The following is a 114,337-nucleotide window of genomic DNA, read 5'->3' as shown; positions in this document are numbered from 1 at the left end:
GGAGCCTCCCCACTGGCGCGGGCCAGGGCCTGACGAATCAGCCATCGACTGGTCAGATATTCCTGGCGTCTGGGCCCTTCCAGACGCGCGAGGGCTTTGCCTTCATCGGCGGTCATCCAGGCTGGGGCCTGGGACAGGTTCCGGTTGATCTGGTGGCACAGCCAGATCGCCGGCCGGTCAGGGTTGCAGTCGTTGGATTGTCCAGCCATCGCCTTCTCTCACGTACTCAAATCGATCGTGAAGCCGGCTCGGCCTTCCCTGCCAGAATTCGATTCGCTCCGGAACCACCCGGTACCCACCCCAGAAACTGGGGAGCGGAATTTCTCCGGAACTGAATTTGCGCTTCATCTCCGCGACTTTTTGCTCCAGCAGGCCTCGGGACGTAATGACCTGGCTCTGCTCCGAAACCCAGGCGCCAATCTGGCTGCCCCGGGGCCGGGACGAAAAGTAGCGCAGGGATTCCGCCTTGCTGACCTTTTCGACCGCACCCTGAATACGCACCTGCCGGTTCAGGCCGATCCACGGGAACAGCAGTGCCGCCCGGGGATTTTCCTGCAGCTCCTGAGCCTTGCGGCTGCCGTAGTTGGTGTAGAACACAAAACCCTGGCTGTCGAAATACTTCAGTAGCACGGTTCTGAGATCGGGCATGCCGTCGGCACCGGTGGTGGCCAGTGACATGGCATTGGGCTCCAGAATGCCCGCCGTTCTGGCATCCTCGAACCAGGTCTGGAACTGCTGTACCGGATCCTCGTTCAGGTGTTCCCGATCCAGCCCTTCGCTTTCGAAATCCCGACGCATATCGCCGATATCCATACTGCTCGTCTCCGTTGATCAACACAGGGAGTCATACGTCAGCGGAGCATATCGGGTTCGGTGGTCGCTGTCAGGTTTCGTGTCTGGTCGGGTGAATTCGCTGACAAACACCGCACACGGGCGCTATGCTTGCATCATGGCCGGCCGCGGCGCCGTGGGTAGATAAAGGGAGAGTCTTGTGGCAGAGAAAGAGGCAGAGAACAGCCAGGTAGCAAGCCAGCGGGTAGTGAGTCGCCGGAAGAGCCATCTGGTCAGGAACCTGCTGATCGCATTGGGCGTGTTGTTGGGTCTGTATGCCCTGGCCGGCTTCCTGGTTCTGCCCTGGTGGCTGGAGCGGTCGTTGCCGGAACAGATGGACCAGCGCATGGGCTGGCAGGCCGAGGTGGAGAACGTCCGGTTCAATCCCTTTGCCTTCAGCCTGGAAGCAGACGCCTTTTCTGCAAAGGATGCGACTGGGGAGCCGGTGACGTCGTTTGATCACCTGCGGGTGAATCTCAGTTTCCTCAGTTTGCTCCGCGGTATCATCGGGTTTGAGGAAATCCGTCTGGTGGAGCCCGACGTTCGCCTGGATTTGCTGCAGGACCATGACATCAATTTTGTCCGGGACTGGCGCAGTGCCAATCCCGAGAAAGAGGACACGACCCGGCCTGAAACCGCTGAGTCGAGTCATCCGCCCAGGCTGTATTTCCAGCAGGTGACCATTGATGGTGGTGAGCTGCTGTTTCGTGACTTCTCCCAGGGTGGCGACCCTGCCGAGTTTCGGGTTGCGCCGCTGGATCTTACCCTGGACGATCTGGCCACCTGGCCCCGGGATGGCAGCGACAGTCAGTATTCCGTGATGGCTGCTCTGGGTGAGCAGGTGATTGAATGGGAGGGGGATCTGAGCGTTACCCCGCTGTACTCCGCAGGCCGGCTCCGGCTTTCAGGGCTTCGTCACGATACCCTCGCCCACTTCCTGGCGCCCTATCTGCCGTGGCAGCTGCGCGATGGTATCGTGACCCTGGAATCCCGTTATGAACTGGCCGGTGGCGATCGCTTTGAACTGATCACCTCCGATGGCAACCTCACTATCAAGCAACTGGCTCTGGCGCTCTCGCCCTCCGATGAGCAGCCAGCCCTGGCTACGGAAGCCGTTGCCATTCAGGGCATTGGCTTCGACCTGACGGCCCGGGAGGCAACCGTTGGCATGGTGTCGATCCAGCAACCGGCGCTGGCCGCCACCCGTAATGCCGAGGGGGAGGTGGATTGGCAGGCATCTCTGGCAACGGCCGGAACCGATCAATCCGAAACCTCGGAGCCGCCGTCTGATTCGGGCGAGCCATACCGCTGGTCGGTCCAGGGTGTCGAGTTGTCCGGCGGCCAGGTTCGCTGGCGGGATCAGGTGCCGGAAACAGACGCCGAGATTGCCGTCAATAATCTGGCCATGACCATGGGTGGTCTCTCCCACCGCCTGGATGAACCGGTTTCCTACGATATTTCCGCAGAACTCGGCACCGGTGGCCGGGTGACCGCCATGGGCCAGCTGACTCCGGCGCCGTTTACCTTTGAGGGCGCCTTGTCCGGCAGCGACATTCTGTTGCCCGTTATCCAGCCCTATGTTGCTGATGCCGCAAACCTGGAGCTGGTGGATGGGCGCCTGGGTTTCGATGGCAATCTGGACCTGGATGGCCAGGATGAACCCCTGACCGGCACCTTCAGTGGCACGGCTGAAATTGCCGGGTTGGCCACGCGGCTACCGGGCAATGGCGGGGAGCTGGTGTCCTGGGAGTTGCTGCGCCTGGCCCCGGTGGAGTTCAACCTTAATCCCGCCCGGCTGGAAATCGGCACCGTGACCCTGAACAGCCCGGCGGTTAATGTCATCCGGGCGGCCGACGGACTGCACAATCTGCAGCAGATTATTCAGGATGGCGGGGCCTCCGAGGCAGAAACCAGCCCAACGGAGCCGTCGGAAGTCTCGGAGCCAGGCTTTATTTTCCGCATTGGCGAACTGGTCGTGGAGCAAGGTTCCATGGCCTACACCGACCGCACGCTGGAGCCGCCCTTCAGTACCGCGTTCCAGGAACTCACGGGATCGGTGACCGGCATCAGCAATGTCCCTCCGCAACAGGGGCGGGTGGCGATCAGCGGCCAGCTGGCCGGGGTGGCACCGGTTCGTTTTGACGGAACCCTGGGCGCTTTGGGCACCGAAGAGCCCAGCAACCTGAAACTCACCATGAAAGACATGGCGTTGCCGGTACTGTCGCCCTATTTCGGTCGCTATCTGGGGTATTCGGTGGACAGCGGCAAACTGGAACTGGCGCTGGATTACCAGATAACCGGTACCCGGCTTGAGGCGTCCAACGAAGTGATCCTGGACCGGATGCAACTGGGCTCTGCGGTGGCCAGCGAACAGGCCATTAACGCCCCGGTCAAGCTGGGTCTGGCTCTGCTCACAGATCGTGACGGTGTTATCGAGGTGAATTTGCCCATTCAGGGCGACATGTCAGACCCCGAATTCAGCGTTGGCCAGATTGTCATGCGGGCGTTCGTGAACCTGTTGGTGAAAGCGGCCGCCTCACCGTTCAGTATGCTGGGCTCGCTGGCGGAAATGGCAGGCTTCAGCAGCGAAGAGCTGGGCCAGGTCAGCTTTGTTCCCGGTAGTGTACAACTGGCGGATAACGAGGCCGAGAAACTGTCCGCGCTGGCCCAGGCGCTAAGGGAGCGCCCGGAGCTTCTGCTCAACATCCGTGGTGCTGTTGCCCCTGAGGCCGATGCCCTGGCATTGCTGAAGGCGCAGATGCAGGCCCGCGGTGAGGCCGTTACCGGCGAAGCCTGGGAGCAGGCGCAGCAGGCCTGGCGCGATGGTGAGCGCAGCCTGCCGCCGGAAGCGCTTGGAAGTCTGGCCTCGGAGCGAGGGGTAACGGTTCGTCAGGTGCTGACGGCGACGCATGAGGTGTCGGACAGCCAGTTGTTCCTGCTGGATCCGGCTCGCGATGCGCCGGTAGATGAACAGGGCAACGTGATGGTCCGGTTTACCCTGGACGTTCGTTGAATCGGAATACACGGAGTTCCGCAGCCATGACCGACAGCCCGGGCCGAAAGGCCAGCCATTTCTTTGCCTATGTGTCGCGCCTGCGCTGGATCAAACGCTGGGGCCTGATGCGCAATGCTATTGATGAAAACGTGGCCACCCATTCCTGGGAGGTGGCTACCGTTGCCCACGCCCTGGCGCTTATTCGCAACCGGCATTTTGCCGGAACGGTGAATGCAGACCGTGTCGCTGCAGCGGCTCTCTATCATGATGCCACCGAAGTGATCACCGGGGATATGCCCACCCCGGTGAAATACCATTCCCGGGTGATGCGGGAGGCGTTCGGCGACATCGAACACAAGGCCGAAGCTGAATTGCTGGCGCTGTTGCCGGAAGACCTGCGGGAGGATTTTTCGCCCTATGTGCGGGAATCCCGACTGGGGCCGGAAGAAAAGGAACTGATCAAGGCGGCGGACCGTCTCTCGGCCTGGCTGAAATGTCGTGCCGAACTGCGTGCCGGCAATCCGGAGTTCGGCCCCGCGGAGCAGCAGATCCGGGCACGCCTGGAAGCGGACGGCCTGCCGGAAGTGCAGTACTTCCTGGAGGTGTTTGCACCCGGGTATGACCAGCCCCTGGATAACCTGCTGGGTTGATTGGAGGACTGGCTCTGGTGCCGGGCTCGCCAGGGGTCCAGTGCCATAGGTTTGCCTCTGGTGGCTCTCTAAAGTGGCGAATAACGAAAGCGCTGCTTTACTGAAAGACCACAACAAGAGGTTCCCGCCATGAAAGATCTGAACAACAAGGTGGCTGTCGTCACCGGTGCTGGCTCTGGTATCGGCCGATCCCTGGCCAAATCCCTCGCGGCCCGGGGCTGTCGGCTGGCTCTTTCCGATGTTAACGAGGCGGGGCTGGCGGAAACCGCAGCCAGCCTGGGCGGCGCCGAGGTAAAAACCTACCGCCTGGATGTCTCCGACCGGGACGCTATCTACGCCCACGCCGCGCAGGTCCGCAAGGAATTTGGTCAGGTTAACCTGATTATCAACAACGCCGGTGTGGCCCTCTCTGCCACGGTGCGGGAAATGACCGACGCCGATTTCAAGTGGGTGATGGACATTGATTTCTGGGGCGTTGCCCACGGTACCCGGGCGTTTCTGCCGTACCTGATTGAATCCGGCGATGGTCATGTGGTGAACATCTCCAGTGTGTTTGGCCTGATCGGAGTGCCCAAGCAAAGCGCCTACAATGCTGCCAAGTTTGCGGTGCGTGGGTTTACCGAGTCCCTGCGCCAGGAAATGAAACTGGAGAATCAGCCGGTTCAGGTCAGCTGTGTGCACCCTGGTGGCATCCGCACCAACATTGCCAATGCCGCGCGCATGGGCAAATCCGAAAACGCCGAGGCCCAGCGCAAGGGCTTCGACAAGCTGGCCATGACCACTCCGGACAAGGCGGCTGAAATTATTGTCAAAGGCATCCTCAAAAACGAATCCCGTATTCTGGTGGGGCCGGATGCCTGGGGCATTGACGCCATCAATCGGTTGCTGGGCTCGGCCTATCAACCGTTGGTGGAGCGGTTCTCCCGCAAGAACCTGTATATCTGAGGGCTCGCGGTAACCTGATCTCCGTTGGCTGGTTGTTTTACAGCCAGCGGAGACCGACTATACTCTCTGGTTGATCCAGGGAAGAGTCAGCATGAATACGTCAAAGCATCCGGATCTGGGGACGGCATTGGAACAAAGCCGCTCAGGACTCCGGGATAACCACCGTCGCTCGCTTACCAGGCTGTTGTTTCTGGTGACTGGCTCTGCGCTGGTCGTTTTTTCCTGTCTGCAATTTTTCAACGGTTATCCATGGGTGGCGCTGGTCGAGCTGTTGGCCAGTGGGCTGCTGTTCTACGGCGTTTTTTGTCTGAAAACCACGGCTCACCTGCAACAGTGGATCTACGCCTATCTGGTGTCGCTGTTTTCGTTTTTCATCGTCATCTTGGTGTTGCCAGAGGCCTCCATTGCGGCTTTTGTCTGGGTTCTGATGATGCCGGTTCTGGCCTACCTTCTGCTCGGCAAGCACGAGGGCATGATCCTGAGTGTGCCCTTTATGCTGGTGGGCGGGGTGGTTTACTACTTCTTCCTCGGTGATGTGGGTTCTGCCCACCGGATGATCGATCTGCTCAACATGGTTCTGTGCGGTGCCCTGATGCAGGTGTTCATGCACATGTACGAGGTGCGTCGGGAAGAGGCTGAGCAACGGTTGTTCGACATGGCACAGACCGATGCCCTGACCGGCCTGGCCAATCGCTCCAATTTCCAGTCAACACTGGCCCGCACTATTGCCGAGTGTGAGCGCAGCGGAACCGATTTTGCTCTGGTGATTATGGACATCGACCACTTCAAACTGGTCAACGATACCCTCGGCCACGATGCCGGTGACTACGTATTGAGGAGCATCGGGCAGTGCCTGACCGAGCGTCTGCGCACGACCGACTTTGTTGGCCGGCTGGGCGGCGAGGAATTTGGCCTGATTCTGAGGGATGCAAAGCCTGGGGATGCCTTTGAACTGATGGACGAGTTGCGGGAGCGCATTGCCCGGCGGGAGCTGAAATACGGCGAAGCGGGTATCCGCGTGACCGCCTCCTTTGGTATTGCCCAGTGGCCGGAGCATGGCAGGGAGGCGGAAACGCTGTTCTGTGTGGCAGATCGCTGTCTCTACAGCGGCAAGCGGGCAGGCCGGAACCGTGTGGCGCCCGCCGGTGCCGGACAGCCTCCGAAATCCGTCGGTTCGATGGCTGGAGGTCTCGGTTGATTCGGGTATCCTAGCGAATACACCCGGAAGCAAGGCCGAGGATACCGCCAACCATGTGTGAACTGCTGGCCATGAGCGCCAACACCCCGACCGATCTCTGTTTCAGCTTTACCGGTCTGACCCGTCGTGGCGGTGACACTGGCCCACACAAGGATGGCTGGGGCGTCGCTTTCTACGAAGGTAAAGGGGTACGCTGTTTTCACGATGCCGACGCCAGTGCCTCCTCGCGCATTGCCGAAGTGGTGCAAACCCACCCCATCAAGAGTGAAGTGGCCATCTGCCACATTCGTCAGGCCAATGTGGGTGATATCTGCCTGGCCAACACCCACCCGTTTATCCGCGAGCTCTGGGGCCGCTACTGGGTCTTCGCCCATAATGGTCAGCTTTCGGAGTTTTCCGCGGCGCCCGGCTTCTACGAGGCCGTTGGCAGCACCGACAGCGAAGCCCTGTTCTGCGATATCCTGAACCACCTGCGCAGTCATTGCGATCGAGACACTGCCACCGAGCAGGTGGTGGAACGGCTGGTTCAGCTGTCCCGGAACTACGCCCGCCAAGGGGTATTCAACCTGCTGCTAAGCAACGGCGACTGGCTGTTTACCTTTTGCACCACCAAGATGGCCAGTATTACCCGACGGGCGCCGTTTGGCCCCGCCCGCCTGAAAGATGCCGACGTTACCGTCGATTTTGAATCGGAAACCACACCCAACGACATTGTCAGCGTCATCGTGACCGAACCCCTCACCAGCGACGAAACCTGGGATATTTACAAGCCGGGTGAATGGCGTTTGTGGCGACGGGGCGTTGTGGTGATGCAGGGCTCGGAATTGTGACCCAGTTCCGGTGGGGCGCCAGGCACTCAACCCTTTGACCGATGGCCGGCCGAGGCACGGCCTTTAGCATTTGTTCTGAACACAGGAAAGCGGTATCAGAACAACAAAGGGAATGACCCATGCCTGCCTCTCATCTGTCTGCGGCGGTGGCCCCGGCTGCCGATGACCGGAATATCAACTCGAGTGTGCCGGACCCCGGGCGTTGCCATGAACGCACCGCCGAGCACCTGATCCGTCTGCACGGGAGCCAGTCCAGCAGCTATTTTGCCTTGCAGCCGGATTGCCGGCACTTTCTCAGCCCCGGTCTCGGGCTGGTACCGTATGTTCCGGTAAAGGTGTTGGGGCAGCGGGTAAACGTGGTGCCCACAAGACCCCTGGCGGGAGCACAGAGTATGGGCCGGCTACTGCAGGCGTTCGAGCAGAGTGTGCCCGGCCCCTCACTGTATGTCGGCGTCGATCAGTCGCTCCTGGGGCCGTTGGGCGAGCTTGGTTACGATGCCACGGTGATGGGTACGGAGTTCTCGGTTGATCTGACGAGGTTCTCGCTTCGTGGCAAGGCGATGAAGCAGCTGCGCCATGCCCGCAATCTGGACAGGCGGTGTCGAATCGAGGTGCGGGAGCAATGTGGAGATGAGGTGAACTGGCACAAGGTGGCGGGTATCTCGGAGCGCTGGCGCCTGGGCAAGGCGGTCAAGGAACGGGAATTGGGTTTGCTCACGCGGCCACCGGTGTTTGCAGATGAATGGGGAGTGCGCAAGTTCTACGCCTATGTGGAGGGCGAGCTGGCCGGATACGTGTTCTTTGATCCTTGGTACCGTCACCATGAACTGGCGGGCTATTGCGCCAATATTCTGCGGGCGTCGCCGGAAATGAACCGGCTCGGCGTACTCGACCACATTATTCTGCAGGCGGCCAGTCAGTTTCGTGAGGAAGGCGTGCCTGAGCTGTCGCTGGGCATTGCGCCCCTGCACGGCGTCCGCCACTGCCCGGGTGACCGGCCGGGCCTGCGCCGCCTTCAGAATATCCTGTATCGCTATGGGAATCGCCTTTACGCCTTCCAACCTCTGGCGTACCACAAATCACGCTACCGTGGCCGGGAAACTCCCTGGTTTGTCTGTGCCCGGGAACTGGGCAGTACCCGACTGGTTGCCACGCTGATGAAGGGCACGGGTCTGCTCGCACTGCCATGACCCGGATTTCTGAACAGGCCTCCCAGTTTGGAGTGCCGGGGCTGGTTGATAACACCGGCACTGACTATGCTGAAGCTCATTTGCCAACGGTAGTGAGCTCCATGGTTGCCGAAACCAAATTAACCCGTCCCGGGCTGCCTTCAGGCTTGTTGCTTGAGCCCTCACGGTTGCAGGCCCTTGATTGTATTGAACAGGTGCCGTTTGTACTGGTGTCGGCACCGGCCGGTTTCGGCAAAACCACATTGGTCAGTCAGTGGCTGGAACAGGAAAAACCGGTGCATGCCTGGTTGACGCTGGACCATAGGGATAACGCGCCGGCCCTGTTCTGGAATGCCGTGGCCAGCGCCCTGGCGCGGGTGAACCCACGCTTTGCCATTCGCGAGAGCACCTTGTTAGCCGCGCTGGAACCGGGTGCCGCTGTTGACCCGGTGACCATGCTGATCAACCGCCTGGCGGATTATTCCCGAACCTGGCAGGCACCCAGCCGCCTGGTTCTGGTGCTGGATGATTTTCACCTGCTTGACCAGCAAGTACTACTGGAGCAGATCCGGCGCTTTATCGACTTTGCTCCGGGTTTTTTGCGCATTGTCTGTATCTCGAGGCTGGATCCCCCTATTCGCACCGCGCAGTTACTGGCTCGGCAACAGATGGTTCGGCTGGGGCCGGAGGTGCTCCGTTTTGATCTGGCGTTGACGCGAAAATTCGTCCAGGCCCGCCGGGCTGATCTCTCCGAAGAACAGATGTTGCAGTTGCATCAGCGCACCGGCGGCTGGCCAGCGGCGTTGCAGCTCTCGGCGTTGTCGGAAAACCCGTTAAGCCATGTACCCGGGCCTGGTCAGAGAGCCCTGAGTGACTATCTGCTGGAGGAAGTGTTCGCTGGCCTGGAGCCCGGGCTACAGCAATTTCTCCAGGATATGAGCCTGCTCCCTCTTTTCTCACATGAGGTTGCTGATGAAGCCCGGAATGGTAGCGATGCAGCGGACTGGATCGCAGTCATGCGCGAACGCAATCTGCTGTTCCAGAGTTACGGAGAGGGTCACTACTGGTATCGCCTGCATGATCTGCTGATCGACTGGCTTCAGGCGCAGGATCGGGAGCCTGAAGGGGAAAGCTCCATACGAATCAGGGCGGCCGAGGCATTCCGCCAGCGGGGCCTGATTGTGGAGGCCCTTGAGCTTTTTCTGGCCGAAGGCTGCTATGACCAGGCGGAAGCCCTGGTACCGTTGCTGTTGCAGGCGGAGGACCTGAGCGGCTACCGGTCACTGCCTTCGCGCTTCCCGGACAGTGTTCGGATGTGTTCTCCCGCGCTGCTTCTGCTGCAGGCGCTGTTTGCCTTCATGGATGGTCAGTACGGAGCAGTGCTTGAGCATCTGGCCGCGGCCGACCGGCTTCTGCAGTCGACAGACCCATCACCGGACACCGAGGCTCTGCAGTTTGTCTCCATGTTGTTGGGCTGGCCCTCGGCACGGTTTGCCGGCCACCGTGCAGAGGCCGAGCAGTCCCTGACTCAGATACAGGCCCGGTTGGCCAGCGCTCCAGCCGGCCTGCAACACTGGGGGCTGTATACCCTCGGTACTGAAGCCTTTATGGAGGCACGATTGGGGCCGGCGCGCACCTTGTTGACCGATGCGCTGGCAGGGGCCCTGAAGAGTGGCGATAACCCCTGTGCCCTGCGCTGTCTGGTCATGCTGGTTCCGGTTCTGGTGCAGGGCGGTCGCATTGGCGATGCCCGCCGCTGCTATGAACAGACCCGGTTGAAGCTTGTCAACGGGCCCGTGAGTAAGGAGCAGGTTTGCCTTCTGGCCTATCTGGAGGGCTTGTTGGCGCTGGAGCATCATGATCTTGCATACGCCGCAAAACGGCTGGGCGAGGCCGGTCTGATTGCCGACCAGCATCTGACGCCGCTGGATCAGCTTTACCTGGCGTTTGAGCGGTTTCGCCTGGGCATGGCTTTGCGAGACTCCGAACTCTGGCAGCAGGAACTCAGCCGGATTGAGCAGTTGCACCAGGTTATGGGCCAGTTGCGCTGGCACCATAACATTCCGCGCCCGGAGGTACTGGAGGCGTTGGCGCGATTGACGGAGGGTAACGCCTTCCCTTTGATTCTATGGGCCCAGAGCGATCCGGAACCGGTTGTAGGTAATCGCTTTTGTACCCTGAACGAAACCTTGTTGAAACTGATCGGTCAGTTGCTGGCGGCGTCGCCGGTGGCCCGGGAACTGGCAGCCCTGCGAACTGAGGCGGAAGAGGCGGGCTTGCTTCAGCTGGTGTGTCGTCTTGATCTGGTCAGTCTGATGGTTCAGGCCTTCGGGGATCAGGATCCTGAGGGAGCGGTGAAAAAGCTCGATGCACTGTTGGCGCTCTGGGTGCCCCGTGGTCTGGTGCGCCCCTTTGTGGATGCGGATCCCCGGCTGGATAGTCTGCTCGACGCCTGTATTACCCGCGGCTGGTCGGAAGTGGAAGCCAGCCGGATACTGGCTCTCCGGCAGGCCCGGATGGAGCCGGAAGCCGAAACCTGCGCCCGCACCCCGGAAGTCGCTGGTCCTGATGAACCGTTAAGTGATCGGGAACAGGGGGTGCTGGATCTGCTGGCAGAGGGACTCAGTAACAAGGCCATCAGCAAACAGCTCGGCATCTCAGTGGCGACGGTAAAGTCACATTTGAGCAATATTTACGGCAAGCTTCAGGCCGAGAACCGGATGCAAGCGGTTGCTCGCGCCCGGGAACTCGGCCTGATGTCATAGAGCGGGTGCACGATTACTGCAGCGTGCGCCGATTGCCGTTCTTGTACTGGGGCGCGATGTAGTCCTGGATCTGTTCCTTGAAACGACCGATCAGCTCACTGTTGTCCTTGTCCCAGGGATGGAAGCCGGGCTTGAAGTACTCCAGCCAGGTCGGGATCAGACTGGAGAAGGCGCCGTTTTTGCCCCACATGCGCCACATACCTTTGGCGGCGTCCTTAACGGAGAAATGGCTGCGGTCCTTCAGGGCCATGCGGCCGGTATACCAGGTGCCGACAATACCCAGGGCTACGGTACTGAAGACCTGGTAAAACGCCCGCTCGGTGTAGGTACCGCCAGCCTGGAGGAAAACGTCATAAGCAACGGCCTTATGCTCGGTTTCCTCAATGGCGTGCCACACCCACAGCGGGCGCATGGATTCGTGCATGTCTTCGCGTATATCGTCACGCTCCAGCAGCATGTCGGCCATCATGGCTGTGATGTGCTCCAGGGCGCAGGTAATGGCCAGCTGGTGGCGTTTGGGCAGCTTCCGTGCCACGTCCAGAATCACTTTCAGATCCCGCTCCATCTCTTCTACCGGCATGCCCTGGTCGCGGACATGCTGGTTCATGGCGATGTGCTCGAGCGAGTGCATGGCTTCCTGGCCGATGAAACCGCGCACGTCCTCTTTCAGCTTCTTGTCCTGGATCTGGTCTCGAAACGCCCGGACCGAGTCCACAAAAAACTGCTCACCCTCGGGAAACAAAACAGACAGGGCGTTCATGGTATGACTGATCAGATAGTTGTTATCCACCCAGTATCTGGGGACCTGTTCGCCAAACTCGAAACCCATGCGCTGGGGTTTGATGGAGACATTGTCCGGGGTATGGGAGGCCTTGCCCGGTTTGTTCGTTTGTGTGGTGGTCAGCATGGTTATACTCCTTTGCGACGGAACGCTTTGGCTGATGTCATGAAGCCAGTGTGGCGGAGTCAATCCGGATACTGAATGCGCGAAGGGGACGGGCATCGTCCACAATGGGACAGGGGATTGGCCCGGGCGACAGCGGAGTCGGGGCAGCGGGCCCCACTGTGGCGGCAATCCGGTTCTGATAGAGTCAGAAACACGATAAATATCAATCAGGGACACACTATGGCAGGTACCGGTGCAGACAACGAGCGGCAAATGTTGGGGTTGTTCCTGGTGCCCGGGGTGTACCTGCGGGTACTGGCTGAAACCGTTCGTCAACTGGGTTACAACGACCGCCAGCTTTATCAGGGCCTGGATTTCACACATGAGGACCTGAAAGCCAACGACAGTCGGGTTTTCGTCACTGACGCCACTCTGATGGCGCAGCGCGCGCTCGAGGTGGCGGGCAAAGATGGCCTGAGCTTTATACTGGCGAGAGAGTTGCGGCTGACCATCCATGGCACCCTGGGCTTCGCCGCGCTCACCAGCCCGACCTTTGAGGGTGCGTTGGACTCTGTCCGTCGTTATCTTCAGCTGCGGGCGCCCTTTCTGAGCATGAAACAGTCCATAGCCGGTGACAAGGTGCTGGTTCAGCTGTGCGCGGAGTTTGCGTTGCCGCCTATCTCCGAGTTTCTGGCCGAGACGGTCAGCGCCACGTTGATTCTGCTCACTGAACAACTACTCGACCGGAGCGATGCCGAGGCCCGGGGTTTTGCACTGGAAGAGGGTAAATTACCGGGCGTGTCGGTACACCTGCGGGGCCCTGAGCCAGCCTATTACCGGCGGTTTGCCGCCCAGTTGCCGGTCCGTTTCGAGTTTGGCCAGCCCGAGGAAATGCTGATTTTCCCCCGCAAGCTGCTGGACGTGCGCATGCGTCTGGCGGATGCTGAAGCCTCCCGGATGGCCCGGGACCAGTGTGAATTCGAGTTGCAGAGGGCGCTCAAGGAGCAGGGCGACATCGTGCTGGCGATTCGCAATATGCTGCGGATGACCCCAGGCCCCTTGCCCTCCCTGGAGGCCATGGCCGAGCGCTTCTGCGTGTCTTCCCGCACCCTGAAGCGGCGGTTGGCGGACCGGGACACCAGTTATCGGGAGATTGTCGAGGCCGTGCTGAAAGATCGGGCCATCCAGTTGCTGCGCTACACCAATCAGTCAGTCAGTGAGATTGCCTATGAACTGGGCTATGCCGATCTGTCCAATTTCAGCCGTGCGTTCCGCAAGTGGACGGGTAAATCCGCCAGTGAGTTTCGCGAGGACGGGCCGGACCCGGCACCGGATCTGGGACCCTGAGAGTCGTTTGTGATTCCAGCGTTCGCCCCCATATTGTACTGGTCAGGCGCTCGTTGTGCGTCTGTGGTGACACACCAAATCCAACTGTGAACAGGAAGAACGCCGCAATGATCGAAAGACCCGACACCCACAGCAAGCTGATCGGCTACCTGCTCTGGATTTTCGGATTCCTGGGTTCGCACCGTTTCTATTATGGCAAGCCGGTGACCGGCACCATCTGGTTCTTTACTCTGGGGCTGCTATTCATAGGCTGGATTATTGACCTGTTCCTGATTCCGGCCATGGACAAGGAAGCTGATTACCGGTTCCAGGATGGCCAGATCAGCTACAACATCAGCTGGATACTGCTGACCTTCCTGGGGGTCTTCGGGGTGCACCGGATGTATATGGGCAAATGGCTCACCGGCATCCTGTACCTGCTCACCGGCGGCCTGTTTTTCATCGGTGTGCTGTACGATTTCTGGACCCTGAACAGCCAGATTTCCGAGCGTAACCGGGCCGATCAGCTGGCCTGATTACAGACCGGCGTTGAGCTCCAGCTCTGCCAGACCCTGTTCCAGGTAGTCCAGCATCCGTTGCAGGCTGGGCAGGGTCCGGCGACAGCCAATCAGGCCGAACTCCACCTGGTCGTTATAGCTGGTCAGTGTCATGTTCAGGGCCAGTCTGTCCATATCGATAGACACCGGATACATGCCTTCCAGTTTCGCCCCGTTCCAGTACTGGGGCCTGGATGGCCCGGGGACATTGGAAATCACCACATTGAAGGTCTGCCACTTGGGCGCCAGCCCAGTCAGCAGGTGGAAGGCGGCCGGCGCCAGGGTCAGGGCCGTGTAGTTGACGATTTCCTCCGGGCTCATATGCCGGTAGCGCTGCTTGGCCTCTTCCATGCCATGGTGGATTTTTAACAGTCGTTCGCCGGCCTCCTGCACATCGGTGTGAAGGCTCGCCAGGATGACGCCTACCTGGTTGCCACCGGAGCTGTCGTCCCGGCGTAGCGACACCGGTACAAAGGCCACCAGTGGTTTCTCCGGCAAGGCATCCTGATTCATCAGATAGGTACGCAGAGCCGCTGCGCACATGGCAGTCACGACATCGTTGACCGTCGTGCCGTAGGCCTCGCACACGGCGCGAATCCGTTTCAGGCACCAGGACTGAGCGGCGAAACGACGGGAACCGGTGATTTTCTGGTTCAGCATGCAGCGCGGGGCATGGAAAATGGAGTCGTAGGCCGGATCCTTCCGGGCCTGATTGATGGTTTTCAGTAACTCCTTTGCCACGGTGGGAATGGTGCCGAGCTGGCGGCCCGAAAGCCCCAGCAAATGGGTGACACTGCGCCAGAGGGAGTGTCCGTCCGACTCACCCCTATCCCGTGACAGGCAAGGCAGATCCCAGATTGGCGGCATGCCGTGTTCGTCCGGGTTTTCACTCAGCATCCGGGTGGCCATGCGCATGGCCGAGACACCGTCCACCAGGGAATGGTGAACCTTGGTGTAGAGCGCAAACTGCCGGTCTTTCAGGCCCTCGATCAGGTGCACCTCCCACATGGGGCGCTCCCGGTCCATCAGGTGCGAATGCTCCGCCGATACGAACGACAGCAGCTCCCGAATACGCCCGGGTGTGGGCAGCGCCTCGAAGCGGAAATGATGCTCAAGGTCCAGGTGCTCATCCTCCACCCATACCGGCTGGCCCAGGCGATAGCTCAGGCGCTGGTTAAAGGGGGCTGTTACCTCCGTCTTCTGCCGAAGCTGGTCTGCCAGCCGCGCGACATAGTCGTCCGGCGCGCCTTCGGGGAAAGAGAACAGCTGGAGGCCGCCCACATGCATGGGCTGCTGGCGTTTTTCCAGCCAGAGAAAGAGCTGGTCAGTGGGATTCAGGGGCGTCACGGGGCAATCCTTGTTCTTGGTTTATGCCCCGATACTACCCCACTCCGAGCGGGTAGAAATTGGCTTTGGTAACAGCACCACCAAAAAGCCCGGCGAAAAGGCTATTGTGCGGCTCCACGCAGCGCTTTGACCTTTCGTTCCAGACGCTCGGCACTGGCCTCGTGGGGCGAGACCGGGAGACCAGCCAGTAGATGAATCCGGGACCAGAACCGCCGTGGCCAATGGCTGAAGGCCTGCCCGCCACAATGGCTGAAAAAGCTGCCCCAGAGGCCGCGCAGTGCCATTGGCACCACCGGTACCGGTCGCCGGGCCAGAATCATGTCGACACCGGGCTTGAAGGTATCGACCTCGCCGTCTTTGGTGAGTTTGCCTTCCGGGAAAATACACACCACATGGCCGGCTGCGAGTTCTTCATCAATGCGGTCGAAAGCGGTTTCGTAAATCTCCGGCACCTTCGACTTCGGACCAATGGGGATAGCCTTGGCCAGGCGGAAGAAACCGCCCATGACCGGTGTCGCGAAAATGTTGTGATCCATCACGAATCGGACGGGCCGCCGAACCGCGCCGGCGATCACCAGGGCATCCATGTAAGAGACGTGGTTGCACACCAGCAGCACGGGGCCCTGCTCGGGTATCCGGTCCAGGTTGTGGTGCGTGACCCGATAAATCGTGTGGGACAGGACCCAGATGACAAAGCGCAGGGCAAAGTCCGGTACCTGCTGGTACACGTAGGCCGCCACCATCAGGTTCATGATCGACAGCACCAGGAAGAACTCGGGAATGGTGAGCCCGAACAGGCCGAGCATGAGCATGCCCAGCAGCGCGCTGACCACCATAAAAAGGGCGTTGAAAATATTCAGGGCGGCGATCACGCGGGCCCGGGTGGCCGGTGGTGTTTCCTGCTGGACATAAGCATACAGCGGCACGATAAACAGGCCGCCAAAGATACCAATGGCCAACAGGTCAATGGCCACCTGGCGATAATGGGGATCGGTTATGATCAGCCACCAGTCTGAGGGAATTGGCTGCTCCGGCATATTGAAGAACAGATCGATGCCGAAGAAACTCAGGCCAATGGAGCCGATGGGTACGATCCCCAGTTCAATCTTGTGGCCGGACAGCCGCTCGCAGGCAATGGAGCCGGCGGCGATGCCGATGGTGAAAATCGCCAGCAGTAAGGTGACGACCGTTTCGTCACCCATCAGGTGAGTCTTGGCGAAGTTCGGAAACTGGGTCAGATAGGCGGCACCCAGAAACCAGAACCAGGATATCGCCATGATGCTCAGGAATACATTGTGATTGTCCCGGGCAATGGCCATCAGTTTCCAGGTTTCCTGCAGCGGCCGGAAACGAATACGCAGATCCGGCGCTGCCGCCTCGGCCCTGGGAATCCGCCAGGCAGCCACCAGGCCAATCACCGCGAGCACCGCAACGGCGATGGCAATCACGGGGCCGGGAGCCGCAGCTTTCATCATCACGCCGGCCATCAGGGTACCCACCAGGATGGCCACAAACGTGCCCATCTCTACCAGCGCGTTACCACCCACCAGCTCGGATTCTTTCAGGGCCTGGGGCAGGATCGCGTACTTCACCGGCCCGAAAAACGCGGATTGTACGCCGGTGAGAAACAGCAGAAGGAACAACACCTCGTACCAGCCAAACCAGAGACCGACCGCGGCAATGCCCATGATCACCACCTCGGCGAATTTGATCCAGCGGATAACCGTGGATTTCTCGTACCGGTCCGCCACCTGGCCGGCAATGGCGGAGAACAGGAAAAACGGCAGGATAAACAGCATCGCGGCCAGATTGACCACCACATCCGACGACAGGCCAAACAGGCCCCCGGCGCTATAGGTCACCAGCAGCAACAAGGCGTTTTTGAACAGGTTGTCGTTGAAGGCACCGGCAAACTGGGTGACAAAGAATGGCAGGAACCGTCGCTCGGACAGCAGGCGAAACTGACTGTGATCTTCCATAACCTGAGGCTCTCCCTATGGGGTTCGCCGCAGACTATACGGCGCCCGGGAGGTGGTCAAGCGCGGCTGTTGTGCGCATACTGGATGCCGGATTGTGTTCCCAACCCAATGTTCTGGATGATGTGGAGTCTTGCCTATGGATGTTCAGCAGGCTGTTGTGTCGCGCCGCTCGGTGCGGGACTTTCTGGATACCCCGGTGCCTGAAGCCACGCTTCGAACAGTAATCGAAACGGCGACCCGGTCGCCATCCGGCGGCAACCTGCAACCCTGGCACCTGCACGTTGTCACCGGCGATGCTCTGGCCCGACTCAAAGCCTTGATGCAGGAGAAGGTCAGCAAAGGTTTCAACGAAGTCCCGGAATACGAAATCTACCCACCGAAACTGCAATCGCCCTACCGCGACCGCCGCTTCGAAATCGGCGAACTCATGTACCGCCGGCTCGACATCCCCAGGGAAGACAAAGCCGCCCGCTTCGAATGGTTCAAACGCAACTTCGAATTCTTCGGCGCTCCGGTCGGCCTGTTCTGCACCGTCGACGACAACATGGGCCCGCCCCAGTGGTCCGATCTGGGCATGATCCTGCAAACCATCATGCTGTTGCTGCGCGCCGAAGGCCTGGACAGCTGCGCCCAGGAATCCTGGTCGGTGTACCCGAAAACCATCAGCGAATTCCTGGGCTTGCCCGAACACCGAAAAGTCTTCGCCGGCATGGCCATCGGCTACGCCAACCCCGACAGCCCGGTGAACCAGCTCACCAGCCCAAGGGCACCGCTGTCGGAGAACGTCGAGTTTATCAGCTGACAGGCGAACCTCAGGCGGCCACCGATGCCGCCTGAGCCACCGGCACTTCCAGCCGGATCCGGTTGCCGTCCAGCAACACCGGATAGACCTTCACCTGCACGCTCTCGTCTTCCAGACATTGCCCGCTGCGCAGGCTGAAATGCTGCTTGTACAACGGTGACGCCACCACCGGCTCACCGTTGATATCCCCGGTAATGCCTCGGGCCAACACGTTCGCGCCACTGAACGGATCGGTATGGCTGATGGCAAACAATGCCGGCAGGCGGTGTGGCAGATAAAACACCGCCACCGGCCCGTCGTCGGTCCAAACCGCAATACCGGAATCAGCTACCAGATCGTCCACGGTGCACACTGCTTCCCAACAAGTCCGAGCTTTCATAGCAAAGTCTCCAAATTCCAAGGTCGTTAAGTTTCCTATCCCACAGATGTTTGTGAGCGTGGGAGCCGGATTCATTTTCTGGCAGGAAAAAAGATGTCTGAGCAAAGCGAGTTATTTTTTCCAGAAGAAAATTACCCCGGCCCCCGTGCTCCGCCCCCAAACCAGAAGGCTACGAAGAAACCGCCTCCAGTTCCGGCCTACGCTGCCCCCGCTCCGAAGTCCAACGCTGCACCGGATCCTTCTGTTCCGGCGCATTCACAAACTCCCGGAACCGCTTACGCTTCTCCGGATCCTCCACGGCGGTCCTCCACTCGCACTGATAGGTATCCACCAGATCCGCCATATGCTGCTCCAGCTCCTCGCCAATGCCGAGGCTGTCCTCCAGCACCACCTGCTTCAGATACTCCAGCCCACCTTCCAGATTCTCCATCCAGACCGACGTCCGCTGCAGCCGGTCCGCCGTGCGCACGTAGAACATCACCACCCGATCAATCGTGCGGATCAGCTCCTCATCCGACAGATCGGTGGCAAACAGATCCGCATGCCGCGGCCGCATCCCGCCATTGCCACACACATACAGGTTCCAGCCCTTCTCCGTGGCAATTACCCCGAAATCCTTGCTCTGGGCCTCCGCACACTCCCGGGTGCAGCCAGACACCGCCATCTTCACCTTGTGGGGCGCCCGCAGGCCCTTGTAGCGATTTTCCAGGGTGATCGCCATGCCCACGCTGTCCTGCACGCCATAGCGGCACCAGGTGCTGCCCACGCAGGACTTCACCGTACGCAGGGACTTGCCATAGGCGTGGCCGGTTTCAAAACCGGCGGCAATCAGCTTCTCCCAGATCTCCGGCAGCTCACTCAGGGTGGCGCCGAACAGATCCACCCGCTGACCGCCGGTGATCTTGGTGTACAGGTTGTACTCCCTGGCCACCTCGCCCAGCACAATCAGCTTGTCCGGGGTGATCTCACCGCCCGGAATGCGCGGCACGATGGAGTAAGTGCCGTTCTTCTGCATATTGGCCATGAAGGTGTCGTTGGTGTCCTGCAGTGGCACGTGGTCGGTGGCCAGAATGTGCTCGTTCCAGCAAGTGGCCAGAATGGAGCCCACCGTTGGTTTGCAGATGTCACAGCCCTGGCCCTTGCCGTATTGTTTGAGCAGGCCCCGGAAGGTGCGGATACCGTTCACCTTCACCAGATGAAACAGTTCCTGTCGGGTGTAGGGGAAATGTTCACAAAGGTCGGTACACACCTCCACGCCGCGCTTTTCCAGCTCGCTGTCCACCACCTTCTTCAGTAAAGCCGCACAGCCACCGCAGCCGGTACTGGCCCTTGTTTCAGTCTTGACGCCGCCCAGGTCGGAGCAACCGGCGTCAATGGCACCGCAGATATCGCCCTTGGTGACGTTGTGGCAGGAACAGATGGAGGCTGTGTCCGGCAGGGCGTCGGCCCCCAGGGCAGGCGCGCCACCTTCGCTTTCCGGCAGAATCAGCGCCTCCGGGTTGGCTGGCAGCTCAATGCCATTGAGGGCGTACTGCAGCAGGGTATCGTAAGGGCCGTTGTCGCCTACCAGAATGGCGCCTAGCAGAGTCTTACCGTCCTGGCTCACCACCATGCGCCGGTAGTGGCCGGCCTGCTCATCGTGAAAACGGATATTGCGTGCACCCGGGGTCTGGCCGTGGGCATCGCCGATGGAGCCCACATCCACCCCCAGCAGCTTGAGCTTGGTGCTCATATCGGCACCGGTAAAGGCCGCACCGGTGTCTTTGTTCAAAGCGGCCGACAGGGTGCGCGCCATGGTGTAACCCGGAGCCACCAGTCCGAAGATGCGATTGTTCCAGAGTGCGCATTCACCGATAGCGTGAATGTTCGGGTCTGAGGTGGTGCATTGATTGTTGACCACAATCCCGCCGCGTTCGCCCACCTCCAGGCCGCAGGCCCGGGCCAGGGTATCCTGGGGACGGATGCCAGCGGAAAACACAATCAGATCGGTTTCCAGATGGCTGTCGTCGGCGAAGTTCATCCTCAGCCGCGCGTCGCTGCCCGGAACAATGGCCATGGTGGCCTTCTCGGTGTGCACCTGAACGCCCAGATCCTCGATCTTCTGGCGCAAAAGGGCGCCACCCTGCTCGTCCAGTTGCACAGGCATCAGGCGCGGGGCAAATTCCACCACATGGGCCTGCAGGCCCAGGCTTTTCAGGGCGTTTGCCGCTTCCAGCCCCAGCAGACCGCCGCCCACCACGACACCGGTTTTCGCTGACTGGGCACTGGCCTGAATGGCATCCAGATCGTCCAGGGTTCGGTACACAAAGCAGCCATCCTGATCGTTGCCCTTAATGGGCGGTACGAACGGGTAGGAGCCGGTGGCCAGCACCAGTTGATCGTAGGTGTACTCCCCTTTTGGTGTCGTCAGCACGCGGCTGTTCCGGTCGATGGCGGTGACCGGCTCATTCAGGCGAAGATCAATGCCCTGGTCCGCGTACCAGTCTGCTGTACCCATGGCGAGGTCCGCGTGAGTGGAACCGGTGAAGTACTCCGACAGATGCACCCGGTCGTAGGCCAGCTGCTTCTCTTCACCGAACACGATCACCCGGTAGGTCTCGGCCGCCGGGGACTGGCTGAACTGTTCCAGGAAGTGATGGCCAACCATACCGTTGCCGATCACGATCAGGGTCTGTTTACTCATCTTGCTGTCCTCTCTCTTGGCAACCTATCAGGCTGCTGCGTCGCAATAGGTTTTGCCGAAAGCGATGGTGTCCCTGTAGCGGGAGACATCGGCGCCGGAGCGAATCAGTTCGCTGTACCAGGGCCCGTTGGCGGTATCGCCCAGCAGGATGGCGCCGGCCAGCCGGTTGCCATCCAGCAGCAGTTGGCCGTAGACCGCGTGGGTTCGGTCCTGCCATTCAATGATTTCGGTATGCTCGCCCGGGGCTATGCGGCCGCAGGAAAAAATGGCCAGATCACTGATCTTCAGGCGGGTGGCCACTTCTCCGGGCTCAAACGCTCTGGCTCCCGGTACCTGGCAAAGATGCTGTGCCAGGATCCGGGCCTGCTCGTAACCGGGTTCGACCAGGCCAAAGGTGTGTTCCTGAAACTGACAGCACTCACCCAGTGCGTAGATATGCGGGTTGGACGTCATCAGGTTCGGAGTGACTCGAATACCCCGGTCACAGTTGAGGCCGGCGTCAGCTGCCAATCCCTTGTTGGGTTCAATACCGGTAGCAATAACCACCAGGTCCGTGGCCAGTACCGTGCCGTCACTCAGTTCCACGGCGCGGACCTGATTCCGACCGAGCAGGGAGACCGGCGAGGTGCCGGTTCGGATACTCAGTCCCCGCTGCTGTAACTTCTGCTTCAGAATATCGCCAGCGATCGGGTTCAGCTGTCGGTTGAGCAGATGACCGCTGCGGTGCAGCACCGTAACGTCCATGCCCCGGGTCCTGAGCCCTTCGGCCGCCTCCAGGCCGAGAAAGCCTCCGCCGATGACCACGGCCCGACGGTGTGACTTTGCCTGCCGGATCAGCGTGCGGGTGTCGGCCAGGTCCCGGAAGTTCATCACGCCGTCAAGGTCTTCACCGGGGAGGCCAAGGCGGGAGGGCTGTGCTCCGGTGGCCAGCACCAGCGTGTGATAGGACTGGGTGCGACCACAGGCGGTTGTTACCTGGCGCTGGCCCGGACTGATATGGGTGACAGGCTCATGCTGGTGCACCTCTATTCGGTGCTTGTGGAACCACTGCCAGGGTTTCAGTTCCAGATCGGTTTCCTGAATCTGATCGGCCAGCAATGACGACAACTGGATCCGGTTGTAGGCAGCGAAGGGCTCACCGTTAAACACCACAATGCGGCTGAACGGATGCCCCTGGGCTACCAGTTGCTCCAGCAGCCGTTGCGCGACCATGCCATGGCCGCAGATCACCAGTGGGTTATCCTGTGTGTGTTCCATGGAACTGAGTGCCTCCAGCAACGAAAAAAGCCGGAGCATCATGCTCTCCGAAGAGAACAGATGGTCCGGCACCAATGCCAACAACAATGATCTGATGGTCCGGCCTGATTCCATGGCCGGGACAGTCGTCCTTGTCTAAGTGTTAGCGATCTCCGTGCCAACTTTTTCAGGCTTTATTATTCAATGGCTTAGGTGAGTCCGCTGAAGGAGTCCAGCTCGTGGGCATCAAAAGGGTGCCCCGGGATGGGGCGAAACGCACGATGATTGGGCCGGAATGACTGGCCTGTAAATTGCTGCAGTCCGGGTAGAAAGGAACCAACTGTGTACCGACACCAGGAGCTGCACCATGAACACCAAACGCCATCCCCGTATGACCGCGACAGCGACTGCTGCGGAATTTCTGATGGCCTCCCGCCAGTGTGAGATCCGTAACCTGGAGTACTTTCTGCAGATGGGGCGGTTGGTGCAGAGCGTGGGCAATCTGGTCCATGGCCTGCAACGGGAGCGAGGCGCCACCAATCTTTATCTGGGGTCCGGTTGCCAACGCTTTGCCCGGGAACGTACCGCCATGGTCAAGGAAAACGACCAGTTGGCCGCTACCTTCCGGCAGGCATTGGCAGACATTCAGGAGGACCTCACCACCCATCCGGTCAGCAGCCCACTGCTCGGGCACATCGCCAGCGCCCTGCACAGCCTCGACCAACTGCCCGGGTTGCGGCAGCGGGTGAATGACCAGGAGGCCAGTGTTTCGGAGGCCACGGAGTGGTTCTGCGACAGTATTCATCAACTGATTACGGTCGTTTTCGAAGCGGCAGAAACCGTGGCAGAGCCTTCGATTGCGGGACTGCTTGTGGCCATGGTGCATGTCATGAACGGAAAGGAATATTGTGGTCAGGAGCGGGCCGCAGGTTCCGCGGGGTTCTCCAGCGGACACTTCGATAACGCACTGTCACGGCGCATGATGCACCTGGTTGAAGCGCAGGAGCGGTGTTTTGAGGTCTTTGTCGGCTTCGCCAGTGAGGAGAGCCTGTCGCTCTGGCAAGCCCTGCGCGCTCACCCGCGGGAACTGGAAATTGAGCGGATGCGACAGATGGCCGTTTCGGTCGGGCCCTATAAGTCTCTGGATAAAGACATGGCCGACCGCTGGTTCAATCTGATGACAGAGCGCATGGACGATCTGAAGAAGATTGAGGATTCGGTTGAGAGCGCTTTCCACCATCGCTGTGTGGAGCGCTATACCGAAGCGCGTCACTCCCTGGCTCATCAGGAAACCCTGCTGGCCTCGCTGGAACAACGCCATGCCTCCACAACGCCCGTGCTGGTGGTTTGCGATAACGGTGTAGAGGTCGGAGCTGCCGATGCGTGGGCCGGGGAAGGTGTCGGGCAGCAATCAGGCCGATCCATCTTTGACCTTGTCCAGGAACAGACCCGCCGCCTGCGTCAGATGTCCGAAGAATTGCAGAGCGCCAAAGAAGCTCTGGAAGATCGTCGTACCCAGGAAAAGGCCGTCTTGCTGTTGATGGAACACCGCAACATCAGCAATGACGAAGCCCACCGCCTGCTGCGAAAACTGGCCATGGATCAGGGCAAGCGACTGCCCGAAGTCGCCCGGGCACTGGTATCCATGGCAGGGGTCTTAAGCTGATACTTGAACCAGGCCGGGACGGGGCGCCCCGCACCGGCATAAAGTCAGGCCGAAGCTGAATGTTTTGCTGCCGGCGCCTCGGGTTTTGCACTGCTGCCGCGGCGACTGTTCAGTGACTCCAGCTTGCGCTGCTTCTCGTACAGGAACGACAACACCTCCTGCCGGTAATGCACATATTTGACATCATCCGCCAGGGCCACACGATTGCGAGGCCTTGGCAGATCAATGTGCAGATCCTCCCCCACCGTGGCGGCAGGGCCGTTGGTCATCATGATAATGCGGTCGGACAACAGCACCGCCTCGTCCACATCGTGGGTAATCATGATCACGGTATTGTTCAGCTCCTGCTGGATTTCCATCAGCGAATCCTGCAGATGGGCCCGTGTCAGGGCATCCAGTGCCCCGAACGGCTCATCCATCAGCAACACACTGGGTTTCATGGCCAATGCCCGGGCGATGCCCACCCGCTGCGCCATCCCCCCGGAAATCTCGCCTGGCCGCTTGTTGGCGGCGTGGGCCATATTCACCAGTTCCAGGTTGTGGGTAATCCAGTCCTTGCGCTCCTGCCGGGTCATCGACTTGCGAAACACCTGCCGGACCGCCAGCTCCACGTTTTCATACACCGTTAACCAAGGCATCAGGGCATGATTCTGAAACACCACTGCCCGCTCGGGACCGGGGGAATTTACCTCATGCCCATCCAGCACACAGCCACCCCTGGAGGCCTGCAGTAACCCGGCAACAATGTTCAGCACCGTCGATTTTCCGCAGCCGGAATGGCCGATCAGTGAAACAAACTCCCCTTTCTGGATCTTCAGGTTCACATTGTCCAGGGCAATGAACGGTCCTTTCGGCGTATCAAACGCCATTTCAACACCGGTTAGTTCAAGATGTGATTTAGCCATAGCAGGATCCCCTAAACAGGTCAGACGAGCGCCGGGTGGGTAGTGCCTCCCGGGACCCTCAAAAACATGGATGTTTTTGCGGAGCTTACAGGGACGTATTCACCGCGTGTCCCGGGAGGCACTACCCACCCGGTGCGGCATGCTCCGCCGTCAGAGATTTCAGGGTTAAGTGAGGCCACAGGTAAAAGTCGGTCACTCATTCCAGGCCACCTTCCGCTGAATCAACAGCATGACCCGATCCAGCAAAAACCCGATAAACCCGATGGCCAGCACCGCCACCATAATCCGACTCAAAGACTGGCTACTGCCATTCTGGAACTCATCCCAGACAAACTTGCCCAGCCCCGGACTCTGCGCCAGCATCTCGGCGGCAATCAGCACCATCCAGGCAATGCCCAGCGACACCCGCAAGCCGGTAAAGATCATCGGCACCGACGAAGGCAACACCACCTTGCGAACGTGGGTCCAGAACGACAGCCGAAGTACCCGGGAGACGTTCAGCAGGTCGGGGTTTACCGCTGCCACTCCAACGCTGGTGTTGATCAGTGTTGGCCAAAGACTGCACAGAGTGACCGTAATCATCGAGGTCAGGAACGACTTCTCGAACATTGGATCGTCACTGACATAGGTGGCCGATACCACCATGGTCACCAGCGGCAGCCAGGCCAGCGGAGAGACCGGTTTGAAGATCTGTATCAATGGGTTCACCGCAGCCTGGAAATACCGGTTGAGGCCAAACACAATGCCCAGAGGTACTGCAATCAGCGACGCCAGGGCGAAACCGGCCAGCACCGTCAGCAGGCTGGTGACCACCTGGTCGAGAAAGGTGGGTGCGCCGGGGTAAGCCCGGATACGGACGTCTGCCTCCGGGTTGTCAGCCAGAATGCGGGCATTACGCTCCTCCTGCATGGCGATGAACTTATCGGCCCGCTCCCGCTGGCTGATATGCTCCTGCCACAGTTGCCCGGATTGTTCCCACACCTGCACCGGGCCGGGAAAGGCCCCCAGCGAGGTTTCCACCTGTGGCGCGGCCAGATGCCAGAAGCCCAGGAAGACCAGAATACCAACCAGTGGTAACAGCAGCTGCTTGCCCTGGCTGAGCCATTCGCCCGGTTGCAGACCGGAAAGTAGCTGGCGGCTGCCACTGGCCATGGACTGACCGATTCTTGCGCTTAACGTCGTCATGTCAGGCCCTCCCTTACGGTGTCTCCGACCCTTTCAGGCCGATACTGAAACGGTTGATGTAGGCATTGGGTTCGCGCGGAGTGAAAGGGACGCCGTCAATCAGCTCTCCCTGCATGGGGCGTTCGAAATTCTCCCGGGCAAAGTCCGGGAAATCACTGGTAGTCATCAGGCCGTCCTCGATCAGTGACTGGGCGGCTTCGGCGTAAAGATCGCCCCGATACACCCGGGCTGCGGTCTTCATATACCAGTCGTCGGATTTTGCTTCTGGAATCTGGCCCCAGCGCCGCATCTGACTCAGGTACCAGATCGCATCAGACGGATACGGATAGGTAGCGTGGTAGCGGAAAAAGACGTTGAAATCCGGTACTTCCCGGACATCGCCCTTTTCATACTCGAAGGTACCGGTCATGGAGTTGGCAATGACTTCCCTGTCGGCCCCCACGTAGCTGGGGCGGGCAAGGATGTCCACGGCGGCCTCCCGGTTAGCATTCTGGTTTTCGTCCAGCCAGTAAGCTGCGCGGATCAGAGCCCGCAGTAACCGAAGGTGGGTATTGGGGTTCTGCTCGGCCCAGGCTTCGGTGACCCCGAACACCTTTTCCGGGTTGTTGGGCCAGATTTCATAATCGGTAATCACCGGTACACCGATGCCCTTGAAAACCGCCTGCTGATTCCAGGGCTCGCCCACGCAGTAGCCCTGTATGGTGCCTGCTTCCATGGTGGCGGGCATCTGGGGCGGCGGTGTCACGGAGAGGTGCACATCGGCCTGGAGGGTGCCGCTGGTATCGCCGCGCTGGGGCGCGTAGAAGCCGGGATTCAGGCCACCGGCGGCCAGCCAGTAACGCAGTTCGTAATTGTGGGTGGACACCGGAAACACCATGCCCATGCGGAAGCGCTCGCCGTTGGCGCGGGTCTGCTCAACCACCGGCTTCAGTGCGCTGGCTGAAATCGGGTGTTCCGGATGATCACCTTCCATTTCCAGGTTTGGTTTCATCGCTTCCCAGACGTCGTTGGACACGGTAATACCGTTGCCGTTGAGGTCCATACTGAAGGCGGTGATGATATCGGCCTGGGTGCCATAGCCTATGGATGCGCCCAGGGGTTGGCCGGCCAGCATGTGGGCACCATCCAGTTCACCGGTGATGACCCGGTCCAGCAGCACCTTCCAGTTCGCCTGGGCTTCGAGTTCTACGAATAACCCTTCGTCCATGAAGTAGCCCTGTTCCCAGGCAACCGCCAGGGGCGCCATATCCGTGAGTTTAATAAAGCCAAGCTTGAGATCGGGTTTCTCCGCCGGGCCAATATCGGCCTGGGCCAGGGAAATCAGGCCGATCAGGGTGGCGGTCAGTAAAGGTCGAACATAATGGTTCACTGTCTTCATCGTGATGCCTCTCGGTTCTCTCATTTCAGACGCGCAAAAAAAAGCGCCTGCCTCCGTTGCCGGAGAGCAGGCGCCGATGCCTGTAAATGAGAGCTGTGATGTCGTGATGGTTCACTAATCACTCAGCACAAGCCGTGCCATCCAGGACTATTTATGTATTTCAGTAAGTTGCGGGAGCCCTGGTCGTTCCAGCAGGGGAAGCCCGTGCTTTGCCGGGGTGGTTTTGGTGCAGAAAATCGCCCTTTGCACCAAGGTGAACGCCCATCGATAGGCTTTTCAAGGAAGCTATTTAGCGGTGCAACTGGCTTCGACAGGCGCACCAGGCGCCATTCAAGGCCCTTGGAGACATCAAATCGTGCGCTGGCCCCCTAATTGCTTTCTTTTATGGCAGACAACACAGGCAACGAAGCCCGCCCCCCGGCTCTGGAAACGGAAACCGGGTGGTGGGCTTTTTTGGTTCAAGAGCGAGGAACAGCATGAAACACCACGACACGCCAGCGGACTCTATTGCCACCACCTGCCCTTACTGTGGTGTTGGCTGCGGTGTTCTGGCCGCCCCTGGCCATGTCGAAGGCGATCATCAGCACCCGGCCAATGGCGGGCGGCTTTGCGTCAAAGGTTCTGCCTTGCATGAGACGCTGGAGGATACCAGCCGCTTGCTGGTGCCAAAGGTCGCGGGCTATGAGGTGACATGGGAGGAAGCCATTGACCGGGTCGCCGGGGCCATTTCCGATTCGGTGCGTGAGCATGGCGCGGAATCCGTGGCCTTCTATCTCTCCGGGCAGTTACTCACGGAGGATTATTACATTGCCAACAAGCTGGCCAAGGGGTTCATCGGCACACCTCACGTGGATACCAATTCCAGACTGTGCATGTCCTCGGCCGTTGCGGCACATAAGCGTGCTTTTGGCGAGGACTGTGTTCCCGGTTGCTACGAGGATCTTGAGCTGGCGGACCTGCTGGTGCTCGCGGGCAGCAACGCCGCCTGGGCCCACCCGGTACTGTACCAGCGAATGAGTGCCGCGCGCCGTCAGGGACGGAGAGTGGTGGTCATCGATCCCAGGAAGACAACGACAGCGGATCTCGCTGATCTGCACCTTCAGCTTCGCCCCGGAACCGACACCCTGTTGTTCAATGGCCTGCTGGTCTGGCTGCACGATCACGGAGCCCTGGCGGAGGACTACCTTGCCGAGCATTGTAACGGCTTAGAGGAAACCCTGGCGATCGCCCGATCCTGCGCGCCTTCTGTGCAAGCGGTGGCCAGGGGCTGCGATCTGGCAGTAAAAGAGGTGGAGTGTTTCTATCAATGGTTTGCAGACACCGGACGGACAGTGACAGCGTTTTCCCAGGGTATTAATCAGTCGGTTGCTGGTACGGATAAGGCCAACGCCATCATTAACTGCCATCTGGCTACCGGCCGGGTGGGCCGACCGGGAGCGAGCCCGTTTTCGCTGACGGGACAACCCAATGCCATGGGTGGCCGTGAAGTTGGCGGGCTGGCCAATACTCTGGCAGCCCATATGGATTATGACACGCCAGGCGCTTTGCTCAGGGTTTCGGATTTCTGGCACAGCGAGAAGATGGCCCGTGCTCCCGGTCATAAAGCGGTGGACCTGTTCGAGGCAGTCCATCGGGGAGAGATCCGGGTACTCTGGGTGATGGGAACCAACCCCGCAGTCAGCCTGCCGGGCAGCGAACGTATTCACCAGGCATTGTCCCGTTGCCAGACTCTGATCGTCTCGGATTGTGTGGCCCAGACCGATACCACGCAGTTTGCCGATATTCTCTTGCCGGCTGCCGGTTGGGGCGAGAAAGATGGAACGGTGACCAATTCCGAACGGCGCATTTCACGCCAACGCCGGTTTCTGCCCCTGCCGGAGCAGGTCCGGCCGGACTGGCAGATTATTCGGGACGTTGCCTGTTCGCTGGGTCATGCTCATGCTTTCGATTACACATGCCCTGCCGATATCTTTCGCGAACATGCGGTGTTGTCCGGTTATGGTAACGGAGGCGAGCGTGTGTTCAATATCTCCGCCTTGTCTCAACTCAGCAACCAGGAGTATGACGAGCTGGCGCCGGTGCAGTGGCCGGTCACGGAGGGTAACCCCGGGGCCTGGTTGCAAACCCGTCGGCTGTTTGGGCACGGGCAATTTCCCACGCCGGATGGCCGGGCACGATTGGTGCCCGTGTCCAGTTTGCCGCCCGGGCAGCTACCTGGACCCCGGTACCCGCTGGTGGTGAATACCGGCCGAATCCGTGACCAATGGCATACCATGACCCGAACGGCCCTGGCACCCAGGCTGTTTGCCCATCGCAGCGAGCCGTTCATAGAGTTGCACCCGGCGGATATTGCCGGCTTTGGTTTGATTGAAGGTGCCCTGGCGGTGCTGCGTGGGCCGGGCAATGCGGACTACGTTGGCCGGGTCCGGGGCAGCACCGGCCAGCGCACAGGTGAAGTGTTTGTGCCCATCCACTGGAATGGCCGGTTTGCCTCCTCCGCTTTGGCGTCCAGCCTGATCCGTCCGGTTGTGGATCCCATTTCCGGTCAGCCAGAAGGCAAGCATGGTGTGGCGACCATCCGGCCCCTGGTGACCCGCTGGCAGGCGAGGCTATTGCTGCGTGATCCCCGCCTTGCCTCGTTGGACCACACCGCTCTTGCCTACTGGAGTTGCCAGCGCCTGCCGCACAGTCACGGCTGGTGGTTCGCCGGGGGCCACGAAATGAACTGGCGGGAATGGGGGCAACGTTGTTTTTCGCGGGAACCGGAACTGGTCATGGAAGACCGGGCGAGACAGCGCTACCGGGCCGCCTGGCTTAGTGGCGATCGACTGGACGCCGTGTTGCTGGTTGAGCCCTGTGTCCAGACCATGCCGGATCTGGACTGGCTGGACAGTTGTTTTGGCAAAGGTGAGCTGGCGTCGGAACAACGCCGCTCGTTACTGGCGGCAGGCACAGTGGAAGGGGAAGCGTCAGGGCCGATTGTCTGCAGTTGTTTTGGCGTGGGTGAGAACCAGATTGCCCAGGCCATTGAACAGGGCATGGCCAGCCCCGAAGCACTGGGTGAGCAGCTGAAGTGTGGCACCAACTGTGGCTCCTGTCTGCCGGAGATCCGGGACCTGCTGGCGCGCACAGGGGCTCGGGAACCTGCCTGAATCAGGCCGCGGCCGCCCGCCTAAGCAGCGACAATGGTACCCGATAGCGAAGGATCCGGGCATGCTGGCTGACAGTCACCGTGCAGGTCTTGCGGTTAACGCGTACCACCTGGCCTCGCTTCTCGCGCCGGCCATCGCCGAACACCACCGAATCCCCCACCTGCCAGCGCCGGTACTCCGCAGCGGGACTCGGAAATTCAAAGGGTGTACTGGCTAGCTCTATCCCGCAGTCGCTGGCCAGCCCGGACAGGTGCCGTCGGGTAGCGTCGGCTGCACCGCTATGATGCAGATCGTCCAGGGCCTCATAGAAATGCCGGTTGTGAACGGAGCCGTAATGCCGTTGCCCGGCACTGTGCTGTAGCAAATGGGCAAACTCATGGCAGCAGGTATGCGCCAGCAGGTTCAGCACAGTTACCTCGCCCCCGAAATAACCCCGGCCACGGATCTCCCGGGTTGATAGCCAGCCCTGGGCGGTGGCCGGTTGATGCTTGGCGGCGATCATCCGGGCTCCGTAGGTAATCAGGTGCTGTTTCTTGCGAGGATCAAAGCGGTGGTAGGTGGCCTGGCCCGAGCCGACCCGCAATGCCAGCCCGGCGCCCGGATTTGCCTGCTGAACCCAGCCTTCAGCCGGCGTCCAGAGAATGTCCCGGGTGGTCTGGCACATGAGGGTGCCAATCTGCCTTGCTGTTTGCGATTGAGTGGGGGTCACAAAATGTACCGGTGGCGCTTGATCTCGAATGTCAGGCAGCTATTTTCCAGTAATTTGCTGGTGAAAACAAAAACGGCCGGCCCGAGGGCCAGCCGTTTTCCTGCGATCGAACCTGAGGGATCAGGCTTCGACCGGAGAACGCCAGTCGTCAGCACCGGAAGTACCGGCAACCGCGTGCTCCCAGGTAACCTTACGGTAGGCCAGGGATACTTCTACCAGTTGGGTGAACTCGGCCTTGGCCGGATCCTGGCAGTGGGGCATGTTGCAATCGATGTTGATGATGGTGGCATCTTCCAGGATGGTGGAGAAGAAGTGCTCCTGCTTGCCTTCTACGGAAGTGCGGTACCACTTCAGCTCTACCTTCGGCAGCATTTCGCCGGAAGCCAGGGCGTTGTACATCAGCGGAGTGGCTTTGTTCAGGGCCGCAGTGAACTTGAACGGCTTGTGAACGCGCTGACCGGAAGGCTGGCCGGACTGGGGATCCGTTGGAACGGTAACAACGTGGCTGAATTCCTGGACCAGCACTTCGTCTTCGTGACCTTCAACGTAGATGTTGCCTACGGAATCGGAAGTGAACGCGCCAGCGGTGATGTTACCCTGGGTTTGGCCTTCGATGCTGATATAACAAGGAGTTGGCATAGTCTGCTCCATGACAATGTTGTGAATGAGTGTCCCAAGGATGTTCCCTGGACGGCATAACAGATAACAATCGCCGTGCCAGTTATTGAATGTATTGATATAACAAGTGGTTACGTGGCCTGCGGGCGATATCTGAGTGTCTTCGGGCAAGGCGTTGCTTGGCGGGCGGGCGAGCTTTTGCTGGCCGGGCAATAAATGGCCCAAGGCTCAGTTCCAGGAGCCACCGGCGAGGGAGGTTAATAGCGCCAGCAGGAGCAGGGCCGAGACGCCTTGCCAGAAACGCACCGGATGCCGCTCCATGAGAGGTGGATGGTGTCGGGCACGCCAGTCCCGTCCGGGGTGTCGGAGTTCGTAGAGCAGTTCCGACAGCGCCGGGTAGCGGCGATGGGGCTCCGGATGGGTGGCCCGGGCCAGGGTGGCATCCAGCCACGGCGGCAGGTCTTCACGCCAGGCCCTGGCGGGCCGGTATGTCAGAGCCTGTAGTTGTTTGCGAGAGCGGATGCGGGGTACATCGGTATGGTAGGGCAGGCGCCCGGTTAATAGTTGATAGATAATCACGCCCAGGGCGTACTGGTCCGACTGCCAGCTGCCGGGTTCGCCGAGAAAGAGCTCCGGCGCCGAGTAGAGGGCGGCTCCAATCGGATAGCAAGCGGCAGGCTTGCCGGCTTCTTCCAGACCGGCGACCCGGGTAGCTCCAAAATCGACCAGCATGGCCCGGCCATCCGGTGTGATCAGGACATTTTCCGGTTTCAGATCCTGGTGCACCATTTCCAGCCGGTGAAAGGCCCTGAGTCCCCGGGCAATCTGTTCGGCCAGTTGTCGCACGGTTTCCAGGTCTGGCTGCGGATGATCAAGCATCCATTGCCGCAAGGTACAACCTTCTACAAAGTCAGTAGCCAGATACAGGCAGCTTTGCGGGCGCTCCGGGGCAAAGATGGCAACCACATGGGGGCTCTGCACGCGCTGGGCAATCCAGCGTTCGGTGACAAATCGCTCCAGCTCATCCGGATACTGCCGCAACTCCATCGCCGGGAACTTAATTGCGACTTGCTTCCCGGACCTCTCATCCCTGGCCAGGTAAACGTGGCTTCGGCTGCTGATATGCAGGGCCCTGATGATTCGGTAACCATCCAGCACCTCACCGGGTGTGGGCTCGGGTGCGAAGGGCAGTTCCCGGTAGGCCTCCTGGGCGCTGGTGTCCTGTGTCCGAGAGGGTAACCGGGTTACCCGCAATACCTGGACCGTCAGGTTATCCTCACTTCCCCTTTCCAGGGCGAGTTGGGCCAGCGACCGGGCGGCGTGATCCAGATTGTCCCCGTTGTCGGCAAGGCAAAGGGTGATATCACCGGCCGAGAGCCGTTCGTAAACGCCATCGGTCATCATCAGAAACACGTCGTTCCGGTGCAGGGCGAGACAGCGATACTCGATATCCAGTTGCGGGCTCAGCCCAAGAGCCCGGTTCAGGCAGCTTTCCTCGGCCGAAAGCCAGACCCGGTGGTCGGTTGTGAGTTGTTCCAGCGTGTTGCCCTGAAGCCGGTAGATACGGGCGTCTCCCACATGAAACAGGTGCGCCGTTGCGGATTTCAGAACCAGGGCACTGAAGGTGCAGACGTAGCCCCGGTCCTGGTCATAGCGATATCGGCTTTGTCGGGTCTGGGCGTGCAGCCAGGCATTGCTTGCCCTCAGCACCCGTTCGGCTGATTGTTTCACCGACCAGCTCTCGGGGGTTGAGTAGTAGTCGCTCAGGAAACCGGCCACCGCCGCTTCACTGGCGATCTGGCTGACATTGCTGGAGCTGATGCCATCGGCAATCCCTGCCGCAATTCCCTTGCTGTGGCGCTGGTGATTGTCGGGTATCAGCAGGCCATGGAAATCCTGGTTGGCGGGTTTCCGGCCGGCGCTGCTGAATTGTCCGGCTTCTATCGTGAGCTGTTCGCAGTTGGACATGAATATGAGCCACTGAAGCCCGCCGGTGTGTGCGGCACCGGCAGGGCCTTGGTGGTAATCAGGCGCTGCGGGCGCTGACGGGTTCGCGGTAGTCTGTTGCCAGGGTGCGCTTGGGTGCGGTGCGGACGTGGGTGGCGTAAAGCGTCAGCCCAGTGAAGGACAGGCCACCTACCAGGTTGCCCAGAACGGTGGGGATCTCGTTCCAGATGAAGTAATCCATGATACTGAACTCGCCGCCCATCATCAGTGCAAACGGGAACAGGAACATGTTGACGATGGAGTGCTCAAAGCCCATGTAGAAGAACAGCATGATCGGCATCCACATGGCCAGTACCTTGCCCTGGACCGTGGTGGAGATCATCGCGCCCACCACGCCCATGGATACCATCCAGTTACACAGTACACCCCGCAGGAAGATGGTGAACCAGCCAGCCACACCATGTTCGGCATAACCCAGGGTACGGGCCTTGCCGATAGAGGCAATTTTGTCCCCGACCACTCCGGCTTCGGTGTTGAAACCGTAGGTGAAAACAAAGGCCATGATGGTGGCAACCGTCAGGGCACCGCCGAAGTTACCCAGGAACACCCAGCCCCAGTTTCGAAGGATGCCGCGGGTATCCACCCCGGGGCGTCGGTCGAGAAGGGCCAGCGGGGTCAGCATGAACACCCCGGTGAGCAGGTCGAACCCCATCAGATAAAGCATGCAGAACCCGACCGGAAACAGCAGTGCGCCGACCAGCGGGCTGCCGGTCTGTACGCCGACGGTAATGGCGAACACCGCCGCCAGTGCCAGGATCGCCCCGGCCATAAAGGCCCGGATGAGGACATCCCGGGTGGCCATGTATATTTTTGATTCACCGGCGTCCACCATCTTGGTGACGAACTCCGAAGGCATGATGTAAGACATAGTGTGTTCCCCTGATCGCTTTCTGGTTATCTGGAGCCAACAAAAAACGGCGCCCTCATTGCCTGCCCGGTAGGGGCAGGAATGAGTAGACGCCGTCGTCTGAACAGAATGTGCGCGGGCAGCCTGAATGAAGATGAACAGGCTATCTGCTGAGGATGTCTGAGCAGAGAGTGTGCCAGTGTTGAGAGCTTTCAGGGTTTGATTTAAGAATCAAAAGGTTGAGTGAGGGTATCGGTTGCGGTTTGGTGCCTGCATTGCTGGCCAGCGCACCGGCAGAGTGCGCCCTGCCTTTCATTGGTGCCTGGCAGCGGGTGAATCAGCGCAGATTAAAACGGACTGGCAGAGCGTAGGTAAAGGACTTGCCGCGCATGGAGTCCGGCACGGCTGGCAGAGGCGCCGCCTGCGCCAGCATGGCCAGAGCGGCATCGTCCAGCAGTGGGTGCCCGGAGCTGTCGCGCAGTGAGTGTTCCACCAGCGAGCCATCACGCCGGAATTCGAAGACAATCACCGGCGTACCCTCCTGGCCCAGCCGGCGGGCACGGCGAGGATACTCGTAATAGCGTGCCAGGTGCCGGCTGAGCTTGCTCAGGTAGCTGTCTACCTGTGATGACTGACCGGCATTCTGCAAAGGTACCGCGCTTTGGTTGGTGTTACTGTCCGCTTCTTCGCCCTGAGGTTGTTCGGAACTTTCTGCCACGACCTCGGTGGTGCTGGATTCTGGTTCCTGCGGTGTGGGGGCAGGTTCTGGTATTGGCTCAGGTTCTGGTTCTGGCACGGGTTCAGGTTTCGGTTCCGGCTTTGGCTCTGGTTTGGGCTCTGGTTTGGGTTCTGGCTTGGGCCGCGGTTCTGGCACTGGAGCCGGTTCGGGTTCCGGCGCGACTTCCGGCTTTGGCTCTACCGATTTCCTGCCGGCGAGATTGATCTTGATTGCGGGGGCGGTGTTCACGGCACTGTCACCCAGAACCGGCATCTCCAGGGTTTCCTCGGGCGTGGCCAGGACCGCTGTAATGGCGGTTGCGATCATGGCGATGATCAGGAACAGGGCTTTGGGTAGCCGACCTGCTGTTGTCATGTGGCAGGCTCCGTGAGCAGCAGAACTTCCGAATAACCGCCCTCTTCCAATATTCTCAGCAAATCCTCCAGATTGGCCATGGTCAGGCTTTGATCCGCCGCAATCTTCAAGGGTACGTTCTCATCCGGAGCCGGTAGCGCGGCAAGCAGACTCTCGCGGGTCTGGTGCTTGCCTTCGACCTGCCATTGGCCATCGGCCTGAATCATCATGTCGGCCTCGGGTGCCTGCTGTTCCGGGCTCTGCTCGGTACCAGGCAGTTCTGGCAGCGGTTCGTTGGTAAGTTGTCCCGCTACAATGAAAAACATCAGCAGCAGAAACACCAGATTGATCAAGGGCAGCAACGCATCTTCAACACGTTCCAGAAGGCCCTTGCCAGAGGTTGATGGAGGTGGAACCAGGTCTGTCATGAGTCAGGCGTGTTTGTACGCTTCCAGTGAGGTTCAATGCCGGCGTTATCCAGCGCACTGAGGATCCGGGTGAAATGGGCCAGGCTGGTATCGGGCGTAGTGGCGAGATTGGCTTCGCTTACCCCTTCAGCGTTCAGCGTCGACAGTAGCTGCGCCAGGTCGAAGTCTTTCTTCTCCCAGCGTACCGTGCCATTGGCATTGACCCTGAGCTCTGGCAGGGGGTCGCCTGTGGCACTGCTCTGCTGGCCGGTATTGTTCGCCAGTTCCAGATAATCTACCGGTAACAACCGGGTGGTAAGCATAAAGAACACCAACAGGATGAACACCACATCGATCAGTGGTGTTATCCGGATGGGGATCGGGCGGTTTGGCCGGGGGTCAACCAGCTGCATGTGCCAGCCGCTGATTATCGCCGACCGAATAACTCCGATCCGCCTCTGGTGCCCTCTCAGGGCGGGGCTCGGCTGCCGGTGTGGCCACGTCTGCCGCTGTGGCCGTTTCGTCGCCAGGCAGCACGTTGAAGACGCTGACAAGGGCACTGTTGATGGTCTTGTGGATCCGGCGCAGACGGAACTCAATCCAGGCCGCCAGCGCCGCAAAAGGAATGGCTACCACCAGGCCTGCGGCCGTCGTGGTCAACGCCTCATAGATACCACCGGACAGCTGGCTGGCGTTAGCGCGACCATCGGTCGCCGCCATCGCGCTGAATGCTTCCATCATGCCCATTACGGTACCCAGAAGGCCCAGCAAGGGGGCCAGGGCGGCAATCACTTCGATGATTTTTAACGGTGCCTCGAAAGGTTCCAGCGCCGCTTGCGCATCCCTTACGGCGGTTTCCCTTACAGCACTGATATTCGGATTGCACTTGCTGGCTGTCATGGTGTTGACCAGCAGATGCATCAGTGGATTGGTACGCCCGAGCAAGCCAGCGTCGGCTCTGATCTTTTCCGGGGAAGTCTGGGCCGGGGATGCCTGCCATTGCTGAACCAGGTAGCGCAACTTCCGGGTAAATCGTGGGGCGTAGAAGGTTCCGAACAACATCAGGTAGAAAAACGTGATCACGCCAATGGCGGCTATGGCGATCAGAACGATCATGACTGGACCGCCCATTTCGACCAGTTGGCCGAGTGGCCCGTGGTCGAACAGCGATGCGGAAGTGGCAGTAATGGAATCCATACAGATATTCCCGGCGAGACGAAAATAGACCTAAATAATAACGATTATCAGTAGAATTTCAAGTCTCGATCTGACGTATCCGCCCGCCTTTGTTAGACTTTCGGTGACGTTTGCAACTATCTGGTGTTCGTGAGGGGCGCCCAGTGCCTGAGGACCTGAGCAGCGGGAGTGATTAATTTGGTCAGAAAATGGTTCGGCAGCCTGGTCAACCGAGCGGTCGCTTTGGTAGTGGTGTTTGTGGCGACATCCGCGGTTGTCATTGCGGCCATCGGGTGGCTGCTCAGTCGGGCCGAGCTGGAGGACATGGCGTATGGTCAAGTGGAAACCATTGCCGGAATGGTCGCCAGGGAACTGGATCTGAAGCTGTCGGAAAGACTGGATGTACTGACATTGGTGGCCGAAGGCTTCCCCTCTACCGAGATCGTGCTGGAAAACCGGGCCCGGGTCCTGCTGCGTAATCAGGATGCCCTGCTCCAGCTTTTCGATGCCACCTTTATTCTCGATGCCGATGGTCGGTTACTGGCAGCTTCCCCAGCGTCGTATTACGTACCCGGTTTCAATGCCTCGCAGCGCCCCTACTTCACCGATCTGGTCAGCCGGATGTCGCCCATTATCAGCGCTCCCTACATTACCGTAATTGATGAGCAGCCCGGCGTTATGGTGGCCGCGCCCCTGTTTGATGCAAAACAGCGATTCATCGGCATGATTGGCGGGCTGATTCTGCTGCAGGGCGACAATTTCATGAGTGAATTTGCCAGTGTCCGGGTGGGCCAGACCGGCTATCTGCGCCTGATAACGCAAAACGGCATCGTGCTTGCTGATGGTCTGTCGGGAGAGGTGATGGTGCCCGTAAGCAAATCGTCCCCCTCTTTACTGCAGGCGATGTCCGGTTTCGAGGGCACATCCCACGATCATCCGGGCCGGAAAACCGGGACCATAACCGGCTATGCCCAAATGGCGCTGGTGCCATGGTTTGTGGCCGCTGTCTGGCCCGAGCGTGAGGCCTTTGCTCCGGCACTGAGGATGACCGGTGGCTTCAGCTGGGCGTTGCTGGCGGTAGTATCAATACTGGCGCCTCTGGCTTTCTGGATCTTCTACCGGTTGTTGGCGCCGTTGCGCAATCTCGGGGTCCAGATATATCAGCGGCACACTGGTGAGCGGGAGGAGCCTGTTTCCGAGGTGGGCGGGTCGGAGATCCGCAACGTTGCCAAAGTCTTCAACCAGGTGCGGCAGGAACGGGATGAGATTTTCCGTTCACTGGCCGAACGCGAGGCCTTCTTCCGGTCCCTCACCAGCAATGCACCTATCGGCATCGTACACACTGATATCCTGGGCCGTATAGAGTTCGTGAACCCGGCGTTTCTGGATATTGTCGGTCGCCCCGAGGACTGGCTCCGCCATCGCTACCTGATTGAAACCGTCGCCAGCGAAGACCGGGACAAGGCCATGAAAGGGTGGCGCAATGTTCTGGTACGCCGCAGCTTTTTCAGGAGCCGGCTACGGTTGCTAACCCATCGTCTGCCCGGTTATGTCTGGGTGGATGTCATTACCTCGGTGATCGACCTGCCGGACCAGGCCATTGGTACCATTACTGCCGTCCGGGATGTGACTCAGGAAATGCGCTTTGAACGGGCCATTCGCGAGGAACAGCAGCGGGCGGATTCGATTCTCGATGTGCTTCAGGAAGGGGTGTTGATGGTGGATACCGAAGGCGCTATCCGCTACGCCAACGGCGCCGCCTGCGGTTTTCTGGCGCTGGAGGATGACTGTGTGGGCCATAACTTTTTCGAATCCGTCACCATCCGCCACGACAATGAAGAACTGGTTTACGACACTTTTCTGGCCGGAGAGGAAATCGACAATTGCTACGTAACCCTGGAAAACCTGGAGGGCCGGATCTACGACATCGATCTGACCATGCTGCATATGCGCAAAGGAGAGCGGCAGGAACGGCTGGTGTTTGTACTCAGGGATGACAGCGAACGTCGGCGGGAAGAAGAGCGATTGTCCTGGGAGGCCACCCACGATGCCTTGACCCAGTTGCTGAACCGGCGGGCGTTTACCGCTTCATTGCTCAAAGCTTTGGCCGATGCACCCCAGCGAGAGGTTCCGGCGGTGCTGATGATGATTGACCTGGACCACTTCAAGCCAGTCAACGATGAAGGTGGTCACCTGGTTGGCGATGATCTGCTGAAGCGGCTGGCGGAGGTGTTCAAACAGGCCGTGCGTCAGTCGGATACGGTAGCCCGACTTGGCGGTGATGAGTTCGCCATTCTGTTGCCAGCCTGTGGTATGGCGCGTGCCGAAACCCTGGCTGAAAGCATCCGGGCAAAGGTGCAGGCGTTGAAGATCGAACACGACGGTCGCCAGTTTGGCGTCACCGTCTGCATTGGCCTGACGCCGGTTTCAGCCCACGACAACGGCCCGAAAGAGGTGATGGCACGGGCTGATGAAGGCTGCTACATCGCCAAATCACGGGGCCGGAACTGCGTAGTATCGATTGCACTGCCGGACGAAGGCGACCGGCCTTAGCCAAGCCAGCCGGCAGAGCGCGCTGCCTGCCAGAGCAAGCGGAACGCCAGCAGGGTAAGTACCAGGTTGAAGGCGGTGTGGAACCATCGGTTATTGATGGATTTAAGCAGGTGTAATCCAAGCCAGGTGCCGGCAAAGCCGCAGGCGATCATGGCCAGAATAAAGAGCAGCCACTCCGAAAACACAAAACCGGCCACGCCGAATACCAGGGCCTTGGGGGCGTGCTGCAGGGTCATGGCGGTGCCAAAGGTGGCGACGGTGCGGAAGCGGTCGGTGTGAATCTGCTTGATAAACGCCGCCACCAGGGGGCCGGTAGCGCCCACGAACAGACTCACGAAACTGGTAATGGCAGAAGCGATAAACACGCCGAACGGGCCAAAAGAGGCCTTGGGCAACCCGGGGCCCCAGCACAGGTAAAGCACGAACAGGGCAATGCTCAGTTGCCACAGATGAGCCGGCAGATCGACCAGCAACCAGGCACCCAGTCCGGCCCCTGCCAGCACGCCCGGGGCGAAGGCGGCGATCACCTTCCAGTCGATATGATGCCGGGTCAGTATGGCCCGGCCACTGTTGGAACCGAGCTGGATCATGCCGTGCACCGGAATGATCGCCGCCGGTGGCAGCCAGGATGCCATCAGTACCAGCAGCAGGACACCGCCGCCTGCGCCCAGGGTGGCGGTGATCATTGACGTAACCGCTGACGCCATCAGCAGGAACACAATCACGCTTGTGCTCAGGGCTTCCGGAAACACGATCAGGCTCATGGAACTCACTCTGGTATTGGCGTAAGCTCCTGAGTTTCCGGTTTATAACGGGAATGTCCAGGGGACTTTCGCCGAAGAACAACAAGCAGGGTTGCCAATGAAACCGTCCGAATATCTTCGTTACGATGCCACGGCCCTGGCCGATCTGATTCGCCGGGGTGAAGTCACCTCCCGGGAAGTGACCGAGGCCGCTATCGACCGTGCCAGCGCCGTGAACCCGCGCCTGAATGCCATCTGCCACCCGCAGTTTGCGGAGGCCATGGATCAGGATTTTCCTGCACAGGGTCCCTTCGCCGGGGTGCCCTTGTTGCTCAAGGATCTGGCGCAGGAGCAGGCCGGGCATCCCTGTACCTACGGCAGCCGGGCTCTGCTGAAGAACGTGGCCACGCGGGATTCCCAGTTTGTGCGCCGTGCCCGGGAGGCCGGGCTGGTTTTTCTTGGCCGCACGGCAACCCCGGAATTCGGCCTCAAGGCCGTGACCGAATCGGCGTTGTGGGGCCCCAGCCGTAACCCCTGGGATACCGAGCGCACGCCGGGTGGTTCCAGCGGCGGTTCTGGTGCTGCGGTCGCGGCTGGCATTGTGCCCATGGCGGGTGCCAACGATGGCGGCGGCTCCATTCGTATTCCGGCCGCCTACAATGGCTTGTTCGGGCTGAAACCGTCCCGGGGCCGGATTTCCGTTGGCCCATACGCTGGCGAGGCCTGGACCGGAGCTTCTACCGATCATGTGGTTTCCCGGACGGTCCGGGACAGCGCCGCGATGCTGGATGTGCTGTCCGGTCCGGCCAGTGGCGATCCGTTTACTATTCCACAGCCATCGGCCCCCTGGGCGGACCTGATGCAGCAGTCACCGGGCCGCCTCAAAATCGGCGTATTTACCTCGTCACCCTATGACACCGAGGTGGCGCCGGAATGCGTCGCCGCAGTTGAAGAAACGGCACGCCTGCTGGAATCCCTGGGCCACGATGTAGAGTATGCCCGCCCGGAGTTTGATGGGCTCGCCCTGGCCCGCTGCTACCTGGCGTTGTACTTCGGTGAGGTATCCGCGCTTGTGGAACGCGCGAAAACCGAATTCGGCGCCACCGATCGGGATTTTGAGCTGGAAACCCGGCTGCTGGGTATGCTCGGGCGCACCATGCCGCTGCCAGACTATGTTCGCCTGCGCCAGCAGTGGAACGATTTCGCCCGGGCCCTCGGGGCCTATTTCGATCGTTTTGATCTTTATCTGTGTCCCACCACTGGCCAGTTACCGGCCCGGATCGGACAAATGGATACACCTGCTCACCTGAAGCTGGTGGCGCGGCTGATGCTGGGCCTGAAAGCCGGAAAGTTGGTGCACAGAAGTGGACAGGTAGACCAGATGGCCCTGGAAAGCCTGGCCAGGACACCGTTCACCCAACTGGCCAACCTGACGGGAACGCCGGCGATGTCGGTACCCCTTTACTGGACCCGTGACGGACTGCCGGTGGGGGTGCAGTTCGGAGCGGCCCACGGTGGTGAAGACCGCCTGCTGCAGGTTGCTGCTCAACTGGAAGAGGCCAATCCGTGGTTCAGCAACTACGAGCGACTTGAGGATGCTTTCTGAGGTCGAAGAAAAAACCTTCTCCGGGGGTTGTGATCCGCGGTGACCAACTCCACGTTTATCTTTCCATGTGGAACAGGCTATGCTGTTAGTCAGGGACACCGGTTCCTGACCACCCTGATGGCATCGAGGAGGCGAGCATCTTATGAACCAATCGATGGCAATCGACGATCTGGTATCCGTAGCACAGGCCGAAGCCATGGGGGAACTGGACGCCCCGATGATGGCAATTGTTCTGTCCAGTGAACAGAGCTACGACCTGCCCATCAACTCTCTTGAAACCGATGCCGACAAAGCCCGCTGGGGGCTGATCCTGCGCGCGGCACGTGAACACGTGGAAGCGGATGCCGTGGCTGTGCTCTATCCGGCCTGGACCACCATTCGCCGCAAGCCCAAAGACAACGAACCCGCCATGGCCGTGGCCAGCGAAGACGATGTTCAGGACGACGGCGCCGATGACGAAGGCGGTCCCATCGACACCCTGTTCGTGCAGCTGCACACCCGTGACCGCATCTATTGGCGGGGGTTTGAGCAGATTCGCGACCCGCGCCATCAGCGCATCATCGGCTTTCGCCGCATCAAGGCGCTGTCAACGGATTATGAACGGGACCAGGCGCCGTCTGTCGCGGCTTGGCTGAGTACCCTGTTTGAGCCGTTGCCGGATGAAGGTGAGGAGACGGACGTGGACCGCGAGCTGGCCGAGCTGCTGGAAGAGCCGGAGGTAAGCGCAGCGCTTTACCCACGGCAACTGCGCGCTCTGCATTGATTGATACACAGGTGGAGTTCTGTCAGCCCGGTGTGCGAAAACCTCCGGGCTGACTGTTTACGTTCTAGATAACCGGGATCCGATCCACCACCCAATAGAGGCTGACGAATCCCACGATCATCAGCACGGTGGGGACGGCGGCACGGGTGTACAGCGGGTAACGGCTCAAAAAATAAAGCATGGGGAACAATGCCAACACCAAGAGCAATTGCCCTAATTCCACGCCCAGATTAAATCCTGCCAGAGCAATCGCGGTTTGCGAAACACCAGAGGTGAGATCGCCCAGCACACTGGCGAATCCGAACCCGTGGATTAGCCCGAAACCAAACGCCAGCTTCCAGGTTTTTCGCCCCAGAATCGGCCACAGAACATTAATGGCGGCGATCACAATGGACAGCGCGATCACCGTCTCCACCCAGGCGATGGGAAGCGACACGATATCGAACGCAGCCAGAGCCAGGGTAATGGAATGTGCCACGGTGAAGGCGGTGACAATGCCCACCAGATCCAGTAAACGGGACCTCAGGCTGGCGTCGCTGAATCCAGGCCGTGAAGCGTAGGGCAAGGTTGCCGGAAGAATGAGTACCAGTAAGAACAGAATGTGGTCGAGCCCAATCATCAGGTGAACAACACCCTGATAAAGAAAGGTGCTGAAAAGCCGAATGGCGTGTTCCATCGGCCCAGAAGCGCTCTCAAGCGACATACGGGTGGCGTCTGGAGCAATCACGCCCAGCCTCTCACCATGGGTGTCCGTCACCGAGACCAGGCCCCGGTGCAGTGAGTCCTGATCGAATAGCAGCGTGTAGTTTAAAGAGCTGGGTGTTTTGTTGTCCGGACATGTGACCCGGTAACTCGCGGCAGCGTATGGCCCATCACTGTGTTGAGACAGCCCCCAGGTTCCGGGTTGCCGTTGGCATGGGCCACTGCTGTTAGCGACCGAAAAGTGACGATCCAGAACCTGATCAAACCCGTCGCGGCTCTGTCGGAATTCAGCACCCGTAACTTGACCGTTTCGATCCCGATCCAGGGTGACGAGCAGGGCGAGGTCACGCAAGGCAAGGTCCACCCGAATCGTCGACTGGATTTGATCAATGTAGATAAAACTGTCGCTGGCTTTATGTGCCCAGGACGTGATCGGCGAGACCAGCCATACAAGTAGAATAAGGCCAGGTAAAAATCGGCTGTAGAAAGAGGCTGTCATCAGGGTGTCTCCCAATCTGGATAACGCGCATCCTGCTGGTTGTGCCGCTGCAGCCAGGATCGTACGTTGTTCAGGACGGCCTGATCATCCAGCCGGTTTGCCGCTCGGAGCAACAGACGGGTATCCATCGGCTCCCGCTGCTCCTGCCAGTTGGATAACGCGTATTGCAGCGCGGAGTCCGCTTCATCGGCAATATCCAGGGCATAGCGGGCCAGATCTCGCTGGTGCAAGAGATTGCCGCGCCAGAGTGCCTCGTCGAGTCGTCCTTTGAGCCGGGCCGCTAACTGGTCAGCGCCTTCGTGGTTCTGTCGTTTCATGGCAATCGCGCGGATGACCGCGAGTTCGTCCACGTGTTCATAGGTGTCGGTAAGTGCCACGACGGCCTCCGTATCCCCCTGCTCCAGAAGCCAGTCGGCCAGCTGTGCACGAGCGTAAAGGTCTTCAGGTGCCATAGTTAGAACTTTCTGCCAGTGTTCACCCGCCTCTGGCCGCCCAAGTTGGGTAGCGATATCGGCCAGCGTGCCTTCCGCCCAGATCAGGCTGGTTGGGTCAGGGTGTGGGGCATTCTGGATGGCTGTAAGTAAGGTGGCGTAAGCCGTGCTTGCCTGACCGGTTCGAGCCTGTACGTGTGCCAGACAGCTGGTTGAGATCAGCCCGGGCAGGGTGCTGGCCAGCTGTTCGCAATGGGTGTGAGCCGCCGTGTAGTTACCTTGCACCAATTCAAGGTTCGCCAGGGTAAGTCTGGCCTGAATGCGCTGAATGCGGTCACCGGACTGGACCACTTCGGATAGCAATTCCCGAGCCATCTGAAACTGGTGGAGGCTCTGATGGACGGTGGCATCGAGTACAACAAGCCGATCGGTCATGTTGTTTTCGGGCCACCGGTCGAGCAACGCTCGGGCATAACCCAGATACCTCGGGTCACCTTCGGTCCGGGCCTGGTGTATGTAGCGTTGAACCATGTCCGCTGCCTGCTGGGCAGTTGACCGTTGATCGTTAACGACAGGCGCCGTCGCTGGTAATGTCGCGAGGATGTCGTTGTCGTTGAAATCGATGTCGATGCCGACCGGGGCAGCCAGCAGCGTTGTGGGCAAGACCAGCCCGATGGTCAGTGCAAGACACCGGAAAGCCCTGCGCCGAAGCGCAGGACAAGTGGCGGCCGGTTGGGGGCGGACGTGTGTCCGCTCCCCCGGTTCGGAGTCGTTAAAGCAGGTCGTCAAACGCCTGCTCGTTGTCCTGATCATTGAAACTGAACTCCGTGTTGTTAATGCTGACCGCATTGCGGTCATCTCGGGTGTTGTTGATTTCGTTCTTTACAAACGTGGTGAAATCAACCGACAGGGCCGGCGTGGCTCTGTTGGAGGAACTGTCAGAACATCCTGCCAGAACCAGAGCTGCCACAACGGCAATACCAGATCGCAGTATCATGGGTTTTCTCCTTTACAGGCCGTTAGGTGAGCCGGCAATCGGCGTGGCCAGGTACGGGAAGGTATCCTGCAGTTCCGCCGGGTTCAGCTGTACACCATCGGTGTATTCCAGGTCACCGCTGGGGGCATCAGCTGGATCGGCCAAAACGCCCATGGCAACACGGAGTGAGATATCGACGGTGTCATCCACCGGCCGACGACCGTTGGGGAAGCCGGCATTGTCCATGCCAAGTACGCCGAGATCGTTCTGCGCGCCGGCGGCGGTCGGAGCAATGCCGGGGTTCAGACGCAGCATTTCTGATGCGGTCACCCCATCCGGGCCGTTTAGATCCGGCACGCCGGTCAGGAACGCGGTCACCAGATCGTTGCGGGGGAAGTTCGTTGGCGCGGTAACGCCAAAGAGTGCCTCCAGTAGCGCTGGCAGCGTGGGGTTGGTGACATAGGTCAGGAACTGGCCGTCGTTGACTGGCTCGCTGGCGTTGAACCGGTCCTTGTCCTTGAGCCCGATCACGACTTCATTGACGAGCGGCATACCCAGGCGAGACACCTGCACATAGGCACCGCCTTCCACCGTTGCTCCCTTACCGTTAGCGTCGGGCGCCGGGTTGATCACCCTTGCCTGGCGCACACTGGCGGTGGTCCAGCCACCGATCACCGGGTCACCGGACGCCGTTTGTGCGGTGCCTGTCAAACACGCAGTTGGCACCTCTAGCGCAAACGATGTGACGTTTTTGTCAGCCAGATCGCCGGCGCCTTCGCCATTACGTGGCCCAACGGGATTGGTGTTCACCAGATCGAAAATTTCACCCAGGTTGACCGCAAAGGCCTCTTTACGCTGTCCGACGAAAACCCGTCCGTCACTGCTACAGCCCGGGATGGCAATATCGAAAATGTGCTGGTTTGCGTAGGCTTGGTAGTCGCCGAAGGATTTACCGCCGATGTTATCCAACGGTTTGGCAAAGGTTTCCATACCGGTCGTGGCGTTGGTCGCCACCTGCCGGGTGCCCATGCGACGATCACCCCGGATGACGGTAACCGTGTACTCCTGACGCATCTGGACATTGGCATTGTCGGTAGCGTCGCCAACGTTCTTCAGCGGCACCGACACCATTTCACCGCCAACGTTCAGTTGGATGTCGTTCATGATGTCCTGCACCTGAAACTGAAAGGTCAGGTCCTCCCGGGCATTACCGGTGTTGTCGATGTGAATCTCGTAGATGGCATCCTCGTCGAGATCAAAATAGTTGGGGCCACCGTAGGCATCCTGCAGTGGCAGATAATTGGCAATCAGCGTAACGAAACCGTCGCGACCGGTTTCATAGCTGCGGAACATGTAGAAGTCGGTGGCGTCTGCTTTCGGCAGCTCGGTTATGAAAGGTGCTTCCCGGTGGCTGGAAGCTTGTGCGGTGGCAGCCGCCAGGCAGGTCCCGGCGATGGCTAAAGCCAGGCCGGAGCGGTTGATTCGTTTTGTCATCACGTTTTCCTCAACGTTGGTTTGTTGTTACCCATCAGGAAACGGATGAATCGGAAAAAAAGATGCAGAGCACGAAAAAAAAGTGATTCTGGGTGCCTCGTGCAACCTTCCCTGGCAACCAGCCGTATAGAGTGAAAGACAACATAACGGAAAGGGTATTGGCATGGCAGTCATCGACATGGAACAGCAAGCGCTGATGAATCTGCTGGTTGCGGTGGCAAAAAGCGACCGCCGGGCATTCCAGGAACTCTATCGGGCAACCGCCGCACGAGTGTATGGCGTGTGCTGCAAACTTGCCGGTCAGCAGGATCTGGCCGAAGAGGCGCTGCAGGAAACCTTTGTGCAAATCTGGCACCATGCCGCGGAGTACCACAGTGATCGGGGATCGCCACTGAGCTGGATTCTCACCATTGCGCGCTACCGAACCATCGACATGGTCCGATCAAGGTCCAGTCGCCGTTCCGCGGGAAGCAACGCTTTGGATCAGCTTGCGGATCACCGCGCGGGGCCGCTTGATATGTCGCTCTCCCAGGCTGGAGCCGAGCAGTTGAATGGGTGTCTTGAGGAACTGAGCGATGTTCAGCGGGACAGCATCCTGTTGTGTTACTACCGTGGGCTCACCCATGATGAACTGGCGTCAGCGTTGAGCTCCCCGATAGGCACGGTCAAAAGCTGGATAAGACGGGGCCTTAAAGCGCTCAAGGGGTGTCTGGAGCGATGAAAAAAACACCTGAGCGTATTGAGAGACTGGCAGCTGAGTATGTACTGGGTGCCCTTCAGGGTCGGGCGCGGCAGCGGTTTGAGCGCTGGATGATGGAATCGGTTCGTGTCCGCCAGGAAGTGTGGTATTGGGAGGAAACTCTGGGCAAATTAGCGAGCCAGGTACCTAAGAAAGAACCACCTGCCTCCGCCTGGACTGCCATTGAGCGACGGCTGGGAATGGCAGAGTCGCCTGCAATGAAGACCAATGCACGGTTGCGCCTGTGGTGGCCCGCCTGGAGCTCACTTGCCACGGCAGCGGCGCTGGTCATGGCGATAATGTTGTTACAGCAGCCCAGCGATTCCTCAGCGTTGTCCGGTGCCGTCGTGCAGAGCAACGTCGACTCGCCTTTATGGTTAATTAGCGAATCGCCCACCGAGCGTCGCCTGAGATTAAGGCCGGTTGCCGCCGAATCGGCGCAGGCAGGCAAAGATTATGAGCTCTGGATTGTGCCGGACGCGGGCGCGCCTTTGTCTTTGGGCGTGATCTCCGTAGAGGGTGTCTACCAGGTCGAGCTTTCCGATCGAGATCGAGAGATTCTGGGGGAGAGTCGCACCCTGGCAATAAGCCTGGAACCCCGCGGGGGGTCACCCACCGGGGCGCCCACAGGGCCGATTCTTCATGTTGCTACGCTCTACGACATGTAACCTATCCATTGGATGACCGAACTACTTTGTCGCCATCAGCGTCAGGCACAACTGGGCGTTCTGCACGAAATGGGCGAACGCCGTCAGTTGCTGCTCTGACGGCACATAGGCGGCAGCCGCGTTGTCAGCATAGAACATCCCGACCAGTCTTCCTTTAGCTGTAAGTGTTCCCACCAGTGCCGGTACTTTGCCGAGCCAGCGGTCGAAGGCCACGCCCTCGGCGCCCCTGGCAGGGCGAAACACGCCCGACGCGCCAGCTGGCAGCAACTTCCCCAGTGAGCCAGTACCGTCTTTGTGGACAATAAACAGTTCCCGCCACTGCTCCGTACCGCGACCTCCGACTTTTCTGGGAATCAGGTCGTTACCGGTTCGATCGCTCATCAGCAGGGCTACCCGCTGCATACCGATGGCCCGGTGAATGCCTTCGATCACCAGTTGGCAGACTTCGTTGATGTCTGGCTTCTCGGCCAGGGTGTGGGTCAGATCCCGAAGAATCTGCAGTTGCAGGTCCGCGTCCATCGCCGGCGCTGTCAGACCGGCTCCCGCCTGACCGCCGTTGCCGCCGGGCATCAGCGCGGCCACCTGCGGAATGCCCAGTGACGACGCCACCTTGGTGGCTTCCTGGGCATTGACCTTAAGCTGATCCCGAATCGCCGCGGGAGTTTCCCCCAGATCCTGGGACAGCCGCTCCAGCACCTTGTCCATTTCCGCACCGCTCCAGCCCTGTTCGAAAAGGCGGGCCATCTCCACCGAGTTACGCACCAGACTGCTGGCCATGGAGTTGGCCTGGCCAGACGCCACTACTTCGTTGATGAACGGCCCCAGCGACCAGGCGTCCACCAGCCCGCTGGCCTGCTCGGTTTCGCAGGACCAGAACGCCAGTTCCCCGATGTTCATCAGCAAAGCGCCGATAAAGACTTCTTCCAGGGCGTGCTCGGTGCATTTGGGCATCAGGCAGCGGGCCTGTACCGCGGCATGAATCGCCCTGGCCAGGCATCGCAGCAGGTGGGGGCGATCATTGCGTTTAAGCAGGGAATCGACAATCAGAGACGAAATCGCCATGGACTTCACGGCATCAAAGCCGATCAGCGTGATGGCCCGGCTGACCGTGCTGACCTGGGTGCGGGTCTGGTTGTAAAACACCGTGTTGGATAACCGGAGCACCTGGGAGGTGAGCTGGGCATCATTGAGAATCACGTTTGCCAACTCATTGACGGTACTGTTGCGGCTGTCTGTCAGTTCGTTGATCTGCCGGAGGGTGTTGGCCAAAACCGGCAACTCTACCTTGCTCAGGTAGGAAACCCATGCCTGGGTTGAGTTCATCCTTGAGGGCGAAGTTTCGGACGGAGTAGTCACGGAAGGGGCGCGCCTCGGAATGATGGACAGTTGTTAATGTTCTTTGTGGATACGAGTTTAGCTGAGCCGGGAGGGGTCTGTCAGGTACCTTTTGGTGTAAGGGCAACTACCCACCTGCCGGCCACCGGGCGGGATTCGGGTTTGCCCCCTGAATAGGCTATAATCGCCGGTTTTAACGACGCATCTGCAAGGCACTGATCGTGATTGTATTTGACCAGGTAGAAAAGTCGTACCAGGTGGCTGGCCGGGCGATCCCCGCGCTGCATCCCACCAGTATGACCATCGAGACCGGTGAGGTGTTCGGCATCGTCGGCCACTCCGGCGCGGGCAAATCGACCCTTGTCCGACTGATCAACAAACTGGAACCCTCCACCGGCGGTCGCATCCTGATCGACGACGAGGACATCACCCGCTACAGCGCCGCAGAGTTGCGGGCCTTCCGACGCAAAGTGGGCATGATTTTCCAGCATTTCAATCTGCTGTCGTCCAAGACGGTGGCTGACAATATTGCCTTCCCGATGAAACTGGCGGGCATTTATTCCAAGGCTGAAATTCGCAGTCGGGTGGATGAGCTGCTGGCAAGGGTGAGCCTGAGCGATCATGCCAACAAATATCCGTCCCAGTTGTCTGGCGGGCAGAAACAGCGGGTAGGCATTGCCCGCGCCCTGGCCTGCAGACCGACTATTTTGCTGTGCGATGAAGCCACCAGCGCCCTGGATCCACAAACCACCCAGTCGGTGCTAAAGCTGCTGGCGGACATCAACAAGGAACTGGGCCTGACCATCGTGCTGATTACCCACGAGATGGATGTGGTGCGCCGTGTCTGTGACCGGGTGGCGGTGATGGACGCCGGCCGTGTGGTGGAAATGGGGCCAGTCAGTGAAGTCTTTCTGCACCCCCAGCACCCGACCACCCGGGATTTTGTGTTCGAAAGCGAAAATGTGGATCGCGATGAGCTGCAGGAAGATCTGCAGAAAGCCGAGGGTCGTATTCTGCGCCTGACATTCAAGGGGGAATCCACTTACAAACCGTTGCTGGGCAGTGTTGCCCGGGAATCCGGTGTGGATTTCAGTATTCTCTCGGGCAGGATTGATCACATCAAGGACACGCCCTACGGCCAGTTGACCCTGTCGTTGGTGGGCGGCGATCTGGAGGTTGCCATGAAAGCGCTGGAAGCCGCTGAAGTTCATGTGGAGGTGGTGCGCTGATGGAAGCCTTGATGGAAAGCCTTATGGGGAACGTGGACTGGACCGAAATTGGCTGGGCCAGTTGGGATACCCTGGTGATGGTGGGCATGTCGCTGTTGTTCAGCGTGTTGATTGGCTTGCCCATAGGTGTGCTGTTGTTCCTGACCGGCAAGCGTCAGTTGCTGGAACAGCCGGTGGCCTACGCCATCCTGTCGTTTATTGTGAACGTGCTGCGCTCTGTGCCCTTCATCATCCTGCTGATTGTGATGATCCCGTTCACGGTAATGCTGATCGGCACCTCCCTGGGTGTGGCTGGCGCGATTCCGCCGTTGGTGGCCGGTGGTGCTCCGTTCTTTGCCCGCCTGGTGGAAACCTCCTTGCGGGAGGTGGACCGGGGCATTATTGAAGCAACCCAGGCCATGGGTGCGAATGTTCGACAGATCATCTTTGGTGCCTTGCTGCCGGAGGCACTTCCCGGCATTATCGCGGGCATTACGGTAACGGCCATTACTCTGGTGTCTTACGCAGCCATGTCTGGCGTTATTGGTGGCGGCGGCCTTGGCGACCTGGCGATCCGGTTCGGTTACCAGCGGTTCCAGACCGACGTGATGGTGATTACTGTGGCCCTGCTGGTGATCTTTGTGCAGGTGTTGCAGATGGCGGGCGATCGCCTGGTTCTGTATTTCAGCCGTAAATAATTAACGCAGGAGATTTGTTATGAACCTGAAGAAAACTCTGGTGGCTCTGGCCGCTGTTGCAACCTTCTCGACCGCTGCTTCGGCAGAACAACTGTCTGTAGCCGCGACTCCGGTACCCCACGCCGAGCTGCTGGAATTCGTGAAGCCGGCCCTGGCGGAACAGGGTGTAGAGCTGGATGTGAAGGTGTTCACCGACTACGTGCAGCCCAACATCCAGGTTGATCAGAAGCGTATGGATGCCAACTTCTTCCAGCACCAGCCGTACCTGGATGAGTTCAACGATGGCCGTGGCACCAACCTGGTGACTGTGACCGGCGTTCACGTGGAGCCGTTCGGCGCCTACTCCAGCAAGATCGAGTCTCTGGACGAGCTGAAAGAAGGTGCGGTTGTGGCCATCCCCAACGACCCCACCAACGGTGGCCGTGCTCTGCTGTTGCTGCAGAAAGCGGGCCTGATTACCCTGAAGGACGAAAGCAAGATCACTGCGACCCCGCGTGATATTGCCGACAACCCCAAAGACCTGGACTTCAAGGAACTGGAAGCGGCGACCCTGCCGCGTATCCTGAACCAGGTGGACCTGGCGCTGATCAACACTAACTACGCGCTGGAAGCGGGCCTGAACCCGTCTGAAGATGCTCTGGTGATCGAAGGCTCCGAGTCTCCGTACGTGAACATCCTGGTCGCCCGTCCGGACAACAAGGACAGCGAAGCCATGCAGAAGCTGGCCAATGCCTTGAAATCCGATGCGGTGAAAGACTTTATCAAGGAGAAGTATGAGGGTGCGGTTGTTCCGGCGTTCTGATCGGAACGGAGTGCCTTCAGGTGCTCTCAAGCATAAAAAAGGGCAGCCATTTGGCTGCCCTTTTTGTTTGTGGCGGTGGATCAGTCACCACTCCAGTTAGCACGTGGGTCTGGTGTCATCCGCAGGTAGGACTTCACGGCTTTGTAGCCTTTCGGGAAGCGCTTTTTGATCTCATCTTCATCCTGCAGTGACGGCACAATCACCACATCACTGCCACTCTCCCAGTTGCCGGGTGTGGCCACGCGGTGTTCGTCGGTCAGTTGCAGGGAATCGATTACCCGCAGCACTTCATTGAAGTTCCGACCTGTGGATGCCGGGTAGGTGATGATCAGTCGAACCTTCTTGTTCGGGTCGATGATGAACAACGAGCGCACGGTCAGGCTGTCGTTGGCGTTCGGGTGGATCATGTCGTACTTCTCGGACACCTGGCGGTCGTGGTCTGCAATGATTGGAAAGTTGACTGTGCAGCCCTGGGTCTCGTTGATGTCTTTGATCCAGTCGTGGTGAGAATCCACCGGGTCGACACTCAAGGCGATGGCCTTGACGTTACGCTTGGCAAATTCGTCTTTGAGCTTGGCGGTCAGGCCCAGCTCGGTGGTGCACACCGGGGTAAAGTCGGCCGGGTGGGAAAACAGTACGCCCCAGCCATTGCCGAGCCACTCGTGAAAGCGAATGCGGCCCTCGGTGGAATCCTGTTCAAAATCCGGTGCAGTATCTCCAAGACGCAGACTCATACTTACTCTCCTTCGACACGGTTGTTGGCAAATTCGTGTATTGCGCCGGCGTTGCCCGCCGTTGTTGTCTGATCAGTGTATACGAGTAACTGTGGTGATGGATGCGCCAGTTACAAGGGGGACTTGATCTGGCGCATCCAACGGTTCGCTCACATCCTTGTGAGCGTCTTGCATAGACAGGGTATTACTCCACGCCCAGAGCCTTCTGCTTGTCGAAGTGCTCCCGGGTCAGTTTGAACACTACCGGGCTCAACAGCAGCAGGGCAATCAGGTTGGGCAGTGCCATCATGGCGTTCAGGGTGTCGGCCACCAGCCAGATAAAGCCCAGGTTGATGGTGGCGCCCACCGGAATGGCTACAATCCACAGCACCCGGTAAGGCAGAATGGCCTTCACACCGAACAGGAACTCAATACAGCGTTCTCCGTAGAAGGACCAGCCGATGATGGTGGTGAATGCGAAGATCGCCAGGGCAATCGCCACCACGTAGTTGCCAAAGCCCGGCAGGCCGGTTTCAAAGGCCAGGGACGTGAGTGCGGCACCGGTTTCGCCGGACGTCCAGGCACCGGAGGTGATGATCACCAGGCCGGTGATGGAACAGACAATGATGGTGTCGATGAAGGTGCCCAGCATGGCCACCATGCCCTGCTTGACCGGGTTTTTGGTTTGCGCTGCCGCGTGGGCGATGGGGGCAGAGCCCAGACCTGCTTCGTTAGAGAAGATGCCCCGGGCCACACCAAAGCGGATGGCTGCCCAGACCGCAGCACCGGCAAACCCGCCCTCGGCTGCAGCCGGGCTGAAGGCATAACTGAATACCATGCTGATGGCTTCCGGAATCTGGTTGGCGTTAATGGCCAGTACGATCAGGCCAATCAGCACATAGGACACTGCCATAAACGGCACCAGTGCACTGGCCACCTGGCCGATACGCTTGATACCGCCAATCAGTACCATGCCCACCAGTACCATCAGGATCACACCGGTTACCCAGTGGGGCAGGCCAAAATTGGTTTCCAGCACATCGGCGACGGAGTTGGCCTGAACCGTGTTACCGATGCCAAAGGCGGCTACCGAGGCAAACACCGCAAACAGGATGCCCAGCCAGGCCCACTTGCTGCCCAGGCCGTTACGGATGTAATACATGGGGCCGCCCACGTGGTTGCCACGCTCGTCCACTTCCCGGAAGCGAACCGCCAGGACGGCTTCTGAGTATTTGGTGGCCATGCCCACCAGGGCTGTGAGCCACATCCAGAACAGCGCACCGGGGCCGCCGAGGAAGACCGCTGTGGCTACACCGGCAATATTACCGGTACCGACGGTGGCAGACAGCGCGGTCATCAGGGCCTGGAACGGGGGAATGTCACCGTCATCCTCGTCACCGCGGGCCCGGCCGCTCCACATCAGGCGGAAACCGGCCCCCAGTTTCATGATCGGCATCAATTTCAGGCCAATACTCAGAAACAGGCCGACGCCCAGAATCATCACCAGCATGGGAGGGCCCCATACCAGTCCGTTGATTTCACTTACAAAATTGGAAATGGCTTCCATGGGTTCTCCCACTGTTTACCACGGATGAATCAGGATTATTGAGCCCTGAAAGGGCATAACCCATTGAGTTTAGTCGACAATTATCCGATGTAAACCGTTTTCATGACGCCGGTTTTTCATTTCTGCGGGCTTTGCCTATGTTTAGGGTATGGAAGTGCTCAATCGGGCACCGTTATTCTGTCTGAAAGGAAGTTGTCGATGCGCTCATTGAAAATATCTGAAGTGATGTGGAACCACATTGAACCGATTCGCTGTGGTACGCCGGTCACCAGGGTGGTGAAAGCCCTGCTGGCCAATCATGTCACCGGTTTGCCGGTGGTGGATGATCATCGCCGTGTGCTGGGCTTTGTCTCGGAACAGGACTGTATACACTCGCTGCTGGTCAGCAACTACCACCACGAAGGTGATCCCATTGTGGATGACGTGATGTTCCGGCAGCCGATGACGGTATCGCCGGACATGTCGGTGGTGGATCTGGCACAGAATCTGGGTGCTGGTAAGCCAAAAGTGTACCCGGTGGTTGATCATGGCAAACTGGTTGGTATCGTAACGCGTACTGCCATTCTGGCGGAATTTGCCAAGTCCGGTTTCAGTATCGACAAACCCAGCTATGCCGGTGCTGAGGACTGATCGCTAACCACATCTTTGACTCCGGGGGGGATCTATGGACCTGTTATCCACCAACGTCTGTTTCGACGGAGAACACCGCCGCTATCGCCATACCTCCGCTACCCTGGAGTGCGACATGGAATTTGCGGTGTTTCTTCCTCCTGCGGCGCTGGGTGCTCAGGCCAAAGAGGTGCCGGTGCTGTACTGGTTGTCGGGCCTCACCTGCACCGATCAGAATTTCATGCAGAAAGCCGGCGCCCAGAAACTCGCTGCAAAGCTGGGCCTGGCCATTGTCTGCCCGGATACCAGCCCCCGTGGCGTAAATCTGCCCGGCGAGGATGACAGCTATGATTTCGGCTCCGGAGCCGGTTTCTATGTGAACGCGACGCAACAGCCCTGGGCGCCGCATTACCGGATGTATGATTATGTGGTCAAGGAGCTGCCGCAGCTGGTGGAAAACGAATTGCCGCTGAACGGCGAACGTTCGGTCAGTGGCCATTCCATGGGCGGGCACGGGGCTCTGATTGCGGCTTTGAAGAACCCGGGGTATTACAGGTCGGTATCGGCCTTTGCTCCAATTGCCAACCCCATGGCCTGCCCCTGGGGCCAGAAGGCGTTTACCGGATACCTGGGTGACGATCAGTCGGCGTGGGAAGCCTGGGATGCCACCATGCTGATTCCGACGGCGAAGGAACGGTTGCCGCTACTGGTGGACCAGGGTACGGCCGATGAGTTTCTGGACAGCCAACTGAACCCGGATGCTTTGGCTGATGTGTGCGAGAAATTCCACCATCACCTGAACCTGCGTATGCATCGGGGCTATGACCACAGCTACTTCTTTATCGCCTCGTTCATTGACGATCACCTGAACCACCATGCCCGGGCACTTGGGCTGATCTGATTCAGGAGCGGAAGCCCCAGAGCATGCTGAAATCCATGGATGGCATGATCTCGGGCTCTTCCGGCGCTCGAATGTTGTATTCCAGCAGGCTTGTATCGCGCTCAAAGGTGCCACTGTAGCGGTTACCTCTGGGGCCGAATATCGCCTGTACATAAGGACCGCGTGCCCGTACTGCCCGACGGGTAATAACGCCCACCTCGTTATTTACCAGCCGTACCAGCATGCCTGGAGGATGATCCCCCAATACCTGCAGTAATGAACGCGGAATCGCCGGCCGGAACTTGCCGTCCGCCAGGGTGGCGATGAGTTTGCGGGCCTCAGTGATATTCATCCGGTTACGGTAAGCGCGCTTGGTGATCATCGCCACATAGCGCTCGGCCAGGGCCAGGATTTCTGCTTCCGGAAGGATATCGCTACCGCTGAGCCCTTCAGGATAGCCCGAGCCATCGGCCTGTTCGTGGTGTTGGGCAATGATACGCAGCAGCAGCTTGTTATTGATGCCGGCCGACGTCAGCGCCTGAATGCTTCGGGCTGGATGCTTGCGAATGACCACCCGCTGATCATCGGTCAACACGGTATTGGAGGCGTTGAGTTGGTCTGCCACAGGCACCAGCGCGAGGTTGGCGGTGAGTGCGGCGGCGGTGAGCACGGTGGCCCGCTTTTCCTCCAGCCCGAACTGGCGTGCGATGAAATGGCACAGGATGCCGTAGAACAGGATCTGTTCATGGATGGTGGGGCTGATCGAATACAGGTGCACCAGTGCCAGGCTGGCGTCGGGTGCCTCCTGGCAGGTTTTATCCAGCATTCGGCACAGACCCAGCAGGCGTTTCTGGGCGGTGGGATCTTCCGAGGTAATGGCGTTGAGTGTGACTTCCAGCGTGGTCAGCAAGTCACCATATTCTGCAAACGGATTCCGCTGGCGCAGGTCTTCAAAGGTTTCCTCTTTCGGCCGCTCGATCTTTCGGGGCTTGAAGCGCCCTCTTTCAAACAGCTGCTCGAGCTGGCTGTTGGTCTGAATCACATAGCCCTGACGCAGAAGAATATTGCCTTCTGAGTCGAAAACATCCCAGGGCAGTGGCTTGCCTATGGTGAGTGCCCCGGGGGCTATTCTTATCAGTGAGTTAGACACAATGTTCCTGAATCTGCAGCCGGTGCGCGATAGTATGACGGGCCAATAGGTTTGAAGCTAATAATCGTTGCCTGGTCGATTATAAAGTGGATTACATTGGAATATTAGAGAAAAGCAAAGCGTGATGTGGGTCACATTGTGTCGCCTTTGGTGGTAGATTTGTTAAGAATCGTTGCCCTGGAACGACCGTTTGAAAAGCTTGGGCTATTCTAGAATCCTAAATCAGACTTTTGTCGGACCCTGAGCTGCATGTTTCACCGCCTGAAAAACGATTTTCGGTTATCCATCATTACCTTGCTGGGCATCAGCGGGCTGGTGGGCATCACGCCGTTTGCAGTGCTGCGGTTCATGCAGGGTAATCTGCTGGCTGGCGTGGTGGATAGCGTGATCCTTGGCGGTATTGCGATGAGCATGGCCTATGCCTGGTTCACGGGAGATACCCGCAGGACGGGCCTGGTTATGGCGATAATTTCGTCCTATGGGGCTGTTGCAGTCGGTACGATTGTTGGTGACCCGGGGTTGTTCTGGTTATATCCCTGTCTGGTCACCACCTTCTTTCTGGTCGCTCCGAGGGTTGCTGTCGGTATTAACCTGTCCGCCATCCTGGCCATGATGGTGATCGGCCTGGCATTCAGTAGCCAGGAGCAGATGTGGTCGTTTTCCTCCACCGCCGTTGTGGTCAGTGCCTGCGCCTATGTCTTTGCTCATCGCAACCACAGCCAGCGCCGGCGCCTGGAGCAGCTGGCCACCATCGACCCGCTGACCGGCGTAAAGAACCGCCGTTCGATGGATCAGGAGCTGGATGTGGCCGCTGCCAATGCCGAGCGTTCCGGCCTGCCCTACGCTCTGGTGTTGCTGGACCTTGATCACTTCAAGAAGATCAATGACGAATATGGCCACGGCGTGGGCGACGATGTGCTCACCGAGCTGGTGGCCCTGCTGGAGAGCAATACCCGCCGTTCCGATCAGTTGTTCCGATATGGCGGTGAGGAGTTTGTATTGCTGCTGCCAGGCGTTGATGGCGTGAATCTGCGTGCGGTGATGAACAATCTTCAGCAGGTGCTCCGAAAATACATGAAACACCCCGGCGGGCCGGTAACCGCGTCATTCGGCGTGGCCCTGCTGGGCCATGGCGAAAGTGTGGAAAGCTGGCTGGCCCGGGCCGATAACGCGCTGTACACCGCCAAGGAAACCGGGCGTGACCGGATTGTCTATGCCGAGGATATTGGTCAGCCCATGCCAGAGCCGGTTCCCACGGCTGCAGGCTGAGTGTCTTCATCAACGGGCGTGGAAGGCTGGTAATGAAACAGGCGCCAGCCGAGTAACAGGCTGGCGGAGGTCAGCCCGGCCGTCAGTCCTACCCAGAAACCCGCAGCGCCCAGCGCCGGCCATACCCAGTCGGTAAATGTCAGCACATATCCCAGCGGCAGGCCCACTCCCCAGAATGAAAACAGCATGATGAACATGGGAATGCGCGTGTCCTTGTAGCCGCGCAGGGCGCTGATACAGGTTACCTGGATAACATCGGCAATCTGGAACATGGCGGCGAAGGTGAGCAGCCGAATGGTGACCGCCTGAACCTCGGCATCGCCCGAATACAGGCTGGCAATCGCGCCGGAGAACACGAACAGCAGGGTGGCAAACAGCAGGGCGATGGCCGAGGCCAGAATCAGCGAGCTGCGTGAAATCAGCCTTGCGGAGTCCCGGGCGTTGGCTCCTGTCAGAAAACTTACCCTCAGAGTCAGTGCCATACCCAGGCTGAGAGGAAGCATGAACAGCAGCGAGGTTACGTTCAGGGCGATCTGATGGCCGGCTACCACCACTGGGCCAAGCGGTGCCAGGAACAAGGCGATCACGGCAAACATGCTTGCTTCGACGAAGATGGTGAAGCCGATGGGGACGCCAATGCGCAGGATGTACTGAATGCCAGCCCAGTCCGGTTTTACCCAATCGGCAACCAGATGGAACTGACGGAAGGTCTCGCTGCGGTTCAGATAGATCAGCATGGCGATGGCGGCGACACCGTTGGAGATGGATGTGGCCCAGCCACAGCCGACACCGCCCATGGCGGGCAGCCCGAGTTTGCCGTAAATGAAGATGTAGTTCAGGGGCAGGTTGATCACCGTGCTAAGCACGGAAAACGCCATGATCACCCGGGTATGCCCCAGACCATCGGTCAGGCCCCGAAGGGCGTTGATCAGCAGCAGCGCGGGAATGCCCCAGGCAAATGCGTCCAGATAACCCTGGGTGATGCCGGCGGTGTGCGGGTCGAGTTTCAGCAGGGCCAGGACGGGATGGACATTGGTCAGCAACAGCGCCATCACTACGGTGCCGCCCGCCGCAATGTAGATGCCCTGCCAGGTTGCGGGCATGATCTTATGGGTTGTCCGAGCGCCGTTGTAGCCGGAAATGATCGGTTGCAAGGCGCCGAGCATGCCCATAAAAAACAGGAAAAGCGGCATCCACAGGCTGCTGCCGATACCCACGGCCGCGAGATCTTCGGCACTGGCGTGGCCGGCCATCACGGTATCGATCACACCATTGGCCATCTGTGCCACCTGGGCAATCAGAATCGGGCCGCCCAGAATGGCCAGTGTTTTCCACTCGGCGAGCGTGCGCTGAATCAGCGGCTGGCGGGCTTCGGGTAGTGGCTGATGGGTTTCGTCCATGGCGCTCTGGTCTTTCCGGAATTGTAGCGTGGCACTGGTACAGGACCGGCCATGGTACCTCAGCCTGCGGACTCGTGCTTATAGGGGTTTCCCCGTCTGCCGCCGCTGCAAAACCCACCGTAAAGCAGTAAAGTAGGCGCCCGGCATACAACAGGGGTGGTGCAATCGATGGTCTTACTGGTTCTGGTAACCGTACTCTGGGCCTTTTCGTTCAGTCTGATCGGCGAGTTCCTGGCTGGCCGTGTAGACAGCGACTTCGCGGTATTGAGCCGGGTCTTGCTGGCAGCCCTGGTGTTCCTGCCGTTTACCCGCTGGCGCGGTGTTCCCTCCGGTATGAAGCTGGGCATCCTGGTGACTGGTATGCTGCAGTTCGGCATCACCTATCTGTGCCTGTATCGCTCGTTCAGTTACCTGACGGTACCGGAAGTGTTGCTGTTCACCATTTTTACGCCTCTGTACGTGACTCTGGTGGATGATGCCCTGGCCCGCCGGTTTTCACCGGTGGCGTTGCTGGCTGCAGCCATTGCCACACTCGGTGCCGGCATCATCCGGTACGATGGCCTCAGTGAGGATTTCATCACCGGGTTCCTGCTGCTGCAGGTGGCCAACTTTACCTTCGCTGCCGGCCAGGTTGGCTACAAGCACGTGATGCAACGTTACCCTCTGGCGCTGCCTGGGTATCGCACTTTCGGTTACTTCTTCATGGGCGCACTGGTGATCGCGCTACCCTCGTTCCTGATTTTTGGTAACCCGGACAAGTTGCCGTCAACACCGTTGCAGTGGGGCATTCTTGGCTGGCTGGGCCTGGCGGCGTCCGGTCTGGGGCTGTACCTGTGGAATCGCGGTGCCTGCAAGGTCGATGCAGGCACCCTGGCGGTGATGAACAATGCCCTGGTACCGGCTGGCTTGCTGGTCAATCTGCTGATCTGGAATCGTGATGCAGATCTGCTGCGCCTGGCCGTTGGTGGTGTGGTGATCGGATTCTCTCTGTGGGTGAATGCTCGCTATCATCCCAGGGCAAAGCTGGTTGCATCCTCCTGAGTTCCCTGAATATTTTCTAAAGCGTCGTGGCCTGTTGTCGTTACACGAATAGGACACGGCGTAACCCATTCGCTATTTCATTGATATATATCTATAACTAAGCTGTCGCCGTTAAATTTTATCGAGCCAACGGACGAACAGTTCCCCATGCGCAAGAACCTGCCTGTCACTCAGCGCGAGATCCACATCCCTGAAGGAATGCGGTTGATTAGTACGACCACTCTCAAGGGGGTGATTACCTACTGTGATGATGACTTCGTCACCATCAGCGGTTACAGCCGGGAGGAACTGATCGGCCAGGCCCATAACCTGATCCGGCACCCGGATATGCCCCCGGCGGTTTTTGCTGACATGTGGGAATACCTGAAAGCCGGCAAGGCCTGGATGGGGGTTGTGAAGAACCGGGCCAAGTCCGGTGACCATTACTGGGTGAGCGCTTACGCCACGCCAATCTGGGGGAATGGCCAGATGGTGGGCTATGAATCCGTGCGGGTCGCCGCTACCCGGGAGCAGATTGCCCGCGCTGAACGGCTGTATAAGGAGATTTCCGAGGGTCGGTTGAGTTCCGGTTGGCGCAACCGGGTCCTGACCATGGTCCGTTCAGGCTGGCCCTTTATGGTGTCCCTGGGCTTGAGTCTGGGCGCCCTGGCGTTCGAGTCTCCGGCTTTGGCCGTGCTTCTGGTAGTGGTTGGCCACGTTCTGGGTTTTGGTCTGGTGTTTACCTCTCTTTCCAACCGGCTCAGGAGCTTGCTGGAACTGCGTCCGGATGCCTTCCAGGACCCTATCGTTGCACGAACCTACAGCGATGAGCGCGGACTGATGTCCCGGCTGGCACTGATGCTGGTGAGTGAAGAGGCGAGAATCCGAACCGCATTGGCCCGCATAGATGATCAGGCCGAACAATTGCTTGAACAGGTTCATGCTTCCCATGGTTACATTACCGAGGGCGCAGCCGCCATTGCGCGGCAGCGGGCTGAAACGGACCAGACTGCTTCGGCCATCAACCAAATGACCGTCTCCATCCAGGAGGTGGTCGAATCTGTTAATCACAACGCCCGGGAAGCGGAACAGGCCAATCGCCAGGCCCATGAGGGTAGCGAGCGCAGTGGTGAGGCATTGGGCGCCATCCAGCAACTGGTGAATCAGGTTCAGGGCATTGGCGACTCGGTGGGCCGGCTGGGCGAATCCACCCGTAGCATTGGCGAGGCGGCAGATCTGATCAGTGAAATCGCTGATCAGACGAATCTTCTGGCCCTCAACGCCGCCATTGAGGCAGCTCGGGCTGGAGAACAGGGCCGGGGCTTTGCGGTGGTCGCTGATGAAGTGCGCTCCTTGGCGCAGCGGACCCGGCAGTCGACGGTACGCATCCACGAGGTGGTTGAAGATTTTCGTATCCAGGTGGATCAAACTGTAAACGCGGTGCGCGCTGGGGAACAGATTGCCGGTGATGGCCTCGACCGGGTGCAGGGCGCTGCCGATGCACTTAATGCCATCGTCAGTTCCGTGGATCGCATTTCCGAAAGTTTTATCACCATGTCCGCGGCGTTCGAAGAGCAGAGTCAGGTCTCTGATGAGATCAATCGCCAGGTGGTGAATATTGCCAGCCTGGCTGACCAGAGCGATGAACAGGCGGATGCGGCAAAACAGAGCAGCGATACTTTGAGCCAGATGGCTGGCGGCCTGAAAGACCTGATTGCCCGATTTGTCAGTAAAACCCGCTGATTAGCACTCCCGGGCCGCGCCGGGAACAATGAATTGTCCCAGCGCTCGCCCCTCAGCACTGGCATCATGCCGCCAGTGCTGGCAGAATCCCGCCCCAATAGCCCGCACGCCGTGTGCCGGGCGATCTGACAATTCGTATTTTCCTCAGCCAAAAGCACAGGAAGCAAACACATGACTCAGTCCAACTCCGCAGCAGACAGCGGGAACGGGGCTCGCGGACTCTGGTCTTCCAAGTTCGCGTTTATTCTGGCAGCCACCGGTTCCGCGGTTGGTCTCGGTAATATCTGGAAGTTCCCCTATGTCACCGGCGAGAACGGCGGTGGTGCCTTCGTTCTGGTGTACCTGCTCTGTATTGCCATCATCGGTATTCCCATCATGATGGCGGAAGTGTTTATCGGCCGGAATGGTCGTCATAACCCCATTACCAGTTTTCGGCTGGTGGCGGAGCGCAACCTGGCGTCGCCGGCCTGGCGAGTGTCGGCCATTGTCGGCATGCTGGCTGCGTTTATCATTCTGTCCTTCTACTCGGTCATCGGTGGCTGGGCGGCCTCCTACATTGGCCACGCGGCTATGGGCGATTTCACCGGCGGCACTGCAGAATCTGTGGGCGAGCTGTTCGGTGGCCTGCTGGGCAGCCCGATTCAGCTGCTGGCCTGGCACACGGTGTTCATGGCGCTGGTGGTGCTGGTGGTTTCCCGGGGCCTGAAAGGCGGTCTGGAACGTGCGGTTACCATTCTGATGCCGGCGCTGTTCCTGCTGCTGTTGCTGGTGGTTGGCTACGCGACGACGACCGGCCATTTCGGCGAGGCGGTTAGTTTCCTGTTCACCCCGAATTTTGAGGCACTCACGGTGAAAGGCGTACTGGTTGCCCTGGGGCACGCCTTCTTCACACTGAGCCTGGGTATGGCCATCATGATGGCTTACGGTTCCTACCTGGGCCGTGATGTCTCCATCGGCCGCACCGCCGTCAGTGTGGCGATCATGGATACTGTGGTGGCACTGCTGGCGGGCCTGGCCATTTTCCCGGTGGTGTTTGCCAACGGCCTGGAAGCCGGTGCCGGCCCCGGTCTGATCTTCCAGACCCTGCCGCTGGCGTTCGGTAACATGCCCATGGGCAGCCTGTTCGGCACCCTGTTCTTCGTTCTGTTGCTGTTTGCTGCCTGGACCTCTGGCATTTCCCTGCTGGAGCCGGTGGTTGAGTGGGTTGAAGAGAAAACCAGCCTGGCCCGCACCGGCAGCGCTATTCTGGTGGGCGTGCTGTGCTGGGCGCTGGGCATTGTTTCCATTCTGTCCCTGAACGTCTGGTCTGATGTGACGCCGCTGGGCATGTTTGCCGCCTTTGAAGGCAAGACGGTGTTCGACCTGCTGGACTACTTCACCGCCAACATCATGCTGCCACTGTCTGGCCTGCTGACCGCCATTTTTGTGGGCTGGTTTGTGGCCAAGGAATCGCTGAAGAGCGACCTGGCCCTGCAGGGTGGCGCGTTCAGCCTGTGGTACAACCTGATCCGGTTTGTGACGCCGATTGCCGTGGCGATCGTGTTTGTTTACAACCTGACGGCCTGATCGCTCGCTGCTCAGGCAGCAAAAAGAAACCCCGGTGCTGGCGACAGTACCGGGGTTTTGTTTTTGGGGAGCGTGTTATTCGTAGTCGCTCTCGTCCTGCTCCATCACAGCCTTGAGTCGTTCTACGTGGGGCCGGACAGCACGTTTGTCGGCATCGCTCACTTGCTTCGCCGCACTGGATGCGCTTTTGACGGTCACCATCATCTGTTCCATCATTTCGCGCATCTGGGCTTTGGCGGCTTCGGGCATGTCGGGATTGTTTTCCATCTCGGCAATGGCGCGCTCCATCTCCGCGATATCCGGTGCCATGTCGGGCTGGGCTTCCATTTCGATGGCAAACCAGGCGCTGACGATGCGGTCGCCTTTGCGGGCCCAGGCTTCCGGGCTGGAGAATCCGAAGTCATCGACCAGGTCGTCCAGGTCATCGTACATTTCGTGCCCTTTCACTTCGTCCACCATCGAAGACATCATCCGGGCGAAATCCACTTCCCGCTCATCGTCGGCTGGATCTTCGATGGATTCGATGAAGTCCTGATGCTTGTCGATCAGGGGCTGCATGGCTTCCATGCTGGCGATGAAGGAAGTGACATCGTCTTCGGTGAGGTTTTCGCTGTGGGCTAACGGTGCCAGGGCCAGGCTGAGTAGCAGCAGGCCGGCTTGCAGTGCGTTGAGGCGCGGTTGGGTGTTACGGTGGTTCATGGTGCACTCCTTGCTGATGATTTCCTGTGGATGTCAGCAAAGAGTAATCCCAGGCTGGCCAGGTTTCCAGAGGTATCAGGAGCTCAGACCTTTCCGCCCAGCAATATGCGCACGGCAGTGCAGGCATCCTCAAGCTCTTCATCGCGGGGTTCGCGGCCGCCAATGATGTCGCTGTACAGGCAGGATTCGGCGATTCGTACCATGAAGTAGGACAAGCTCTGGATGTTCATGGGTGGGCTCAGATGGCCTGCGCGCACTTCGTCTTTGAGCAGGCGGGTGTTCACTTCCACGGTGCGGGCGTGCAGCGTGGAGTGGGAGGAGGTGAGCATTTTCAGGGCGTATTCCGGGTCCTGATGCAGGAACTTTCGCAGCGGCGCGAAGTGCAGGATGGTCATGTTGATGTGGCGGAACACGCCCACCACGTAGTCGACGCCATGGCCGGGGGTAACGGCGCGGGCTTCTTTGTACAGGGGCTCGTACAGGGACCACAGGATTTCACCAATCAGCAGGTCGCGGTTACCAACCCAGCGGAACAGGGTGGCGCGGCCGATGTGGAGGTCGTCGGCGAGGGCGGCCAGGCTGATTTTTTCCCCTTTTAGCCACATTCTTCTGGCGCGGCGGAAGGCGTCCAGGGGGGTGGTTTTGGCGGTTGGTGTGGTCACTTCGGTCCCTTTGGCTGGTTTGGGGACATTCTATCGGTTGCCGGGGCTTGGGGCTATGGCATCACACCCACAGATCGCCAATGGGGGTCTCCGGGCTGAAGTGGTGCAGTACCTGGGCCTGAAGCAGCTCGGCTGTGGCGATGGCGTCGATCAGGGCGTTATGGGAGGCATAGTGGGGCAGGCCGTAGCGGAGCCGGCTGTCGGCCAGGCGGATGGAGATCGGCTTTTTGCCCATCAGTTGCTGCCAGCGGCTGGGGTTGCGGTTTGGGTGCAGGTGCGCTTCGATGGCCATGGTGTCGATGACCGGGAAGCGGAGTTGTTCGTTCAGGCGCCATTGCAGGGCGGTGTTCAGGAACGGGCGTTCGATGTTGCGGTAGTGCACCACGGGGATTCGGCCGTTGAGGTGTTCGAACAGCGGGTCGAGTACGTCTTCCAGGTCCGGGGCGTTTTCGATTTCGCTGTGGGTAATGCCGTGGATGGTCACAGAGGTTTTGTGCAGGGGCAGTCTGGGTCGAACCACCTGGTGCCAGCATTGGCCGAGCTGGATACCTGTCAGGGTAAAGGGCACCAGGCCGATGCTGACGATGGAATGCTGGTCGGCTTCCAGGCCAGTGGTTTCGAAGTCCAGGGCCACTAAGGGGACGTCCCGGACAGGCGTGTCCGGACTGGGGCAGCCGGCTTCGTAGAAGGCGCGGATTCTGGCGTCTTTTGCCTGTTCGGCGCCTTTGCGGTAGTTCTCTGGCCAATTCTGCTTGCTGTTGCCGCTTTTGATCACGCTAGACATTCCGGGTGGCTCCCCCGGCGTTGTAGCGGAAGCGCAGGAATTTCTGGGCGTTACTGACGATCTGGAAGGCGTCTTTCAGGTGGCTGCGTTCAAACGGCGACAGGTCCTCCGGGCGCACGTTGTTGTCCGGGTCGCGGCCCTCTTCGATGGCCAGGGCCTGATGGCGGATGCGGACGATGGAGATGAATTCCAGGGCATCCCGCAGGTTGCCGGCGTCGTCGTCCAGCATGAGTTTGGTTTTGGCGATGTCGCGCAGGCGTTCGAAGGAGTTCTGGGAGCGGGAACCGCAGGCCAGGGCGTGCACCCGGATGAGGTCAGAAACCGGTGCGGTGCCGCGGCGTTTGAGGTTGAAGGTTTTCTGGTGTTTGCCGTCTTCTTCCAGGACGAAGGTGCGGAAGAAGCCCAGGGGCGGCGTGCGGTTCAGGGCATTGCGGGCCAGGAAGGTAAGGAAGCGCTGGCTGTTGCTGGCCTTGTTCACGATCAGGGTTTTCAGCTGTTCAGCATAGTCGGTTTCGCCGTAGATGCCGTCCAGGTCGAAGAAGATGTTGCTGTTGAGCAGGGCTTCGGCTTTGGGGTTGTCGATCCAGTCGGTGAAGTAATCCTTAAACACGCTCAGCGGTTGTCGCCATTTCGGATTGGTGGCCATGATGTCACCGGTGCAGTAGGTGTAGCCGCATTCAGCCAGGCCGTCGGAGACAAATTTGGCCAGGGCCAGGAAGTATTCGTCGTGCTCTTCCGGAATGAAGCTGTCGTCCAGCACCATGGCGTTGTCCTGGTCGGTAACCACCAGCTGTTCATCCCGGGCCATGGAGCCGAGAGCCATAAAGCAATACGGGATGGGTGGCGGGCCGAGTTTTTCCTCGCCCAGCTCCAACAGGCGCTGACTGAAGCTTCGGCCGATGCCAGCCATGGCGCTGCCGATCATGTGGGAATTGGCGTCTTCATTCACCATGCGCACGAAGCTGTCGCGCACTTCGCGGCTGATTTTCTTCAGGCCTTTGACGTCGTTCTGGTGGTAGATGTTGCTCACCAGGTACAAGCTGCTCTGGCTCTCGTATTTGACGATGTCGGACAGCGCGATTACGCCACGCACTTCATGGTCTTCCATCACTGGCAGATGGTGCACGTTATTGTGCAGCATGGTAAGCATGGCTTCGAAGATGTAGCTGCGGGCGCTGATGGTAATCAGCCCTTCGGACATGATCTCGCTGATGGGGGTTTCTGATGGCAGTGCGTTGGTGACCGCCCGAGTGCGCAGATCCCGGTCGGTGATGATGCCCTTGAGCCGGGGCGAATCCCCACTTTCGTCCATCAGCAGCAGTGCCGACACGCCGTTGTCGGTCATGATCCGGGCGGCTTCCTGAAGGCGCACGGTGGTCGGGGCGGAGACTGGCTCGCGGGCAATTAGCCGGGTGACCTTGGCGGACATCAGTTCGTTGGATTTGTGCCGGCGCGAGACCGCCGAACGCAGACGGCTGTGGTCTTCAATCTCGACAAAATCCGCGAAGTTCTCGTCGTTTTCCCACAGATGCTGGAAGGTCTCGTAGGGGATTTTGTAGATCAGGCAGTCTTCGATGGCTTTGGCCGGAAAGCGCACTTTCTGATTGCGCAGCAGGCCAAACTGGCCAAAGATTTCGCCCTCACCGATGCGGTTGTAAAGCTCGCCCGAACGCCGGAAGATTTCCACCGCACCGCTGCGGATGTAGTGCAACCAGTAGTTCTGCTGGCCCAGCTCAAGGATCTGGGTGCCGGCCCGGTAATAGGCCACTTCGATGCCAGTGACGATGCGGTCGAGCAGTTCTTCGGGCATTTCGTCGAAGGGAGCGTGTTGGGCGATGTGGTTGCGGATGTCGAGCAGCTCGGCCTGCATGGGCTCTCCAGGGTTAATCGGTCTTGTTCTGAAGCCGGCGATTGCGGTGCCGCCGTTTCCGGAGTCTGGCCAAACTATAGCAGTTGTCTGTCCGGTTGGTGTACCTTGGCACCGGAATGGGGCGGGCTGGAGAAAGGTTTATGGTCAACAAGTTACTGGTAACCGGCGGGATTCGCTCCGGTAAGACCGGGCTGGCTGAGCAGAGGGCCAAAGCGACCGGTAACGACGTGGTTTATGTGGCGACCGCGACGGCAGGCGATGATGAAATGGCACTGCGTATCCAGCGTCACCAGGAACTGCGGCCGGACCACTGGCAGCTTGCTGAAGAGCCGCTGCGCCTGGGTCAGGTATTATCAGAGTATGCCAGCGGCCCAGGAGAACCGCCGTTGCTGTTGGTGGACTGTATGAGCCTGTGGCTGAGCAATCTGCTGTTTGCCGACGGCGCCTTGTTCCAGCCCGAACGGGCGGCCTTTCTTGAGGCGGTTGAGGTCTATCCTGGCTCCCTGGTCATTGTGACCAACGAAGTGGGGCTCGGGACCATCGGCATGGATCCGCTGACCCGTCGCTTTGCGGATGAGCTGGGCTGGCTCAATCAGGCCCTGGCCCAGCGTTGTGATGAGGTGGTGATGGCCGTGGCGGGTTTGCCACTTACCCTCAAGGCTGGTGGCTGATCAGGCTGCGAAACACACCGAATTCGGACTGGTCCACCTGTATCCGGCTGCGGCAGGCGTAAGGCACGGCAAAGCCGGTGAATGATCTCTCCAGCGGAATGCCCAATACATTGGCCAGCACCATGCGGATCACGCCTCCGTGGCAGACCACCAAGACCCGTTTGCCGGCAAGTGTTTGCTGCCATCGATCAAAACCGTCAATAGTGCGCTGGTAGAAATCCGTCACAGCCTCACCGCCGGGGGGGAGGAAGTTGATGGGGTCCTGCCAGAAGTGGTTAAGATGATCCCCATAGCGCTCCTGGATCTGCTCAGCGGTCAACCCTTCCCACTCACCAAAGCCGATCTCCCGGAGATCTTCTTCGATATGCAGTGGAATTCTGTGTTCATCGGCCAGTTGCTGGGCAAAACGCTGGCATCGTTGCATGGGTGAACTGACGATGGCGTCCCACTGATCACCCTCGGCGATGGCAGCTATCATCTGTTGCCACCCGGTGTCGCTCAAGGGGTCGTCTTTACTGCCCCGGAACATCTGGCCGCCTTCCGGTTCGCCGTGGCGTATCAGGTCGATTACTGTGGTGGTCATAGGGCTATTCTTCCGCTTTGCCACTGACGCCAGCGTCGGTAAAACTGGCCATCCGGTTATGCAGGGCGCAGGCGGCGCGTAACAGGGGAACGGCAACGGCGGCGCCACTGCCTTCGCCCAGGCGCATGCCAAGATCCAGAAGCGGCGAGGCATCAAGTGCCTCCAGCACGGCACTGTGGCCGGGTTCGGCTGACCGATGTGCAAACAGAAGCCACTCGCGCGCAGCCGGTTGTTGATGCACGGCCACCAGTGCAGCGACTGAGACAATAAAACCGTCCACCAGAACCGGGATCCGGCGCGCGGCGCAGCCCAGGATGGCGCCGGTCAGTGCGGCTATTTCGAAGCCTCCCAGAGAGGCCAGTACCATCAGCGGATCACGGTCGGGACCATGCCGTTGCAACGCGTTTTCAACCACCCTCGCCTTGCGGGCAACGCCCTCGGAGTTCAGCCCTGTGCCCGGGCCAACGAGGGTGGTGGGCTGCTGCCCCAGCAGGGCACAGGCCAGTGCTGCAGCACTGGTTGTGTTGCCTATGCCCATGTCGCCACCAATAAACAGGCGGCAGCCAACGTTTGCGGCACGCCTGGCGGCTTCGTCGCCACTGGATAGCGCGGATTCAACCTGGCGCGAGGACATGGCCGGTGATTCTGCCATGTTGGCCGTGGAAGGCGCGATAATCTGATCTATGACGCCGGGTAACTCCGGTACTTCACCAACGGTACCCAGGTTGACCACTTCCAGACTGGCAACGAGTTCCTTGGCCATCACGCTGATGGCGGCGCCGCCGCTGGCAAAATTGGCGACCATCTGGGCGGTGACAGCCTGAGGAAATGCGGAAACGCCTTCAGCGCAAACGCCGTGATCGCCGGCAAACACCACCATTCGCACCGGATCAACGCTGGGTCTGTCGGTGCCGTGCAGGCCCGCCAGACTGATGGCGAGCTGTTCCAGCTGCCCGAGAGAGCCGGGTGGCTTTGTGAGCACCTGCTGACGCTCGGCGGCAAGCGCTGTGTGCTGAACCGAGGGCCGTGGGGGAGACGTGAGCCAGCTGTCGGGCAGTGCCATGGCGATGGGTCCTTGTGGGCGGAAAACCGAGGATGGTCTAACCGGGAGGCAAGGCTGTCAAGTTTCGTGACCGGTCGGTTAGACTTGCCGGCAATTGAATCAGGGAGACCGGCTTTGGATACGTTTGTGGTTGCAGTGCTGGTGTGCGGTGCGGCGGTTTTGTTGGACTGGTTGATGGGTGAGCCCCGTCGGTGGCACCCGCTGGTGGGCTTCGGTCGGTGGGCATCCCTGTTGGAGCAACGCCTGAATGATCAGCAGACTTTCCCGGCGCAAAGCCTCTTGCTGGGGGTGCTGGCGACCCTGGTAGCGGTCATGCCAGCCGTCGTACTGGCAATTTTTCTGCAATTCCTGCTGGAGGGCTGGCTGTGGCTGCTCACTCAGGTGGCCGGTGTCTGGCTTGCCATTTCATTAAGGGGGCTGGCGGAACATGGCCGGGCGGTGTCGACTGCGTTGGCGTGCGGGGATGGTGCCAGGGCCCGGCTGGCGGTTGGCCGCATTGTCAGTCGGGATGCTGCAGTGTTGAGTGACGAAGGCGTTGCCGCCGCGGCCTCGGAATCCATGCTGGAAAACGGTGCGGATGCGGTGTTTTCAAGCGTGTTCTGGTATCTGGTCGCTGGCTTGCCCGGACTGGTTTTGCACCGGCTGGTGAACACGCTGGATGCCATGTGGGGCTACCGGACGCCACGATATCTGTATTTCGGGCGCTGCGCCGCCAGGCTCGATGATGCTATGAACTGGGTGCCTGCCCGGCTAACTGCCTTGACCTATGCGTTGCTGGGCAATACCCGGCTGGCCGTGAAATGCTGGCGTGAACAGTCCAGGGCCTGGGACAGTCCGAACGCCGGCCCGGTGATGGCAGCAGGAGCGGGCGCGCTCGGTGTCACACTGGGCGGCCCGGCGCCTTATTCCGGTGGCGTGAAGCAGCGACCGCTGCTGGGCAGCGGGCAAGGCGCCACGGCGCAAACCGTGGAGGGCGCGATTTCCCTGGTTCAGCGTGGCGTGATGTTGTGGCTGTTGGTGTTGTTGGCCTTGGCCGCAACTCTGAATGCGTTCTGGTCAGGAGGTATCGGGTGACAGCGTTCGATGGTGCTGATTTGCCGGAGCATGGAGGTCGCCTGAGGGCAGCGGCTCAGCACTGGGGCATTCCTCCGGAACAATGGCTGGATCTCTCCACCGGTATTAATCCTGTGCCCTGGCCGGTTCCGGCAATTCCGGCGGAGGTATGGCAACGGCTGCCGGAGCCGGAAGATGGGCTGGAAGAGATTATCCGTATCTGGGCCGGGGCGCCGGAGCGTGCCTGCTGCCTACCCGTAGCGGGTTCCCAGGCGGCGATCATGGCCCTGCCAGCGGTTCGTGCCCGTAAGCATGGTTTCGGTCGGGTGGCCGTGCCCATGCCCGGTTATCGTGAGCATGGTCATGCCTGGCGGCGAGCGGGTTTCGACGTGGTGGCGATTCCTGAACAGGCGACAATGCAAGCGGAGCTGGCATGGCTGGATTCTGTGGATGTAGTGGTCTGGATACAGCCGAATAATCCGACCGGGCAGCTGATGGATCCTGCCCGTTTACGGTTTTGGCACGAGCGGCTGCGCGAGCGTGATGGCTGGCTGGTGCTGGATCAGGCGTTTATTGAGGGCGAGCCGGGCTTCGGCCTGGACCCGTGGGCGGGCGCTCCGGGGCTGATTGTGTTGCGCTCGCTGGGCAAGTTTTTCGGGCTGGCCGGTCTCCGTGCCGGTGCGGTCCTGGCCGACCCTGGTCTGGCGTGCGAGATGTCGAACGAACTTGGTCCCTGGACGGTCAGCGGTCCGGCCCGGTACCTGATGGCCAGGGCACTGCAAGACCGGGCCTGGCAGGTGGAGGCTCGTGCTAGCCTGCGAACGGCCAGACTGCGCATGGACGGCCTGCTCAGACAATATGGGATGTCGTCCCCCACCGGCACCCTGCTCTTCAGAACGGTTCAACATCCCCGCGCAGCGGGCATTGCTGACCAACTGGCTTGCCGCGGCATTCTGGTCAGGCGTTTTGACACACCCGCAGCCCTGCGTTTCGGTTTGCCACCGGATGAAACCGGTTGGCAACGGCTGGAGGGTGCGTTGTCTGAATTAACATATCTCATTGACCACCCCCACCCTGGTTGATAGTCTTGCCCGCGATTTCAGGTGCTGTATGCATTTTGTCCAGGCTGGCGATAGTCCGGAGGAGTGCCTGCAGTGAAACGGGAAGCCGGTGATATTCCGGCGCTGCCCCCGCAACGGTAATCAGGTGAAAGGCAATCCAGTACGCCACTGTGCCAATGGCATGGGAAGGTGGTTGCCCCGGAGCACAGGCTCCGCCTGTAAGCCCGGAGACCGGCCTGAAAGGCGGAACCTTGGGTTCCGGACACCAGACGTTGCGGAGGGCGACGGCGGTGGGTGAACCTGGCTCGCATTTACTGACACGCCCTCCACCCCCGTCTGAGCAGTCTGTCTTCCTCCGCAGTTAATTGATCGACCGTACGGGTGCGTGCGGTGAAACGTGAGTGAAGCTATGAGTACTGCCAAAGCCCTTCCCGCCCTGATGTTATTACCACTGGCGTTGCCTGCTGTTGCCGCCGATGAAGCGTCGGATGAACGCAAGCTGGAACCGATTGTCGTTACCGCCACCCTTGGGCCTCTGACTGCGGGTGAAAGCCTGTCATCAGTTACGGTCATCGACGAAGAAACTATCCGCGAGCAAAGCCCCTCAGAGTTCACCCAGCTGCTGCGAGGACAACCCGGCATCAACGTGACCGGCAACGGTTCCTTTGGAAAAACCACCAGTGTCTACACCCGCGGCACCGCCAACGACTCCACGCTGCTGCTGGTTGATGGTGTGCGCCTGCGTTCGGCCACATCCGGTGGTCCCTCCTGGCAGTACTTTCCCGTTGAACTGATTGAGCGGGTGGAAATTGTCCGTGGCGCCCGGAGCTCACTTTACGGTTCCGATGCTGTCGGTGGCGTTGTGCAGGCTTTTACGCTGGACCCGGAAGACACGCCGGCAGGTTGGGTAGAAGCCGGTGCAGGTAATTTCAACACGCAGAAAGGCAGTGCCGGTGTTGCTGCCCGCGCTGGAAATACCCGTTTCAGCCTGAGTGGTTTGCATAAAGAAACCGACGGTACAGCAGTGATCACCGATGGTGACGACCGGGGCTTCCGCAACACCGCCGGTATCGGACGTGTCGTCCATGAGCTGGACTCCGGCGGAGAAGCCAGCCTGGTGATGGTGCAAAGCGAGGGCAACACCGAATACGAAGGCGGCGAAATTGATTTCATGATTCGCACCATCGGCTTCGGGCTGGAAACCCCGGTGAGTGACTACTGGCGTCATTCACTTCAGTTCTCTGAATCCCGGGACGAAACCGACAACGTTACGCCCACATTCAATAGCACCTTCAATACCCGCTCACGGGCAGCGCGTTGGGACAATACCTTTACCTGGAATGTCCATGAGCTGGTGGTTGGGGCAGAGTTAATGACCGACGAAGTCAGCGGTACTACCGATTACGCCGAGACCAGCCGCACCAACACCGCCCTGTACAGCCAGTTGCGCCTGAACTTCGGCCCAACCGACCTTCAACTGAGTGTGCGCGGTGACGACAACGAAGCCTACGGCAAAAATGAAACCGGTGGCATTGCCCTTGGCCATGCTCTGGATCGGTCCCACCGAGTACGGATCAGTTATGGTACGTCTTTCCGGGCACCCACCTTCAACGATCTGTATTTCCCCGGAGCTAACCCGGACCTGGAGGCAGAAGAGTCCGGAACGGTGGAGTTGGGTGCCAGTGGCCACTATCAGACCTGGTTCTGGGATGCAGCGCTGTTCCAGCTGGATGTGGACAACCTGATTGCCTGGAGCCCGACCCCCAGTGGCTTGTGGACGCCAATGAACGTCAATGAAGCCCGAATCCGTGGTGCCGAGTTCAGCGCTGGTTTTGAGCGGGATGGTTGGCGCGGTGATGCGGCTCTGACGCTGCTGGACCCGGAAGACCGGGAAACCGGAAACCGACTCCAGCGCCGGAGTGGCAAAACCCTGCGTCTTGACCTGAGTAAGCGCGTTGGTACCTGGGACTTCGGTGGCACAGTGGTGGCCGAAGGCTATCGTTACGATGACCGTGCCAACGACGACAGACTGCCCGGTTTTGCTACTCTGGACTTGCGGGCGGGCTGGCGCTTTGCCCCTGACTGGTCAACCCGGCTGACGCTGGCTAACGTGCTGGACAAGGAATACAGCACCGCTCGTTATGATCGGCAGAATGACCTGGACTACATTGCAGCCGGCCGCACTGCCATGCTGACCGTGCGTTACGATATCCGATAATAACCGTTAAACCGGGGGAGGCCTCTGTGGCAGATCTGAAGGCAATGGCTTTGATTCTGGGCGGGATGCTGCTGGCATTCCCCGCCCTGGCATCGCCGGTCTGTGCCACGGATGATCTGGGTAAAGAGATTTGCCTTGAGCAACCGGCACAACGGATTGCCGCGCTTTCCCCCGGGGCTACCGAGCTGGCCTGGGCTGCCGGAGCCGGCGATCAGGTCGTTGCAGTGGTCGCCTACAGTGACTACCCCCCGGCCGCCAAAGAAGTGACTTCGGTTGGCAGCCACACCCGGATGGACATGGAGCGCCTGTTGGAACTGCAGCCGGATCTGGTGATTGGCTGGGTAACCGGAAACCCGACCGAGCAGTTGGCGACACTCAGAGAGATGGGTGTGCCTGTGTTCTCCATCGAGCCCCGCAGTTTTGAGGCTGTGTCTGACACCATTGAGCGTCTTTCTGCCCTGGCCGGTACTGAAGCCGCGGGTTTTGCCGAGGCGGAGCGATTCCGCAAAGGCATTACAGACCTGCGAGCCAGGTTTTCGGGTGCCGATGCAGTACCGGTGTTCTATCAGGTGTGGGATGAGCCTTTGATGACGGTCAACCGTGACCATCTGATTGGTGAAATGATTGAGTTGTGTGGCGGTGACAACGTGTTTGGCCACCTGGAGAGGTTGGTGCCCAGAATCAGTGCCGAAGCCGTTATTGCGGCCAATCCCGAAGCTATCCTGGCTGGCGGGATGGGGGAAGAAAACCGCCACTGGCTGACTCGCTGGCAGTCATTCCCGAGCCTGACCGCCACGGAGCGGGACAACCTGTTTTTTATCCCGCCATCTCTGGTACAGCGACCAACACCGAGAATGCTCGAAGGTACGCGCCTGTTTTGTGAAAAACTGGAGGTGGCCCGTGACCGGCGACCTTAATGGAGCCCTTGCGTGATCCGGCCGATCACTTTGCCACTGTTGGTGCTGGCTTTGGCCGGCGTGCTGGCCATGGTGATCTCGGTCGGTGCTGGCAGCGTGGCGATATCACCTGCTGATGTGCTGTCGGTGTTTCTGGGTGAAGGCTCGAATCTCCAGCGCACGCTGATCCTTGAACTCAGGCTACCCAGAACCTTGTCGGCCTTTGCCACCGGAGGTTTGCTGGCCGTGGCCGGGGCCCTGATGCAGGTATTGCTGCGTAACCCGCTTGCCGATCCCTATGTTCTGGGCCTGTCCGGCGGCGCCGCTGTTGGTGCGTTGCTGGCGATGCTGGCGGGACTTGGCGGCGCGGTTATTTCCGGTTCTGCCTTTGCCGGTGCCCTGCTCGCGACCTTGATGGTGTTTGGGCTGGCCCATGGCACCGGCAGTTGGACGTCCTCCCGCCTGTTGCTGACCGGGGTGGTGGTGGCCGCTGGCTGGGGTGCGGTGATTACCCTGATGTTGGCGATCAGCCCGGCCCGGGAGTTGCCGGGCATGCTGTACTGGCTGATGGGCGATGTGTCTTACGCCCGGATACCATGGCCCGGACTGGGATTGTTGACTGTTGTTTGTGTTCTGGTGGTGCCACTGGGTCGGAGCCTGAATGTGTTGGCTCGGGGACCGATGCAGGCGGCGGCATTGGGTATTTCGGTTCGCCCGCTGGAATGGCTGATTTACATTCTCGCCAGCTTGCTCACCGCCACGGCGGTCACCATGGCGGGCAGCATAGGCTTTGTCGGCCTTGTGGTTCCACATATGCTCCGGTTGGTGTTGGGCAATGATCAGCGACTGATTCTGCCAGCCTGTGCCTTGGCCGGCGGCACACTGCTGGTGCTGGCGGATACCCTGGCGCGGGTGGTGATCGCACCGGAACAACTGCCGGTGGGTGTGATCACCGCGTTGCTGGGTGTTCCCACCTTCCTGTACCTGTTGTACCGGAGTCGCTGATGAACGCCATGCAGAGCCGCCACATGCAGACCCTGAGTACCCGGAACCTGGTGATTGATATTCCCGGCCGCGTCGATGGCTACCCGCTGGATTTAACGATCGGCTCCGGTCAGATCTGGGGCGTACTCGGCCCCAACGGTGCCGGCAAGACCACTCTGCTGCATACCCTTGCAGGCCTTCGTTCGCCCCGTGCCGGTGAGCTGTATCTCGAGGATGTGCCGGTATCCGGATTAAAGCGCCGTGTGTTCTCTCAACAGCTGGGGCTGGTGTTCCAGGACCGGCAGGATGGCTTCCCGGCAACGGTAATGGAAACCGCGCTGATCGGTCGCCATCCCTGGTTGTCTCCGTGGCAGATGGAAGGGGCAGACGATCTGGCTATGGCGCAAAGGGCTCTTGAAGCGTTGGATGTCCTGCACCTGAAAAACCGTCTGGTCACTACCCTGTCTGGCGGGGAACGCCAGCGTGTGGCGATTGCCACCCTGATGACCCAGTCGCCTCATACCTGGTTGCTGGATGAACCGACGAATCACCTGGATCTGCATCACCAGGTGGCCGTCATGAAACTGCTCACCGACCGTGCGGCAGCAGGGAACGCCATTTTCATGTGCCTGCACGATCTGAACCTGGCTGCCCGCTGGTGTGATCATATTCTGCTGATGTACCCCAACGGCGAAGCCTGCTGGGGCCCGGCAGAAAGGATGCTGGTGCCGAACGCTCTGGAACGTTTGTACAACCAGCAACTGGCAACGGTGGAAGTGGATGGCGCGCCTTTCTTTGTGCCGAGACGAACCTGACCTCGAGCCTTGTGCAGCAACCGGTGGCGGGGTGTGCCTCCCGGGACACGCTGTAAATACGTCCCTGTACGCTCGACAAAAACATCCCTGTTTTTGACGGTCCCGGGAGGCACACCCCGCCACCGGTCGCCAAACTTATGGAGTTGGTTTGAATGATGGAGAATAAGGTCCCAGCGGCCATGATCACCGCCCCCGGCTCCGGCCAGGGCAAGTCCATGGTCACCGCCGCCCTGGCCCGACTGCACCGGAACGCCGGCCGTAACGTCCGGGTGTTCAAACACGGGCCGGATTACCTTGATCCCATGGTGCTGGAGGTAGCCTCCGGTAACCCGGTTTACCAGTTGCACCCCTGGATGACCGGCGAGGACGAGTGTCGGTGGCGGCTGGCCGAGGCCGCCCAGAGCGCGGACCTGATTCTGGTGGAGGGTTCCATGGGCTTGTTTGATGGCAGCCCCAGCAGCGGCGACCTGGCCAAACTGGCGGGTATTCCGGCCCTGCCCGTGATTGATGCCAAAGGTATGGCTCAGACCTTCGGCGCGGTTGCCCTCGGCTTGGCGAGCTTTGATTCCGAACTCCCTGTTCATCAGGTAATTGCCAACAAGATTGGCAGCCCCTACCACGGCGACCTGCTACGGGAGAGCCTGCCGGAAGGTATCAGCCTGCTGGGAGCGATACCCCGAAACGATGCCATGAACATTCCGGACCGGCACCTTGGTCTGGTCCAGGCGGCTGAAATGGACGACCTCAGTGATCGGCTGGATAAGGCTGCCGAAGTCCTGATGTCAGCGGGCATGGATGTGCTGCCCAAGCCCGTGTCTTTTCATTTTGAGGCACCTTCCCGGGCAGAACTGCTGCTGGCGGGGCTCAGGATCGCGGTTGCCAGGGATGCGGCCTTCAGTTTTATCTACCGCGCCAACCTGGATCTGCTCACCGCCATGGGCGCTGAGCTGGTGTATTTTTCGCCCCTGAAAGATTCGGAAGTGCCGATGGCCGATGCACTCTGGCTACCGGGCGGCTATCCAGAGTTGCATGCTGGGACCTTGGCGGAGAATCAGGCCATGCTCGCGTCGATTCGCACCTTCCACCAGGCCGGCAAGCCCATTCTGGCAGAGTGCGGTGGTCTGATGGCCTGTGCCGAAGAGCTGGCAGATAAAGACGGCAAAGTACATCGTCTGCTGGGCCTGGTGCCCGGGCGGGCGACCATGGCTAACCGACTGACCGCATTGGGTCTGCAAAGTCTGGAAACCCAGCTCGGCGGGTTGCGGGGCCACACCTATCACCATTCCAGTCTTGAGACCCCGTGGCAACCTGCCGCCAGGGCCAAGAAACAGGCCGGCTCTGAAGGGGAGGCCGTGTATCGCGACCAGAAACTGGTGGCCAGCTATTTTCACGGATACTTCCCGTCAGCGCCTGCTTTGATTAGCGCGATCTTTCGCGGTGAGGAAGTCCGGTTTTCCTGAGCAACTCGAACGCCTTAACCCAAGGAGAGTCATCATGCGTGAACGCGCCAAAGACCCCGAACGCCATGCCAGGCGCATGGCAGCAAAACAGAAGATAATGCAGGAACGCATTGCCAGAGCCCAGAAAGAACAGGGCGTGTTGCTGGTGCTCACGGGCCCCGGCAAGGGCAAAAGCAGTTCCGGCTTTGGCATGGTGGCCCGGGCTCTGGGCCACGGTATGAAAGTGGGCATCGTCCAGTTTATCAAAGGCGCATTCAGCACCGGTGAGGAAGCGTTTTTCCGGGAGCTGCCGAACGTCACCTACCACGTCATGGGACAGGGCTACACCTGGGATACCCAGAACCGGGAACAGGATGTGAAGAGCGCAACCGATGCCTGGGAAGTTGCAGCAAGCATGCTGAGCGATGACAGCTATGACCTGGTACTGCTGGATGAACTGAATATCGCCCTGAAGTACGACTACATCGATCTCGATAGGGTGCTGGACGACCTGCAGGCCCGTCCGGAAATGCAGCATGTGGTGGTCACCGGTCGCGGGGCTCCGCAGGAACTGATTGATCTGGCTGATACGGTCACCGAGATGGGTGTGGTCAAACATGCCTTCAAGGATCAGGGCATCAAGGCCCAGAAGGGTGTGGAGCTGTAAATGCCCACCCTGATGGTGCAGGGCACCACCTCGGATGCTGGCAAAACCACGGTGGTGGCGGCGCTGTGTCGCTGGCTGGCCCGGCAGGGGGTCTCAGTCGCGCCATTCAAGCCCCAGAATATGGCCCTGAACAGTGCAGTCACCGTGGATGGCGGCGAGATTGGCCGTTCCACGGCGTTACAGGCGCTGGCCTGTGGCCTGGAGCCCCACAGCGACATGAACCCGGTGTTGTTGAAGCCCCAGAGCGATTACGGCGCCCAGGTGATCTTGCGGGGCAAGGTCCATGGCAATATGGATGCTCTGGATTACCACGCCTACAAAGCTGAGGCGATAAATTCGGTGATGGCGAGCTGGCGGGATCTGAGCGCTCGCTACGATGTGGTCATCGCCGAAGGCGCCGGCAGCCCCGCGGAAATCAACCTGCGGGCCAACGACATTGCCAACATGGGTTTTGCCGAAGCCGCCGATTGTCCGGTGTTGCTGGTAGGGGATATCGACAAGGGCGGTGTTTTCGCCCAGTTGGTGGGCACACTGGCGTTGCTTTCCGACAGTGAGCGGGACAGGACGGCGGGTTTTGTCATCAACCGGTTCCGGGGTGATATTGCGCTGTTGGAGCCCGGGCTGGACTGGCTGACGGAACACACGGGCAAGCCGGTGTTCGGCGTTTTGCCATACCTGCACGGGTTGGTGATCGACTCCGAAGACAGCGTCAGTGCCGCCGGCACCAGCGAGGCCGGCGCCCTGAAAGTGGTGGTGCCGGTATTGCCCCGGATCAGCAACCACAACGATTTTGATCCGTTGCGACTCCACCCGGGCGTTGACCTGGTGTTCGTGGGGCCGGATGAACTCATTCCGCCAGCCGATCTTGTTATCCTGCCCGGCAGCAAAAGCACCCGGCACGACCTGCAGTGGCTGAAGCAACAAGGCTGGCCGGAGGCCATCCAGAAACACCTGCGGTATGGCGGCAAGCTACTGGGTATCTGTGGCGGCTTCCAGATGCTGGGGCTTAAAGTGGAAGACCCGGAAGGGCTGGAAGGTGAAGTCGGCACTACGAAGGGCCTGGCCCTGTTCGAGATGGTTACCCGTATGGTGCCGGGCAAGCAGCTTCGAATGGTAAATGGCGGGCTGACCTCCCATATTGCCAGCACGGTGGTGACAGGCGCCCTGAAAGGCTATGAAATGCACAACGGTGTCACGGAAGGCGCGGCGCTGGTGCGCCCATTTGCAGAGCTGAAAGGCAGGCCGGATGGCGCCGTCAGTGCGGATGGCCAGGTGGCGGGTACCTATATCCACGGCGTCTTCGACGAGCCAGCCGCCTGCAAGGCCATTCTGGCCTGGGCAGGCCTTAAAACACAGGGCGAGCAGGCTGTGGACTACCAGCGTCACCGTCTGCAGCAGCTTGATCGCCTGGCCGATCAGGTGGATCAGTGCCTGGACAAAGAGCGGTTAAGGAGGCTGTTGCAGTTGTGAGTAACCCGAATGATCCCTTCAGCGATGCCCAGCGCGAAGGCTTGTACCGGGCCATCTTCGAGCGCCGGGATGTGCGCTCCCAGTTCCTGCCGGATGCCATTCCGGAGGAGGTTCTGGCGCGCATCCTGAGAGCTGCCCACCACGCCCCGTCGGTCGGCTTCATGCAGCCCTGGGATTTCATCGTGATCGACAGCCTGGCGGTGCGCGAGCAGGTGCTGGACAGTTTTAACAATGAAAACGCAAAGGCCTCGGAAAACTACACCGGCGAGCGCCAGCAAACCTATCGGAGCCTGAAACTGCAGGGCATTCTGGAAAGCCCCATCAACCTCTGCATCACCTGTGATCGATCCCGCGGCGGCCCCAATGTCCTGGGGCGTAATTCCATTATGGAAATGGATCTGTTCAGCACCTGCCTGGCGGTGCAGAATCTCTGGCTGGCGGCACGGGCCGAGGGCATTGGCGTGGGCTGGGTGAGCATCCTGGATCAGGATGTACTGTCGAAAATCCTGCAGTTACCGGATCATGTATACCCACTGGCCTATCTCTGCCTGGGCTATGTCAGTGAATTCCTGGAGCAACCGGAATTACAGTCCAAAGGCTGGCGTTCCCGGCTGCCGCTGGAAGATCTGGTACATGGTAATACCTGGGGTGGCGCCCTTGATCAGGAGTCCCTGCTGGCCCGGTTAAAGCAGGTCTGACATCGGGATGGACGTCAGTTTCCTATTGGCGGCAGATCCCTCACCAGTGATTGCAGCTCGCGAGAGATCGCAATCAGCTCCTTCAGCAATTGGGGGTTCACGTCCATGTGGCCCTCGTATTCGGCCAGATTGCGGGCCGAATGACACTTGTCCAACACGCGCCATTTGGCATTGGGTAAGCCAATGGTGTGTTGCAGGCACTGGAAGACAATATAACGGCTTTCGGAACGATACCCGTGCCATCTCAGGGCGGCGAGCGATAATGCGTGGGCGGCGCCATAAGCCAGAGAGAACTGGCTGTCCTCAGACAATCCCTCAATGCAGGCGTCCCGGAGCTTGGTGTCGGCAGCCTTGAGCATGCCTTCGAACTCCCGGGCATCAGGTGGTTCTGCCTTGAGTCGTCGGATCCTGACCAGATTATCGAGTGCTTCCATGCAATGTGTCCTGTCTCAGTGGCTGAAGCGGAGGTCGAGGCGGGGTTGGTCCAGCACCCGGGTGACAAAGCTCTGATTGTCTTTGATACGCTGCTCGAACTCGGCGGGAGAGTATAACGTGGGATTGATGGTTCGTTGTAATTGTTGTTCGGCGGGGGCCAGCAGTTCCATAACCTCGCTGTAACTGAGATCGTGGCCGATCAGCATGACATCGACATCGCTGCCCGCATGGGCATCCCCTTTTGCCACGGAACCGTAGATAAAGGCCTGTTCGAGAGTATCCGCCAGTGGCTCCAGGGCATTCCGGAGCACATCGGAAATACCAAAGGTTTTCTGGACGATGTGTTTCAGCTCATCGAAGATCGGGTTGTCCGGGTTGGCCTGGTAGTGGTTCTGGTTGCCTTGGCGGGTCATGACGACCAGACCGGAATCGGTCAGTTTGGCCAGCTCCCGGACAACGGTGCCGCGCCCTATATTTGCTAGCCGTACCAGTTCATTCAGGTACAGGCTCTGGTCTGGATGGCCGTAGATAAGCGATAGCAGGCGCTGTTGGGTTTTGGTAAACAGTGCGTCACCGATACTGGTTCCGGGCATGGTCAGGTCGCATCTCATGAGTCTCAATATGGGTACTTTAGTACCTGATTTGGGTATTTTCAATCCCATGTTGGGCTCTTTAAGTCCCAATTTGGGGATCTCTGTGGAGGGTCTATGAAGTTTTCTGTGTTTTACCAGCAGGCCTTGGCCCGGAAGGGTGGCGAGCAGGCCCTGAAATCCCTGTTGCCTCCGGTCACCGAAAAGCATCGTCTGGCGGAGATCGGCGACGACCGTTACCTGTCCGAGATCACCCGATGCATTTTCAAGGCTGGTTTTGTCTGGCGGGTAATCGAGAACAAGTGGCCGGATTTTGAGGCGGCCTTCGAAGGGTTTGTGCCCGCCTACTGGCAGCAGGTGCCGCCAGAAGTGCTGGAGCAGCTGGCTACAGACGAGCGTATCGTTCGCAACATGCAGAAGATCCGGACCGTGCCGGAAAATGCCCGGATGATCATGGATGTGGCGAAAGACCATGGCAGCTTTGGTCAGTTTCTGGCCCAGTGGCCGTCGACCGATCAGGTGGGGCTGCTGCTCTACCTGAAGCGTAACGGTGAGCGTCTGGGGGGGAACTCAGCCCAGTACTTCCTGCGCCGGGTGGGTTGGGATGGTTTTATCCTGTCACACGATGTGGTTACCGCCCTGACCCGGGCCGGAATACTGGATGCCTCACCGGCCAGCAAGAAAGGCATGAGCCAGGCCCAGGAGGCGTTCAACCGTTGGCACGAAGAGACGGAAATGCCCGTCAGCCACCTGTCCCGGATAGTGTCCTTCACGGTGGATAACTGACGATGCCCCCACGTTAGAGAAACAGCAACAGCGCCAGTTCACTGAACACGACAGCTGCACCCAGGGTGTCGCCGGTGTAGCCGCCAAGCTGGCTACGAAGATAGCTGCCCCAGAACACAGCAATCAGCAGGACGGCCGTTATGGCTGCGGGAATCAGTAACGGCTGCCAGAGTGATAATCCGGCTGCCAGCAACAACACAAACCCCGCGGCCGCCAGCAAACGGCTGCGGGAGAAACCGTCTGCCACCGGCTTGGATTTACTCTTGTCGGGGTCAGTGACGTACGGCAGGCAGGCCATCAATATCAGTGGTGTCAGCCGGGAAACCGCAGGTGCCACCAGCAACGCAAGCCAGATCAATTCAGCCTCAGCCAGCAGAGCTACTTTCAGCAGCAAGGCCATCACCAGTGCCACCGTGCCATAGGTTCCGATCCGGCTGTCTTTCATGATCTCCAGACGTTTTTCCACGGTATAGCCGCCGCCGAGAGCATCAACACTGTCGGCCAGGCCATCTTCGTGGAAGGCCCCGGTGATAAACAGGTGCAGAATAACCACCAGGATAATGGCCGCCAGCGGGCTGGCCACCAGTGAGAACAGAAAATAGGCGGCGCAATAGCCAAGGCCGAGCAGAAGGCCCACCAGGGGAAAATAGACGCTGCTCTGGTTCATCAGGCGCTGGGAGTAATCAATCCGGACGAGCATGGGGATACGAGTCAGGAATCCCAGTGCCAGCCAGAAAGCCTGCCATTCTTGTGCAATCCGCGAGCGAGGGAGCAAGGGCGCCTCCTTGAGAATTCAAAAGCGCCCATTGTACGTGAGACCAGCAAAGTTTGCGGCGTTCTCAGAGTAGCATCAGTCCAGCCACTCCCCGGGGTTGTCGGTGGTAAAGCGTGTCACCTTGTCCGGGGGTTCACAGCTGTCCGTCATGTCCTGGTCGCTCAGCAGCACGTAGGTATCCCGGTGAGCAGTGCCCAGCGGTCGGGCCCCCTGCTTATTGAAACAGCCAAGCTCTCCGTCTTCAGCCACCATTAAATAGCTATCCGGTGTCTCCCGCATCCAGAGCCATGCGTTGCGGCTTTCCTGTTCTGTGTCACTGAAGTAACTGAAATGGGTAAAGTCCCGCTTTGAAAACAGAATGAACTGTTCCCGGAAATTGATCATGCCAATCTGCCCGCCGGCAGGCACGAACTGCTCGGCTGCGGCGAGCACATTTCTGGGTGTGCGCAATGGCTCGAGAATCCGATAACCCCAGGTTGTGAACACCAGCCAACTCACCATCAGGGCAATGAACCAGCGCCCGAGTGCCCGACAGCGCCAGAACGCCATGAGACTTGCGACCCAGATAAACCCAAGGGTGAACAACAGGGTGCCGGCTTCGTGCAGTCGAGCCGGATCCTGGGTGTAGTCAGCGACCTTTTCCACCAGACGAGGGTGGTCATTCCAGGCTAGGATGCCCAGGATGATCAAGGCTGCACCAAGCAGCAGATGCAGAACACTGGTGACCGCCCCGAACCAGCGTGCCGGGTTTTGTCCACTCAATGCCGGGGCCAGGCTCAGGGCCAGTGCCGGCAAAGCCGGGAGCACATACACTCCGCGTTTGCCCGGGCTCAGGCTGAAAAACGCCACCACCAACACGACCCACGCCAGCAGAACCACCACGTCCAGCCTGTGTTTGAGAATCTCACGAATGGGCCGCAGCAGTGCCAGGAATAGCAGCGGCAGCGGAAACCACAGCGAGGGAATCACGCTGGCGAGGTAGTAATACCAGGGCTGAATGTGCCCCCAGGAATCGGCATAGCGCTCGCCGGTCTGTTTGAACAGAATGTTGTCGCGATAGGCCAGGGCCTCGTCGGTGCCCAGGTGACTGACGGCCAGCACCATCGGCACCAGCCAGGCTGTCACAACGGCCAGCATGACCAGGGGGCCGAGGGCGCAGCGCCACCGGAGTGTGCCCTGAAACCGAGAAGTGTCCTGCAGTTTCAGGGCCAGTATCGGAATGAACAGCAAGGCGGGCAGAAAGCCAACCCCTTTGGTAATAATGCCAAGCCCCATAAAGGCCCAGGCCACGAAATACCAACGCCAGGACGGCTGCACGAAAAAATGCCGGATCAGACCGTAACAGGCCACCATGATCCAGCAGGCCACCATGGCATCAATCTGGGCTCGCTGGGCCTGAATCAGGAACTGGGGTGCCACCATCAGCAGCAGTGCGGCAATGGCGCCGGTGCGTTGGTTCCACAAGCGTGTGCCCAGATCGAACACCAGGCCCAGGGTTAGCAGGCTGCACAGGGCGTTCGGTAGCAGAAACGCGATTTTCAGGTTGCCGGTCAGCCAGTAGAAAAAGGCGATGGCCCACATGAACACCGGTGGTTTGTCCGGGTAGAGTTCGCCGCCCCGCATCGGCAGCAGCCATTGCCCGGAGGTCACCATTTCCCGGGCCACTTCGGCGAATCGCGGTTCGTCGGCGGGCCACGGAGAGCGTAACCCGATGCCGGTCAGAATCATGAGTGCCGCGAAGGCCAGTACCACCAGTAACAATCGGTTGTACGGCAGATTGAATAAGGTGTCGGGTAAACGCCGAAGACGGAAGTCGAGTGTCATAATCGCAACTCAGGAGGGGTCAGATACGGAATCAGCAAGGGTCTGATTGCGCTGGTTGTGATACAGGTAAGCGCCAATGGCACTTGCCAGCGCGAACAGAACCGCGCTTACCACAAGCTGATCGAGACGGGCCTGGCCAATCCCTGCGCCGGCCATTGCAAAGATCACCATCTGGGGCAGGTAGCCAAGAACGCTGCCCAACAAAAATGGGACGAATCGTATCCCGGAACACCCGGCGAGGAGATTGGTGACAAGATTGCTGCCTACCGGCAACAGCCTGATCATGAGTATTTTGAGCAGAGTGCCTTCCGTGAACAGCAGGTCAAAACGTTGCATGCGATCTGAAAAACGGTTCAGGAGTGATGTTCGCAAAAGCCAGCGTGCGACAAAAAAGCAGCATGTCGCGCCAATGGCTGTAGCGATAGTCGATAGGATCGCACCCTGAATGCTGCCTGCGGCAAATCCCAGAACGAAAGCGAGGACCTGTCTGGGGGCTCCGAATCCAGTGAAAAGTGCACCGAGCAGCGTAATGGCTGAAAGTCCTGCCAGCCCATTACTGTTCAGGAAATCTGCCACGCGCTCCTGATCGGTCAGAAAACCGAACCAGTCCCCGCTCATGGTCAGATAGCCTGTTAATACCAGGATGGCGAAAGATAGCCAGCGCAGTCCCGAAGCCATATCAAGCCCGTTCCGTTGCCGGTCGACTGTTGTTCGGATCCTCTAGGTTTGCAATTTGAGGAACTCGTGTGCGGTGAAGTAACCACATAACGCCGATCATATCGACGATTCCTGCCCATGCACGGTTCCAGGCATTGTATTTGGAAATCCCGGCCATTCTTGGGCGATGATTGACCTCGACAATGGCGATTTCGCCTCCCGCGCCTTTCACCAGCGCGGGAATGAACCGATGGGCGTGATCGAACCACGGCAGTTTGAGAAAGGTCGATCGGGGAAACAGCTTCAGTCCACAGCCTGTATCGGGAACTCCATCATGTAGAAAGGCGTTGCGAATACGATTAGCCAGGCGTGATTGGAAACGTTTCCATGCTGTATCCTTCCGATTTCTGCGATAGCCGGCAATACAAAAGTCGGGATTGTGGAGTCTGTTCGCTTGTTGCAACAGTGCTGGAATATCGGCGGGGTCGTTTTGACCATCTCCGTCCATTGTCACAATCAGTTGGCCTGTGGCGCGAAGGATACCGGTCGCCAGTGCCCCGCTCTGTCCGATGCTCTGTTCATGTCGAACCGCCAATAGCCTGCCCCCCAAAGCCTCGGCAGTGCGACGAGCTGTTGCCAGTGTCTGGTCGGAACTGCCATCGTCCACGAGCACGACTTCAAAGCCCGGGTAATCCCTCATAACGTTGAAGGCCTCGGTCAGCAGCTTCGCGATGTTTTCCTGCTCGTTTTTTGCAGGAATGACCAGTGACAGAGTGCTGTGCTGAGACATTGAGATATTCTCCAAGATGTTAACCAAACCACGTTGCCGTGCGGTTTATGCCTTGGAGAATTATCAGCCTTGAAGCTTAACCGAATCTTAAGAGCGTTTCGTGAGCGCCGGGCATCGTGCTGGCAGCCATACTTGCACACAAAGCCCGGGTTGACCGTCTGCCCTGTCTGCCAGGATAAGATGGCCGCCATGGAGCTCGGCAATACGCCGAGCAATCGCCAGCCCCAGCCCTGCGCCTCCTCCTTTACGTTGATCCAGTCGAACAAACCGGCTGAGTGCGCGTTCACGCTCCTCCGCGGGAATTCCAGGACCCTGGTCACAAACCGAAATGGCGTAGCCTTCACCTGCGGGAACGAGATTGGTGGTGATTATGGTATGAGGCGGACTGTATTGGATGGCGTTGGCCAGCAAGGAGCGCATGAGGGTGTTAATCAGGGCACTATGGCAGCTAATCAGGGACTGACCTGTTTCGTCCTGGAGCACCGGCTCTATGTTTTTCTTTAGCGCCAGCGGTGCAACATCTGCGATGCTTTGTTCCAGAATGGCGGAAAGATTGTGATGCTCCGGCGGAAACTGAGCGCCGGAGTCCACCCGACTCAGTAACAGCATTTGTTCGACCAGATGAACCATTCGGTCTACGGCCTGGATAAGGTCTCCATATTGTTCGGGGTTGTCACCGTAAACTTTCTCCAGATTCAGGCGCAGCGCGGCCAATGGGGTTCGCAGCTCATGTGCCGCATCAGCGGAGAAGCGGCGTTCACGTTCCAGAGCCTGATTCAGCCGTCTCAACAGGCCGTTGACTGCGTGCACCAATCCAGCTACTTCTTTCGGAGCCTGACGATCATCGAGGGGATGGATGTTCTCAGGCGCCATGTTCCGAACCGGTTTTTCGAGTTTTCTCAAAGGCTTGAAGCTCACCTGAATTGACGCCAGGACGGCTATGGCCAGTAGAGGCAACGCCAACAGAAAAGGCAGAACGTTGCCCAGCGCAATTTCCTGGCTCAGTTCATCCCGAACGTCCTCTCGCTGGGCGGTACGTATCCAGAACCCGGTCGATGTATCTCGCATGGTAAACGTTCGCCATTGATAGCCGGCGGCCTCCTGCCAGGCAAATCCTGGCTCAAGGCCCTGGGCATCGTTAGCCCGGAGCGTGTCCAGCACAGGTTGTTGATCAGGAGACCAGACTTCGAAAGCGATTTTGCGTTCGTATTTATGCCCGGCACCGTCGGGCAGAATTTCGTCCTCTTCTTCATCGCCCTGAAATAATGCGTCCGGCAATTCGAGAGTTTTCGACAGCGTAAAGGCTAACTGCTCGATAGACTGAGTGCTCGAGAGATGTTCCACCAGCCCCTGCACAATCCGGGTACTTTGTGCCAGCTCCGCATCGAACAGTTCGTCCAACTGGTGATTGCTGACATAGAACCCCCAGCCTGCCGCGATCAGAGTGATCATAAAAACAGTGCTGGTAATTAGCAGAATCAGCTTCCGTGTCAGGCTCATATTTCTTGGCCTTCCGAGGCTGCTTTGCTGTCCAGCATGTAGCCAACGCCGCGCACAGTGCGAATGGCCTGCTTACCCAGCCGCCGGCGCAGATGGTGAACGTGAACTTCCAGGGCGTTGCTCTCGGCACCCTGATCCCAGCCGTAAAGTTGTTCCTCCAAACGTCGTCTGGTTGCCACCTGATCAGGGTGCCGCATCAGATAGTGAAGGATCTGCAGTTCGCTACGGGGTAGCACGAACGTCTCTGTGCCTACCTGCAATTGCGCAGAGTCCGGATCAAGCACGAGTCGCCCCACCTTGAGTCCTGAGACTCGTGTGCCTGAGCGGCGGCGAGTAACCGCCCTTATCCGGGCTTTCAGTTCTGACATGGCAAAGGGCTTGGTCAGGTAATCGTCTGCCCCTGCATCCAGTCCCTGTAGTTTTTCGGTCAGTTCGCTCCGCGCAGTCAGGATGATGATGGGCAACTCTACGCCCTGCTCCCTCACCTGGCGGACAATGTCCAGGCCATCGACACGGGGTAACGTCAAGTCAAGAATGGCCAGGTCAAAGCTCTCGTTCAGTAAGGCGTTCAGAGCCTGTTGGCCATCATCGACCCAATCTACGGTATTCTGGTCGTCCCGGAGCATGCTCAACATGGTGTTGGCCAGGGGGTGGTCATCTTCGGTCAGAAGTATGCGCATTCTGTTACAGCCATCCGTTTGGTGTTCAACTCAAAGGTTGTTTGTGCTCTTCAGTGTAATTGAAAGCTGGCGGAGTGCGGCCGGAATCATTGCTCAACGCTGCACTCTTGGTTACCGGTTCCAGCAGAAACAGAATGTAACGCCGGTTTTGATCGACCGGATCGGCTATCTGCTCCAGTTGGTCGAGCAAGTCCCGCTGATCTTTATCCACCGCTACAGCGATGGGCAACGTTCGATTTCCATCAGCGAGTTCGCGCCTGAGGGCTTCCACCTCGATGCCATCAACTCTACCCGCGCTGTAAAACCGGGCAGAAAACGGAGGTTCGCCGGTATAAACAAGCCTTGCAGAGGGCTTGTCAGACAGATGACTGGCGGTCATCACCAGCTCCCGTTCCGTTCTCAGCAGCTCCGGATGAAGGCTCACCCAGCCGCTGGCAAATGAGCCAAGCACGGGGATGAAAAGGGTGGCGGCCACTGAGGAACGCTTCAAGCGTCGGCCGATGTCTGGCATCAGTAGCCCGGAGCTGAGCGCGGCAACAAATGGCAGACCAGGCAGCACATAGGTCCAGAGTATGTTACCGGCCAGGGTAAAGAACACGGCCGGTGCCAACGCGGCCAGGAGTACCAGCGCGCTGACATGTTGTTCGCCAGTATGCCATTGCTGCAGCTGGAAGGCGCCGCACCAGTGGTTGCGAAGCACGCCAGCCACCGCGACAAGCCCCCAGGGCATGCTGGCAAGCACAAGATAGAGCCAGATCGTGCCCCGGGGGAAATCGTGGGCACTGCCGTAAAGGTCACCCTGCCAGCCGCTGACGACAAAGCGCTTGATGTGCTCACCGACAATGAAGTAATCCAGGAAACCCGGTGTCTTCAGCTCTGCCAGGACATACCAGGGCGCTGACATCAACAGGGTCAGGGCCAGCCCGCGCACCCAGGGCAAACTGTGCCAGAGGGTCTGCCAACGGTTGAAGGTGAGCGCCCAGAGGAACACCGGCAGGCCAGCAAGCACCAGAACCAGTGGTCCCTTGGCCAGCAGGCCAGTAGCCAGGCCGATGAAGAACAGCCAGCCCCAGAGCGGCGGCCCCCCCTGCAGGCGAATGATCAGGCTCACCAGTGTCAGGCTGGTGCCAAGGGCCAGGAATGAATCCGTCATTACCGTGCCGGCAGACAGAAAGCCCAATGCCGTAGTGGCGTAGATTAACGCAGCCCAGAGCCCTTGAGTTTTGGCTCCGTGGCCGAGCGGGTCGGGGTGCAGGTAGCGACGCAGGTTGTAGACCAGCCAGACGATGCCGACATTGGCCAGCCAGGAGGGCAGTCGGCCGGCGAATTCGCTGACGCCGAACAGCTTGAACGACAGTGCCTGAGTCCAGAACGACAGGGGCGGCTTGCCCCAGAAAGGCACACCAATATCGAACCAGGGGGTTATCCAGTCGCCGGTTTCCGCCATGATCCGCGCCATCTCCGCGTAGCGGGGCTCGGTGGTGTCCGCGAACGGCAACAAGGCAGACAGGCCGAGCCTGGCAGCAAGCACCGAGACCAGCAGCCACAGCAAGGTGTTACTGATTCTGGTCATGGCCGGCCACTCGCAGCATGGGTTGTATGTAAGTCATGGTCTCCTGACTATCTTCCGCCACGATAAAGACCGGGCGTTGCTTGGTTTCCATATAGATGCGCCCGATGTATTCCCCCAACAAGCCGACACACAGAAGCTGGACGCCGGACAGGAAGGTGATCATGGCAATCAGGGAGGCATAGCCCGGTGTTGAAATGCCGAAGGCCAGCGCCCGGATTACCTCCCAGAGGCCAACGGTGCCGCCTGCCCCCGCGGCCAGTAAGCCCAGCACAAGGGCCAGTCGCAGTGGTCGGGTCGAGAATGAGGTGATGCCCTCCATGGCCAGGTGTACGAGTTTCAGGTAGTTCCACTTGGTGCTGCCTGCGATTCGGGGGTCGCGATCGAATTCCAGGGTTACGGTGGGCATACCGACCCAGGCAAACATGCCCTTGAGGTAACGGTTGCGTTCCGGAAGCCGGTTCAGGGCCTCGACCGTGCGCCGGCTCATCAGCCGGAAGTCGCCGGTATCGACCGGAATCGGAGAATCGCTGATCCGATTGATCAGACGATAGAAAAGGCTGGCCGTGATGCGTTTAAGCCAGCTTTCGCCGGCCCGGGATCGGCGTTTCATCAGCACGACATCGGCCCCTTTGCGCCATTCGGCAAGCATGTCGGGAATCAGTTCGGGGGGATCCTGAAGGTCTGCATCCATAAGCACCACGGCCTCGCCGCGGGCGTGCTCCAGGCCGGCCGAGACTGCCGCCTCCTTGCCGAAGTTTCGGGACAACTGCAAGACACGGATTTCTGGCTGCCGTTGCCTGGCGGCCATCAGAATGGCGACCGAATCATCCCGACTGCCGTCGTCGACAAACAGCAGCTCAAAGCTGCCGTCGAGCTTTTGCCCGGTTGTCCAGAGTCGAGCCAGCAGGGCCGGGAGCACTTCAGCCTCGTTGTGGACCGGAATAACTATGCTCAGCATAGGTTCAGGGGAGCTTGAGCGTTGTTTTTTCATGGAAAACAAACCTCTTGGCAAAGAAGTAATTGGCAACCGTGACGAGTGCCGTGGCCAGGAACTGTGCTGACAGGACTTTGAGGCCAGCCAGGCTGAGAACGGAGAAGCTGAAAAGGTTCAGGGTCCAGCCCAGACTGGCTGCCGCCAGGTATCGCGGCATCGCGACTCGGTGCGGCAGGTTCGAGGCAAACGCGTACTGATGCTGGGCCACGTAGTTGAAAACCAGTCCGGCCGTGGCTCCGGTTGCTGTTGCTAGCCTGGGGTCAAGCCCGGCCTGAACCAGCAGGCCCATCATCAGCCAATGCAACAGCGTGGCCAGTCCGCCGGCTGCAAGAAAACGGGCAAGTCGGCGTTGAAAAAAATGGCGAGCTTTGGGCATAGGTGTTTGCGTCTGTGTCGATTGTTTTCGGGATAGCCCCGAGGTTGGCCGCAATCTACCCCTCCTTTCTTAAGTGAGCCTTAACCGTGCTGGCACAGAAACCTTAAGGCGCTCTTAAGGTTTCTGTGGTGCCGTCTTAAGACTGGTTTAAGCCAGCCTTTCTAATCTGTCAGCCATGACCCTGCGTCCGTCTGGGCCAGGAAAAGCAAGCAGAGAGAAGGCAGCCATGACTGATCCGTTAACAATGTCGACCTGTTGTCCTCCGGATTCCGGGGAGTTGGTTCCGGCCGTCCGTTGTGCTGGCCGGTGGTTTTGCGAAATCCAGTCCAATACGCCATTGGCGCACACGGTGTCGGATTTCATTCGGCGCCGCTTCCTCCACGCGTACGGGGCCGAGCCTTCCCTGCGTATTCCACGGCTTCTGGCCCTGACAACCGCTCAGGGAACGCTGCTGGCCGCCGTTGGCGTGCGCAATGCGAATCAAGAGCGACTGTTTCTGGAGGATTACTTATCGGTGCCGGTGCAAACCCTCATGCCAGAGCCGGGCACCAGACGCAGCGGTATTGCCGAAATTGCCCACCTGGCCGGGGTGGAAGCCGGGGTCAGCCGCTATCTGTTCGCCTCGCTCTCAGTGTGGTTGGATGCTGCCGGCTATGACTGGGTGGTGTGTACCGGTACCGACCAGTTGCGCAACAGTTTCCATCGGCTCGGCATCGCCACGCAGGTGCTGGCGGATGCCGACCCTTCAAAATTGCCGGATGGCGGCGCTGGTTGGGGTCGCTATTACGACCATCATCCAGTGGTGATGACCATCAAGGTCGCTGATGGTATGGCGGCCTTGCGCGCCGCCGGCTTGCTGAAGCTGGTGCAGCCGGTTGTTGCGGTCGAGGATAAACCGCAGGCGGACCTGGGAGGTGCCTATGGCCGCCTTGCCTGATCTCCTGTCTCAGCGGGTCCGGCAACATCCGGAGCGCATTGCACTGCAGGGGCCAGACGCCAGTTTCAGTTATCAGCAGCTATGGCGGGCGGCGCAGTTGCTGGCCGAGCAGTTGCGGAGCCTGGGCGTGAAACGCATAGGCCTGTGTGGCGACAACACCCCGGCCTGGGTGGTTGCGGACCTGGCTTGTCTGATGGCGGACGTGGTGTGTGTACCGGTGCCGGTGTTTTTTTCCAGAAGCCAGACCGAGCACCTGATTCAGCGGGCCGGGCTGGATGCCCTGGTATTCAGTGGCGAAGCAGAACAGGCGGAAATGATCGGTCATGGCGTCTGGCTGAGACATTTGCCGGTGTCCCCTGCTGCCTCCTGGATGCCGGAACACACCGCCAAGATTACCTTCACCTCCGGCAGTACTGGTACCCCCAAGGGCGTGTGCCTGTCGGCGCAGCAGCTGGCGGCGACCGCCGGTGCGCTGCAGCAGCGGCTGGAAGGTGTGGAGCTGGAGCAACACCTGTGCATTCTGCCGCTGGCAACCCTGCTGGAGAACATTGCCGGGGTTTACCTGCCCCTGCTGATGGGCGCCACGGTGACGGTTGCCCCGTTGCAGACCCTGGGCATGACCGGCAGCAGTGGCCTCGATCTCGGCCAGCTGGTGGCCGGCCTGAACCGGCATCAACCCCATTCCGTGATTCTGGTGCCTGAGCTGGCGATGGCGCTGGTCAATGCCGGCGAGCAGGGATTGCTGACAACGGATTCGTTTCGCTTCCTGGCGGTCGGCGGCGGCCGGGTATCGCCGGACCTGTTGGCCCGGGGACGGTCGATTGGGTTGCCTCTGTACGAGGGCTACGGCTTGTCCGAATGTGGCTCGGTGGTGGCGCTGAACGTGCCCGGAGCCGAGCGAGAAGGCTCGGTGGGCCGGCCCCTGGGGCATGTGCAGGTAAAGGTGGATAACGAACACCGGATTCTGGTTCGGGGCAATACCCATCTGGGATATCTCGGTGATGAGCCGCAAGCCGATGACTGGCTCGATACCGGCGATCTGGGCGACCAGGACACAGAGGGCTTTCTGGCTATCAACGGTCGGGCAAAGAACCTGTTGATTACCAGCTTTGGTCGGAACATCAGCCCGGAATGGCTGGAAAGTGAACTGGTCCAGGCATTGGGGGCTGCTCAGGCTGTGGTATTTGGCGATGGTGAGCCACAACCCGGTGCTTTGGTGGTGATCACGGATAACCGAAGCCCTGACGATATACGTGCGGCCCTGACGTTGCTGAATGCCGGTTTGCCGGATTATGCCCGCTTGCAGGCCGTGTACCTGCGCCGGCAACGGCTGACCCAGGCCGAGGGCCACATCACGGCCAACGGTCGCCCGGTGCGGCACCAGATTCAGGCGGACCTGCCCAGGCTCATGGCCGAATCCTTTCCCTTATTCATGAATCTCTCAGTGCCTGCGGGCACTTCTATCCGACAGACAACGCCAGGAGACTCAAACATGGCATTTTTTGACCGACTGCAATCCGAAACTGAACAGGCCCGGGCCCATGTCACCGGAGCCCCGGTGATTCAGGCTATCCGCGAGGGTCGCTTTGATCTTGAGGGTTACACCTGGTTCCTGACCCAGGCCTATCACCACGTGAAGCACACCGTGCCACTGATGATGGCCTGTGGTGGCCGGCTGCCCGAACGGCTGGAATTCGTGCGCAAGGCACTGGTGGAATACATCGAGGAAGAATACGGCCACCACGAGTGGATTCTCAACGACCTTGAAGCCTGCGGCGAAGACAAGGAAGCCATTCGTCATGGCCAGCCCGATACCTCCATCGAGTTGATGGTGGCCTACCTGTATGACCGCATCCAGCGGGGTAACCCGGCGGCTTTTTTTGGCATGGTTCAGGTGCTGGAGGGCACCTCCATTGAGCTGGCCACGCCCCTGGGTGAAGCCATCCAGAAACAGCTGGGCCTGCCCAATCAGGCGTTCAGTTATCTGTACTCTCACGGCGCCCTGGATCAGGACCACTTTGAGTTCTTCCGCAACCTGATGAACGACATCACCGATCCGGAGGACCAGCAGGCCATCATCGAGGCCGCGCGCATGGTGTATCGCCTGTACGGCGATATGCTTCACAGTATTCCGCTGCGGGCCCATGGCAAGGAGCAACGTCATGAGGCTGCATGACCGTACCTTCCTGCTGCTGGGTGGTACCGGTGGCATTGGCCAGGCCCTGATCGGGCCGCTGGTGGAATGCGGTGCCCGGGTGATCGTTGCGACCCGACATCCGGAGCGGCTGGAAAAGCGCGCCGGCGTTTCTCCGGTACACCTGGAGCTGGCCAGCCCGGAGCTGGATCGACAGCTTCAACAGTTGAGTGAGGTGTATCCCGATATTGATGGTGTAATTCATTGCGCCGGCCAGAACCGGTTTGCGGCGCTGGATGCCATGGCCGTCAGCGACCTGGATGCACAGCTTATGGTCAATCTGCGTTCCGCTATGCTGGTGGCCCGGCATTTTGTGCCTCGTTTCCGTAAAGCCGGCGTGGGCGCCCTGGTGTTGGTGGGGTCCACCTTCGGCAGCATCGGGTTTCCCGGCTACACCGCCTATTGCGCCAGCAAGTTCGGCCTGCGCGGCTTCAGCGAAGCCCTGCGTCGGGAGCTGGCGGACACCCCGGTGCAGGTGGTGTACGTAGCGCCCAGAGCCACGGCCACGGCTATGAACCCGGCGCCGGTGAACGAGCTGAACCGTGCCCTGGGCAATGCCATGGACGCACCGGAAGCTGTCGCAGCCCAGATTCTTCAGGCGATGGAAAAAGATGAACGCCGACGTTTTCTCGGCTGGCCGGAAAAACTGTTTGTGGTGATCAACGGCATCCTGCCGAAGCTTGTGGATAAAGCCATGTTAAAACAACTGCCGGTGATCCGGCGCTTTCTGGATTCAGGAGTGGTGTCATGAAGTGGATCGTAATGGTGTTGGCGGGGGTCATGGCCATGCCCCTGTGGGCTCAGGACATGCGGGCTGAACTGGCACAAATCCAGCAACGCTGGGCGCAGATCCAGTATCAGTTGCCCGAAGATGATAAGGAAAAGGCATTTGAGGCACTGGCCAAAGAGGCCGAGACCTTTGTCGCTGATTATCCGGGCCGTGCCGAACCGCTGATCTGGCAGGGTATTGTGCTCAGTACCTACGCCGGCGCCAAAGGCGGCCTGGGTGCGCTGGGACTGGTGAAAGAGGCCCGGGCCTCCCTGGAAGCGGCCCTGAAGATCGCTCCGGAGGCGCTGGATGGCTCAGCCTATACCTCACTGGGTAGCCTGTATTATCAGGTGCCGGGCTGGCCGTTGGGGTTCGGGGATGATGAGATGGCCCGGAAGTACCTGCAGAAATCGCTGGCAATCAACCCGGAAGGTATTGATGCCAATTACTTCTTTGGAGATTTTCTGGCGGAGCAGGACGAGCCTCAACGGGCACGGGTCTATCTTGAAAAAGTGTTGGCAGCCCCGTCGAGACCTGGTCGGGAAGTGGCGGATGCCGGCCGTCGGGCGGAAGCAAAGGCCCGCCTGGACAGCCTTTGAAGCGCATTCGCCGCGACTGTCGGGCTGGACTACACTAAAAAAACCAGTGTAGACAATAGCAGGGAGACCGGCCATTTATGGCAAGCCAGCCCGACGATGAGCAGCCAGAGGGCCTGTCGGCCCGGTTTTTTCAGAAGCTGGCATCCGGCGTGCCGGGCGTGCTGTTTACCTATTGGCTCAGTGCCGATCACCAGTCCCACCGCTATCCCTATGTTAGTGACCAGGTAAAAGAACTGTTCGGCGTCGAGCCGCAAAAGCTCCGGGAAAATGCCGATTCGGTTTTCCGGGTCATTCATCCTGACGATGCGGCCGGCGTTGGTGAGAGCATCCTGCACTCGGTGCGAACGCTGCAACCCTGGTGTTACCGCGCCCGGCTGAGGATGAAGAATGGCGAGTACCAATGGTACGAGGCCCATTCCGTGCCGGAGCGGCAACCGGACGGCAGCACCCTCTGGTACGGCCAGTTCCACAACATTCAGCACTACAAGGAGCTGGAGCAGCATCTTCGGGATAGTGAAGCGGAATTCTCGTTCCAGGCGGGTTTCCAGAAGCTGATTGCCCGGCTTTCCAGTGAGTTCATTCATCTCGGATTTGGCTCCATCGATGACTGCATTGATGAGTTGCTCAGATCCATCGGCGCCTTCTTCAGCGTTGATCGCGCTTACGTCTATGCCTTTTCGCCGGACCTTGCCACCATGACCAATACCCACGAATGGTGTGCTCCGGGTGTGCCATCGTTGATGGCGGATCAGCAGGCGGTGCCGATTGACGATTTCCGCTGGTGGCAGCAACAGATTCGCCTGATGGAGAGCCAGAGCCAGGTGGTGTTCATTGAGGACACTGCGGATTTGCCGCCTGAGGCCGAAAATGAGCGGGCATTGCTGGAGCAGCAGGGAGTCAGTTCCATGTTCTGCGTCCCTGTCCGGATCCGCGGTCAGGTGATGGGCTTCTTTGGTGTGGATTCGTTATCCCGGCGGAGTTGGCGGCGGGATATGGCGGATCTGTTGATTATTGTCTCTGGTCTGTTGTCCGGTGCGTTGGAGCGCAACCGGCTGGAAGAGGACCTGCTTAACCAGTCGATTCGTGATCCCCTGACTGGACTGCATAACCGTCGTTACCTGATGCCCCGGCTGGACGAGATCCTTGCTGCCAGCAATCGCCATGGCGACCGTTTCTGCCTGGCCATGTTCGATATTGATCACTTCAAACGGATAAACGACAACCTGGGCCACCTGGCAGGTGATCAGGTATTGATGCGATTTACCGACGTCCTGCTTGCCCATACCAGAACCACCGATGTGGTGTCCCGCTTCGGGGGTGAGGAATTTCTGGTGGTTTTTACCGGGGTAACCGAGAGGGATGTGCAAACCCTGGTGATGCGAATCATGGAAGCAGTAAGGGAGGAGGAATGGTTGGTCGACGGCAAGGCATTAACCGTTACGGTCAGTGCCGGGGCGGTGTGCGTGTCGGAGCTGACAGACGAGCCGGCCACCCCGGAGGCACTGATTGCCAGGGCAGATGATAGGCTGTACCAGGCCAAGGATGGGGGCCGGGATTGCCTGGTTGATGCATCGGGATTATCGCGCATATAAGAAAACAGCATTTCACCTTATATATCGTTTCAGTATATCCTTAGATCAGATTAAAGAACTGGCGACTTCAGAGGTGAATACCATGACCCAGCCCATCGTTCAGCATTTTTTTGACGAACCCACTAACACCTTCAGTTATGTCGTGCGCGATCCCGACAGCCAGGTCTGTGCGATTCTGGATTCGGTTCTGGATTTCGATTATGCCGCTGGCCGCACCGATGTGCGCTCGGCCGACGAGATCATTCAGTACATTCAGGCGAACGATCTGATCGTGGAATGGATTCTGGAAACTCACGTACATGCGGATCACCTGTCAGCAGCTCCCTACCTGCATGAAAAGCTTGGAGGCAAAACCGGTATCGGGGCAAAAATCATTCAGGTACAGGAAATTTTCGGCAAGGCCTTTAACGCCGGTACCGAGTTTGCCCGCGATGGCAGTCAGTTTGACCGGCTCTTTGAGGAAGGCGACACCTTTGCGATCGGCAGCCTCGAAGGCCGTGTGCTACATACGCCCGGCCATACACCGGCCTGCCTCACCTATGTGATTGGCGACGCCGCATTTGTGGGCGATACCCTGTTTATGCCGGATTACGGCACGGCCCGCTGTGATTTCCCGGGCGGTGATGCCCGGGTTCTGTATCAGTCCATCCAGAAAGTTCTGGCGTTGCCGCCGGAGACTCGTATTTTCCTGTGTCATGATTACAAGGCACCCGACCGTGATGAATACCAGCACATGACCACCGTGGCCGAGCAGCGCCAGGCTAATGTGCACGTGCACGATGGTGTGTCGGAAGAGGAGTTTGTGAAGATGCGCACCGAGCGGGATGCAACGCTGGATATGCCGAGGCTGATCCTGCCGTCGGTGCAGGTGAATATGCGGGCGGGCCATATGCCGTCTGCAGAAGACAACGGCCAGGTGTACCTGAAGGTACCGGTCAACCTGTTCTGAGCCGCGCATGAATCTGAAACGCTATCTGCCCATTCTGCAATGGGCGCCATCTTACGGTCGCGACCAGGCCACCAGTGATCTGGTGGCTGCCGTCATTGTCACCGTTATGCTGATTCCGCAGTCCCTGGCGTACGCTCTGCTGGCAGGCCTCCCGGCGCAGGTCGGGTTGTACGCCAGCATCCTGCCACTGGTGATCTATGCGGTGTTCGGAACCAGTCGCACCCTCTCTGTTGGCCCGGTGGCGGTGGCCTCGCTGATGACGGCGGCTGCTCTGGCGCCACTGGCCGAGGCGGGCACTGCTGAGTATCTGGCCGGAGCTATCTTGCTGGCGGTGATGTCTGGCCTGATGCTGACCCTGATGGGGGTTCTGCGGCTGGGATTCCTGGCTAACTTCCTGAGCCATCCGGTGATATCCGGGTTTATTACCGCCTCGGGCATTGTCATTGCCGCCAGCCAGCTCAAGCACCTGTTCGGTATCCAGGCCAATGGCCACAACTTGCTGGATATTGGTCACTCGTTACTGGTTTCCCTGGGCAATACCAACGTGCCCACGCTGTTGATCGGGGGCGGGGCCTTGATGTTCCTGTTGTGGTCGCGCCGGTACCTGAAACCGGTACTGCATCGACTCGGCCTGGCGCCCCGGGCGGCTGATATCCTGACCAAGACCGCGCCCATTCTGGCGGTGCTCGTCACCGCTCTGGTTGCCTGGGCATTGCGGCTGGATGAGCAGGGGGTGCGACTGGTCGGTGAGGTACCGTCAGGATTGCCTTCCTTCACCATGCCCAGTCTGGATCTTGGCCTGTGGTCCCAACTGGCGGTCAGCGCCTTGCTGATCAGTGTGGTAGGTTTCGTGGAATCGGTTTCGGTGGGTCAGACCCTGGCGGCCAAACGGCGCCAGCGCATTGACCCGGACCAGGAGCTGATTGGTCTGGGTACCGCCAACCTGGGGTCCGGCCTGTCGGGCGGTATGCCGGTTACCGGTGGCTTTTCCCGTTCGGTGGTGAACTTTGATGCCGGCGCAGAAACACCGGCGGCTGGGGCTTACACGGCGGTGGGCATCGCCCTGGCCACTCTGTTCCTCACTCCGGCCATAGCCTGGTTGCCCCAGGCGACGCTGGCGGCGACCATTATTGTGGCGGTGATCACCCTGATTGATCTGCCGGCACTGGGCCGCACTTTCCGATATTCCCGTACCGATTTCGGGGCCATGCTGGCGACCATCCTGCTTACCCTTGGTCACAGTGTCGAAGCCGGTATCATTGCCGGGGTGGCGTTATCGATTGGCCTGTTCCTGTACCGAACCAGTCGCCCCCACAGCGCCGTGGTGGGCCGGGTGCCGGGCACCGAGCATTTCCGCAACGTGCTGCGCCATGAGGTGGAACTCTGTCCCAAAGTTACCTTCCTGCGGGTGGATGAAAGCCTGTATTTCGCCAATGCCCGTTTCCTTGAAGAAACCGTGATGGATCTGGTTACCCGGGAGCCGGAGCTGACCGATCTGGTGCTGGTGTGTCCGGCGGTGAACCTTATTGACGCCTCTGCCCTGGAAAGCCTGGAAGCGATTAACGAACGGCTGCGCGACGCCGGGGTGCGTCTGCATTTCTCGGAAATCAAGGGCCCGGTCATGGACCGGCTCAAAGGCACGGAGTTGCTGGAACACCTGGGCGGACGCATCTTCCTGAGCACTTATGAAGCCTGGCAGGCGCTCACGAACCGGGCGGCGTTGGCGGCTTGACCTGAACGGTGTGATCCCATTGACGGTGTATGGGGTATGTGTAGACACTGCCCCGTATTTCCAATCGCACCCGCACCGGTAAATCGCCATGGGAATGACCGACAACCTGCTCTCCACCAGTCAATGGCTGATCACCGCCGTGTTGTTTGCGGTGATTCTGTTGAACGCGGTGCGTTCTGTCGACTGGTCCGCCTTGCGCAAGGATAACGCTCTTCAGCATTCGTTTTTCGGTGCTGCGGTGATTCTGGGTTTTGTCTGGCAGTTGCGGGCAGGTATTTCACCAGGATTGGCGATTCACATCTTTGGCATCACGGTGATTACTCTGATGCTGGGTTGGGCTCTGGCCGTGCTGGCGGGCCTGCTGGCTCTGGTGATCACCGTCATCACCGGGCGCGAGCCATTACTGATGTTTGCCGCCAACGGTCTGATTACGGTGATGGTCCCGGCACTGGTCAGCCATGGCATCATGTTGTGGGAACGGCGGCGCAACTTCCGTAACTTCTTCGCTTATATCTTCTTCTGTGGTTTTTTCGGAGCCGGTCTGTCGGTTGCCGCGGCGGGCATTGTGATGTGCCTGATGCTATGGAGCAGCGGTACCTACAGTTTTGATGAACTGGTGCATGAGTATCTGAGGTATCTGCCGCTGTTCATGATTCCGGAGGGCTTCATCAACGGCACCTTTGTCACTGGCCTGATGGTTTTCCATCCGGACCGGCTCAGTACGCTGGACCAGAGCCGGTACCGCTAAGGCCTTTTTCAGATACCGTCACCCTGCTCGGAAACGGTCTGTAGTTCACGAATGTCCCTGTTGGAGTGGCTTCTCTGACGCCAGTTGTCCAGCCAGTCCAGTACTTCCTCTGACGGCATAGGCCGGGCGATACCATAGCCCTGAACCAGGTTGCAGCCCATGTCCCGCAGTGCGGTGGCGTGCTCCAGCGTTTCCACCCCTTCGGCCAGTACGGGGTGGTCAAAACGCTGTGCGAGGAAAATGACGCTTTCGACGATGGCACGGTCATTGGCGTCGGTAAGCATGTTGCGGACGAAACTCTTATCAATCTTGATGACGTCCACGGGCAGGGTGCGCAGGTAGGTCAACGAGGAAAAGCCGGTGCCAAAGTCGTCCAGCGCCACCTGCAGCCCCAGAGACTGGCAGCGCGCCAGCACATTGCTGGCGCGTTTGGTGTCTTCCAGCGCCGTGGATTCCAGCACTTCCAGGGTGATTTGCCCGGGGCTCACTTCTGGATGGCTTTGCAGATAGCCTTCCAGGTAGTCCGCAAACTTCCGGTCCATCAGGTGGGGCGCGCTGATGTTTATGCTGACAGCCAGGGCTTCGCCGGCTTCCCGCCATCGGTTCATCTGGTGAATCGCCTCTTTCAGCACCCATTGGCCCAGGGGGATCTCCAGGTGACTGTTGGCCACCGCCGGCAGAAAGGCACCGGGGGTAATCAGCCCTTTTTCGGGGTGGTTCCAGCGGATCAGGGCCTCGAAGGCAATCACCTGGCAGTCGGCCATGCGCAGTTGTGGCTGGAAGTAGAGTTCGAATTCCTCGTTCTCCAGGGCGCGGGAAATCTCCATCAGCAGGTTCCGACGTTCCTTGCGGAAGGCATATTGGCCGGGATCGAAAATATGAAACTGGTTGCGGCCTTTCTCTTTGGCAGCGTACATGGCCTGGTCGGCATGGCGGATCAGGCCTTCGGCGTCGGTATCATCTTCCGGGTACAGGGTGACGCCGAGGCTGGCTGTCAGATTTACCTCTTTACCCTCCATGTCGAAAGGCTCACTGACCGAGGTCAGGATACGCTGATACAGGGGCTCGGAATGTTCGCTCTGAATCAGCAGAACAAATTCATCGCCGCCGATCCGGGCGACGGTATCTCCGCTGCGGAGACTTCTGGTGAGCCGTTCCGCCACCATGCGGAGGGCCTCGTCGCCGAAATCGTGGCCGAGTTCATCGTTGATGCCCTTGAATCCGTCCAGGTCAAGATAGCAGATGGCGAGTGAGCGTTTCTGCCGGTCCGAGTGCGCCTTGGCGGATCGCAACCGCTCTTCCAGCAGCTGTCGGTTGGGCAGACCGGTGAGGTCGTCGTAATTCGCGGCCCGGTCGAGCTCTTTGGCGTGATTCTTCAAGGCTGTGATATCGGAGAACGCCGCCACATAATAATGTTTGCCGGGTTCTTCCAGGTGCACCCGGCTGATGGATAGCAGTTCCACATATTCCTCACCGTTTTTGCGGCGATTCCACACCTCTCCGCGCCAGTGGTCGGTCTTTTCGATGGACTGCCACATGGAACGGTAGTATTCCCGGGAATGGCGGCCAGAGCTCAGAATGGAAGGGTTGAGGCCGAGTACTTCCTGACGGCTGTAGCCGGTAATCCGGGAAAACGCAGGGTTTACATCGATAATGTGGTTGAGGTGATCGGTGATGACAATCGCCTCGTGACTGCGATCAAAGACGCTGGCAGCGATGCGCAGGCCGCGTTCACTGTTTTTCCGGTCAGAAATGTTGGTCTGGATCACCACGAAGCCGGGTTCGACGCCGTCCGCGCCATCCACCGGTGTGCAGTAGGTGTGTACCCAGTAGGGTTCGCCGCTGGCGGTATAGTGCAGGATGTCTTCTTCAAACGCCTCGCCCCGGAACAGGTGGCGGTATATTCGGCTGACGGTATCAGGATCCGTGTCCGGCCCGGCCAGAACCTGGCTGGGAAGCTTTCCACGTACTGCACTCAGCGAGTAGCCAGTATGCTCCTCGAACGCCTGGTTGACCCATTCGATGCAGCCGCCGGCATCCAGTATCAGTGCCATGTTACGGCTGGCGGTGGCGACCAGGGCCAGTCGTTTCGGATCGATATCCGAAGCAGGCTGGGGAGAGTCCGGGGTGTTGGGCATAGATCAGGTGTTCCGGTTAACGGTGGCTTTCGGCTTCCTCCTCTCCATGTGAGAACTGTTCGCGGGAATGGCAATGATGGCTACCCGCAACCTCCGCATTTTCCGTGTACTTGTTATCCGTATATTGCAATGAGAGGTGCGAGGGATGCTACCTCATCCGGGGCTGGAAGGCATTCGACCTTGGTTTCAGAGAATTGATCATCGTCAATTCGTAACGACTTTTTACGGTTCGATGACAATCGAGGCACTATTGCCGCCAGCGGGAATGTTTTTGCAGTTTGCGCTGAAGTGTACGCCGGTGCATGTTCAGGGCCCGGGCGGTTGCTGATATGTTGCCTTCATGCTCATTCAACACCCGCTGGATATGCTCCCACTCCATTTCCTCCACCGACGGCGGTTCCCGGCGCAGTTCGGGGGCGCCTTCAATGGGCTCAAAACCGTGAATCAGCTGGCTTACGGTGACCGGTTTGCACAGGTAGTTCATGGCGCCACGGCGCATGGCTTCTACCGCTGTCGCGATACTGCCGTAACCGGTCAGCACCAGGACCTCCAGATTGTCATCAACCTGCAGCAGTTCTGGCAGTAATTGCAGGCCGCTCTCACCCGCCAGATTCAGGTCCAGCACGCAGCGGTTAAAGTGCTTCTCGCCAAGGGCCCGGAGCGCATCCGCCCGGTTACTGGCCGTCGCGCTCTCCACGCCCTGTCGTGCAAGAGAGCGACTTAGTACCTGCAGAAAGCTCTCATCGTCATCAATCAGCAACCAGCATTCGCCGTCTGTCATGTTCAGATAACTCCCGTAGAAGGTGCGTCAGACATCGGAAGGTCGATCACCATGGTGGTGCCCTGATCGCTCACCCGGGCACGAAGGTGGCCGCCCAGTCGCTGTATGGTGGCGTTGGACAGAAACAGCCCCACACCCAGGCCGTTGCGGGAATCCACCACGTCTTCGCCCGGCGCACCGGCAAAGGCACTTTCCAGACCATCGCCGTGGTCTTCGACGATGATCTCGACCCGTGCATTGTCGGCCCTCTGGCAACTGACGGCGACCCATTGCGGGCTGGCGGTGAGGGCGTTGGCGAGCAGGTTCAGTACCGCCTGATCGAGGGTGGCATCTACCGCAACCATGGCCTCGGGACAATCGTCTGCCCAGCGTATCGGCCCGGCGGGCCAGAGCAAGGTTGCAGACTCCCGAAGCCGTTTGAGCCAGGCGGACACCGGCAGGTTTTCCAGTTTTGCGTTGCGGGCTTCGACGGCCGCCTGGGTCAGCTGCTGGAGATGGCCACTGCACAGTGCCAGCTGCTGTTGCATCATGCTCAGATCATCCTCCAGATGCTTGTCGCCCTGATTAGAAGTGGCAGAGCGAATTTCATCCAGCAGTAACGTCATGGTGTTCAGGGGCGTTCCGAGACGATGGGCGACGGCCGCGGCGGACAGGCCCAGAGAAATAATCTGTTCGTCGCGAAGCCGGTTTTCCCGGAACTGTCCAAGCTGGGATTGCTGTGCTCTGAGCTGGCGGGCCAGAGTGCCCACTACCAGGAGCAGGATGGTGGCAGTCAGGGCAAAGGTCACCCACATACCCACCAGATGTAGCTGGGCCAGGTCGCCGCCGTGATGCTGATGTTCAATGGCGGGCGTATGCCAGAGCACCAGGGCGGTATACACCAGAACGCCGGATACTGTCAGGACGATACTGTGGCGCCCAGGCACCAGGATAATGGCGACCGCAATCGGCAGCAGCAGGAGCGAGACCAGAGGGTTGGTGTAGCCTCCGGTAAGGTAAAGCCAGAACCCGATCAGTACCAGATCGGCTGCCAGGGTAAGGCTGACAAAAACCGCCGAGGCGGGCGGGCGTCGGCTGAACCATAACCATCCGAGCGTGGCCAGTACACCGTATAGCAGGCACAGCAGCAGCGCCTCGGCCCGATGAGCAAGGGTGATGGTGGTTTCGGCAACCGCGACCGCCACCAGCAAGGTGACAATAATGGCCAGGCGCATGCCCAGAAGGTAGCGGGCGGCCTGCCGAAAACCGGTCTGTGAGTGTGTCAGCCATTCCATGAGGGCATTCTAGCAGCGTGTTGTCGGTGCCGGGGCGAAAAACCTCTGGCTATTGCTTCGGGTCAACCGGCCGGTAGCACACCAGTTCCTGCCGAACCACATCACCGGTCAGTTGCAGGGGTGTCTGGTCGGTGACATATACCCGGACGGCGCGCTCAATGTCACTGGCGTTGTCAGGCTGGGAGATTTCGCCGGGCATAAGGTCAGGTCGGTAGCGGCACTGGTCTGATTCAGGAAACAGCGCCACATAGGCAATACCGGTTTCCACCAGATCCTGGAAGAAATGGGAACCGTAGGACAGATCCGGCACCATGTCGCCGGCATTCTCCGATACCTCCACCAAGGCACTGACGCCGGCAATATCGGCAAACCTGACCGGAACGCCCAGCTCCGGGCTGCTGGTGCCCCAACGTCCGGGACCGATCAGCAGGGTGCTGGCGCTGGATTCCCGAACCACCTCGCCGACACGTCGGGCCACATCGTAACGCTGATTGATATTCAGGTTGGCGTAGATCGCCGCATCTATACGGATAATCCGCGTAATCGCCAGATTGATGTTGCCGCCCATGAAGTGGCCCTGGGTGCGGAAAATCTCTCGCTCCGCGGGCAGATGTTCCGGCAGTGTGACCGGACCGGTTTCACCAATCGTGGCCAGTGGCCGGCACTGAACCAGATTGAAGGAGGGTTCGCCCTGTTCATCAATATGCAGGGTGAACTCGACATCCACGGGATGCTGATAGCCGGCCTCCAGGGTAGATAACAGAGATGACAGCCGCTGAATGAATGAGCTGAACTGAACCAGCGGCCGGAAGGTCAGTCGCCAGACCGGCCCTGGCAGCCCAATCTGTTCCGCCCGGGTACTGGCGGCCCGGTCGATTTCGCCCATCTGGGCCATGGGCAGATCTTGAACGGTGTCCAGTAACTGGCTCAGGGGTCGGGTTTCCAGATGGCCCTCCTGCAGGTCGAGCAGGTCCACCAGATGTTGGGAGAATCGATAGTGTTCGTCCGGGTTGCGGAAAGGTTGCCGGCCGGGATGATCCAGCGCCATCACGCAGGCGTGGTCGCCTTCAATCCGGTCTACGGCCCGGGTGCCCAGCCCCATAACCAGGCGGACCATGCCCGCTTTCGGGTTCATGGTGCTGTCCCAGGCAAAGGTGTTTCTGGACACGCCAACGCCCGCGGCATCGGGCAGGTAATAGCGGCCATGGAAACGGCCATTTACCCGCTGGATCAGCAGGGCCATGGGTTCCTCGCGCTGATCCAGGCCTCTTTGTTTACGGTACACCAGAGCGTCGTCACTCATGGACGAGGCGTAGACCTGGCGGATGGCATTTTCCAGCTCCGCCAGTCGCTGTTCCGGTGCCCCCTGGTTGATCAGGAAGACACTGTCGTATTTGCCGGCAAAGGCGTTGCCGAAACCATCCTCCTGCAGGCTGGATGAGCGCACCAGGATGGGATACTGGCCGTAATGGTCAAGCAGGCGTTCCAGCTCCGAACGGACTTCCGCCGGGAATTGCCCGGTCAGGATGGCCTTGCGAAGAGAGGGTGCTTCACTGAGATAACCTTCTGGTGAGCGTTGTCGCATGATTGCCGGCCACAGGCCGTTGTGGACCAGAAATGCGTAGTAGGCGTCGGTGCCCAGGTAGCTGGAATCGTGGGGTTCCAGATTCGGCTGCCAGAGTTCAGGCGCATCTTTCAGCAGAATGTTCCGGGCAATCAGCATGCCTGTGGCCTTGCCGCCAATATAACCGCTGCCAACCAGACGGCTGCGAATGGTGAGCAGATCCTCCAGAGTCAGGTAGCGCCGGGCCAGTTCCAGAATCTTGGGGTCGCGGCTGATCATCACCTGCAGAACCTGCTCCTGCAGATCAGGCATGCAGGTCTGGTCCTGTTCAAAAACGGCCCGGCTGACTTCCTGGAACAGTCTGTCCCAGTAATCCAGCAGTGGCTGGCGATGCAGGTGCCCGGATTCCAGCGAGGCCTGCAAGCGGGTGGCATCGCTGCTGTCGGTAATCGGCCAGAACTGGCCAGCCTGTTCCCGATGGGGCAGGAACATGGTCGGTGATTGCCGGCGCCAGGCCTTGATGGGATGAATCTGCACATCGTCGCCGTGGCGGTGTACATCAATCAGCACCTGGGTGGTCTGGCGAATCCGGTCCAGGGTCATCCGGGAGTGTCGGTCCGGGTGCAGGGTGAACCAGGCGACGGTATCCAGTTCGAACAGGAAGGGACACACTACCCGGAAAAAATTGCCCACCATGGCGTCGGTGGCCCAGGCATTGAGTAGCTCACTCAGGCTGTCGCAAACGTAGAAGGCGCCGCGGCCATGTTGTTCGATCAGGTGCCAGACCCGGCTGGTAAAACTCTCGAAACCGCCGAGGGCATCAATAGTGATGGTGCGCACCGCAGGGTGCTGGTCAATGATCGGCGGATGCTCGCCGAAGCGGAGATAGATGATCTGCCGGCCGGCGTCGGCGGCAGCATCCAGAAAGGGAAGAACGAATCGGCGGTAATCGTCCAGATCGGAGACCCGCCAGACAACATTGTCGCCGATTCGCAGGCCATCCAGCACCTCATCCAGACCGGGCAGTCCGGTGGACACCCGGTCTGTGGTCTGCTGAGGCTGCTGGTGCGTCATGGCGTGATCAGATCACGCCCATGGCGGTCATAGCCTTGGCTACGCGAAGGAACCCGGTGATGTTCGCGCCCAGCACATAGTTACCCTGAGCGCCAAACTCTGCGGCGGTCTCGTAACAGTTCTTGTGGATATCGATCATGATTTCCTCAAGGCGCTTCTGGGTGTAATCGAAAGTCCAGGAATCGCGGCTGGCGTTCTGCTGCATTTCCAGGGCGGAAGTTGCAACACCACCGGCGTTAGCGGCCTTGCCCGGGCCGTAAGCAATCTTGGCGTCCTGGAAGATGATGATGCCTTCCGGCGTGGTCGGCATGTTGGCGCCTTCGGCAACTGCGATACAGCCGTTTTCCACCAGGGTCTTGGCATCGCTGCCGTTGAGTTCGTTCTGGGTGGCGCAAGGCAGGGCCACATCACACGGAACGCTCCAGATGTTGCCGTCTTCCACGTACCTGGCGTCTTTGTGGTATTCAGTGTAGGCGCTGATGCGGCGGCGCTCCACTTCCTTGATGCGCTTGACCGTCTGCAGGTCAATGCCCTTCTCATGCACGATCATGCCCTGGGAGTCGGAGCAGGCAATTACCTTGGCGCCCAGTTCGTGGCATTTTTCGATGGCATAGATGGCTACGTTGCCGGAGCCTGACACCACCACGGTCTTGCCTTCCAGGGAGTCACCACGAGCCTTGAGCATTTCGTGGGTGAAGAACACGGTGCCGTAACCGGTGGCCTCGGTACGGGCGCGACTGCCGCCCCAGTCCAGGCCCTTGCCGGTGAATACGCCGGATTCGTAGCGGTTGGTGATGCGCTTGTATTGGCCGAACAGGTAGCCGATCTCGCGGCCACCGACGCCGATGTCACCGGCGGGAACGTCGGTGTACTCGCCCAGATGGCGGTACAGTTCGGTCATCAGGCTCTGGCAGAAACGCATGATTTCGTCGTCCGACTTGCCTTTCGGGTCGAAGTCGCTGCCGCCTTTACCACCGCCGATGGGCAGTCCGGTCAGGGCATTCTTGAAGATCTGTTCGAAGCCCAGGAACTTGATGATGCCGAGGTAAACAGATGGGTGAAAACGCATGCCACCTTTATAGGGGCCAAGGGCACTGTTGAACTCGACACGGAAGGCGCGGTTGATGTGGATCTCACCGCTGTCGTCCTGCCAGGGCACACGGAAGATGATCTGGCGCTCGGGTTCGCAGATGCGCTGGATGATCTTCTTGTCCGCGAACTCCGGGTACTTCACCAGCACGGGCCCCAGGGTTTCCAGTACTTCGTGAACCGCCTGGTGGAATTCTTTCTCACCCGGGTTGCGATGAAGAACGTCCCGAAAGATCGGTTCCAGCTTTTCGTCGAGTTTTGCAGTCATGGTGTCATGCCCTCGGAATACGCGTATTGAAGGTCGCAGGGAAATGCGGTGCCCAAAAAAAGGGCAGTGATTGCACCACAGCGGTGCGGTAGTTGGCAAGTGAATCCGCTGCTAAGCCCGGTGGCCCACCCGGCGGAGATACCCCCAAGGGGGTGCGGCATTGTGTCTCAAGCCAGTGAAAAAGAAGCGGCATACAATTCCGGCTAATTCACGAAACACCTGATCCGAACGCTCCAAGGACCCGCCACACCATGATGAGAAAAACCCACCTGGCTCGCTGTATCAGCCTTGTGATGGCCGGCTATGCTGTCGCACCTCTTGCCCATGCCCAGTCTGAAACCACTGCCCCGATCTTGATCCGGGTGACCGAAGGTCAGTCGGCCGAAGCCGCCCGGCTGTCTGCCGCGGCCATTCAGACCGAACCGGTGCAGCGACTGTCCTCGGATGCCGGGGTTTCGCTGTCGCGCATGGGTGGCCGTGGTCTGGACCCGGTGATCCGTGGCCAGAATGAAGAGCGGGTGGAGGTTCTCCTTGATGGCATGCGGGTGGAAGGTGCCTGCCCGAGCCGGATGGATCCGCCCACCAGCCGCTTGAGCACAGCGCTGGCGCCGGTGCTGGAAGTGCGCACCAGCAACCGCACCCTGCGCTGGGGCCCGATTGCCGGCGGCCAGGTGGTCGCCACCACCGCCGCCCCGGAATTTGCGGATGACAACCGCACAACCGGCCACCTGACCGTCGGCGGTGCCGACAATGGCGAAGGCAAGCTGGTGAATGGCAGCGTGGCGGTCGGTGACAAGGAAACGTTTATCCGCCTCGCTGGCGGCTACGACGAAGCCGACGACTATGAAGACGGCGACGGTAACGAAGTCCGTAGCGCCTACAAAAACTCTGAAGGCCGGGTGGATGCTGCCTGGACCGCTGATAATGGCTTCTACATCAAGGGCCTGGTCAGCCGCCAGGAAGAGCGGGATGTAAAGTTTCCCGGCCGGGGTATGGATGCACCGAAAACGGATACCGACCTGTACCGGCTGGAGCTGGGAGCGCCGGTCGCCAGCGGCGGCTGGAACCTGATGGCCTGGCAGGCAGATGTGGATCACGTGATGGATAATTTCAGCCTGCGTGAGCCGCCGGTAAATATGGGTATGCCCATGAAAATGCAGACCAACTCGGAAACCCGTACCCGGGGCGCCCGACTGGTGCTGGATCAGACCATCAACTACACCAAAGATATTGCCTTTGGTGTGGATGTGGAAAGCAATGAGTGGGACGCCACCATGTACAACGGCATGAATCTCGACCACGAGGCCTCTTTGATGTGGCCGGGCGTTGAGCGAGACCGGGTAGGTGTGTTTGTGGAAGCCTTCCACCAGATCCGCGCCAACGCCCGCCTCGGTGCCGGCATCCGTTATGACCGTGTGGAAATGGATGCCACCCGTGCCGATCAGACGTTTACTCCGATGGCCGGCGGTATGATGACGTTCTCCCCTTCCGGGCTTTACGCCTCGGCCTATGGTGCAAGCGATACCGAAGCCAACGATGACAACGTAAGCGGTTTCCTGACCGGAGAATGGCGTGTTTCTCCGGTCCAGGCCCTTGAGGTTACGGCCAGCCACAGCGTGCGCTCCCCCAGCGTGAATGAGCGCTATGTTGCTCGAAAGACCATGAAAGGCAGTTGGATCGGGAATCCGGATCTGGATACCGAAAAACACCACAAGCTGGAAGTCAGCCTGCCCGGCAACCAGGGAGAGTGGAGCTGGCGCCCGGCTGTCTGGGTGGACCAGGTGGATGACTATGTTTACCGCTTTGACATCCGCAATCCCAATAACACGACGGATACCCGCTACGAAAATATCAGCGCCCGCCTCCTCGGCGTAGAGGGCATGCTGGGATGGACCAACGGTACCTGGAGCAGCACCAGCAAGCTGGCCTCGGTGCGCGGGGAAAACCGCGATGCCGATAAGGCGCTGCCGCGGATTCCGCCCATCCAGTTTATCCAGACGCTGGGCTGGCACTACCAGGGACACACCCTGGAAGCCGAATGGCAACTGGCCCGTCGCCAGGATCGGGTAGACCTGGAATCCGGACTGGACCCCAGTACTTCACCTGGATACGGCGTATTCAACCTGTCCGGCACCCATCCGCTCATGGCCAATCTGAGCCTGACCTGGGCAGTGGATAACCTGTTCGACAATACCTGGGCGAACCATGTCAGCAAGGACAACCTGGCCGACAGCGGGGTGTTCCGGGTCAATGAGCCGGGGCGCACCTTGCGCGCAGCGCTTACGGCCCGGTGGTAAAACGATTATGGCGGTTGCCCGCTTCTCATAGCCGGCGGGCGACATTGATGCCCCGGGTGGTGCTAACGCTCCACTCGGGGCTTTTTTATGGCCGATCAAGAATTGCGCTACCTCAACTTCGGGCCCCATTTCATGAACTATGCTGTAGCCATGCAGATTTGTACGAGTGGCTCATAACCGCCGGGAAACTCCAAGCCTGTTGGGATCCCCGAAAAGGACTTGTCTGCACCATGCGATTACGGAAAGGAGACGCATCGTGACCGAAGACGAACAGTTGCCAGAAAATCCTGAAACCGACCTCGCTTCCCGCTTCCCCACCGCTTATACAATCCTTTTCGGCCTGATTATTCTGGTGGCCGCGCTGACCTGGATCATTCCTGCGGGGCAGTACGAGCGAGCCATGAATGAAGAGGTTGGGCGGGAAGTGGCGGTGCCCGGCACCTATCAGATTGTTGACCCGAACCCTCAGGGCTTCGTTGATGTAATGCTGGCCCCCACTGGCGGTTTTTATGACCCGGACAGCTATGCTGCCAATGCCATTGACGTCGCTCTGTTTGTGTTATTTCTGGGGGGCTTTCTCGGTGTGATGAACGCCACGGGCGCGATAGACACTGGTATTCGAAGTGCGATGCGGCATCTGAAAGGTCACGAGATCTGGATGATACCAATATTAATGGTGCTCTTCGCGATCGGTGGCACGACCTACGGAATGGCCGAGGAAACCCTGGCCTTTTACGCCATTCTGATTCCCGTGATACTTGCGGCCGGGTACGACGCCGTAACGGGGGTTGCCATTATCCTTATCGGCGCCGGTATTGGCGTTCTGGGTTCCACGATTAACCCGTTTGCCACCGTGATTGCAGCCAATGCTGCCGGTATCCCTTT

The 114,337-nt window shown here is 59.5% G+C and carries 99 protein-coding genes and 1 riboswitch (2 of these 100 cut by a window edge); of the genes, 48 read left to right on the top strand and 51 right to left on the bottom strand.

Going from position 1 to position 114,337, the window contains the following annotated elements:
- Positions 1–209 carry the 5' end (the start) of a 4'-phosphopantetheinyl transferase superfamily protein gene (locus tag ACAM27_RS01785; RefSeq protein WP_369612445.1) on the bottom strand. The gene continues 556 nt to the left of window position 1, outside the view, so only the first 209 of its 765 coding nucleotides appear in the window; its start codon is at positions 207–209; its stop codon lies beyond the left edge, outside the window.
- A complete protein-coding gene (gene pdxH / locus ACAM27_RS01780) occupies positions 178–813 on the bottom strand; it encodes a pyridoxamine 5'-phosphate oxidase (protein WP_011783735.1) in 636 nt (211 codons plus the stop codon). The genes ACAM27_RS01785 and pdxH overlap by 32 nt, the downstream gene beginning before the upstream one ends.
- Before the next feature lie 178 nt (positions 814–991).
- Here pdxH and ACAM27_RS01775 point away from each other — a divergent pair, with 178 nt between their 5' ends.
- The 7 genes from ACAM27_RS01775 (at position 992) to ACAM27_RS01745 (ending at position 11,383) form a co-directional block, all read left to right on the top strand.
- A complete protein-coding gene (locus tag ACAM27_RS01775; protein ID WP_369612444.1) occupies positions 992–3,844 on the top strand; it encodes a DUF748 domain-containing protein in 2,853 nt (950 codons plus the stop codon).
- Between the two features lie 26 nt (positions 3,845–3,870).
- The gene (gene yfbR / locus ACAM27_RS01770) at positions 3,871–4,476 is read left to right on the top strand and encodes a 5'-deoxynucleotidase (RefSeq protein ID WP_011783737.1); all 606 of its coding nucleotides are present in this window, start codon (positions 3,871–3,873) and stop codon (positions 4,474–4,476) included.
- A 129-nt stretch (positions 4,477–4,605) separates the two neighbouring features.
- The gene (locus ACAM27_RS01765; RefSeq protein WP_014420137.1) at positions 4,606–5,421 is read left to right on the top strand and encodes an SDR family oxidoreductase; all 816 of its coding nucleotides are present in this window, start codon (positions 4,606–4,608) and stop codon (positions 5,419–5,421) included.
- Between the two features lie 91 nt (positions 5,422–5,512).
- Positions 5,513–6,619: a sensor domain-containing diguanylate cyclase gene (locus ACAM27_RS01760; protein WP_222197741.1), complete on the top strand. Its 1,107-nt coding sequence runs from the start codon at positions 5,513–5,515 to the stop codon at positions 6,617–6,619.
- 53 nt (positions 6,620–6,672) lie between these two features.
- On the top strand, positions 6,673–7,449 hold the full coding sequence (locus ACAM27_RS01755; protein WP_011783740.1) for a class II glutamine amidotransferase: 777 nt from the start codon (positions 6,673–6,675) through the stop codon (positions 7,447–7,449).
- A 119-nt stretch (positions 7,450–7,568) separates the two neighbouring features.
- The gene (locus ACAM27_RS01750; RefSeq protein ID WP_022993446.1) at positions 7,569–8,639 is read left to right on the top strand and encodes a DUF2156 domain-containing protein; all 1,071 of its coding nucleotides are present in this window, start codon (positions 7,569–7,571) and stop codon (positions 8,637–8,639) included.
- Positions 8,636–11,383 carry a LuxR C-terminal-related transcriptional regulator gene (locus ACAM27_RS01745; RefSeq protein WP_369612443.1) on the top strand — a complete coding sequence of 916 codons (2,748 nt, stop codon included), beginning with the start codon at positions 8,636–8,638 and terminating at the stop codon, positions 11,381–11,383. Before ACAM27_RS01750 ends, ACAM27_RS01745 begins: the two co-directional genes overlap by 4 nt.
- A 13-nt stretch (positions 11,384–11,396) precedes the next feature.
- Here the strand turns inward: ACAM27_RS01745 and ACAM27_RS01740 are convergent, their stop codons facing one another.
- Positions 11,397–12,290, bottom strand: coding sequence for a metal-dependent hydrolase (locus ACAM27_RS01740; protein WP_011783744.1), 894 nt, complete (start codon positions 12,288–12,290; stop codon positions 11,397–11,399).
- 219 nt (positions 12,291–12,509) lie between these two features.
- Here ACAM27_RS01740 and ACAM27_RS01735 point away from each other — a divergent pair, with 219 nt between their 5' ends.
- Together ACAM27_RS01735 and ACAM27_RS01730 are read left to right on the top strand one after the other, a co-directional pair.
- On the top strand, positions 12,510–13,616 hold the full coding sequence (locus ACAM27_RS01735) for an AraC family transcriptional regulator (protein ID WP_121208101.1): 1,107 nt from the start codon (positions 12,510–12,512) through the stop codon (positions 13,614–13,616).
- A gap of 107 nt (positions 13,617–13,723) precedes the next feature.
- Positions 13,724–14,131, top strand: a complete 408-nt coding sequence (locus tag ACAM27_RS01730; protein ID WP_011783746.1) for a TM2 domain-containing protein — start codon at positions 13,724–13,726, stop codon at positions 14,129–14,131.
- On the opposite strand, the gene ACAM27_RS01725 is transcribed toward ACAM27_RS01730, so the two are convergent.
- Together ACAM27_RS01725 and ACAM27_RS01720 are read right to left on the bottom strand one after the other, a co-directional pair.
- Positions 14,132–15,499, bottom strand: a complete 1,368-nt coding sequence (locus tag ACAM27_RS01725; RefSeq protein ID WP_222197739.1) for a wax ester/triacylglycerol synthase family O-acyltransferase — start codon at positions 15,497–15,499, stop codon at positions 14,132–14,134. It lies immediately after the preceding gene.
- Between the two features lie 101 nt (positions 15,500–15,600).
- Positions 15,601–17,478 carry an MFS transporter gene (locus ACAM27_RS01720; RefSeq protein ID WP_222197738.1) on the bottom strand — a complete coding sequence of 626 codons (1,878 nt, stop codon included), beginning with the start codon at positions 17,476–17,478 and terminating at the stop codon, positions 15,601–15,603.
- A 136-nt stretch (positions 17,479–17,614) separates the two neighbouring features.
- Here ACAM27_RS01720 and ACAM27_RS01715 point away from each other — a divergent pair, with 136 nt between their 5' ends.
- Positions 17,615–18,280 carry a nitroreductase gene (locus ACAM27_RS01715; protein ID WP_023007831.1) on the top strand — a complete coding sequence of 222 codons (666 nt, stop codon included), beginning with the start codon at positions 17,615–17,617 and terminating at the stop codon, positions 18,278–18,280.
- 10 nt (positions 18,281–18,290) lie between these two features.
- On the opposite strand, the gene nirD is transcribed toward ACAM27_RS01715, so the two are convergent.
- From nirD to ACAM27_RS01700, 3 genes are all read right to left on the bottom strand, one after another.
- Positions 18,291–18,659, bottom strand: a complete 369-nt coding sequence (nirD, locus tag ACAM27_RS01710) for a nitrite reductase small subunit NirD (RefSeq protein ID WP_369612442.1) — start codon at positions 18,657–18,659, stop codon at positions 18,291–18,293.
- Positions 18,660–18,828: 169 nt separating this feature from the next.
- Positions 18,829–21,342, bottom strand: a complete 2,514-nt coding sequence (gene nirB / locus ACAM27_RS01705; protein ID WP_369612441.1) for a nitrite reductase large subunit NirB — start codon at positions 21,340–21,342, stop codon at positions 18,829–18,831.
- Positions 21,343–21,369: 27 nt separating this feature from the next.
- Positions 21,370–22,599 carry an NAD(P)/FAD-dependent oxidoreductase gene (locus ACAM27_RS01700; protein WP_369612440.1) on the bottom strand — a complete coding sequence of 410 codons (1,230 nt, stop codon included), beginning with the start codon at positions 22,597–22,599 and terminating at the stop codon, positions 21,370–21,372.
- Positions 22,600–22,945: 346 nt separating this feature from the next.
- Between ACAM27_RS01700 and ACAM27_RS01695 the strand changes: the two genes are divergently transcribed.
- Positions 22,946–24,244 (top strand): nitrate regulatory protein, encoded by a 1,299-nt coding sequence (locus tag ACAM27_RS01695; RefSeq protein ID WP_011783753.1) that lies wholly within the window; start codon positions 22,946–22,948, stop codon positions 24,242–24,244.
- A 44-nt stretch (positions 24,245–24,288) separates the two neighbouring features.
- Here the strand turns inward: ACAM27_RS01695 and ACAM27_RS01690 are convergent, their stop codons facing one another.
- The 3 genes from ACAM27_RS01690 to ACAM27_RS01680 all read right to left on the bottom strand — a co-directional run bounded on the left by ACAM27_RS01690 (position 24,289) and on the right by ACAM27_RS01680 (position 27,712).
- Positions 24,289–25,149, bottom strand: coding sequence for an ABC transporter ATP-binding protein (locus tag ACAM27_RS01690; protein ID WP_011783754.1), 861 nt, complete (start codon positions 25,147–25,149; stop codon positions 24,289–24,291).
- Positions 25,150–25,341: 192 nt separating this feature from the next.
- Entirely contained in the window at positions 25,342–26,334 is a 993-nt protein-coding gene (locus tag ACAM27_RS01685) for an ABC transporter permease (RefSeq protein WP_011783755.1), read from the bottom strand.
- 13 nt (positions 26,335–26,347) lie between these two features.
- On the bottom strand, positions 26,348–27,712 hold the full coding sequence (locus ACAM27_RS01680; protein WP_369612439.1) for a CmpA/NrtA family ABC transporter substrate-binding protein: 1,365 nt from the start codon (positions 27,710–27,712) through the stop codon (positions 26,348–26,350).
- Positions 27,713–28,188: 476 nt separating this feature from the next.
- Here ACAM27_RS01680 and ACAM27_RS01675 point away from each other — a divergent pair, with 476 nt between their 5' ends.
- Positions 28,189–30,864, top strand: coding sequence for a molybdopterin-dependent oxidoreductase (locus ACAM27_RS01675; protein WP_369612438.1), 2,676 nt, complete (start codon positions 28,189–28,191; stop codon positions 30,862–30,864).
- Position 30,865: 1 nt separating this feature from the next.
- Here ACAM27_RS01675 and ACAM27_RS01670 read toward each other — a convergent pair whose 3' ends face one another.
- The 8 genes from ACAM27_RS01670 to ACAM27_RS01635 form a co-directional block, all read right to left on the bottom strand.
- On the bottom strand, positions 30,866–31,528 hold the full coding sequence (locus ACAM27_RS01670; RefSeq protein WP_011783758.1) for a hypothetical protein: 663 nt from the start codon (positions 31,526–31,528) through the stop codon (positions 30,866–30,868).
- Positions 31,529–31,693: 165 nt separating this feature from the next.
- A complete protein-coding gene (locus ACAM27_RS01665; protein WP_011783759.1) occupies positions 31,694–32,212 on the bottom strand; it encodes an Hcp family type VI secretion system effector in 519 nt (172 codons plus the stop codon).
- A gap of 207 nt (positions 32,213–32,419) precedes the next feature.
- Positions 32,420–34,159: a bifunctional protein-serine/threonine kinase/phosphatase gene (locus ACAM27_RS01660; RefSeq protein WP_222197733.1), complete on the bottom strand. Its 1,740-nt coding sequence runs from the start codon at positions 34,157–34,159 to the stop codon at positions 32,420–32,422.
- A gap of 58 nt (positions 34,160–34,217) precedes the next feature.
- Positions 34,218–35,066, bottom strand: a complete 849-nt coding sequence (locus tag ACAM27_RS01655; RefSeq protein WP_011783761.1) for a formate/nitrite transporter family protein — start codon at positions 35,064–35,066, stop codon at positions 34,218–34,220.
- 316 nt (positions 35,067–35,382) lie between these two features.
- A complete protein-coding gene (locus ACAM27_RS01650; RefSeq protein ID WP_222197732.1) occupies positions 35,383–36,138 on the bottom strand; it encodes a TonB family protein in 756 nt (251 codons plus the stop codon).
- Positions 36,135–36,545, bottom strand: a complete 411-nt coding sequence (locus tag ACAM27_RS01645; protein WP_113879590.1) for a biopolymer transporter ExbD — start codon at positions 36,543–36,545, stop codon at positions 36,135–36,137. The genes ACAM27_RS01650 and ACAM27_RS01645 overlap by 4 nt, the downstream gene beginning before the upstream one ends.
- Positions 36,542–36,937, bottom strand: coding sequence for a biopolymer transporter ExbD (locus ACAM27_RS01640; RefSeq protein ID WP_113879589.1), 396 nt, complete (start codon positions 36,935–36,937; stop codon positions 36,542–36,544). The genes ACAM27_RS01645 and ACAM27_RS01640 overlap by 4 nt, the downstream gene beginning before the upstream one ends.
- Positions 36,924–37,721 (bottom strand): MotA/TolQ/ExbB proton channel family protein, encoded by a 798-nt coding sequence (locus ACAM27_RS01635; protein WP_222180437.1) that lies wholly within the window; start codon positions 37,719–37,721, stop codon positions 36,924–36,926. The genes ACAM27_RS01640 and ACAM27_RS01635 overlap by 14 nt, the downstream gene beginning before the upstream one ends.
- Before the next feature lie 177 nt (positions 37,722–37,898).
- On the opposite strand from ACAM27_RS01635, the gene ACAM27_RS01630 reads away from it, so the two are divergent.
- Positions 37,899–40,253: a GGDEF domain-containing protein gene (locus ACAM27_RS01630; protein WP_369612437.1), complete on the top strand. Its 2,355-nt coding sequence runs from the start codon at positions 37,899–37,901 to the stop codon at positions 40,251–40,253.
- Here ACAM27_RS01630 and ACAM27_RS01625 read toward each other — a convergent pair.
- Positions 40,250–41,017: a sulfite exporter TauE/SafE family protein gene (locus tag ACAM27_RS01625; RefSeq protein ID WP_023012001.1), complete on the bottom strand. Its 768-nt coding sequence runs from the start codon at positions 41,015–41,017 to the stop codon at positions 40,250–40,252. The two genes, ACAM27_RS01630 and ACAM27_RS01625, sit on opposite strands and share 4 nt — an antisense overlap.
- 97 nt (positions 41,018–41,114) lie before the next feature.
- Between ACAM27_RS01625 and ACAM27_RS01620 the strand changes: the two genes are divergently transcribed.
- Positions 41,115–42,602 (top strand): amidase, encoded by a 1,488-nt coding sequence (locus tag ACAM27_RS01620; RefSeq protein WP_222534217.1) that lies wholly within the window; start codon positions 41,115–41,117, stop codon positions 42,600–42,602.
- Between the two features lie 142 nt (positions 42,603–42,744).
- Complete coding sequence (locus tag ACAM27_RS01615) at positions 42,745–43,365, top strand: hypothetical protein (RefSeq protein ID WP_222447497.1); 621 nt, start codon at positions 42,745–42,747, stop codon at positions 43,363–43,365.
- Positions 43,366–43,429: 64 nt separating this feature from the next.
- Here ACAM27_RS01615 and ACAM27_RS01610 read toward each other — a convergent pair whose 3' ends face one another.
- The 4 genes from ACAM27_RS01610 to ACAM27_RS01595 are packed head-to-tail and all read right to left on the bottom strand — an operon-like array spanning position 43,430 to position 47,467.
- Positions 43,430–44,566, bottom strand: a complete 1,137-nt coding sequence (locus ACAM27_RS01610) for a HupE/UreJ family protein (protein WP_222447498.1) — start codon at positions 44,564–44,566, stop codon at positions 43,430–43,432.
- Positions 44,566–45,786, bottom strand: coding sequence for a hypothetical protein (locus ACAM27_RS01605; protein WP_236042793.1), 1,221 nt, complete (start codon positions 45,784–45,786; stop codon positions 44,566–44,568). The genes ACAM27_RS01610 and ACAM27_RS01605 overlap by 1 nt, the downstream gene beginning before the upstream one ends.
- Positions 45,770–45,994 (bottom strand): hypothetical protein, encoded by a 225-nt coding sequence (locus tag ACAM27_RS01600; RefSeq protein ID WP_222447499.1) that lies wholly within the window; start codon positions 45,992–45,994, stop codon positions 45,770–45,772. The genes ACAM27_RS01605 and ACAM27_RS01600 overlap by 17 nt, the downstream gene beginning before the upstream one ends.
- 12 nt (positions 45,995–46,006) lie before the next feature.
- The gene (locus ACAM27_RS01595; protein WP_222447500.1) at positions 46,007–47,467 is read right to left on the bottom strand and encodes a DUF4331 domain-containing protein; all 1,461 of its coding nucleotides are present in this window, start codon (positions 47,465–47,467) and stop codon (positions 46,007–46,009) included.
- Positions 47,468–47,630: 163 nt separating this feature from the next.
- On the opposite strand from ACAM27_RS01595, the gene ACAM27_RS01590 reads away from it, so the two are divergent.
- Both ACAM27_RS01590 and ACAM27_RS01585 read left to right on the top strand, forming a co-directional pair.
- On the top strand, positions 47,631–48,188 hold the full coding sequence (locus tag ACAM27_RS01590; protein ID WP_222447501.1) for a sigma-70 family RNA polymerase sigma factor: 558 nt from the start codon (positions 47,631–47,633) through the stop codon (positions 48,186–48,188).
- A complete protein-coding gene (locus tag ACAM27_RS01585; RefSeq protein WP_222447502.1) occupies positions 48,185–48,874 on the top strand; it encodes an anti-sigma factor domain-containing protein in 690 nt (229 codons plus the stop codon). The genes ACAM27_RS01590 and ACAM27_RS01585 overlap by 4 nt, the downstream gene beginning before the upstream one ends.
- Positions 48,875–48,895: 21 nt before the next feature.
- On the opposite strand, the gene ACAM27_RS01580 is transcribed toward ACAM27_RS01585, so the two are convergent.
- Positions 48,896–50,230, bottom strand: a complete 1,335-nt coding sequence (locus ACAM27_RS01580) for an HDOD domain-containing protein (protein WP_328798447.1) — start codon at positions 50,228–50,230, stop codon at positions 48,896–48,898.
- A gap of 200 nt (positions 50,231–50,430) precedes the next feature.
- Here ACAM27_RS01580 and ACAM27_RS01575 point away from each other — a divergent pair, with 200 nt between their 5' ends.
- From ACAM27_RS01575 to ACAM27_RS01565, 3 genes are read left to right on the top strand one after another with little or no spacing between them, the layout of a single operon-like run.
- The gene (locus tag ACAM27_RS01575) at positions 50,431–51,438 is read left to right on the top strand and encodes a methionine ABC transporter ATP-binding protein (protein ID WP_014420170.1); all 1,008 of its coding nucleotides are present in this window, start codon (positions 50,431–50,433) and stop codon (positions 51,436–51,438) included.
- Entirely contained in the window at positions 51,438–52,115 is a 678-nt protein-coding gene (locus ACAM27_RS01570; protein ID WP_113879583.1) for a methionine ABC transporter permease, read from the top strand. The genes ACAM27_RS01575 and ACAM27_RS01570 overlap by 1 nt, the downstream gene beginning before the upstream one ends.
- A 19-nt stretch (positions 52,116–52,134) precedes the next feature.
- Positions 52,135–52,917, top strand: a complete 783-nt coding sequence (locus ACAM27_RS01565; RefSeq protein WP_011783807.1) for a MetQ/NlpA family ABC transporter substrate-binding protein — start codon at positions 52,135–52,137, stop codon at positions 52,915–52,917.
- Positions 52,918–52,997: 80 nt separating this feature from the next.
- Here the strand turns inward: ACAM27_RS01565 and ACAM27_RS01560 are convergent, their stop codons facing one another.
- Together ACAM27_RS01560 and ACAM27_RS01555 are read right to left on the bottom strand one after the other, a co-directional pair.
- The gene (locus tag ACAM27_RS01560) at positions 52,998–53,651 is read right to left on the bottom strand and encodes a peroxiredoxin (RefSeq protein WP_011783808.1); all 654 of its coding nucleotides are present in this window, start codon (positions 53,649–53,651) and stop codon (positions 52,998–53,000) included.
- A 184-nt stretch (positions 53,652–53,835) separates the two neighbouring features.
- The gene (locus ACAM27_RS01555) at positions 53,836–55,197 is read right to left on the bottom strand and encodes a sodium:alanine symporter family protein (protein WP_023007812.1); all 1,362 of its coding nucleotides are present in this window, start codon (positions 55,195–55,197) and stop codon (positions 53,836–53,838) included.
- A 198-nt stretch (positions 55,198–55,395) separates the two neighbouring features.
- Between ACAM27_RS01555 and ACAM27_RS01550 the strand changes: the two genes are divergently transcribed.
- Both ACAM27_RS01550 and fghA read left to right on the top strand, forming a co-directional pair.
- The gene (locus ACAM27_RS01550; RefSeq protein WP_022993417.1) at positions 55,396–55,827 is read left to right on the top strand and encodes a CBS domain-containing protein; all 432 of its coding nucleotides are present in this window, start codon (positions 55,396–55,398) and stop codon (positions 55,825–55,827) included.
- Between the two features lie 34 nt (positions 55,828–55,861).
- A complete protein-coding gene (gene fghA, locus ACAM27_RS01545; protein WP_023007811.1) occupies positions 55,862–56,707 on the top strand; it encodes an S-formylglutathione hydrolase in 846 nt (281 codons plus the stop codon).
- A gap of 1 nt (position 56,708) precedes the next feature.
- Here the strand turns inward: fghA and ACAM27_RS01540 are convergent, their stop codons facing one another.
- Positions 56,709–57,836 (bottom strand): HD-GYP domain-containing protein, encoded by a 1,128-nt coding sequence (locus ACAM27_RS01540; RefSeq protein WP_222197724.1) that lies wholly within the window; start codon positions 57,834–57,836, stop codon positions 56,709–56,711.
- A 249-nt stretch (positions 57,837–58,085) separates the two neighbouring features.
- Here ACAM27_RS01540 and ACAM27_RS01535 point away from each other — a divergent pair, with 249 nt between their 5' ends.
- Positions 58,086–59,105, top strand: a complete 1,020-nt coding sequence (locus tag ACAM27_RS01535; protein WP_023007809.1) for a GGDEF domain-containing protein — start codon at positions 58,086–58,088, stop codon at positions 59,103–59,105.
- On the opposite strand, the gene ACAM27_RS01530 is transcribed toward ACAM27_RS01535, so the two are convergent.
- Positions 59,066–60,505 carry an MATE family efflux transporter gene (locus tag ACAM27_RS01530; protein ID WP_023007808.1) on the bottom strand — a complete coding sequence of 480 codons (1,440 nt, stop codon included), beginning with the start codon at positions 60,503–60,505 and terminating at the stop codon, positions 59,066–59,068. The genes ACAM27_RS01535 and ACAM27_RS01530 overlap by 40 nt on opposite strands.
- 168 nt (positions 60,506–60,673) lie before the next feature.
- On the opposite strand from ACAM27_RS01530, the gene ACAM27_RS01525 reads away from it, so the two are divergent.
- The 3 genes from ACAM27_RS01525 to ACAM27_RS01515 all read left to right on the top strand — a co-directional run bounded on the left by ACAM27_RS01525 (position 60,674) and on the right by ACAM27_RS01515 (position 64,834).
- Complete coding sequence (locus tag ACAM27_RS01525) at positions 60,674–61,546, top strand: carboxylate/amino acid/amine transporter (RefSeq protein ID WP_041654451.1); 873 nt, start codon at positions 60,674–60,676, stop codon at positions 61,544–61,546.
- Positions 61,547–61,693: 147 nt separating this feature from the next.
- Complete coding sequence (locus tag ACAM27_RS01520) at positions 61,694–63,268, top strand: PAS domain-containing methyl-accepting chemotaxis protein (RefSeq protein ID WP_222197723.1); 1,575 nt, start codon at positions 61,694–61,696, stop codon at positions 63,266–63,268.
- A gap of 171 nt (positions 63,269–63,439) precedes the next feature.
- On the top strand, positions 63,440–64,834 hold the full coding sequence (locus ACAM27_RS01515; protein WP_011783817.1) for a sodium-dependent transporter: 1,395 nt from the start codon (positions 63,440–63,442) through the stop codon (positions 64,832–64,834).
- 75 nt (positions 64,835–64,909) lie between these two features.
- Here ACAM27_RS01515 and ACAM27_RS01510 read toward each other — a convergent pair whose 3' ends face one another.
- From ACAM27_RS01510 to ACAM27_RS01495, 4 genes are all read right to left on the bottom strand, one after another.
- Positions 64,910–65,533: a hypothetical protein gene (locus tag ACAM27_RS01510; protein ID WP_222197722.1), complete on the bottom strand. Its 624-nt coding sequence runs from the start codon at positions 65,531–65,533 to the stop codon at positions 64,910–64,912.
- 83 nt (positions 65,534–65,616) lie between these two features.
- Positions 65,617–66,195, bottom strand: coding sequence for a QsdR family transcriptional regulator (locus tag ACAM27_RS01505; protein ID WP_011783819.1), 579 nt, complete (start codon positions 66,193–66,195; stop codon positions 65,617–65,619).
- A 61-nt stretch (positions 66,196–66,256) separates the two neighbouring features.
- Positions 66,257–66,979, bottom strand: a complete 723-nt coding sequence (locus tag ACAM27_RS01500; RefSeq protein WP_011783820.1) for a 3'-5' exonuclease — start codon at positions 66,977–66,979, stop codon at positions 66,257–66,259.
- Positions 66,972–68,849, bottom strand: coding sequence for a putative nucleotidyltransferase substrate binding domain-containing protein (locus tag ACAM27_RS01495; RefSeq protein ID WP_222197721.1), 1,878 nt, complete (start codon positions 68,847–68,849; stop codon positions 66,972–66,974). Before ACAM27_RS01495 ends, ACAM27_RS01500 begins: the two co-directional genes overlap by 8 nt.
- A gap of 140 nt (positions 68,850–68,989) precedes the next feature.
- Between ACAM27_RS01495 and cobU the strand changes: the two genes are divergently transcribed.
- Positions 68,990–69,520, top strand: a complete 531-nt coding sequence (gene cobU, locus ACAM27_RS01490) for a bifunctional adenosylcobinamide kinase/adenosylcobinamide-phosphate guanylyltransferase (protein ID WP_022993408.1) — start codon at positions 68,990–68,992, stop codon at positions 69,518–69,520.
- Here cobU and ACAM27_RS01485 read toward each other — a convergent pair.
- Together ACAM27_RS01485 and cobT are read right to left on the bottom strand one after the other, a co-directional pair.
- Complete coding sequence (locus tag ACAM27_RS01485) at positions 69,504–70,103, bottom strand: histidine phosphatase family protein (protein WP_041656086.1); 600 nt, start codon at positions 70,101–70,103, stop codon at positions 69,504–69,506. The genes cobU and ACAM27_RS01485 overlap by 17 nt on opposite strands.
- Before the next feature lie 4 nt (positions 70,104–70,107).
- On the bottom strand, positions 70,108–71,166 hold the full coding sequence (cobT, locus tag ACAM27_RS01480; RefSeq protein ID WP_222197720.1) for a nicotinate-nucleotide--dimethylbenzimidazole phosphoribosyltransferase: 1,059 nt from the start codon (positions 71,164–71,166) through the stop codon (positions 70,108–70,110).
- Between the two features lie 114 nt (positions 71,167–71,280).
- On the opposite strand from cobT, the gene cbiB reads away from it, so the two are divergent.
- The 10 genes from cbiB (at position 71,281) to bluB (ending at position 82,467) form a co-directional block, all read left to right on the top strand.
- Entirely contained in the window at positions 71,281–72,240 is a 960-nt protein-coding gene (gene cbiB / locus ACAM27_RS01475) for an adenosylcobinamide-phosphate synthase CbiB (RefSeq protein ID WP_222197719.1), read from the top strand.
- A complete protein-coding gene (gene cobD / locus ACAM27_RS01470) occupies positions 72,237–73,301 on the top strand; it encodes a threonine-phosphate decarboxylase CobD (RefSeq protein WP_022993404.1) in 1,065 nt (354 codons plus the stop codon). The genes cbiB and cobD overlap by 4 nt, the downstream gene beginning before the upstream one ends.
- Positions 73,302–73,325: 24 nt before the next feature.
- Positions 73,326–73,535, top strand: a riboswitch (cobalamin riboswitch).
- Between the two features lie 154 nt (positions 73,536–73,689).
- Positions 73,690–75,498 carry a TonB-dependent receptor domain-containing protein gene (locus ACAM27_RS01465; protein WP_222197718.1) on the top strand — a complete coding sequence of 603 codons (1,809 nt, stop codon included), beginning with the start codon at positions 73,690–73,692 and terminating at the stop codon, positions 75,496–75,498.
- A gap of 26 nt (positions 75,499–75,524) precedes the next feature.
- On the top strand, positions 75,525–76,415 hold the full coding sequence (locus ACAM27_RS01460) for a cobalamin-binding protein (protein WP_222197717.1): 891 nt from the start codon (positions 75,525–75,527) through the stop codon (positions 76,413–76,415).
- A gap of 69 nt (positions 76,416–76,484) precedes the next feature.
- Positions 76,485–77,399, top strand: a complete 915-nt coding sequence (locus ACAM27_RS01455) for an iron ABC transporter permease (protein ID WP_222197760.1) — start codon at positions 76,485–76,487, stop codon at positions 77,397–77,399.
- Complete coding sequence (locus tag ACAM27_RS01450; protein WP_023007796.1) at positions 77,399–78,193, top strand: ABC transporter ATP-binding protein; 795 nt, start codon at positions 77,399–77,401, stop codon at positions 78,191–78,193. Before ACAM27_RS01455 ends, ACAM27_RS01450 begins: the two co-directional genes overlap by 1 nt.
- A gap of 152 nt (positions 78,194–78,345) precedes the next feature.
- Positions 78,346–79,653 (top strand): cobyrinate a,c-diamide synthase, encoded by a 1,308-nt coding sequence (locus ACAM27_RS01445; RefSeq protein WP_222197716.1) that lies wholly within the window; start codon positions 78,346–78,348, stop codon positions 79,651–79,653.
- 34 nt (positions 79,654–79,687) lie between these two features.
- The gene (cobO, locus tag ACAM27_RS01440) at positions 79,688–80,299 is read left to right on the top strand and encodes a cob(I)yrinic acid a,c-diamide adenosyltransferase (protein ID WP_011783832.1); all 612 of its coding nucleotides are present in this window, start codon (positions 79,688–79,690) and stop codon (positions 80,297–80,299) included.
- The gene (locus tag ACAM27_RS01435) at positions 80,300–81,769 is read left to right on the top strand and encodes a cobyric acid synthase (protein ID WP_222534219.1); all 1,470 of its coding nucleotides are present in this window, start codon (positions 80,300–80,302) and stop codon (positions 81,767–81,769) included.
- Positions 81,766–82,467, top strand: coding sequence for a 5,6-dimethylbenzimidazole synthase (bluB, locus tag ACAM27_RS01430; RefSeq protein WP_222534220.1), 702 nt, complete (start codon positions 81,766–81,768; stop codon positions 82,465–82,467). Before ACAM27_RS01435 ends, bluB begins: the two co-directional genes overlap by 4 nt.
- 14 nt (positions 82,468–82,481) lie before the next feature.
- Here bluB and ACAM27_RS01425 read toward each other — a convergent pair whose 3' ends face one another.
- A complete protein-coding gene (locus tag ACAM27_RS01425) occupies positions 82,482–82,901 on the bottom strand; it encodes a hypothetical protein (protein ID WP_222534221.1) in 420 nt (139 codons plus the stop codon).
- A gap of 15 nt (positions 82,902–82,916) precedes the next feature.
- Positions 82,917–83,495, bottom strand: a complete 579-nt coding sequence (locus tag ACAM27_RS01420; RefSeq protein WP_222534222.1) for a nucleotidyltransferase domain-containing protein — start codon at positions 83,493–83,495, stop codon at positions 82,917–82,919.
- A 114-nt stretch (positions 83,496–83,609) separates the two neighbouring features.
- On the opposite strand from ACAM27_RS01420, the gene ACAM27_RS01415 reads away from it, so the two are divergent.
- Positions 83,610–84,278 carry a DNA-3-methyladenine glycosylase I gene (locus ACAM27_RS01415; RefSeq protein WP_222534223.1) on the top strand — a complete coding sequence of 223 codons (669 nt, stop codon included), beginning with the start codon at positions 83,610–83,612 and terminating at the stop codon, positions 84,276–84,278.
- A 13-nt stretch (positions 84,279–84,291) separates the two neighbouring features.
- On the opposite strand, the gene cobS is transcribed toward ACAM27_RS01415, so the two are convergent.
- From cobS to ACAM27_RS01370, 9 genes are all read right to left on the bottom strand, one after another.
- Positions 84,292–85,053, bottom strand: a complete 762-nt coding sequence (cobS, locus tag ACAM27_RS01410; RefSeq protein ID WP_222534224.1) for an adenosylcobinamide-GDP ribazoletransferase — start codon at positions 85,051–85,053, stop codon at positions 84,292–84,294.
- Between the two features lie 75 nt (positions 85,054–85,128).
- A complete protein-coding gene (locus ACAM27_RS01405; RefSeq protein ID WP_369612436.1) occupies positions 85,129–86,877 on the bottom strand; it encodes an ArnT family glycosyltransferase in 1,749 nt (582 codons plus the stop codon).
- Positions 86,878–86,886: 9 nt separating this feature from the next.
- Entirely contained in the window at positions 86,887–87,555 is a 669-nt protein-coding gene (locus ACAM27_RS01400) for a TVP38/TMEM64 family protein (RefSeq protein ID WP_369612435.1), read from the bottom strand.
- 1 nt (position 87,556) lies between these two features.
- A complete protein-coding gene (locus ACAM27_RS01395; RefSeq protein WP_031211751.1) occupies positions 87,557–88,324 on the bottom strand; it encodes a glycosyltransferase family 2 protein in 768 nt (255 codons plus the stop codon).
- 87 nt (positions 88,325–88,411) lie between these two features.
- On the bottom strand, positions 88,412–89,824 hold the full coding sequence (locus ACAM27_RS01390) for an ATP-binding protein (protein WP_183579905.1): 1,413 nt from the start codon (positions 89,822–89,824) through the stop codon (positions 88,412–88,414).
- Positions 89,821–90,504 carry a response regulator transcription factor gene (locus tag ACAM27_RS01385; protein WP_011783840.1) on the bottom strand — a complete coding sequence of 228 codons (684 nt, stop codon included), beginning with the start codon at positions 90,502–90,504 and terminating at the stop codon, positions 89,821–89,823. The genes ACAM27_RS01390 and ACAM27_RS01385 overlap by 4 nt, the downstream gene beginning before the upstream one ends.
- Positions 90,505–90,529: 25 nt before the next feature.
- Complete coding sequence (locus tag ACAM27_RS01380; RefSeq protein WP_222534227.1) at positions 90,530–92,077, bottom strand: glycosyltransferase family 39 protein; 1,548 nt, start codon at positions 92,075–92,077, stop codon at positions 90,530–90,532.
- Positions 92,061–93,068, bottom strand: a complete 1,008-nt coding sequence (locus ACAM27_RS01375; RefSeq protein WP_036149969.1) for a glycosyltransferase family 2 protein — start codon at positions 93,066–93,068, stop codon at positions 92,061–92,063. The genes ACAM27_RS01380 and ACAM27_RS01375 overlap by 17 nt, the downstream gene beginning before the upstream one ends.
- Positions 93,040–93,447, bottom strand: coding sequence for a GtrA family protein (locus ACAM27_RS01370; RefSeq protein ID WP_011783843.1), 408 nt, complete (start codon positions 93,445–93,447; stop codon positions 93,040–93,042). Before ACAM27_RS01370 ends, ACAM27_RS01375 begins: the two co-directional genes overlap by 29 nt.
- 349 nt (positions 93,448–93,796) lie before the next feature.
- Here ACAM27_RS01370 and ACAM27_RS01365 point away from each other — a divergent pair, with 349 nt between their 5' ends.
- From ACAM27_RS01365 to ACAM27_RS01330, 8 genes are all read left to right on the top strand, one after another.
- On the top strand, positions 93,797–94,384 hold the full coding sequence (locus tag ACAM27_RS01365; protein WP_374730295.1) for a thermostable hemolysin: 588 nt from the start codon (positions 93,797–93,799) through the stop codon (positions 94,382–94,384).
- Positions 94,368–96,560, top strand: coding sequence for an AMP-binding protein (locus ACAM27_RS01360; protein WP_222534229.1), 2,193 nt, complete (start codon positions 94,368–94,370; stop codon positions 96,558–96,560). The genes ACAM27_RS01365 and ACAM27_RS01360 overlap by 17 nt, the downstream gene beginning before the upstream one ends.
- Positions 96,547–97,329, top strand: coding sequence for an SDR family oxidoreductase (locus ACAM27_RS01355; RefSeq protein WP_022993394.1), 783 nt, complete (start codon positions 96,547–96,549; stop codon positions 97,327–97,329). The genes ACAM27_RS01360 and ACAM27_RS01355 overlap by 14 nt, the downstream gene beginning before the upstream one ends.
- Entirely contained in the window at positions 97,326–97,946 is a 621-nt protein-coding gene (locus ACAM27_RS01350; RefSeq protein ID WP_023007786.1) for a hypothetical protein, read from the top strand. The genes ACAM27_RS01355 and ACAM27_RS01350 overlap by 4 nt, the downstream gene beginning before the upstream one ends.
- Before the next feature lie 77 nt (positions 97,947–98,023).
- On the top strand, positions 98,024–99,538 hold the full coding sequence (locus tag ACAM27_RS01345; RefSeq protein WP_023007785.1) for a diguanylate cyclase: 1,515 nt from the start codon (positions 98,024–98,026) through the stop codon (positions 99,536–99,538).
- A gap of 82 nt (positions 99,539–99,620) precedes the next feature.
- Complete coding sequence (locus tag ACAM27_RS01340) at positions 99,621–100,487, top strand: MBL fold metallo-hydrolase (protein ID WP_141066794.1); 867 nt, start codon at positions 99,621–99,623, stop codon at positions 100,485–100,487.
- A gap of 7 nt (positions 100,488–100,494) precedes the next feature.
- Entirely contained in the window at positions 100,495–102,219 is a 1,725-nt protein-coding gene (locus ACAM27_RS01335; protein WP_023007783.1) for a SulP family inorganic anion transporter, read from the top strand.
- 88 nt (positions 102,220–102,307) lie between these two features.
- Positions 102,308–102,967 carry an energy-coupling factor ABC transporter permease gene (locus tag ACAM27_RS01330; RefSeq protein ID WP_023007782.1) on the top strand — a complete coding sequence of 220 codons (660 nt, stop codon included), beginning with the start codon at positions 102,308–102,310 and terminating at the stop codon, positions 102,965–102,967.
- 8 nt (positions 102,968–102,975) lie between these two features.
- Here ACAM27_RS01330 and ACAM27_RS01325 read toward each other — a convergent pair whose 3' ends face one another.
- The 5 genes from ACAM27_RS01325 to gdhA all read right to left on the bottom strand — a co-directional run bounded on the left by ACAM27_RS01325 (position 102,976) and on the right by gdhA (position 111,155).
- On the bottom strand, positions 102,976–105,105 hold the full coding sequence (locus ACAM27_RS01325; RefSeq protein WP_023007781.1) for a bifunctional diguanylate cyclase/phosphodiesterase: 2,130 nt from the start codon (positions 105,103–105,105) through the stop codon (positions 102,976–102,978).
- Positions 105,106–105,352: 247 nt separating this feature from the next.
- A complete protein-coding gene (locus ACAM27_RS01320; RefSeq protein WP_369612434.1) occupies positions 105,353–105,886 on the bottom strand; it encodes a response regulator transcription factor in 534 nt (177 codons plus the stop codon).
- A 2-nt stretch (positions 105,887–105,888) separates the two neighbouring features.
- A complete protein-coding gene (locus ACAM27_RS01315; RefSeq protein WP_022993386.1) occupies positions 105,889–107,160 on the bottom strand; it encodes a sensor histidine kinase KdpD in 1,272 nt (423 codons plus the stop codon).
- Between the two features lie 49 nt (positions 107,161–107,209).
- Positions 107,210–109,798 (bottom strand): PEP/pyruvate-binding domain-containing protein, encoded by a 2,589-nt coding sequence (locus tag ACAM27_RS01310; protein ID WP_022993385.1) that lies wholly within the window; start codon positions 109,796–109,798, stop codon positions 107,210–107,212.
- 7 nt (positions 109,799–109,805) lie between these two features.
- Positions 109,806–111,155, bottom strand: a complete 1,350-nt coding sequence (gene gdhA / locus ACAM27_RS01305; protein ID WP_011783856.1) for an NADP-specific glutamate dehydrogenase — start codon at positions 111,153–111,155, stop codon at positions 109,806–109,808.
- Between the two features lie 251 nt (positions 111,156–111,406).
- Here gdhA and ACAM27_RS01300 point away from each other — a divergent pair, with 251 nt between their 5' ends.
- Positions 111,407–113,452 carry a TonB-dependent receptor domain-containing protein gene (locus ACAM27_RS01300; protein ID WP_023010691.1) on the top strand — a complete coding sequence of 682 codons (2,046 nt, stop codon included), beginning with the start codon at positions 111,407–111,409 and terminating at the stop codon, positions 113,450–113,452.
- Between the two features lie 256 nt (positions 113,453–113,708).
- On the top strand, positions 113,709–114,337 hold the 5' end (the start) of the coding sequence (locus tag ACAM27_RS01295; RefSeq protein WP_022993383.1) for a YfcC family protein. Its footprint extends 820 nt past the window's final position; only the first 629 of its 1,449 coding nucleotides appear in the window; its start codon is at positions 113,709–113,711; the stop codon falls past the right edge of the window.

It is taken from the genome of Marinobacter sp. RI1 (assembly GCF_041155085.1).
Classification (GTDB): domain Bacteria; phylum Pseudomonadota; class Gammaproteobacteria; order Pseudomonadales; family Oleiphilaceae; genus Marinobacter; species Marinobacter nauticus.
This window is presented reverse-complemented; position numbering and strand designations above follow the sequence as displayed.

What these genes read in the sequence shown, in the direction of transcription:
- pdxH (WP_011783735.1), bottom strand. Translation starts at nt 813, where the DNA reads ATGGATATCGGCGATATGCGTCGGGATTTCGAAAGCGAAGGGCTGGAT.
- yfbR (WP_011783737.1), top strand. Translation starts at nt 3,871, where the DNA reads ATGACCGACAGCCCGGGCCGAAAGGCCAGCCATTTCTTTGCCTATGTG.
- ACAM27_RS01765 (WP_014420137.1), top strand. Translation starts at nt 4,606, where the DNA reads ATGAAAGATCTGAACAACAAGGTGGCTGTCGTCACCGGTGCTGGCTCT.
- ACAM27_RS01760 (WP_222197741.1), top strand. Translation starts at nt 5,513, where the DNA reads ATGAATACGTCAAAGCATCCGGATCTGGGGACGGCATTGGAACAAAGC.
- ACAM27_RS01755 (WP_011783740.1), top strand. Translation starts at nt 6,673, where the DNA reads ATGTGTGAACTGCTGGCCATGAGCGCCAACACCCCGACCGATCTCTGT.
- ACAM27_RS01750 (WP_022993446.1), top strand. Translation starts at nt 7,569, where the DNA reads ATGCCTGCCTCTCATCTGTCTGCGGCGGTGGCCCCGGCTGCCGATGAC.
- ACAM27_RS01745 (WP_369612443.1), top strand. Translation starts at nt 8,636, where the DNA reads ATGACCCGGATTTCTGAACAGGCCTCCCAGTTTGGAGTGCCGGGGCTG.
- ACAM27_RS01740 (WP_011783744.1), bottom strand. Translation starts at nt 12,290, where the DNA reads ATGCTGACCACCACACAAACGAACAAACCGGGCAAGGCCTCCCATACC.
- ACAM27_RS01735 (WP_121208101.1), top strand. Translation starts at nt 12,510, where the DNA reads ATGGCAGGTACCGGTGCAGACAACGAGCGGCAAATGTTGGGGTTGTTC.
- ACAM27_RS01730 (WP_011783746.1), top strand. Translation starts at nt 13,724, where the DNA reads ATGATCGAAAGACCCGACACCCACAGCAAGCTGATCGGCTACCTGCTC.
- ACAM27_RS01720 (WP_222197738.1), bottom strand. Translation starts at nt 17,478, where the DNA reads ATGGAAGATCACAGTCAGTTTCGCCTGCTGTCCGAGCGACGGTTCCTG.
- ACAM27_RS01715 (WP_023007831.1), top strand. Translation starts at nt 17,615, where the DNA reads ATGGATGTTCAGCAGGCTGTTGTGTCGCGCCGCTCGGTGCGGGACTTT.
- nirD (WP_369612442.1), bottom strand. Translation starts at nt 18,659, where the DNA reads ATGAAAGCTCGGACTTGTTGGGAAGCAGTGTGCACCGTGGACGATCTG.
- nirB (WP_369612441.1), bottom strand. Translation starts at nt 21,342, where the DNA reads ATGAGTAAACAGACCCTGATCGTGATCGGCAACGGTATGGTTGGCCAT.
- ACAM27_RS01700 (WP_369612440.1), bottom strand. Translation starts at nt 22,599, where the DNA reads ATGGAACACACACAGGATAACCCACTGGTGATCTGCGGCCATGGCATG.
- ACAM27_RS01695 (WP_011783753.1), top strand. Translation starts at nt 22,946, where the DNA reads ATGAACACCAAACGCCATCCCCGTATGACCGCGACAGCGACTGCTGCG.
- ACAM27_RS01690 (WP_011783754.1), bottom strand. Translation starts at nt 25,149, where the DNA reads ATGGCTAAATCACATCTTGAACTAACCGGTGTTGAAATGGCGTTTGAT.
- ACAM27_RS01685 (WP_011783755.1), bottom strand. Translation starts at nt 26,334, where the DNA reads ATGACGACGTTAAGCGCAAGAATCGGTCAGTCCATGGCCAGTGGCAGC.
- ACAM27_RS01680 (WP_369612439.1), bottom strand. Translation starts at nt 27,712, where the DNA reads ATGAAGACAGTGAACCATTATGTTCGACCTTTACTGACCGCCACCCTG.
- ACAM27_RS01675 (WP_369612438.1), top strand. Translation starts at nt 28,189, where the DNA reads ATGAAACACCACGACACGCCAGCGGACTCTATTGCCACCACCTGCCCT.
- ACAM27_RS01670 (WP_011783758.1), bottom strand. Translation starts at nt 31,528, where the DNA reads ATGTGCCAGACCACCCGGGACATTCTCTGGACGCCGGCTGAAGGCTGG.
- ACAM27_RS01665 (WP_011783759.1), bottom strand. Translation starts at nt 32,212, where the DNA reads ATGCCAACTCCTTGTTATATCAGCATCGAAGGCCAAACCCAGGGTAAC.
- ACAM27_RS01660 (WP_222197733.1), bottom strand. Translation starts at nt 34,159, where the DNA reads ATGTCCAACTGCGAACAGCTCACGATAGAAGCCGGACAATTCAGCAGC.
- ACAM27_RS01655 (WP_011783761.1), bottom strand. Translation starts at nt 35,066, where the DNA reads ATGTCTTACATCATGCCTTCGGAGTTCGTCACCAAGATGGTGGACGCC.
- ACAM27_RS01650 (WP_222197732.1), bottom strand. Translation starts at nt 36,138, where the DNA reads ATGACAACAGCAGGTCGGCTACCCAAAGCCCTGTTCCTGATCATCGCC.
- ACAM27_RS01645 (WP_113879590.1), bottom strand. Translation starts at nt 36,545, where the DNA reads ATGACAGACCTGGTTCCACCTCCATCAACCTCTGGCAAGGGCCTTCTG.
- ACAM27_RS01640 (WP_113879589.1), bottom strand. Translation starts at nt 36,937, where the DNA reads ATGCAGCTGGTTGACCCCCGGCCAAACCGCCCGATCCCCATCCGGATA.
- ACAM27_RS01635 (WP_222180437.1), bottom strand. Translation starts at nt 37,721, where the DNA reads ATGGATTCCATTACTGCCACTTCCGCATCGCTGTTCGACCACGGGCCA.
- ACAM27_RS01625 (WP_023012001.1), bottom strand. Translation starts at nt 41,017, where the DNA reads ATGAGCCTGATCGTGTTTCCGGAAGCCCTGAGCACAAGCGTGATTGTG.
- ACAM27_RS01620 (WP_222534217.1), top strand. Translation starts at nt 41,115, where the DNA reads ATGAAACCGTCCGAATATCTTCGTTACGATGCCACGGCCCTGGCCGAT.
- ACAM27_RS01615 (WP_222447497.1), top strand. Translation starts at nt 42,745, where the DNA reads ATGAACCAATCGATGGCAATCGACGATCTGGTATCCGTAGCACAGGCC.
- ACAM27_RS01610 (WP_222447498.1), bottom strand. Translation starts at nt 44,566, where the DNA reads ATGACAGCCTCTTTCTACAGCCGATTTTTACCTGGCCTTATTCTACTT.
- ACAM27_RS01600 (WP_222447499.1), bottom strand. Translation starts at nt 45,994, where the DNA reads ATGATACTGCGATCTGGTATTGCCGTTGTGGCAGCTCTGGTTCTGGCA.
- ACAM27_RS01595 (WP_222447500.1), bottom strand. Translation starts at nt 47,467, where the DNA reads ATGACAAAACGAATCAACCGCTCCGGCCTGGCTTTAGCCATCGCCGGG.
- ACAM27_RS01590 (WP_222447501.1), top strand. Translation starts at nt 47,631, where the DNA reads ATGGCAGTCATCGACATGGAACAGCAAGCGCTGATGAATCTGCTGGTT.
- ACAM27_RS01585 (WP_222447502.1), top strand. Translation starts at nt 48,185, where the DNA reads ATGAAAAAAACACCTGAGCGTATTGAGAGACTGGCAGCTGAGTATGTA.
- ACAM27_RS01570 (WP_113879583.1), top strand. Translation starts at nt 51,438, where the DNA reads ATGGAAGCCTTGATGGAAAGCCTTATGGGGAACGTGGACTGGACCGAA.
- ACAM27_RS01565 (WP_011783807.1), top strand. Translation starts at nt 52,135, where the DNA reads ATGAACCTGAAGAAAACTCTGGTGGCTCTGGCCGCTGTTGCAACCTTC.
- ACAM27_RS01560 (WP_011783808.1), bottom strand. Translation starts at nt 53,651, where the DNA reads ATGAGTCTGCGTCTTGGAGATACTGCACCGGATTTTGAACAGGATTCC.
- ACAM27_RS01555 (WP_023007812.1), bottom strand. Translation starts at nt 55,197, where the DNA reads ATGGAAGCCATTTCCAATTTTGTAAGTGAAATCAACGGACTGGTATGG.
- ACAM27_RS01550 (WP_022993417.1), top strand. Translation starts at nt 55,396, where the DNA reads ATGCGCTCATTGAAAATATCTGAAGTGATGTGGAACCACATTGAACCG.
- fghA (WP_023007811.1), top strand. Translation starts at nt 55,862, where the DNA reads ATGGACCTGTTATCCACCAACGTCTGTTTCGACGGAGAACACCGCCGC.
- ACAM27_RS01535 (WP_023007809.1), top strand. Translation starts at nt 58,086, where the DNA reads ATGTTTCACCGCCTGAAAAACGATTTTCGGTTATCCATCATTACCTTG.
- ACAM27_RS01530 (WP_023007808.1), bottom strand. Translation starts at nt 60,505, where the DNA reads ATGGACGAAACCCATCAGCCACTACCCGAAGCCCGCCAGCCGCTGATT.
- ACAM27_RS01525 (WP_041654451.1), top strand. Translation starts at nt 60,674, where the DNA reads ATGGTCTTACTGGTTCTGGTAACCGTACTCTGGGCCTTTTCGTTCAGT.
- ACAM27_RS01520 (WP_222197723.1), top strand. Translation starts at nt 61,694, where the DNA reads ATGCGCAAGAACCTGCCTGTCACTCAGCGCGAGATCCACATCCCTGAA.
- ACAM27_RS01515 (WP_011783817.1), top strand. Translation starts at nt 63,440, where the DNA reads ATGACTCAGTCCAACTCCGCAGCAGACAGCGGGAACGGGGCTCGCGGA.
- ACAM27_RS01510 (WP_222197722.1), bottom strand. Translation starts at nt 65,533, where the DNA reads ATGAACCACCGTAACACCCAACCGCGCCTCAACGCACTGCAAGCCGGC.
- ACAM27_RS01500 (WP_011783820.1), bottom strand. Translation starts at nt 66,979, where the DNA reads ATGTCTAGCGTGATCAAAAGCGGCAACAGCAAGCAGAATTGGCCAGAG.
- ACAM27_RS01495 (WP_222197721.1), bottom strand. Translation starts at nt 68,849, where the DNA reads ATGCAGGCCGAGCTGCTCGACATCCGCAACCACATCGCCCAACACGCT.
- cobU (WP_022993408.1), top strand. Translation starts at nt 68,990, where the DNA reads ATGGTCAACAAGTTACTGGTAACCGGCGGGATTCGCTCCGGTAAGACC.
- ACAM27_RS01485 (WP_041656086.1), bottom strand. Translation starts at nt 70,103, where the DNA reads ATGACCACCACAGTAATCGACCTGATACGCCACGGCGAACCGGAAGGC.
- cobT (WP_222197720.1), bottom strand. Translation starts at nt 71,166, where the DNA reads ATGGCACTGCCCGACAGCTGGCTCACGTCTCCCCCACGGCCCTCGGTT.
- ACAM27_RS01465 (WP_222197718.1), top strand. Translation starts at nt 73,690, where the DNA reads ATGAGTACTGCCAAAGCCCTTCCCGCCCTGATGTTATTACCACTGGCG.
- ACAM27_RS01455 (WP_222197760.1), top strand. Translation starts at nt 76,485, where the DNA reads ATGGTGATCTCGGTCGGTGCTGGCAGCGTGGCGATATCACCTGCTGAT.
- ACAM27_RS01450 (WP_023007796.1), top strand. Translation starts at nt 77,399, where the DNA reads ATGAACGCCATGCAGAGCCGCCACATGCAGACCCTGAGTACCCGGAAC.
- ACAM27_RS01445 (WP_222197716.1), top strand. Translation starts at nt 78,346, where the DNA reads ATGATGGAGAATAAGGTCCCAGCGGCCATGATCACCGCCCCCGGCTCC.
- cobO (WP_011783832.1), top strand. Translation starts at nt 79,688, where the DNA reads ATGCGTGAACGCGCCAAAGACCCCGAACGCCATGCCAGGCGCATGGCA.
- ACAM27_RS01435 (WP_222534219.1), top strand. Translation starts at nt 80,300, where the DNA reads ATGCCCACCCTGATGGTGCAGGGCACCACCTCGGATGCTGGCAAAACC.
- ACAM27_RS01425 (WP_222534221.1), bottom strand. Translation starts at nt 82,901, where the DNA reads ATGGAAGCACTCGATAATCTGGTCAGGATCCGACGACTCAAGGCAGAA.
- ACAM27_RS01420 (WP_222534222.1), bottom strand. Translation starts at nt 83,495, where the DNA reads ATGCCCGGAACCAGTATCGGTGACGCACTGTTTACCAAAACCCAACAG.
- ACAM27_RS01415 (WP_222534223.1), top strand. Translation starts at nt 83,610, where the DNA reads ATGAAGTTTTCTGTGTTTTACCAGCAGGCCTTGGCCCGGAAGGGTGGC.
- ACAM27_RS01405 (WP_369612436.1), bottom strand. Translation starts at nt 86,877, where the DNA reads ATGACACTCGACTTCCGTCTTCGGCGTTTACCCGACACCTTATTCAAT.
- ACAM27_RS01400 (WP_369612435.1), bottom strand. Translation starts at nt 87,555, where the DNA reads ATGGCTTCGGGACTGCGCTGGCTATCTTTCGCCATCCTGGTATTAACA.
- ACAM27_RS01395 (WP_031211751.1), bottom strand. Translation starts at nt 88,324, where the DNA reads ATGTCTCAGCACAGCACTCTGTCACTGGTCATTCCTGCAAAAAACGAG.
- ACAM27_RS01390 (WP_183579905.1), bottom strand. Translation starts at nt 89,824, where the DNA reads ATGAGCCTGACACGGAAGCTGATTCTGCTAATTACCAGCACTGTTTTT.
- ACAM27_RS01385 (WP_011783840.1), bottom strand. Translation starts at nt 90,504, where the DNA reads ATGCGCATACTTCTGACCGAAGATGACCACCCCCTGGCCAACACCATG.
- ACAM27_RS01380 (WP_222534227.1), bottom strand. Translation starts at nt 92,077, where the DNA reads ATGACCAGAATCAGTAACACCTTGCTGTGGCTGCTGGTCTCGGTGCTT.
- ACAM27_RS01375 (WP_036149969.1), bottom strand. Translation starts at nt 93,068, where the DNA reads ATGAAAAAACAACGCTCAAGCTCCCCTGAACCTATGCTGAGCATAGTT.
- ACAM27_RS01370 (WP_011783843.1), bottom strand. Translation starts at nt 93,447, where the DNA reads ATGCCCAAAGCTCGCCATTTTTTTCAACGCCGACTTGCCCGTTTTCTT.
- ACAM27_RS01360 (WP_222534229.1), top strand. Translation starts at nt 94,368, where the DNA reads ATGGCCGCCTTGCCTGATCTCCTGTCTCAGCGGGTCCGGCAACATCCG.
- ACAM27_RS01355 (WP_022993394.1), top strand. Translation starts at nt 96,547, where the DNA reads ATGAGGCTGCATGACCGTACCTTCCTGCTGCTGGGTGGTACCGGTGGC.
- ACAM27_RS01350 (WP_023007786.1), top strand. Translation starts at nt 97,326, where the DNA reads ATGAAGTGGATCGTAATGGTGTTGGCGGGGGTCATGGCCATGCCCCTG.
- ACAM27_RS01345 (WP_023007785.1), top strand. Translation starts at nt 98,024, where the DNA reads ATGGCAAGCCAGCCCGACGATGAGCAGCCAGAGGGCCTGTCGGCCCGG.
- ACAM27_RS01340 (WP_141066794.1), top strand. Translation starts at nt 99,621, where the DNA reads ATGACCCAGCCCATCGTTCAGCATTTTTTTGACGAACCCACTAACACC.
- ACAM27_RS01335 (WP_023007783.1), top strand. Translation starts at nt 100,495, where the DNA reads ATGAATCTGAAACGCTATCTGCCCATTCTGCAATGGGCGCCATCTTAC.
- ACAM27_RS01330 (WP_023007782.1), top strand. Translation starts at nt 102,308, where the DNA reads ATGGGAATGACCGACAACCTGCTCTCCACCAGTCAATGGCTGATCACC.
- ACAM27_RS01325 (WP_023007781.1), bottom strand. Translation starts at nt 105,105, where the DNA reads ATGCCCAACACCCCGGACTCTCCCCAGCCTGCTTCGGATATCGATCCG.
- ACAM27_RS01320 (WP_369612434.1), bottom strand. Translation starts at nt 105,886, where the DNA reads ATGACAGACGGCGAATGCTGGTTGCTGATTGATGACGATGAGAGCTTT.
- ACAM27_RS01315 (WP_022993386.1), bottom strand. Translation starts at nt 107,160, where the DNA reads ATGGAATGGCTGACACACTCACAGACCGGTTTTCGGCAGGCCGCCCGC.
- ACAM27_RS01310 (WP_022993385.1), bottom strand. Translation starts at nt 109,798, where the DNA reads ATGACGCACCAGCAGCCTCAGCAGACCACAGACCGGGTGTCCACCGGA.
- gdhA (WP_011783856.1), bottom strand. Translation starts at nt 111,155, where the DNA reads ATGACTGCAAAACTCGACGAAAAGCTGGAACCGATCTTTCGGGACGTT.
- ACAM27_RS01300 (WP_023010691.1), top strand. Translation starts at nt 111,407, where the DNA reads ATGATGAGAAAAACCCACCTGGCTCGCTGTATCAGCCTTGTGATGGCC.